Genomic DNA, 108,065 nt, shown 5'->3' on the forward strand with positions numbered 1-108,065 from the left:
GTTGGAGCCGATCAGCTCGGTGTTTTTGGACTTGAGGCCAGAGACCTCACCATCCAGGAATTTCTGAACCTCGCCGCCCAGTGCTGCCTTCAGCGCGGCGGTTTGGCTTTCGTCGAGGGTGAGGCCGTGGGCGGCCGGGTCGAAGTCAAAAGGCATGTGGCTATCCCCTGGGGATTGGTTGACCCGCCTGGCGGGCATAAAAAACCCCGCACTTGGCGGGGTTGGTGTAAATCCTTGCTTTCGCAGCAGATCAATAGGTGGAGAGTCTCAGAAGAAGCAGTTCATAAATCCCATTTGCGATATCTACTAAATCCATTTCACCGTTGATGGTCTTCGGCTGGGCACTCTCAACGGTGACAACTACTTTTTCCTGGCAGTATTCAAATTGCACGTCGAACGGCAGTGAGACTGCCGGGGCTTCAGATGAGGCCCTCAACGCAATGGCGCCGCGTGCGCGCAGGACATCCTTCAGCTCTAGCAAAGCCAGCCTAGGGTAAAGCTCCCCACCATGTGGCGAGTTCCAAAGTACGACCTCTGAGGCTTGATCATTGATTCCCAGGCGCGCCAGCAGGGCAGTACGGATTCCATTGAGGGCGTCGCGTGTCAAGAAACGCCTTTGAATTGTTGCTTGATGATTGCGCTCATATGCTTCCTGCAATTCACGATAGCCTGACACCTAGTATTCCTCGGAGTTGGGTGAGGCTTGGAATTTATAGGTTCGCCCGCGCAAAGGCTAGAGGCTCCAGCTCCTTGAGCTGGTCCAGCGTCAGCGGCTTGAAGTTCTTGTCCAACTGCAAGGCGGCGAAGCGCTCAGCCGTCAGGCCGCCATCGCGGAACAGCTTGCCGCGCACCGGCCCCAGCGCTGCATCTTGAAACGCCGCTGGCTGCGTCTTGAGCCACTGGTAGTAGCTGAGGCTTGCCGAGACCTGCCCGCCGCCATCCGCGCCAACGGAAGCCCTCGTGGCACCTTGCCCGAACAGCGCCGACAACCTTGTGATCGGCGTGATGGTGGTTCGGCAGTGAATGTGGAACGGGGGCACAGGCCCCTTCCCCATCTCGTACTCGCGGCCATCCAGGCTCCGGCACTGCACACTGGTCTTACGATCCAGAGTGGCGACGATCCGATACCCAGGAACTACCCCGGCGTTCGCCTTCAGTGTTTCCATGCGCGCCGTGGTGGCTACATGCTGGACTGCGGTCTGGACGACGGCCCGGGCGCTACGGTTTGTGGCCGCCAGCACGCCGTCCGTGAAGTTCTGCGCAGCGGTGCCGCGTATGGCCTGGGTGATCTCGGCATTGGTCTGGCCCTGCACGACACCCATCCGGATGGCGTTGGTTACCCTGTCCGCCTCCGTGCGCGTCCACCCGCTCAGGAAGGGCTTGAGCAGCTTGCCGCCGTCGATCCCGGCTACCTGCAGGGGCTGCGTGTTGATCGCGGCCCGAATCAGGGAGTCCGCCGGCATCACCGCGTCGATCAGCAGTGCTTTCGCCAGGCTGCGCCCCTCGAATGCAGCTTCGTACTGCGCGATGTCCACCAGGTCGGACTGCATCCGGTCGCTGAACGCCTTGTAGATCTCCAACAGCTTGCCGCCCACCCTCCCGAGAAACTCCTCAAGCCGGCTGCGGCTGTAGGTGGTCAGCTCCTTGCGAGTGAGCTGGTCACGGACATGCGTGTCAGCCCGGCGCAGGTAGGTTTCGAACTTCCTGACCTCGCCGGCTTTGAGCCGCTCAAGCAGTACCGAGTGGCGCCCCACCTGCTCCAGCAGCTTCTCGTCCGCCGTCTGCTCCGGTTTCTTCGCCATCATCTATGTCCAGGTCAATGCCGGCCTTGTCTCGGTCTTCGCCGATCAGTTCGGCCTCTTCTTCGTAGGGGCGTTCGGGCAGCTTTCCAGTGGTCAGGTACTGCCAGTAGGTCTCGGCGCTGATGGTGCCGGCCATCACGCTCTTCTGCAGCTCGGCCAGCACTTGGGCATTGACCTCGGGGATCACGAACTCAGGCTTAACCGTGAAGACAACCTCATCGGGATTGAAGCCGGTCCACTCTGCGGCGTACCGCAGGGCCTGCTCGATGGCCTCTGCAGCGGTGATGACGATGCTGTGCAACGTGGCATGCTGGTCGTTCTGGCGGGTCTTTCGAGCCTCTCCCGACTCAGTGCCTGAAACGTCCATGACCTTGGCGCCAGCCTCGAGGGCCGCGTTCTTCTGGTCTTCCATCGCCGTACGGACCGCCTCAATGCCGGCGCCCTGGAACTCCAGATAGCCACACGACCCGCTTGGCCCCAGGTCCCAGGCCGCAGATGGGCCGGTGACGCTGAGCTCCACGCTCTCATCCAGGCCGGACACCCACGGCTGCGGGTGGCTGGTCTGGTGCAGCGCGGTGAAGTAGTCGGCGCTGAGCTGGTACGACTTCAGCGCGGCCCGCGCCATGGTCAGCAACGGGATCTCGTCTACGTCCGGCGAGTTGTCGGTCGAGCCGCAGTAGATGACCGGGATGTAATCCAAACCCCGCACCAGGTTGTTGCTGCCGTCGACGGTGCCCAACGGGCGGTCGTCCTCGATCAGCTCGCCGGCCTCGTTGCGCACGCCAGTGCGGCACACCGCGCCGTCCATATAGAACTCGCGATAGACCGTCTCGCACTCGTGGCTGTAGCGATCCTGCTCCTTACGCCGGAACTCACGGAATACGGAAAGCACCAAATCCTGCCGACCGCCTTGGTCGGCAGTATCCCAGTTGATGGCGTTGCGCACCGCGTAGGTGGCGAAGTACGGCTGCCCCTTGTCGTCGATGTTGACCACCAATGGCACGCGGCCGTGGGAAATGGCCTGGCGCACGATCCGCAGGAACAGCTGGGTCAAGCCGAAGCCATCGGCCGTAGCGTTGTCCTCCAGCGCCTTCAGCCCCGAGGGTAGCTTCACCTCGGGGATCAGCCTAGAGACCAGGCCCATCATCGAGCGCAGCGAATCCCGCACCCAGTGCTCGTACTGGGCTCGGGCGGTGTAGTTCTGGTAGAGGTAGGCATTGCCGGCGCCGTCCAGCTTTTCCGCCTCGACCATACCGCTTGGCTTGGGCAGGTTTCGCGGGTTGCGCTTGATGGCTCCCTCGCCCTCCAAAGCGTCGTCCATCATCCGCCACTCTTCGATGTGAGCGTCGTAGTCTGGGTGGGTTGATTGAACAGGCATTACGCCAAACCTCCGATACGGCGGACACCGCCTGTGCGTTTACGTCGCGCCATGGCAACGGCGAAATAGCGGAACCCATCAGCCGGGTGCGAGGACCAGTCGTGAAGCGGTTTGTCCTTCCAGCACCCACGCTTGTCGTCCCATTCCTTGCGGTAGCTCTCCAGAGCGGTAATACCCTCGCTGCACTTCGCCTCGTCGAACGCGCAGTTCGGCAGGATTTCCCGCGCCTGCTCAATGCCTTCGTCCACGCCGAGCTTCGGGACCACCTGGAAGGTCATGCGGTACTTCTCACCGTCGATCTCGTAGCCCTCTCGCGCGAGTTCTCGCCGAGTCTTGCCGTCGCTACCAAATTCCCGGTTGTCGATGTCGTGGGGCCCCCAATGCTCGCCGTAGGTGTATCCGCGATCTTTAAGCACCTTCATGTAATGCCGCAGGCCTTCACCGCTGTTCTGGTAGAAGTCGACGACGTGGTATTCCTCGCCGACGATCCGGACGAACCAGATGGCCGTGGAGTCGCCCACGCCGATGTCCCAGAACGTGTGCACCGGCAGGTGACTGTTGTCTGGTAGCTTGCCGATACGCTGGGCGGCGTAGAGCTTGGTGAACTGCTTGGCGTAGTAGGCGCCCTCGATTGTCTGCTGGAATGCTTCGGCAGGTATCGATGGGTACTCACGCTTCATATCGTCGCCAAGGGTCTTTTCCTTGGCGGCGTACCAGGCGCGCTGGCCTGGGTTGGTGACGATGCCGTGCTTGGCGGTCAGGTCGTCGAAGTACTTGGTCAGACGGTCTGGGATGACAACGCCGGTCGGGCCCAGCCAGTACAGCGGATTCCGCCACCAGCTGAAGAAAAAGAACTTCCAGTCCAGCAAGCCCAAGGGCACACCGGCGAGCTGCTGCTTCTCGGCAGACTGGCTGTAGTCGAAGAAATACCCGGCCCGGCCTTCTGCGGTCGATTCAATAGTGACGAAGCACTCAGCGGCCACCGCCTCGAACGCGCCGGTGACAATCTCCCGCGCCTTGTGCGGGAACTTGGCACAGATCTTCCCGAACTCGGAAACGTGCAGGTAGCGCAGCGTGCCGCCCCGAAAGGAGGTGGACACGTACAGCGACCCGCCCTTGCTGAACACCAGCTCCCCCGCGGCGTCGTTGCGCGCCGGGTTGGCCGCCTTGATCTCCTTGGGCAGGTGATCGTAGGCGTACTTCACTTTCTCCCGGAACAGGCGCTTGGCGTCGTTCAGGGTGTGGGCGATCAGGGCGCACTTGGCCGCTTCAAACAGCGCGGCATCCAACTGGACGATGCAAACCAGTGTGGTGAAGCCCAACTGCCGCGCCTTGAGGATGATGTTGCGGGTGTGCATCCCCTGGAAGTAATCGACCTGCTCCTGCGTCATGCGGAAGCGGACCTTCTTGCCCTGCTTGTCCGTGATGAAGTACAGGTTGTTCAGCCGCCAGAACCGGTCCCGGAGCAGTTTCAGGTGCTCGGGCTTCATGGTCAGGCGTCCTTCGATAGCTCATCCATCATGGCGGCCAGCTCGTCGACCGTGCGATTGCCTTCCTCACTGTCCAGGCCGTATGCCTGCCGCTCGCCCTTGATGACCTTGAGCTGGGCATCTACGCCAGCGTTCAGCGCACGGGAGAAGTCCCCCAGGTTTTCTTCGTTGACGTCCATCTCGGCCAGGGCCACCGAAAGCTTGTCGGCGATCGAGCGCCAGTTGGCCAAACCGGTTCGATGAGCCAGCACCACGGAGGCAGCCTGGTTAGACGCCTCCTCGATGATTTCCGCATCGGTACGAGGCTGCGTACTGGGCGTGCGTACCGCGCTGCGTACCAGCTTGTCGCGAGCCGCCGTCTTGACTTGACTGGCGAGGTCGCGCGTCCAGCCTTCCTTCTTGGCTCGCTTGCGTACTGCGCCTTCAGTGACGCCGTTGTTCTCGGCTATTGCTCGAACCGAAAGCGACCCGGCCCGGTAGGCTCGTTCGATCGCCTCCCAGTCGGGTTGCTTGGTACTCATGTCGAATCCTTATTGATCTCGGTCGATACGAAGCGTGCGGACCTTGCCACCAGTGCTTGTATCGCGCCTTGCCGCCATCTCGACGGCCTTCTCGGCAGATGCGCCCATGTCCATCGCAGCGAATGCGTATGGCGTACCGCTGCCAATGGCGTACGGCCGGTCTGCCTTGAGTGGCGACTTCCACAGGCCGGTATCGTCGTCTACGGCAACCATCATCAGATTGCCGTCGTGAAGGACGATTGCAGAAGCGTCGACCTTCCCCGATGGGGATGTGCCGAAATAGGCCCCCACCAGAGCGTCATAGTCACAGACGGCGCCTGTCAGGAAGAACTTCACGCCATCGCGCTCAATGCACTTGTCGCAATCATCGTCGGTGATGAGGTCGCCTCGGGTGACTCGGGAGTCGTAGGCGATTACGCCGTCCTTGTAGGCGATGGTGGTCATTCAGGGTGAACCTCGATCTCGATGCCGCGGCCCACCCAGTAGCTGACACGCTCCAGGCATGGCTCACGACGGGTCAGCTGTGCCAGGGCCAGAACACCGGCCAAGTAGTATGTCAGCCACCACCGCTGGCGGCAGACGACATGAGCAGTTACCGAAGCCATTGGCCATTCCTCGCGCCTCGAAACGGCGAATCTCGAATTTGTGGCGCGGGTCAGTCAACGCGCACGATCTTGGCCACGTTCCCCTTGGCCCGACACACCAGAATGGCGGCCAGAAGATAGAACGCAGTGTTGAACCACGACACATCAGCGAACTCGTCATGGAGCACCATGCGGCCGATGAGGCTGACACACTGCATGCCGGTCACCGCGCAGGCAGCCCAGGCCATCAGGGATACGCCCAGCTTGTAGCGGGCATCGGGGTATGGCCGGTAGCGCAAGCCGATCATCACGAAGATGACGGCGCACAGTGCGGCCTGGATAACGGCAACCATTCAACCCTCCTTCCTGGCTCGCAGGCGGAAGACCCATTGCAGCCACCGGGGCATCTGCCCGGTCTGCATCCACTCCAGCAAGCCAGAGAACGTGACGACGCAGAGCACGCCGCACACGAAGGCGCTGAAGCCTGCGGTTTGCGTCCAGGCCCTGCCCAGCATCTCAGCAGCACCAAGGTAGCCACCGATCCAGCCGGCCAGCAGGTAGCCGATGCGGCGAAGCATGCCGATGTCCTTGGCGTACACGACGTAGAAGAAAGCCCCGCCGAACGCGCCCACCAGGGTGGCTAGGTCCAGTTCAGGGAAGAAAGCACCCAGGCCGACGCTGGCAAGTACGCCGGTCACTGCAAGGGCGCCGGTACTCGGTTCGGCCATAGGGTGCTCCATAGAAAAAAGAAACCCGCACTCGGCGGGCTGTATTCAGTAGCGATGCAGGATACCGCCCGGTTTCAACTCCTCTCGGAGCAAGCGGCGAACGTCTTCTTCCAGGCTGGGCCCGAGCTTAAGGCCGCTGGCACCCTTGATGGTCGCGTTGCTGATACCTTTCATTTCTTCGTCGCTGGGCACGTCAGCGGCCAAGGTGACTTTCACGGTGCCGGCAGAAAGCTTGCATTCGTAGGACCCGATACGCTTAGCCAGCGCCAGATCGGCCTCGGCGCGGGAAACCACTTCCTCCATGGCTTGTCGGGCTGGCTTCTCGCCCGTGACGTAGCCGCTGTGGTCGCTCTGGCCGGTTACTCGGCTGGTGAGCATCTCGGTCGCGGTGCTATCCGCCTTATTTCCAGGCGATGCCACAGCATGACCCAGTGCAGCAATCGGCGCGCCCTGGGCCGCAACCTGGCCTCCGCATGCGGCGACCCGGCCCTCGCAGGCAGTGACGCGGGATGCAAGCTCTGAAACGAAAGAGGCTTCTGCTTTGCTCGAGACCATCATCTGCAGAGTGACGCCAAAACTGTGCAGCGCTTCGATGCTGGAGCGCAATGACGCGAGGGTTTCGTTGGTTTCGGACATTTGCATGCTCCAGATACGAAAAAGCCCCGGCATGTACCGAGGCTCAGAATGGGTGCGGAGGGCCGGTGCGTACCCGGCTTGCTGGTCTGGCTCGCTGGGTCACGTACCCCAGACTCTCATCGCGTAGTCGATCAGGGAGCGCACGGCTTTGATCGACGCCACTACCGACTTAGCCCAGCTGCCTGAGCGTGTCATCCGCATAAAAAAGCCCGCACAGGGCGGGCAAAGAGGGATCGTGCTTTTTTAAATCTGGTGGCTGTAGAACAGCGAGTACGACTCGATACCGTCGTTGGGCTGCTTAATGCCAGCGTTGGAGTAGTGAATCGCTCGGATGCCAACCTTCTGCGTCTCGCCGATCTTCAAGCCCGCACCGATGCGGTCTTCGAAGTTGAAGGCCGAACCAAAGTCCTGGTCACCTGCGGACGTACCAGAGAAGACCGCCAGGCCGATGCCAGCCTCAACGAATGGCTTCACGTTACCGCTGCCGAACTCGTAAACGAAAACTGGCGCAAAGGACAGCGAGTGAGCGCCACCGGAAGCATCTCCTGCTTCCCAATAGGTATACCCAGCATCCCAGTAACCGGTTAGACGGCCAGTACTGGATTCAAACCAGCTTTTGTCCCAGTAAAAGCCAACGCCTGCACGCGCCGTAATGCCGCCTTGACTTGTCGCACCCAGCGCCCCGGAAAGCTCAGCTGCTCCGGCAGACGCAGCGACAAGGGACAGTGCTGCAGCAGCTAGAACGGTTTTCATAATCACGGTCTTCCATGTTTGTTTAGTTAGCAACCTATCAGAATCATAGCGCCATCAAAACGTTCCGTGCTACACAAAAAAAATCTGACCTCGCCAGAGGTGGCGTCGGGCCTCTTGAGGGCCTCTTCGGGCAATAAAAAACCCGGCTCATTGGCCGGGTTTCTTTTCGTCACTCCTCAACACGCGCAGGAATGACAGGATGGGGATATATTCGGCAATGCGGCAAAGGATGTCAAGCTGCCATCTTCACAAATAGCTCTTCTCGCTCCAGAAGCTCTACGCCAGCGTTTATGGCCTCGCCTACCATTTCCTCCAGGGCCTTGTGGATCTTGCTCCGCCAGTCACGGCGAGTGCGCTCCGGGGTGCCCTTGTTGTCATCCCACAGGTTCATGTCATAGATGTTCGCCTGCAGGATGGCGGAGGACCGCTTTCCGTCTGCTCCAGGCTTCTGCGGCTCTGCCCAGGTCAGCACTGCATAGAACTTGAAGTGCTGGTGTGCGTGGGTGGCGATCACCCGGCCCAGCCCCTTGATGGCATGGCCCCTCTCTGTAGTGTCCAGGGTGTAGCGCGCAATCAGCGCATCCCAGTGCCGCGGCAGCAGGCGCTTGTGAAGCAGGCTGCGATACTCGCAGTCCATCTCGAAGCGCTCCTGGCGACTCAACCCGCCGTAGCCTGCGCATCCCTGGTCAGCGTCGACCCAGGCCGCCGAAGCGGTTTTCCCTTCCGATCCAGCCAGCAGGATGCGGATCAACACGGAAGTCTTGTTCATGCCTGCGCCTCCTTCTTGCGGCGGTTTGCGATCAACTGGGCGCGCAGAACGCACCAGGTGGAGGCGGTGATCATGGCCAGCAAGATGAGGCTGGCGGTGTCTTGGATAGTCCAGGTCATGCTGCTGCCCTCCGTAGGTCTTTGAGTTTTTGCCTGTACAGGGCCTTGATCGCCTGCAGGTCCTCGATGGTCAGGCGCTGGGGCTTATGAGGCCCTTCGAGCCAATCCACCTGGTCGGCGCCGATGCGCTTCACCAGCCGGATGCGGTACTCGACCGCGTTGCCCGACAGGTTCCGGTTGCACTTCACGCACTGGCGATGGACGTTCAGCGGCTCGAAGCGCAGCTCCGGGCAAGCGCCCACCGACCGGTAATGCCCGGCGTCCCAGCGGCTGCCGGTGATGAGGTCGTGGTCGCTCGGCAACGAGTCGCAGCTGATGCACGGCAGGCCGGCGTCGCGCTCGCGGATGTAGGCGTTGAACGCGGTCTGCGCCTCAGCCATGTGCTCGCGGCGCGTCTTGAGCTTCTCGCGGCGCTCCTGCAGATCCTGGCGGGCCTGCTTGGTGATGGCCTTGGCCGCGATCTTCTGCAGCTTCGGGTCCTTGGCCATGGCCTTGGCACAGGCGATGCTGCAGACCTTCTGCGTGGTCATGGACGGTTTGAAGGGCTTGCCGCAGCCTGGCGCCTTGCACTTCTTGAGCTTGATCTCCTTGATCGCAGTCATCAGCGATCCTCCCGTTTCTGCCGCTGGTAGAAGCTCGTGACTACCTCGGCCAGGAACCGGCAGCCCATCTCACTTAGCCCGCTGGCGAAGTCCGCCGCGGCACCGGCGCGCCCGGCGTACTCTTGATCCAGTCGCTGAGCCACTGCGGAACAGAAGGAGCCAATATCCTCGGCGTCCATCTCTTTCACGACCTTCTCGGCCGAGAGGAACACAGTGGTTTGCGTGGTGATTCCAAGTCCGTCGCTCATGCCGCCTCCTCGCTAAGCAAGTCGCTGAACACCACACCCTGCGGTGCGAACTCAGCCACGATGCGGTCGGTGTACTGGCAGCCCTGGGCCCGGTCGAACAGCCGGGTGACCGGGAAGCCGTCCGGCCCGAACATCGCGCACGGACCCATCAGGCGTAGCTTCACCTCATACGGCAGGTGGATGAACGACTCGGCCCAACCAGTGCGGAACTCCTCGCAGCCAGCGCGCATGATCGGCACGCCGAAATGCAGCTTGCAGTACCGGCGCACGTCCTCGATGTCGCCCATCTCGGTGCTCTTGGCGATGCGGTCGTACATGGCCCACCACAGGGCGTTCTGGTCCAAGGTGCGGTCCTTGCCCGGGCGCATGCTGACCACGACGAACTTCTTGTCGCGGAACATGCGGGTGAGCATGGTCACGGCCTCGGAGAGCTTGGCCTGGCTGTTCACGCTGATTTTTTCAGCCATTGAACGCATCCTCCGCCTTGAGCAAAGCCCGGTCGTGATAGACCAGACCCCTAGCCTTCGAATGAAGGGCCAGGCGACGGATGCCGCCATCGTGGTGCCCCTTGAACCCTTCCCAGGTCGAATACCATTGCTCGAGCATGGAGAGGGCAACCTGGATGATTAGCAGTCGGCGGTTATCGATCATGCCTCGCCTCCTTGGCCATGGCCTGGGCGGCGCTCCAGATACGGCACCAGCCGCATTGCGTGCCTGACCGATCACCGTTCCCGCGATCCCATACACCTGGCACCTCGTGGCAGTGGCCAGGCGCATTGCCGCCGCTGCCTGGGCGCCCATTACTCTCCTCGAGCGCGGAAAGGACCAGGCTGCGCAGCGCCTCGTTCTCGGCCTTGAACTGGTCGCGCTCTCGATTGGCGTTGATGAGCTGGGCGGAGAGGCAATCGCATTCGCCTCGCCACTCCCCGGTGATGTCGTGCACGTCGCCGGTGTCACCGCAGGTCCAGCAGAATGGTCCGTGGCGCCAGGTTTCAAGCTCTTGTTCAAGCTCTCGCTCTTTTTTGCTGCGACTGATCGCCAGCCGCTCGACCTCCGCGAGCAGGGCCAGGACAGTGGCAGGACTGGCGGCGGCGATGAACCGGCTGTCATCATGGTGTAGGCCATGGGTTTCTCCGGTCTTGTCGTCGCAATAGCGCAGATCGCCAGCGGCATACCACTCATCGCTGCCTGCAGCCTCGGCCAGTTCCTTCAGCTCGCGCATCTTGTTGGTGTCCATCAGTGCTTCTCCTGCGAGGCCATAGGGGTCGTGCGCGGACATGGCAGGCCGAAGTGGCCGCCCCATTTGCCGCAGACAAGGCAACCATCTGCGTAGCCAACAACGTGGTCAGATTGGGTGGACTGCAAGGGCCTCAGCCCTGCCTGGATAGCCATCTGCCAGAATCGCCAGCACTTCGCGATCATGGGCAGCCGGTACGTATCGCCCATCCGGTACTGGACGAAATCCTCGACACGCATGTCGTGGGCTTCCGCATAGGCCTTCTCGAATTCTTCTCGGCGCATGCTCACACCCCCTCCCCGGCCGGCTGCCCGGCGCGCTTGATGTTCAACTTGGCCATGGAGCCGTTCTCCTGAAGCTGGGCGAGCGCAGCACGGGTCTGCCGCTTGCGAAGGTAGGTGTCGATACGGCGGCGCTGGGCTTCTTTGGCCCGCTCGCGGTCTTTCTTGGCCTTGGCGGCCTCGAGGATGCAGCGCACTTCGGCGATCTTCTCCCGCACCTTGGGGCTGGCCTGGGCTCGGACTTCGCCAGTGATCAGTCCAGCGATGGCCTGGCCGTCTTCGGTGATCGGGGTTGTGCGTAGATCGGCCAGGTACACGGCAGCGCGTTCCTGGGGCAGCAGCTGCAAACGCACAGCGCGCTCGATGGCCTGTGTGCGGCTATTCGGATCAAACCCTAGCGACACACCCCAATTGACCGGCTTAGCCTCTGCGCGGGCCTGGGCCACCAGTCGCTCGTAGGCGCTCATGAAGGCCATGCGAGCACCCACCTTGTCGCCAGCTTCGAAGGTTGCGGCTGCCGAGTTCATGGCCACGCGCATCTCGTCGGTCAGCACCACAGTCTCGCGCTCGTCGAAGCCAGCCATGGCGATACCCCACGCCTCGTCCTTTCCTGGGCGCCCGTCAGCGGCCTGGGCATGCTTGAGAATCGTCGCTACGGTCAGGCGGCCACCTTCACGGCGGCAAGTGCGGAGCGCATCAGTCAGCACGCCCTCGCTGTACTCACGCAGGTCCTCGACCATCAGCAGCGCAGCCGCTTGGGTGAGCTGCTGACCCATCACCTCGGCAGTGGCGAACAGGGACAGCAGCAGTTGGTCTTGCTGGTCTTCACTCAGCATGGGTTGCAGCCCTCTTGGCTCGCAGCGCTTCCAGGGCTTGCTCGGCAGCGCTGAAGTTGGCTTGGGTTTGTTCGATCTGGCGGGCGGTGGTGCCCGTCATCTGGCGATTGGTGACCCACTGGGTGTGGTAGGCCTCAGCGTTCTGGAGCAGGTCGCCCAGGCTGTGCATGCGGCTGACCAGCTTGCTGTCGTTGATCCTGACGAAGTACGCGGCGACGTGGTGGGCTACATCGATACCGAGCCGGTCAACCAGCATGCTGACCTGGCCCGCTACCTTCGCATTCCAGACGGGCCACGCACCGTACCGTTTGCGGTAAGCCATCGCGTAGTTGGCCCAGGCCTTGAAGGTTTTGCAGGACTGATCTTTCGTACCCGGCATGTCAGCAGGGATTTCACAGCGTGGTTCTTCGCCCCCGACCGGGATCAGGGCGACCACTTTCCCAGCAGGCGGGTTCGGCTCGCCCGAACCTTCCTGCGAACTGTGACTGGTATCCTGATTGGTATCGTGATTACTGGTATCTTGATTTGTCGGATTTTTTTCCGACCCTAGATCGGATTTTTTTCCGACCTTGCTCGGATTTTTTTCCGAGGTAGATCGGATTTTTTTCCGACCCTTGACTTGAGGTGGGGTCGGATATTTTTCCGATCCATCCTCTTTCTTGTTCCACTCCTGGGCTTTCTTGGTCAGGCGGAACAGAGTGATATTCGAAGTGCTGGACAGCTCAATCAAACCGGCCTCGTCCAAGGCCTTCAGCATCCGATAAGCCGTGTCGGCTTTATCGGTCAGCAGCGGAAGCTCCTCGACGATCTTGGCCTTGCTCAGGGCGAAGAAAATGCCGTCTTCGGTCTTTACGGGAGCTGCCCAGCTCGGCGCCGCGTAGACAAACGCGAACAACAGCGCTTGTTGGGAGTTCAGACCCCACTCGAGCGCTTTGACCTGGTTGATGGACACGGTGAATTGCATGTCAGATTCCGTCCAGGTTGTACTGTGCCCACAGGCCGGCCACCCAGGTGACGCCCTTCGGGGTGAATTTGGTTTGGTTGAAGGCGTGGCCGTTCTCGGCAGTGTCGGTTTTGACTTCGAAGCGCCCAGCGTCGATGTGCTGCTGATATGCCTGCCACTCGCCCCCCATGCGGTACATGATCTTCTTGTCGAGCAGGAACTCGCGGAATCGGGCCTCATTGGCCTTCAGTAGCTTGGCGGTCTGGCGGAAGCCCTTGAGGCCAGTCGACTGGACATACTTGTCGACGAATTCAACCTTTGGAGCGGCGATTGCAAGAGCCTGTTGAGCAGCTTGGCGCTGTTCATACTGCTCAGCCCAGGCTCTGGCTGCGGCGGCAGGATTGGAGAAATCTGGCAGGGTAGCAATAACTCGGCCCTCACCCTCCTCCAGCTCACGCCAGCGCTTGATGACGGCCATGCGCATGACCGCGCTGTAGCCGGTCAGCAGGCATTCGGTGTGCTCGCGGTCAAGCAGATACTCGGTCTGCTGGCGGTTCATGGTGTCGAGATAGATCCGTCCAAAGCTGGACGCATCTTCTTTGAGGTCGCCAAGCATCTTTTCGATGTCGCGTTTGACATGCTGGTGCTGCTTGCCCGTCAGTTCCGCGATCTCGCGAGACGACATAGTGCGCGCCACGAAATCGCGGTTCGCATTTTGTGGCGCGAGGGCCACGGTATTGCTTTGGATGGTCTGGTGCATATATGATGGCCTCACACAAGCGTTACGAATGCAGTTGAAAAAGCCACCCTTGCCCGGTGGTTTTTTTTGTGCCTGCGATTTGGTGTTGCGTGCTGCATTGGGTGTCCGGCGCATCCGTGGTAGGTTCCGATTTCCACACCAGAGGCCATCGGAGGCCGGACATGACTGAAAAATCTGTCGAACAAATGGCGAGGGATACCCTCAACGCGCTAATAGCTGGTCGATACGTTCCTGCGTCGACTTTTGTGTTTTCAGCAACGACAGCAACTCTGGACAAAGAGATGCTTCGTTCTCTTGAGATGCAGCTTCGGGATTACTACGCGAGTGGTATTGGCGAGAAGCAAGCTCATGCTCCCGTGACGCAACCGCTTCGGGTGTGAAGTAGCGCGACATGAACACGAAGGCCGAGGCGAACGCTTCACCGTGAGCCCTGGCCTTCTCCTCTTTGAGGTCATCGCGCAGGATGTAGCCCACCGACTCCTTAAGCGACTCAGCGCAGGCCCGCGCAAAGATCAGCTGCATTTCCTGCTTGAACTGTTCTGGTGTCATGCCCTTCCCCTGCTCTACTTAGGCCCTTTCGAGGCCCTTTTTGTGATCCACCAGCGACAGCAGTGGGGCTTTATGCCGCATCTGCCTTAGCTGGGCCTGCACCGCCAAAGATCGCCCTGCTTCCAGGTACTGATTGGCGGCGTACTCGAGGCTCCATCCAAGCTCGGCACTTAGCTGCCGAACCTCTTCCTGAGCCCCCTTCTCCAGCAAGTTGAAGGTGCTTTCAGGCATAGGCCCTCCATAAGGCCTTTAAGCCGTCTTATCCTGCTCACCGATACCGTGCATTTCGCGGATCAGCTCTGCTGCGCCCAGGCGCCTGGCGATCATCGAAAGCTCATGGACGTAGGTAGCCAGCTGCATCCCGGCCGCGCGCGCCTCCATTCGGAGCATGCGAACGTCCTCCGGCTTGTAGCGGGACTTCACTACTTCGCTGCGCTTATGGGCGGGGTTGTCATAGGCCATACGGGTACTGCTCCTTGCGGTTGGAATTGGTTAGGCGGCGGATTTTTTCAGCGCTGCTTGGCATGGGAATGGGCGGACTTCTTCAGCGCTGAAGGTGCCATCGGCGTTTTCAGTGACGTACACGTCCCTGCCAACGCGGATAGCCTTGCTCAAAGCGCCCTGGGTCATACCTAGAAGCGCGGCGGCTTCGGATTGCCCGCGCTGAGCAGCGAATTGCTTGATGTGGACTCGGCTCATGGGGTGCTCCATGGATTTCTCTTACCCAGATATTACCTATGGCATTTAAATAATTCAATGCCATCGGTGTTTGTTGCGAATTACCGCTGGGAATACGATTCACCCATGAAAAAACGCCCTCTCCCCCAAGATCGGAAAGAGGAATGCCTTCGGCTGAAGGCGATCTTCACCTCCAAGAAAAAAGAACTGGGTCTCACTCAGGAGCGCCTGGCGCACCTTCTTGACATGAACCAGAGCTCAGTGAGCCACTATCTAAATGGTGTGAACCCGTTGAACACAGGGGTTGCCGCTGCTTTCTCGCGAATTCTCCAGGTTCCCGTTTCCAGCTTCAGCACGCGCCTTGCTGAAGAAATAGATGCCTTGGCAATGGTGGCTCAAGGGGCGACTTCTAATGTCGAGCCAGGACCGCCAATCACCACCGCACCTCGAAGGATCGAGATCATGGGTACCGCTCAGCTTGGAAATGACGGCTATTGGGTTGGCCTGGATAACTCGGACGGCTGGGTGGAGACCTGGACCCGCGACGAAGATGCCTACGCGCTACGGCTCAAAGGTGATTCCATGGCTCCAGCGATCCGCAATGGTTGGGTTGCCGTCTGCGAGCCAAACCACCGGCTGGTGCCAGGTGAGTATGTGATGGTGACCACAACTGACGGCCAGAGCATGGTCAAAGAGCTCCTCTTCGAGAGCGAGGACGGCGTGAGCGTGATGTCGGTGAATTCGGCTTATGAACGCCGGAATATCGCCTGGACTGACATCGACAAGATCCACTATGTCGGCGCCATCCTTGGCCCGAGCAAGGTCATGTGCCGCCTCTGAGGAATCGTCCATGTCCCTAACCAAGCCCAACCAAGAACTCCGCCGCGACCTTCAAGGCCTTGCATCTGACCTCAAGTGGTCAGCCGTCGAGCTGAAACGGATTGCTGAGCGCATCAGCCTGTCCGGGAATGACCCAGATGCTCAAGCCGTACTGAGGATGTGCCGGTCCTTTCAGGACGCCGAGGAAAGGCTTGCCGGATATGCAGAGGAAACCCACCTGGGGCTAATTGTCCGGGTAAAGACACCTTGCGAGGTGCCAGAGTGAGGATCCGCCGGGCTGGGGAGGATCGGTTGGTGGGGTATGGGGATGAGGTGATGGTGGGGCGGATACTTCGGGCGAAAGAGTAGCTTCGGCAGGGTGCCGAGAGGAGTGATGGAGCAATCCGTTTGGCAGCAAAAACCAAAACTTGCATCGCCCCCATGTAAGATAAATATTTAGGGCTCATGCACACGCGGCAGCATTGATTATGGATAGAGCAATTGAAAAGCTAGTCGTGCCTGAGAAGGTCTTGCGACTGCACATGGAAGGAATAGATGAGCTCGGCGGTGACGTCCGCCTTGGCTCGTTCATTGATAAGCTTTCCTGCCTCAAGGCGGCGCTTGCCGAAACCGAGAGCCTGATGGCCAGCGGAGCACACACGAAGGTAGATTTTGTGGTGAGCGAACTGAGCCATAGCAGCCCGGCGATGATCGGGCTTCGCGGGATAGACCATGCTGATAGCGCAGTAAATGCGGGCAGCATCATGGACGAATTGGCTCGCTTCATAATCAGCGTCCGTGCCAACACCGAGGCTGTAACCTCTGACAAAGCAAAGCTAATCGGCCACCTGAGAAAGTTAGCTAGCGGCGTTGGAGAGAGGTTTTCCAGAATATGGATCGATGGCCCCGGTCTGAAAGTAATAAAGTTCGACGAGGCGGCGGCCAAGGCTTTTGAGCAAGCTCTTCCAGATACGAGAAGAGAGATTGGCAGCTTCAAAGGAACGGTCAAACGTTATTCTGGAATCAACAATCAGCTTTACTTCAAGATTGTCCCCCCAGTGGGGGGTATGGAAATAAAGTGCACATTTACATCTAAGTTGCTTTCCCAGGCCGCCGCTGCAGTAGAGAACACGGCTACCGTTGAGGGCGAGCTTAAGTACTACGGCGACGATTTTTGGCCTTACGAAATTAAGGTCACGACCATTGAGATACACCCTAAAGATTCCGATCTGCCTACCCTGGCCGGCCTAGCAGGGTCCGAGCCGGAGATCGGTGGGGAGCAGGATGCTGAAGATTATGTAAGGGAGCTGCGTAGTGGCTGGTAAGCGGTCTATTGTATATTGGGATACATCAGCGTTCTTGGCATTGCTTAAATCTGAAAGCGGGCATGGGAAGGGAGTGCTCGAATCCCTTACATCACAAGCTGGTGCCTTTGATAGGGGCGATATTATTCTCGCTACATCAACCATAGGCGTCATGGAGGTTTTATCCTCCAACATTACAGACGAAGGGAGAGATAAATTTGAGCTCATGCTGCGCAGGAGTAACTTCCAGCTCGTTATGGCAAATGAGGCAGTCGCTCGCCAAGCTGCATCCCTGCGGAAGCATTGCTATCTATCAGGAAAGGGCGCGGGAAGTACGGAGTATCTTGTGAGCCCGGCAGATGCCATTCATGTAACCTCCGCGATGATACTGCATTCAGACTTATTGGTGACGCTGGACAGCAAAACGAAGGCACGGAAGCAAGAGCTCGCCATGACCGCCGTATCATCGTTCTATCCGGTACCAGGACTGCACCCAGTAAGCATCATGCGTCCTAGTCTTGGCATGATCGGGACCGACTTGCTGTAACTCTCCTTCTGAGAAGTGCGGCCCGCGCCTGGCTTGTCGCATCTGCGCGACCCGCTTCGGCGGGCTTTTTCATGCCTTCACGCTTTTTTCACGCCCTACCCTGCACAGTGAAGGCTCATCCGATTTCCCTACGTTAGCCCGCGCTTCCCAGCGGGCTTTTTTACGCCTGCGTGATGGCTGATGGCCAGAGTGGTAGGATGGCGATTTTTCAGGAAGAGCAAAATGCGCAAGCCCCTGCTAGCTACTCTGTTCACATCCCTCCTCTGGTCAACCCTGGCTACCGCTGAGCCGACCTATATCGAAAAGATGACTGGCCTTCCGGCCATCTGCAGCATCGACGCGATTGAGCAGCAGACCAAGGTTTGGGATGCAGAAAGAAAATATGGCGAGGGCAGCAAGCGTTGGTCGGAGGCCTTCCATCACCGCCTGGATGTGGTCAGGACCTGCGTAAATGATGCCAAGGGCAAAGGAAAGGCTTTGTACAAGGCCGAGGTTGATCGTCTGCCATTGCTGAAATCAGAGCTGGCCGAAATGTACGTCTCGTGGCTCGAATATCTGGACCACCTTATTGACGACGACCGCGATGCCTACCGACGCCTATACGAGCGCTCAGCAAGTCAGCTGAAAGCGCAGATCGATTCTATGTAGTCACCACGACGTCCCGACGAGCCCGCCTGGCGCGGGCTTCTTTTGTGGGCATCAAGCCTTACCGCCGTAGCGCTCCCATGCCAAAATCATTTCTTTGATGGCGCGCTTTTGAGAGTCCGGCAGAGTAAAGTCGCTATAGTACTGGCGGCCGTCAAATCTGATGGTTACCTTTTTGGCATCGGCAATTTTTCTGAGCATGGCTTGATCCCTGGCCACTGTATCCGACCACTCCCAAATTCCGCCGTAACCGTTATCTCGCTCGAAGTCGAGGCTGCCAAGCTGGAATGTCTGGTCATCAGCTTTGATCGTTACGCTCTGGACGAATAGCCAGCTATCAGAATGGTATTGGAGTTTCAGCCTCAGCGGCATAACCCGAGAGTTCTCGCCCTCCAAACCGAAATACAGGGACATATAGGTGTCGAGCGTAGGGATGGACTTGTGGGAAACCCAGGTTATCCCTTTGATCTCATCGGTATTTTTCTTCAGGCTTTTGTCCAGCCGAGCCAGGGCGGCCCTGGTCTCCTCCGCCTTCCTTGCCTCGGCCGCCAGCCTCTCGGCTTCAGCAGCCTTTTCCTCTCGATCGATAGCATCAAGCAGGGCTTTTGCCGTAGCCGCCTCTGGCTTTTCTGGGTGACGAGCGATCAGGTCTTGCAAGCCTGATTTGGCAGAAGCTTTATTTCCGGCATCCTTGGCGTCCTTCGCTCGCGCCAGTAGCCTTTGAGCCCCATGTTTTTCAGCATCCAACTCCGCCTTGAGCGTGGCGACCTCAGACTGCAGCTTGCTCACCTCTCCTTGAAGCTTTTCAGCCTTTTCCCTATCGGCATTCCCGCATCCGGCAAGCGCCAAACCAACAGATAAAGCTACAACCGCCCTTTTCATTTTCAAAAGCTCCTTATGTGACGGGCTGGATTCTATCAAAACGCCACCATGACGAATGCCCCTCAGTGGCAAGCATTTTTTGTGGGCGCGAGAAATTTTATTACCATCGGCATTGACAAATAAATAATGCCATTGGTAATGTTGCCCATATCGAGGCGCTACACAGCCCCTCGGGAGGCCCTCAAGCCTCATCGCTCTTTCACATTGATGGGAACCTCGCGGATCGATCCCGGCGACGGCACAGCGCGAGCAATAAATTCGATCCCCATGCCAGCTCTGGAACTGGCCAGCTCGAAATCAGGCGCTTACGGCGCGGATGGAGGGTTGAGCTGCAACGCTCCCTGCCAGGTAGCCCTCAGAACGGGCTGATGCACTGGTACAGCGGGCCACGCCGGGGAACCGGTGGAGGCTGCAGCAAGTAAGGAATCGCCCAGGCCACCGTGGCGTGTAACGGAGCCAGCAGGATTTCCTCGATGCCCTTCTCGCGAGGGGTATCAGGGAAATCAACAGGAGGAAGAACTATGAATCCACCGCAATTCCTCGAGACCTTGCCAGGACAGCTTCTGGCTTGCATGGCACTTGGTCTGGGGATCGCTCTGACATTTTCAGCTGTCGCTCTTCTCGGAAAGGCATGGCGTCATTCGTGGGCCTGGATCGATGACAGCTCTCCTGGGCGCAATCCGATTCTTGAGTTGATCGCTCGTCTTCGCGGGTGGACGCCCTACGACACGGAGGGATCCAGAGGCACTTATATGTGGTGGAAGGACAAGAAGGGTGAAACGCGGACAGATGTCTTCTTCTCACTATTCATCATTGCATTCTGGACACCACTGGCAGCCTACGTGATCGCACGGCTATGGCCACTGGCGCTGTTTTGTATCGCCCTGCTTGCGATTGCTCATGTGGCTCGATTTGCCAGGCGTCATAAGAAGCTCTTCGACAAGCACATCAGAGACCCCGAAGCACACGAATGACCGGCGATTCACTGAAGCACCTGGGCGACCGGGTGCTCACCAAAGCCACTTGCATCAGGTGGCTTTGGTGACCAGAGGAACAACCATGCGAAAAGGCATCATCTACGGCGTGGGCATCAACGACGAGCGAACCACAAATGGTTGCCCCTTCTACAACCGATGGAAGGGCGTAATCAGAAGGTGTTTCTCTCCTGGCAAGAACGAAGCGGCTCGCTACGCAGGCTGCTCGGTTGACCCTGAATGGCTGAGATTTAGCGCGTTCAAGCGATGGATGCAGGACAAGCCTTGGGAAGGAAATCACTTGGACAAGGACATTCTCAGGCCTGAGGAGAAGCGCTATTCGCCTGACACATGTGTCTTCGTGCCGATCTGGATCAACACGCTGCTTAACGACTGCGCCGCAAGCTCAGGCGCTTTGCCGACAGGCGTCTACCTGTTCCGCAAGCGCTACATAGCTCGTGCACATGACGGTCATGGCAAGCGCCTTTTCATAGGCAGCTTTGACTGCCCTCACGAAGCGCACAAGGCCTGGGCTACCGCCAAGGCCGGCGTCATCCGGCAAGCGGTAGACCAATACCGCACGACCGACAGATTCGACGAGCGTGTCTGCGCTGCCCTTCTGGATAGGGCGGATCAGCTAGCCGCAACCTGAAATCAACCGCCCTGGAGGGCAAGACGATGAACGAACGCCAAGCTTACCTGCTCGAGCAAAGCAACTCCTTCCAGGTTGGCTTTCGAGACCAACGCGCAGGCCTCCCACTCGACGAGCGCATGAGTGCCGAATGGCAGCGCGGGTGGAAGTGGGCAAACCTCAATCGCCCCTGAACAACCAGCGCCACGTCAGCCTGACGTTAACTGCCCGACACCCTGCCCGGCAGGCTGCATCGGAGTGTGATCTGAATGCGCAGGCTGATGCGCAAACCTTGCCTCGTTGGCGAGCTACTGAGGCCTCATAGAGTTAGGCCGCCAAGCCGGAGATCAGCGCCGGCCATCAACGCCAATCCTCCGCCAGAGGTCCGGATTACGGCGGTCGGAAATGAACACGGCCGTGTAACTCGGCGCCGGAGACGTAACCGGCACCTATCCCTTGACTGCCAGGAAAGACTGGCCCGATGCCCTGCTCCCCGTCGCGGGGTTCATCGGAAGCAACTCTGAACCACAGTTGATCGCGTGGAATTGACGCGATAGGTCCGGGAGCGTGCGCAACACGCCACGTCTATTGCCCCGGTTTGCCCCGGAGAGTTGCTCCCGATGCATCCCGCATCCCCTCCCCAGGAGTCCACCATGAAACACGCAGCAGCTATCGCCCAGCTGGAGGTCAGCGCTCAGGTTTGCGAAACCAACGCACCGATCAACGAGGCCGAGGGCAATCACAAGCAGGCCCAGCTTGAGCGTGACAATGCAGCAGCCTACCGCGCAGCAATCGCTCGGCTCCAGGCCGACCAGTAACACCCCTTTCGCAGGCGAGTCCGAGGGCATCAGCTGGCCAGACTCGACGCATCCCGGGCAGCGCCGGGCGCCTGCATCCCCTTCCCTTTAAATCGACCGCATCAGACAGGTGCCAGTACTGCGCTCTCACGGCGCGCAGAGGTTGGTCGCCTGCGCTGGCATCTGCCTCATGCGGTTGATTATCGAGGTCGACATGACAAAGCGCAGCTACCCATTCAATGCCTGGGTTCTCGGCGGCACGTTCATCCCAAAGCAGATCACATTCGTGCGCTTGGCATGGAGCCATGAGCCGCCCTGGCACCGCTCGGAAAGCGGGAAAGACTATCGCGATGGAACATTCTTCCTGACGAAGGAAGAGGCAGTGGCACACGGTCGGCTTCTGCTTGAAGAGCAGGAAGCCAGGATCACCAAGCAACAGGCCGTCATCGCAAAGAAGCGGGCCAATCTCGACAAGCACGATGATTCCGCCGCCCGGGTGAAGCCATGAGCGGATGGATCAAGTGCAGCGACAGGCTGCCAGAAGTCGGGACCAGGGTTCTTGCCTGGAGCGAACAATACGGCGCCCGCGAGTCGCTTTACCGCGAGCACGGCAAGGGTTCGATTGCTTACGCCCACGGATATCCGCCGTACTTCTCGTGGGAAGAGCCGCAAAGCAGTTGGGCTTCCAGCTGGAAGCCGACCCACTGGATGCCACTCCCTTCCCCACCCACCGAGTAACCCACCACCTGGAGGCGATCATGGCCTACGAAGTAATCGTGGAGGAATACGTCCTCCAGTGCGTAATCACTTACTCCAATTCCGTTAAGGGTGACCCGACTAGCTGGGCAAGTCCGGACGACTTCTACGGCTATCGGGAAATGGAGTTTGAAGTCGTCTCGGGCAACACCTATGACGACGAAGGAAATCCAGTTGACCTTGGCAAGAACGGCTGCGCTGCGGCTGCTGAAAAGTACGCCGAGGAAATCGAAGAGATTCTTTGGGAGTATCTGGAAGACAAGGCCGCTGCCGAAGCTGAAGACAGGTATGACGATATTCGCCATAGCAGCTGGGAGGCGGCATGAACAAGAAGACCAGGCAGGACGTTGTCGACTTCATCGAATCGCGCTTTGAATGGGCGCGTGAGCGGTTCACGGATGTGCTCCGCGCCGAGCTGGACACCGCAATCGATCTGGCCGGCCTTGTAGGGGCGATAGACCTGCCCGAGCAGCGCCACTACAAGGAGCGGCTGAACCGCTTCGTTATGGCCGACCACGAGCAATGGATGACCACAAACGGGAGAGTCGCATGAGCACCGCACCTGTAAAATCCCTGATTGACGAGCAACTCGAGCAGATTGAGCGAAGCCTGGCCATTATCGGCGTGGGCCTGCCGCGTGAATGGCCAGTGCAGAAGCTGCGCCCGGAGATCGTAGCGGCGCTCAAGGCCGGTCAGATCGCTGTGAGGCCCCGGCCATGACCAGTAACCAGCGTGCCCGCCGAATCTCCACTTGGCGTGGTTCCTTCATCGCCCTCACCTTCTGCACTGGCTGGCTCCTCCTTAGCGCACTGGCCGGCAGCATCACTTCCTGAACACACACCCGAGCCCGGCGGGCCCCGCTGGGGATAACCGTGCCCGCAAGGGAGCGTAAGCCGGTAGAGCGCGCAACCATCACCGGCAGCCAGGGCCCGGACCAACCCTCCGTCGCTGGGTGACCTGGCATTCCACTATTCCAATTGACGGCGCCGGCCTGGCGCGAGGTGACAAATGTCCAATGCAAACATGCGCATCTGGGACCAGGTTGACACGACCGACCCCAGTGCAACGAAAAACTTCACTGGGATGGGCGGCTTCAAAGGAACCGCAATCAAGCCCACCTACCTCATGCGCAAAGCGACCGAAGTATTCGGACCTTGCGGCGAGGGATGGGGCTGGACGGTGCTTGAGGATCGTTTCGATGAGGGCGCCCCGCTTTCAGCTCCTACCAAGGAATGGCCGGATGCGCCGCGAATCAACGCCAAGTTGCACACGATCAAGATCCAGCTTTGGTACCTGGGCAAAGACGGGCAGAAATGCACTGTCGAACACTACGGGCACACACCGTTTGTACTTCTCCAGCAGGGCAAGATCATCACGGATTGGGAGGCTGCGAAGAAGTCTCTCACAGACGCTATCGGTAAGTGCCTTCAGCCTCTTGGCTTCGCGGCTGACATCCACATGGGCATGTTCGATGACGCCTCCTACGTCGAGACGGTACGCAGCGAGGTGGCCATTGAGAAGGCAGAGGATAAAGCTGCCGAGGAAGAGCGCCAGAAGCAAGAACGACTGGAGTGGCTCAAGTCCGCTGTAGAAACCCTGGCAGGCGCTGTCACCATGCATGAGCTGAAGATGCTCAATACCCGATTCGTGAAAAGCGCCACTGCACGCAACGAAACAGCGTTCCTTCGGCGCCTGACAGAGGCATACGAAGAGCGCAAAGCCTTCATAGAGGGCGCCCAGAAGAAGGAACAGGCCGCATGAGCACTCTGTATGAACTGACCGGACAATTCAAAGAGTTGGCCGTCCTTATGGATGGGGCTGACGAAGACATGGCTATCGCGGTGCGCGACACCATGGGCGCCATTGAGGCTGAATTCAACGACAAGGCGCTGGCAGTAAGCAGGGTCATCCTGAACATGGATGGCGATATCGAGGCCGTGGAGGCCGAGATCGATCGCCTCCAGGAGCGAAAGCGGATCATGTCCAATCGCAAGGGACAGATCATCGACTACCTGCGCGAGAACATGGAGGCGGCGAACATCACCAAGATTAGCTGCCCCCTCTTCACCATCACTCTGGCCAAAGGCCGCGAGTCAGTAATCATCGACGACGAAAAGGCGCTCCCTGACGATTTGGTCGATTCGCGCGTGACCTATGTCCCTGACAAAAGAGCTATCTCCGAACGGATCAAGTCCGGCCAGGAGGTAAAGGGCGCCCATCTGGAGCGCGGCAAGTCTTCGATTCGTATCAAGTAAGAGATAACTCATGCCAACACTTACCGATATCGGCCGCATTGGCCGCGACGCTGAACTGCGGTACACCGCCGGCGGCGACGCTGTGTGCAACTTGGCTATCGCCTGCGACTATGGCCGCAAAGGCCAAGACGGCAAGCGGCCCGTGCAGTGGGTAGACGCCACGCTCTGGGGCAAGCAGGCCGAGGCCATGGCTCAGTATTTGGTCAAAGGCCAGCAGATACATTTCACCATCGACGACGCGCATGTCGAGGTTTTCACGAAGTCCGACCAGACGCAGGGCGTCAAGCTCACCGGGCGAGTGATCGTCATCAAGTTTGCCGGAAGCCCGCCGCAGCAATCACAGGGCAACCAACCAGCACAGCAACCACGACAACAGCGTCCTGCCCCACAGCCTAGCCAGCAAGGCGTACCGCCTGACGCATTCGACGACGACATCCCCTTCGCACCGCTCCACCATCTCACAGGTGCATAGCCATGCCACTCGCAACCATCCTTGAGCTTATCCAGCGCCGCAAGGAACTGGATAAGCACCTACAGCTGCTGTTCAACCGCAGCTGCCAGTGGGGCCGCGCCGAACGTGTGCGCGGCGCCGCGACTATCGAGAACCTGACCCAGCAGCTGGTCGAGATATCGGACAAGCTGAAAACGGCCGGAAGCACATGAAGCGGATCAACAACCTGGTCCGCCAGAGGCGCCGACAAGCCCAGTCACACCTACCACCCAGCGGACTCATGGAGAACAGCCATGCAGAAAGCCCCTTCCGGCGTAGTCAGCCTGCCATCTTGGCTCAAGTCGCCAGTCAAGAAGCTATACATCACCCGCAGCGGCGGCCAGTACCGGCCTGATGACGTGGCCCTTGCCTTCGCGCTGAGCCTTCGAGTGCACGACAGCGCCGATCACCTGCGCAGGCTGGACCGGCGCCTGGTCGACAAAGTCTGCCTCGAGCACCAGCCGAACATGAAACGCCTGGCCCGCGAGCCGGACGACGCCAAGGTGTTCGACGCCGCGCTCAAGATCATCAACCGGGTTTGCGACCTGCTCGAGTACGCGCCGGGCACCGCGTTCGTGCGCAATGGAGGCGATGATGGCTCTGACGCAGCAGCAGCGTGACGAGAAGCGAAGGGCCAAGGCCGAACGCCTGCAGGAAGAAGACCTGCGCTTGAAGGTTCGACCAGGGACTAAGCAGGCCCTGCTGGAACTGATGGAGTGGGCAGGCATCGAGGAACAGGGCGAGGCCATGACGCTGATGATTCACCACATCGAAGCTCTCGGGCATCACGCGCTGCTCAGGATTGCGCGCCACGAAATCGAAGCTCACCGATCTGTGGCGCGGACGGAGCCGCTGAGGCTGTCAGCCAGGAAGCGAACCGGGCAGCACCTGCGGGCGATCTGCGGATGGGCTGACGCCTCAGCCAGCCAGATGATCGAGGCGCTGATCCACGGAATCCATGCCCTGGGCAGGCTGCATGCGGCGAAGTTTCTCACCCCGCCTGGCCCTGGCCTTTGACCGGAAGAGCATGCTGATGATTCAGCAGGATCCGGGGGATGAGGTTTTAGCCCCGAATCTTCAATCCTTCTGACTCAGCAAAGGCCTTCGCGCGGGACAGAGCCGCTTCCTTTGCATCTTCCTCGCTGTCGAATTCGCCTTTTCGAGTAGGAGGAACCTTGCGCCCCTTAACGCTTACTGACTGGATGTCCCAGCCGCCCGCTGGACCGGCGATAAGAGAGACCTCAATGTCTCCTTCCCTGAAGTTACTGCTGATCTTCATTTTCAGTTCCTCTGTCCGGCCCCATGCCGGTCACCCGTAATACTCCATCCCAAACCAAATTGCCACCATGCCGCCACCAGCACGGAGGGCGGCGCATGCATGGAGAAAGCCATGAGCAAGAAGCCGAAAGCAAATCCAGCATCACGCAAGGTGCTGGCCTACACCGTCGAAACCAATGACCCAGAGGAATCCACGATCCAGTTTGCCTCGTCGAACGCTGCGGCTAGGCGCCAGGGCGCGGAGGAGATCGGGGCCGACTTCGGCGACGTGTCTTGCCGCCGCGCGCAATGGGCCGATCAGTATGCCGATCAGCCCTTCATCCCTGCCCAGGCCTACATCGATGCCGGCTGGTGGTTCGACTGCAACCACTGCGGTACGAGGTGCGACAGCGATGCCAGCCGCTGGGACGAAGAAGCTGAAACCGATATCCCTCTGGACCTAGTGTTCGACGGTCGCGTCGTCTATTGCTCGGCGGAATGCAAGGAAGGCCACGAGAGCGAGGTGGCGGCACGCAACGCCAGGTTCGAAAAGTTCAAGGAGCGCGTCGTTGCTGCCCAGCCCGGCGTCACCTTTACCGAGTTCACTGGCGGATACCCGTATTGCGGAGACGGCGCAAGATTCACCTTCCCAGGCGCCCAGTACGGCGGCTCGGTCAGTGAAACCGAGGATGGCCAGGACCTGAAGTGGTTCATTGCCCAGGGCGACAAAGCTGCCTGGGATTACTTCATCGCAGAAGGACCAGCCGCCTGACCCTCCCGCGCTGCCCGCCAGCGCCTTCCCCTATTCAACGATAACGCCGACCCGGCGAGGGCGGCGTCTGCACGCAAGGACAACGACATGACCCAGCAGCACCGCATCCTGGTGGGCGACTGCATCGAGATGATGCGGACGCTGCCGGATCAGTCAGTGCACACCTGCATCACCAGCCCGCCCTATTTCGGGCTGCGCGACTACGGGGTCGACGGCCAGATCGGCCTGGAGGCCTCCCCGCGAGAATTCCTCGACAGCTTGGTTGCAGTGTTCCGCGAAGTGCGCCGCGTGCTGCGAGATGACGGCACTATCTGGGTGAACATGGGCGACAGCTACGCTAGCGGTGGGCGCGGTGGTGGCGGGAGCTACATGGCCGAAAGAGGCGACGGAGCCTGGCAGGGCAAAGGCGAGGCTACCGGATGGCGATCAGCACCACCTGGCTGGAAGCACAAGGACTTGATGGGGATGCCTTGGCGCTTGGCCTTCGCACTGCAAGATGACGGATGGTACCTGCGGCAGGATATCGTCTGGGCCAAGCCGAACCCGATGCCAGAGAGCGTTCGCGACCGCTGCACCAAAGCCCACGAGTATCTATTCCTGCTGAGCAAGTCGCCGAAGTACTTCTTCGACCAGGACGCGATCAGGGAGCCAGCAAACCTAACCGGGAAGGGATCTGCATCGACCTTTCGAGGCGGCGCTTACGTCGACGGTTCAACCTTCGATAACTCTAACGGCGGTACCCGGACGGTTTCAGGCAATGTGGTACCCCGTAACAACGGGGTTGGCTGGGGCCATGGCTATGATGCCGACCCGAAGCCTCGCACCGTGGGCAGCAAGCGCAACAGCTTCGCCAGGGAGACGAAGTACTCCAGCGGAGAACATGGCCAGACGGGACAGCACAGGCCTGGCCGGGAACACATCAACTACGACACCACGCGAAACAAGCGCAGCGTCTGGACGGTGGCCACCAACGGCTTCAAAGGAGCGCACTTTGCCACTTTCCCGCCAGACCTGATTCGCCCATGCGTCCTGGCCGGCTCGCCGCGCGGCGGGATGGTGCTAGACCCGTTCGGCGGCGCCGGTACCACCGCACTCGTCGCCATGCAGGAGGGCCGGCAATCGGTCATCTGCGAGCTGAACCCCGAATACGCCGCTCTCGCCCGCCAGCGTCTGGATACAGCCTGGATCGAAGGCGCCGCACAGATGGACTTCCTGCTGGACCAATCGCCAGCTGCTTGAACCTGAGGATCACATGACCACAGCAATCGACCTGTTCGCCGGCCTCGGCGGATGGAGCACCGGCGCGCGCGCCGCAGGTGTCCAAGTTCTCTGGGCGGCAAACCACTGGCCAGAAGCCGTGAAATGGCATGCGGCCAACCACCCCAACACCGAGCACGTCTGCCAGGATTTGCACCAGGCGCGCTGGGAGCAGGTGCCGGCGCACGACATCCTGCTGGCTTCGCCCTGCTGCCAGGGGCACGCCAAGGCTCGCGGCAAGAAGTCGGGCAACCCCGAGCATGACGCCTCGCGCTCGACGGCCTGGGCGCCTGTATCGGCCCTTGAGTTCCACAGGCCTCAAGCGGCGGTGATCGAGAACGTGCCGGAGTTCACCGACTGGGTGCTCTACCCGGCCTGGCTGCAAGCGATCCAAGCGCTGGGGTATCAGGCAGCACCGCACATCGTGGACTGCGCCGACCTCGGCGTGCCGCAGCACAGAGTGCGTCTGTTCATGGTGCTGACCCGCAGCAAGGCGCCGCTGATGCTGCAGTTACCGCAGGAGCGGCATGTGCCGGCGGCCAGCTTCCTCGACTTCGACGGCGGTCGGTGGTCTCCCATCAAGAAGCCCGGCCGGGCCCAGGCCACGCTCGACCGGGTGCGCAACGGGCGCCAGCGATTCGGCGACCGCTTCATCATGCCCTACTACGGCAAAGGCTCCGGCACCACCGGCCGCGACATCAACCGGCCGATCGGCACCATCACCACCCTGGACCGCTGGGCCTTGGTCGACGGCGACCGCATGCGGATGCTCAGCGCCAGCGAGGCCCTGGCCGCGATGTCGTTCCCGGCAGACACCCTGCGCCCGGACAACCACCGGCTGACCATGCACATGGCCGGCAATGCGGTACCGCCGCTGGCAGGCCAGCGAGTAATTGAAGCCCTTTTGAAAGCCGCATAGGCCGGAGCCACCCATGCCCACAGAAAACCGATCCAATAACGCCGACGGCTGGATAGCCTGCGACGACGGCCTCCACCTGATCCAGATGGACGAGAACCTCAGCCATTACGGCTGGGTGTTCAGGAAAGTTGATGGAGGCCTTCCCTACTCGGTTCGCGAAGCCACACCCCACGAAATGACCCATGCCCAGGCTCGCCAGCACCTGCGGATTGGAGTCGCGCAGGTCTCTGGGCAGGCGTTAGCCCCGCAGGCCCACCCCGAGCCTATAGCCTGGATGGTTGGTACTGCCTTCTGGTGGACCAAAGAAGAGGCAGAGCGGGATGCGGCGGCGACTGGGCTGCCGATTGTTGGCGTGGGCCCGATGATCGATACCGCTGAGGTTGAGCGGCTACGAGATGGCATCAGCAGGCATTGGAAAGTCGTCTGTGACCAGCGTACCGAACTGGCCAAGCGGGATGCGCTGCTGCGCGAGATAGCCGACCATTGCAATGGGTGTGTCATGCCCACCGAACAGTTGCTTCGTGACTGGGGGTCAAGCATCGACGCCGCCTTATCCGTCAGCGTAGAGCCGAGCACTCTGCCTGACCCGCTTCGCTGCAACGAGTGCACACATGCCAACTGCGGCAAGTTTGACGGTCCACGCCAGGTCGAGTGCCGTGCAATGGCTGACAACGCCTGCGCACGCCCCGGTGCCGGTTCCCAACCCTGGAGCACATTTGTACTGAATCTGGAGACGGGCCGACTATCTAGTGCGCCGGCCCTGCACGCTTAAGCGGCTTTTCGCTGTTTGGATGCAATAACGCGAGCGCGCTCCACGCCAATGGCTAGTGCCCGTGTGATGGTTTCACCAAGGCGTTTTTCGTATGCCTCCTCTTTGATGGGCCTCCCTGAAGGAGAGTAAACCCCGATGAACATCTGTGTTGCTCCAGTCCTAGATAGTCTGGCTTGGATGTCCAATGTTGTGCCATCGGACAACTCTTCCTCGTGAGTCCTGCAATGGAGTTGGGGATCGACCCAAGACCAGTACTTCGTTCCTCTGGTTCGCATAACAATCTCCTTTTTGCTCCCCCAATAAACCCTTAGACCTTCAGGTCATTGGTAAGCCCGACCCAGCTGATGAGCGGATCTACCCAGTCCCAGAAAGCGTCACTGCGAATCCACATGCTGGGCCCCCGCGCCTTTCGTCTAATCAGGTCGCGTCCACCCACCTTAGCCCCGGTTGCCTCGACGGCGAAAACAATGTTCTGAAATGCACGCTGAATCTGACCACCGGCCGATTTTCTTGTACCGAACCCAACCACTTGTACAACTTACCGCCGCGATATGGCGGCCAAGGAATCGTCATGCCCGAAAAAATTGAGTTGGACCTCGACGCGATCGAGGCGGCGGCCAAGGCTGCTACACCGCAAGACTTCGTCAGCGCCCAAGTCGGTGGTGCCGAAGAAGGATGGATGGAATGCCCTGAGTGTGGCGGTGAAGGCTCTGTCGAGCTGACGGCCGACTACCTGAACTACGACGGCGTGGCACTGGGTGTCCAGTTCTATGGCATTGGTGAGCCGCACGTTCATGCTGAGGCGTACTACCGCGCTGCCAGGCCTGCTGTAGTGCTGGCCATGGTTGAAGAAATCCGAAACCTGCGCCAGCAGCTGGAGCAGCAGAAGGACACCAGCCGCACCATTACGCTCTCCGGCTGCGAGTTCACCGAGGATGATCTGCTCCGAAAGGCGGTGCGGATGGCTAACGGCACCAGTCGACGCAAGACCCCACGCTGGGTGCTGATGAAGGATGTCTTCTGCTGCGGGTCTGGCGTCGCCCACGCGCTGTGCAGGCGCTTCAACTCCGACCCGGACGAGGAACTGAGCCGATGACCCGCCTCGCCCTCTGCCTCCTGCTGCTGGCCACCGGCGCCAGCGCAGAACAAGGATTCTGCCAATGAAAAAAGTCCACATGTGGTCACGCATGGCAATGCTCGGCCTTATCGAAGTGAAGTGCGGCCGCCTGGTCAAGGCAACCCAGTTCACCAGTGAGGCGAGCGATGTCACCTGCCTCGCCTGCCTGAAGCAAATGGAGAAGAAATCGTGAAGACCGTCATCGGGATTTTTCTAGTAGCCATTGGCGGGATGATCTTTGGACACATGGTGGCAACGCACCAGGCTCGCAGCTTTGAATGCCCGGCTATCCAGGCCGGCAACGAGCGCCAGCTCTCCCCGCACGAAACCCAACCCGAACCTACACCTGCTGCCGCGCCGGCGGCCTGGAATGATGAGAGGTATCAGCTGTGAAGGCGCTTTCCATACGCCAGCCCTGGGCCTGGCACATCATCTACGGCGGCAAGGACATCGAGAACCGGGCCTGGCACACCAAGTTCCGTGGGCGGTTCCTGGTGCATGCTGCCCAGGGCATGACCCGGCACGAGCTGCGCGAAGCCAACAGGTTCTGCATGCTGCGCAACCTTCCGATCCCCATGGAGCTGGCCAGCCTACAACGTGGCGGCATCATCGGCTCGGTTGAGATGGTCGACAGCGTCGATACCAGCGACTCGGACTGGTACATGGGTGCCAAGGGGTTCGTCCTGCGCGATCCGCGACCGCTGCCGTTCGTACCGCTGAAGGGGCGCCTTGGGTTCTTTGACGTGCCTGATGACGCGTTGTGCACCTGCCCATCCGGCGACGGCTCGCTGCGCTGGCCTTGCCCGGTTCATCCGCCGAAGGAGGCCCAGCCGTGAACCTCGACACACTGAAGGCGCTGGCGGAGCGAGTGATGAATGACCGGCGATTCTGCTGCGACGAACAGCACCGGCTCTTGGCCGAAGGCGTTCTTGCTCTTCTCGACGAGAACGAAGCGCTGCGCAAGGACCGCGACAGCTTGCGCGAAGACCGTGACAGCCTGCTCGAAGCCGGAGGACACCTTCTATGATCGCCCTCGCCTACATGGCCTACCTGATCTACAGGGGACCGCGACCATGAAAGCTCGAATGACCTACTGGAACGGCTCCTGGTGGTGCCGACGTATGGGAGTGACCGGCCAGGGCACCACCATGAAGGAAGCCTGGGACGACATGTGGAGCCTCTATTTCGAGGCTGTCCGCCCTGCTCGCCCGCAGACGTTCCACTCCCCGCGCATCCGCTGCGGCTAAGCCGAAACTTCCCCCATCCCCAACTACTCAAGCCCGCCGACATGCGCGGGCGAGGATCCCCTATGCCCGATATAAAAGCACTGCTGCGCGAAGCGGCCATCGAAGGCATCTCCGGCATGGCCCAACACCTGCCGGAAGGCTGCGAGCTGTTCGTCATCGCGTGCCGGCCTGGCAAGGACGATTTCGACTTGGTCCTGCCGTCGCCCGAGGCAAACCTGAACAACGCCCTCGATGCCCTGCGGCGCCAGGGCCTGAGCATCGACGGCTCCAACATCTACAAGGACGCCGTATGCGATCTGATCGTCGGCGCCCTGGCCATGGGCAAGCAGAACAACAACCCTCCGCCCGCCGGTCATTGGGGGCAGCAGTTCTGGGACATCGGCCGCGCCGAGGGAGAGCTGCAGGAAGAGCTTGCTTCCGCTCTCGTGAAGGTCACGGCCGACCTCTTTTACCAGATCGAAGCGAAGCACGGCCCGAAGGCAGCGGCTGAGTACCCATCCATCGTAGAAGCCAAGGCTCTCATCGCTAAAGCCACAGCCTGACAACCAACCTGCCGCCACCGGCGGCGTGGAGACCTATATGCATTCAAAAAGGAAAAAGCCAGGCGATGAACACGCCAGGCAGGAACAGGCCGTTGCCCATGAAATGGACAAGGTAACGGAAGAAAGGATGGCCGAGCTGCTGGGGATCACTCTGCGAGCTCTCCAGACCAGGCGCCAGCGCGGAAAAATACCCGAAGGCGTCTGGAACAAGAACGGTCGCAACATCATGTACAGCAGATGGAGATATGAGGAATGGCTCGAAAGCCTGTGGGTCTGCCCCCTGGAGTTGAAATCCGAGGAGACTCGCTCCGAATCCGTTTCACTTGGAATGGTGAGCGTCGAGGGGAAACCCTCGCGCATCCCCCGACAGCGCAGGGGATCAAAGCCGCCAGCCGTGTACGTGATCAAGTAGTCAGCCTGATCCGGCATGGTCTGCTCGATGACGAAAAATACGCCGAGCTCTTCCCAGGGTCGGATCTGGCCCGGCAGGCGGCCGATGCGATACCGAGCCTGGGCGCCTACACCCAGATGTGGCTGGATAGTCGCCACATTGTCGAGGGGACCAGGCAAAACTACAAAAGCACGTTCAACCTCTACTGGATGCCCTACCTGGGCCTGAGGCGGATCGATATGATCACGCCCACGATGCTCCGCAGCGTCATCTCGCAAATTCAGTGGACTTCGGTAGGCGTAAAGCGAAACGCGATCATCAAGCTGTCGAGCGTATTCAAAACGGCTGTACTGGACGGGCTGATCGCCAAGAACCCGACTGCTTCCCTGGATAAGCCAAAGGCCGTAAAGAAGGTCGTCGATCCATACACCAGGGCCGAGGCGGAAGCGATCATTGCTCACCTTTACGGCAGCCTTCGCAAGTACTCCCAAATCTACGCAGCCTTCTTCGAGTTCTGCTTCTTCACGGGGGTTCGACCTGGCGAGGCAATGGGCCTTCAGTGGAATGACGTCGATCTGGAGGAACGAACTGCAGTCATACGCCGAATCATAATCAATCGAGCGCCACAAGAGCGCACCAAGACCAAGAATCACCGAACCATTCTGCTCAACGAGCGGGCGATCAATGCCGTCAGCCAGGCCCGCCGAGTGGCCAACTTGAAGCGCATGGCTTCCAAATCGGCCAATCCGGTCAGCCCCTTCGTCTTCCAACCGAGCAAAGGTGGGCTGTGGATCAACGAGCCAAGTGTTACAATCCGCCACTTCAAAGCAGCGCTCAAGGCGCTGAACATCCGTGAACGCCGGCAGTACGACACCCGCCACACCTACGCAACCATGTGCCTAATGGCTGGGATGAACCCTGCGTTCATCGCGAACCAGCTCGGCCACAGCGTCGAGATGTTGCTCTCTACCTACGCGAAATGGATCAGCTCCTCCTCGGACTGGAGGGAGCTGGAGAAGCTGCCGCCCCGAGTCGAATTGGCCCAAAATTGGCCCAAAACAGACGAGAGGGCCTAAATACACCTCTGGAACCCCCGCAGGACAAGCACTTGATTTCTACCGCTAACATCACCATGCAATTCGGCGCCAAGCCGCTCTTCGAAAACGTCTCGGTCAAATTCAACAACGGCAACCGCTACGGCCTGATCGGCGCCAACGGCTGCGGCAAGTCGACCTTCATGAAGATCCTCGGCGGTGACCTGGAGCCGTCCGCTGGCCAGGTGATGCTCGAGCAGAACACCCGCCTGGGCAAACTGCGCCAGGACCAGTTCGCCTATGAGGAATTCACCGTCATCGACACGGTGATCATGGGCCACGAGCAGCTGTGGAAGGTCAAGGCCGAGCGTGACCGTATCTATTCCCTGCCGGAAATGACCGAGGAAGACGGCATGGCCGTTGCCGAGCTCGAGACCGAGTTCGCCGAGATGGACGGCTATACCGCCGAGTCCCGTGCCGGTGAACTGCTGCTGGGCCTGGGCATTCCGCTGGAGCAGCACTTCGGCCCGATGAGCGAAGTGGCGCCAGGCTGGAAGCTGCGTGTGCTACTGGCCCAGGCGTTGTTCTCGGACCCGGACGTACTGCTGCTGGACGAACCGACCAACCACCTGGACATCAACACCATCCGCTGGCTGGAAAGCATCCTCACGGCGCGTAACAGCACCATGGTGATCATTTCCCACGACCGGCACTTCCTCAACAGTGTCTGCACCCACATGGCGGACCTGGACTACGGCGAGCTGCGCCTGTTCCCGGGCAACTACGATGAGTACATGACCGCCGCCACCCAGGCGCGCGAGCAGCTGCTGGCCGACAACGCCAAGAAGAAAGCCCAGATCGCCGAGCTGCAGACCTTCGTCAGCCGCTTCTCGGCCAACGCCTCCAAAGCCAAGCAGGCAACTTCGCGCGCCAAGCAGATCGACAAGATCCAACTGGCCGAGGTCAAGCCGTCGAGCCGGGTCAGCCCGTTCATCCGGTTCGAGCAGACCAAGAAGCTGCATCGCCAGGCCGTCACCGTGGAGAAGGTTTCCAAGGGCTTCGAGGGCAAGGTCCTGTTCAAGGATTTCAGCTTCACTGTCGAAGCCGGCGAGCGTGTGGCGATCATCGGCCCCAACGGTATCGGTAAGACCACCCTGCTGCGGACCCTGGTCGGTGAAATGGCCCCGGACGCCGGCGCCGTGAAGTGGACCGACAGCGCGGAAGTGGGCTACTACGCCCAGGACCACGCCCACGACTTCGAAGACGACGTGAGCCTGTTCGACTGGATGGGCCAGTGGACCCAGGGCGAGCAACTGATTCGTGGCACCCTGGGCCGCATGCTGTTCTCCAACGATGAAATCCTCAAGTCGGTGAAGGTGATCTCCGGTGGCGAGCAGGGCCGCATGCTGTTCGGCAAGCTGATCCTGCAAAAGCCCAACGTGCTGGTCATGGACGAGCCGACCAACCACCTGGACATGGAATCGATCGAGGCGCTGAACCTGGCGCTGGAGAACTACCCCGGGACCCTGGTTTTCGTCAGCCATGACCGCGAGTTCGTGTCGTCGCTGGCCACCCGCATCATCGAGCTGACGCCCGACGGTGTGGTGGACTTCAGCGGCACCTACGACGATTACCTGCGCAGCCAGGGCGTAGTGGTCTAACCCCTGCGTTTCGCCGCTCCTACAAAGAACATGCACTCTGTAGGAGCGGCCCTGCGCCGCGAAAGGGCTGCCCCCAGTCGATATTTCGTTAGCCTGCTTTCTTTTCCGCCGCGCTCCAGCGATGATGGGCCACGCCCCACCGCCTACCCGCGAACGCCCCCCATGACCGCGCAACAACCTGCCTCCAGCATCACCTTGCAGATCCTTTCGATCGTCTTTTATACCTTCATTGCCTTCCTGTGCATCGGCCTGCCGATCGCGGTGTTGCCCAGCTATGTCCACGACCAGCTCGGCTTCGGCGCGGTGGTCGCGGGGCTGACCATCGGCCTGCAGTACCTCGCCACATTGCTCAGCCGCCCCTTTGCCGGGCGGGTAGCCGATGGCCTGGGCGGCAAGCGGGCGATTCGCTACGGGCTATACGGCATCGCAGGCTGTGGCGGGCTGACCCTGCTGTCGGCCTGGACGGTCGCCCTGCCCTGGCTGAGCCTGCTGCTGTTGCTGGCCGGGCGCCTGTGCCTTGGCATCGCCCAGGGCTTGATCGGTGTCGCCACCTTGAGCTGGGGTATCGGCCAGGTGGGCAGCGAACACACGGCACGGGTGATTTCCTGGAACGGTATCGCCTCCTACGGCGCCATCGCCATCGGCGCACCGGCCGGCGTGCTGCTGGTGGACGCGCTGGGCTTCAGCGTGCTCGGCGTCGCCCTGCTGCTATTGGCCGTGATGACCCTGCTGGTGCTGCGCACGCGCCCGGACGCGGTGGTGGTGCGCGGCGAACGGTTGCCGTTCTGGTCGGCCTTCGGTCGGGTGGCGCCCTTTGGCCTGGGGCTCACCCTGGCATCGATCGGCTACGGCACCCTGACCACCTTCGTCACCCTCTATTACCTGGAGCGCGGCTGGACCGGCGCGGCCTGGTGCCTGAGCGCATTCGGCTTGTGCTTCATCGTCTCGCGGCTGCTGTTCGTCAATGCCGTCAACCGCTTCGGAGGCTACAGCGTAGCCATGGCCTGCATGGCCACCGAGGTCGTGGGGCTGACGCTGCTGTGGCTGGCGCCCTCTCCGGCTGCGGCCCTGGTGGGCGCAGGGCTGACAGGGTTCGGGTTGTCACTGGTATATCCGGCCCTCGGCGTCGAGGCCATCAAGCAGGTCCCCAGCAGCAGCCGGGGGGCCGGGCTGGGCGCCTACGCGGTGTTCTTCGACCTGGCCTTGGCCATCGCCGGCCCGGTGATGGGCGCGGTAGCCGTACGCCTGGGGTATACCTCGATCTTTTCCGTGGCGGCCTTGCTTGCCTTGGCGGGTGTGGGCCTGGTGTTGCTGCTGGCCCGTCGCGGCCAGGGCCGTTGAAAACGAAAAAACCGGCTGCAGCCCAGGGCCACAGCCGGTTTTTCATTAACGCGATCAGGCGGCAGCGAACAGCTCGTTGGCAATCTGTGCCTGGGCGGCGTCGATGGCCTGGCTGCGGTGTTCCGGGCCATAGGCCAAGCCGTGGGCGCGGACGATCTCAAGGTCGGTGATACCGATGAAGCCAAGGAAGACCTTGAGGAAGTCCTCGTGGCCCACGCCGGTCGGCTGGCCATGGTGCAGGCCACCGGCGGTGGACACCAGGATCACTTTCTTGTCACCGCACAGGCCTTCCGGGCCAGCCTCGGTGTAGCGGAAGGTCTTGCCGGCGACGGCGACGCGGTCGATCCAGGCCTTGAGCTGGGTCGGCACGCTGAAGTTGTACATCGGCGCACCGATCACCACGGCGTCGGCGGCGAGGAATTCTTCCAGGGTTTCGGCGCTCAGCTTGGCTTCGTGGGCCTGGGCGGCATCGCGCACCTCTTCCGGGGTACCTGCGGCAACCAGGGTGGCGGCGGAGAAGTGGCTGATGGCGTCGGCCGCCAGGTCACGGTAGACCACTTCGATGCTCGGGTCGGCGGCTTTCCAGGCTTCGACGACTTCGCGGCTCAGCTGGCGGGAGGCGGAATTGTCGCCCAGGATGCTCGAATCGATATGCAACAGTTTCATGGGATTCTCCTGTGAATGAAGACCGCGACGGTGGGCGATCACGATGGAGAGAATCCTATAGGGCCAACGAATAGCTGATAAGCCCATAAAAATGCGTTAGTTTGTCCTACCAGTAGGACAATGGAACAACCCGATGCAAGACCTCAATGACCTCTTCTACTTCGCCCGCGTGGTCGAGGCCGGTGGTTTCGCCGCCGCTGGCCGTCAGCTGGGCATTCCCAAGTCACGGCTTTCCAGGCGCATCGCCGAGCTCGAGGAGCGCCTGGGCACACGCCTGCTGCAGCGCACCACCCGGCAACTGAAGCTCACCGCCGTGGGGGAACGCTACCTGCACCATTGTCAGGCCATGCTACTGGAGGCAGAGGCGGCCGACGAAGCGGTGGCCAGCATGAGCAGCGAGCCGCGGGGGCGTTTGCGAGTGTCCTGCCCCGTCGCCTTGGCCCACGCCTTCCTGCCGCAAGTGGTCAGCCGCTTTCTGGAGCAGTATCCGCTGGTACAACTGGATATGGTGCTGCTCAACCGGCGGGTCGACCTGATTTCCGAGGGCATCGACGTGGCTTTGCGCGTGCGCGACCTGGGCGACGAGGACCCGGCCCTGGTCACCCGCCGCCTGCGCCAGGCGCAGATGCAACTGGTGGCTGCCCCGGGCTTCGCCGACCACCTGCATCACCCATCGCAGCTCGTCGGCCTGCCGGTGCTGGGTGCTACGGAGGCGGACCGCCTGGTGCATTTTCGCCTGATCGGGCCGGGGGGCGAACAGCAGGAAGTCGCCCTGGAACCGCGCCTGGCCATTGACGATTTCGTGGTGCGAAAGGCTGCCGTACGTGCGGGGCTCGGCTTCACTGCCCTGCCGAGCATGTACTGCGAAGAGGAATTGGCGCGCGGCGAACTGGTGCGCCTGCTGCCGGACTGGTCCCTGCCTGGCGGTTGGCTGCAGGCGGTATACCCGCACCGACGTGGCCTGCTGCCGGCCGTGCGTGTGTGGATCGACCATCTGGCGGCTTCGTTCGAGGCCTGTGGAGAGCGCTATGTGTGAGCATCTGAGTGACCCAGGCGCTTGCACGTGTAATGACTGGCAGACCGAGCGTAGCCGATCGCGGGATAAGCCCACTCCCACAGGGTGCGGGGGCCGACCAACCCTACGATCGGGCCCGCCCTGCTACCACTCAGACAGCGCCTAGTACCCCACCCAACCAGCGCCCGCCCAACAGCAAGTGGTCGACCCAGAACACCTGGTGCACCGCCACGATGCCCCAGAACGTCACTTGGTAGGCCACCTTGCGCGTCTTGTGCCGGAACAGCTGCTGGGCGAGCAATGCCCCTGGCCAGCCGCCACACAACTCGCTGGCATGCAGTACCTTTTCGGGTGTGCGCCAGGCCCCGGTACGGGCCTGGTGCTTGTCTTGCCAATACAGCATCAGGCTGACCAGGCTCACCGCCGGGTATAACGCCAGAGGCAGCCAGGACTGCCCGCTCCAGGCCATCTGCACAGCCCCCACCAGCGGCAGCAGGCACAGCCCGGCGAATACCAGCAGTTTCAGGCGCAGGTTGTGAACGGCATCCTGGGTGCGTTCGACGCCACGGCGTGGCGCGCTCTGGGTGCGTGCCATATCAACCGTGCGCCGTGGCCCAGTCGACCCAGCCGAACTGCCAGGTCGCCAGGATCAGCAGGCCAAAGACGATGCGGTACCAGGCAAAGGCTGCATAGCTGTGGTTGGCGATGAACTTGAGCAGGCCGCGTACAGCGATCATGGCGAAGATGAACGAGACCACGAACCCGATGGCGAACACTGGCAGGTCACCCGGCTGGAACAAGTCACGGTACTTGTAGCCCGAGTACACCGCCGCCCCCACCATGGTCGGCATGGCCAGGAAGAACGAGAATTCGGTCGCCGCCTTGCGCGACAGGCCGAACAGCAGGCCGCCGATGATGGTCGAGCCGGAGCGCGAGGTGCCGGGGATCATTGCCAGGCACTGTACGAAGCCGATCTTCAGGGCATGGCTCCAGCGCATGTCATCGACGTGATCGACCTCGATGCGGTGCTCGCGACGCTCGGCCCACAGCATGATCACCCCACCCACCACCAGCGCCGCCGCCACGGTGACCGGGTTGAACAGGTATTCGTGGATCAGGTCGGCGAACAGCACGCCCAGGATCACCGCCGGAAAGAACGCGATCAGCAGGTTGGCCGTGAAGCGACGCGCCGTGGGTTGGCTGGACAGCCCCAGCACCACGTCGAAGATCTTGCGCCGGAACTCCCAGACCACGGCAAGGATCGCGCCGAGCTGGATGATGATGTTGAAGGCCATGGCCCGCTCGCCACCGAAGTCGATCAGGTCGGCGACGATGATCTGGTGCCCAGTGCTGGAGATGGGCAGAAACTCCGTCAAACCTTCGACGATCCCTAAGATGATTGCCTGAAAGGCACTCCAAAAATCCATTGTTCCCCCGATGAGGCGCTGCTGCGTGCAGGCCCCTTGTTCTTGATTTGCATTTGGTTGCCGCGAAAGCCTGGCCGTTTTACAGCCCCTACGGGGCCAATGCCAGCGGAAAAGGCCTAGATACCTAAAGGTTTCATCTTGCGCGGCCGAGATCCTATCAGAGCAGCCTGTCGATGGCTCGCGCGGCATGCGACAGCAAGCGCCTGACCTAGCCCTTGGTCGAGTGTGCCGCACCGGCCCCGGCATGCTTGGATACACCTGATAACAAGAACAACGGGGAGTACCTTTGATGAAGACCTTGAGGTCGATGTCGATCAGCCGGCGCCTGTCGCTGATCCTGCTGGTCGCGGTGGGCATGCTGGTGGCCTTCGCCCTGCTGATGCTGCGCCAGCTGCACGGCGACCTGTACCAGGCCAAGGCCGAGAAGACCCGGCACGTGGTGCAGACTGCCGCCGGCGTGCTGGCCTACTACCAGGGGCTGGAGGCAGCCGGCACGCTCACCCGCGAAGCGGCCCAGCAGCAGGCCTTGCAGGCCGTGCGCAGCCTGCGCTACGACAAGGATGACTACTTCTGGATCAATGACCTGGCGCCCAGGATGGTCATGCACCCGACCAACCCCAAGCTCGACGGCCAGGACCTTTCCGGCATTCGTGACCCCGACGGTTTCGCCGTGTTCAACGAGATGGCCAGCCTGGCACGCAGCCAGGGCGCAGGCCCGGTGGACTACCGCTGGCCCAAGCCCGGTGCCAGTGAGCCGGTGGCCAAGACGTCATACATCCAGCTGTTCAAACCCTGGGGCTGGATCATCGGTTCGGGCGTGTATGTCGATGACGTGCAGGCCGAGTTCGCCCGCCAGGTTCGGGACGCTTCCCTGGCGGGCCTGGGCATCGCCGTGTTGATGGCGCTATTGGTCATGCTGATCGCCCGCAGCATCGCCCGCCCGTTGCAGGAGGCGGTGCAGGCCATGGGTAATATCGCCAGCGGCGAAAGCGATCTCACCCGCCGCCTGGATACCCATGGGCGCGACGAGGTCACCCGCCTCGGTGAGCATTTCAACCGCTTCAACGGCAAGCTGCAGGGTGTGGTCGGCCAACTGCAGGGCGCCGCCCATGCCCTGGCCCAATCGGCCGAACACGTGGGCGACAATGCAGGCCAGGCCCAGGCGCACAGTGCCCAGCAATCGCTGCAGATGGACCAGGTGGCCACGGCGGTCAATGAAGTCACCTATGCCGTGCAGGACGTGGCCAAGACCGCCGAGCAGGCCGCCAGCGAGATGCAGGCGGCGCAGCGCCAGGTGGACCATGGCCAACAGGCGATCCATGGCAGCCTGCAGCAGATCGACCGACTCTCCAGCACCATCGACCAGGCCGTGCAGGTGATCGGCGAGCTGGCCGGGCACAGCACGCGGATCGGCGGTGTACTGGAAGTGATCCGCTCGATCGCCGAGCAGACCAACTTGCTCGCGCTCAACGCCGCCATCGAGGCAGCCCGCGCCGGCGAGCAGGGCCGGGGGTTTGCCGTGGTTGCCGATGAGGTCCGGCTGCTGGCCCAGCGCACCGCCCAGTCGACCGCCGAGATCCAGACCATGATCGAGCACCTGCAAGGCCAGTCGGAAGCGGCTGTCAGGGCGATCGGCACCAGCAGCGAAGCCTCGCGCCAGACCGTCGAGCAGGCCCGAGAGGCGGGCACTAGCCTGGATGCCATCAGCCAGGCGCTGCACAACCTCACCGCCCTCAACGCCTCGATCGCCAGCGCTACGCTGCAGCAGGCCCATGTGGTGGAAGAAATCAACCGCAATGTGTTGGATACCGCCGGGCTGTCCCAACAAACCGCCGACGCGGCGCGCCAATCCAGCGACGCCGGCGCAGCCCTGGCGCGGTTGAGCGAGGAGCTTGAACAGTTGCTGCGCCAGTTCCGGGTTTGATAACGCCGCTCGTCAAAACCCACGCAGCCCCCTGTAGGAGCGGGCTCGTCCCGCGATCAAGGGCGTAGCCCTTGGCCTGTATCCACGCGGCCAGGGCCGGCCCTATCGCGGGGCAAGCCCGCTCCTACAGGGTATTCGCGACACCGCCCCTACAGCTTCCCCGCCCTACAGGCTACAATCGCACCCTCTACTCCTGCCCAAGGATCGCCGATGTCCGGCCTCGAACTCTTCGCCGCCGTGCTCGGCGTCATCGCCGTGTGGCTCACGGTCAAGCAGAACCCGTGGTGCTGGCCGATCGGCCTGGTGATGGTGTTGCTCTACAGCTGGATCTTCTACGAAGTGAAGTTGTATTCCGACATGCTTCTGCAACTGGTCTACGCCGTGTTGCAACTTTACGGTTGGTGGCAATGGACCCGGCCTGACCGTGTGGAAGACGCACGCCAGGTTTCCAGCCTGGGGGCCGGGCAGGTGTTCACCGGCCTGGGCGCAGGCCTGCTGGCGAGCCTGGGCCTGGGCGCCGCCATGGCGCACTGGACCGACGCGGCACAGCCCTGGCTCGATGCGGCCCTGACCGGCTTCAGCCTGGTGGCGCAGGTGTGGATGGCGCAGAAGCGTGTGCAATGCTGGGCGCTGTGGATGCTGCTGGACGTGATCTTCGTGGGCCTGTTCCTCTACAAGGGCCTCTACCTCACCGCAGCACTCTACGCACTGTTCACCTTGATCGCCGTGCGCGGCTGGGTGCAATGGCGCCGCGACCCGGCGTTGGTCCCTGCATGAAGGTCCTGGTGCTATGCGGGCCGGAGTCCAGCGGCAAGAGCTGGTTGAGCGGCGAAATCCAGGCACATTTCGGAGGTGTGGTGGTCGGTGAATACGTCCGCCACTTCATCGAGCAGGAACAGCGCGACACCTGCTACGCCGATATCCCCGCCATCGCCCGCGGCCAGCTTGCCTGGGAGGACCAGAGCCGCCAGCAGGCGCCCGACCTGTTGATCCTCGACACCCACCTGCTCAGCAATATCCTTTGGAGCCGGGTACTGTTCGCAGACTGCCCCGCCTGGCTCGAGGAGGCCCTGCTCGAACGCCACTATGACCTGCACCTGCTGCTCAGCCCGCAAGGTGTCGATTGGGTCGGCGACGGCCAGCGCTGCCAACCCCGCCTGCAAGAGCGGCAAAGGTTCTTCGAGGATAGCCTGCACTGGCTGCGCACTCACCACAAACCCTTTCAAGTACTCGAAGGCGACTGGCCCACCCGCCAGGCCCAGGCCCTGGCAGCGGTGGCGCGTCTACTTGACGGCCAAGCGCCAGCCTGCGCCACCGAGTGTTAATTTTTTGTAACTGTATAGCCAGCTAGGCCCCCCATTGTTGGGGGCTTTGCCACAGACCTGGGGAAACTGTTTCAAACGTGATACAGCCACTGCCGTTATCCCGGGGCGCGTGGGTTTTCAAGGCTTGCAGGGCGATGGATGGCTTATCTGTATCATCCTTGAAACAGAAAAGCGCCAGACGTACTCATTAACTACCCAACTTTTTGATTCCACGACAAAAACCAAAAACGGCACGACTTTCGCTCTACCTCTGTCAACGCTCAAGGGCCAGCGCACAGAGAAGGGAGCATCGCCGTGGGGACCAAGAACAAGACACTGCCTGCACTGCTCGTCCTGGGTTGCCTGACCGCCGCAGCCTTCCCCCCTCCCGCCAGCGCCGAGGGCAACGGGATCATCGTCCTGACCCGTGATGTCCAGGCTCGCCAAGCCGCTCGGAAGACCGGTACCCCCGACCCCTACCCCACTACCGTCAACGCCAACGAATCGGCCCGGGTGAAAGCCCAGACCAACGAGTTGACCGACGGTGATTTCGCCCGCATCGCCAGCGGCTCGACAGTCAATCGCCTGCTCACCACCGACCACTCGGGCAGCTTGCGCGGCCTGGACACCGTCCAGTCCCGGCTACCTGGCATGGCCGGTGGATCGGGTGCCGGGGCCGGCGGTGGCAACACTATCTCCAACACAGTCAACCAGAACGTCCAGCGCGGCCTGGCGCCGTTGCAGATCCTCACTCGGGGCCAATGACATGCGCGCACTCACGCTCTCCCTGCTGTGCCTGGCGCTGGGCCCCAGCCTGGCGCTGGCCGGCTCGCCAGTGGTGGACAACGCCACCCTGGGCGCCAGCGGCCGCACCTACCAGGGCAACCTCGGCATCAACCAGGCGGCGGGCGATGCCCAACAGCAGGCCAACGTCCGGGCCATGGCTATCGGCACCAATGCCAAGGCCACCACCGAGGTTCGCCAGCGCACAGACTTTCTTGCCGACCCGGCCCGGGACAGCCGCGCCAGCATCCACGGCAACGCCTTCAGCAACGGCAACGGCCTGCTCGGCATCAACCAGTCCGCCGGCGCCGCCACGCAGCAGGCCAACGCAATACGGATCGGCATCAGTGCCGTCCCGCAAAGCATCGACGACAGCATTCTCAGCCAGCAGAACGTCTCGCTGGCCAATGGCTCCGAGGCAACGGATCGCGCTCCCGGCAGTCGCCAGGTCACTACCAGTGACCAGGCCTTCACCGGCAGCCGTGGCGTGATCCAGTTGAATCAGAGCGCCGGGGTGGGCAACCGAATGGGCAACACCCTGAGCGTACGGGTCGCTGACTGACCCAAAGTGGCTTCAACACAACACTTAACAACGAGAAACAAGTGGAGAAACACCATGAAACCTAAAATGGCACTCAAGCCTCTGGTATTCGCCCTCGCAGCGGTCATGGCAGTTGCTGCACAAGCTGATAACCGGCATAACAACGGCCACCACGGCCATCACAACAACCATGACAATGTCCTCCTGCAGCTGTTGGTCAGCGCGGGTGCGGCCGCCACGGTGACCGATACCCAGGTCAACACCGGCAACACCGTGCGTAACGAGGCGACCGAGAACGACGCGGCGATGGAAGATTCCGCCAACCGCTCCAACGGCAACCTGGGCGCCAACGTGGCGGCCGGTGACGGCAACCAGCAGGACAACGTGGCCGCCATCGCCACTGCCGATGAGCGTTTCATCTTCGGCAGCGCCATGGCCATCTCCACCGCCACCCAGGTCAACGCCGGCAACAACGTCAAGAACTTCTCCACCAGCAACACCGCCAACCTGGTCGACTCGGCCAATGGCAGCTCGGGCAACATCGGCGTTAACGTCACCGCCGGCGACTTCAACCAGCAGAAAAACAACCTGGCGATCGCCGTGTCCGGTGGCCGTGTAGCGATGGCCGCCTCCACCGCCACCCAGGCCACTACGGGCTTGAACGTCGAAAACAATGCTGACCGCAAGATGGACAAGGAAACCCTGCAGGCCAGCTTCAAAGCCTATGGCCAGTACAAGGGTGACGGCTGGGGCTATGTTGAAGACGAAAAAGGCTGGGGCCACGGCCATGGCCATGACAAGGGCAAAACCGACAAGGACCCTCTGAAGTTCCACGAAGAAGGCACCTTCGGCCTGGCCGGTGTCGCCACCTACCAGGTTCTGACCCCCAACGGCTGGAAAAACCCTGTGACCAACACCGCCACCATGAGCAACTCGCTCAACGGCGTGTCGGGCAACGTGGGCGCCAACGTCTCGGCAGGTTCGGGCAACCAGCAGAGCAACTCGCTGTCCATCGCCGCAGGTTGCAAAGCCTGCACCGGCCTGTAACACAGCCAATCGGGGCCCTTCGGGGCCCCTTTCCTGTTTCGCGTCGGGGGAGAAGGCCATGCGCGCAGTTCTGCTTGCCGCACTCATGTTCCTGGCCGGCCTGGTCGAGGCCACGCAGATGCCGATCGCGGCGATGCCAGGCGGGACCTTGGTGTACAAGCCGGTACAGAGCATCCGCGAGCGTCGCTTCGCCGACCTGGTGCAACAGAAGACCGATTTCAGCTGCGGCGCCGCCGCCCTGGCCACCATCCTCAAGCAAGCCTATTGGCTCGATGTCGATGAAAGCCAGGTCATCGAAGGCATGCTCGCCCACGCCGACCCGGACCTGGTCAAGGTCCAGGGCTTTTCCATGCTGGACATGAAGCGCTACGTGGAAAGCATCGGCATGCGTGCCCGGGGCTACCGGGTCGAGGCCGACAGCCTGCACCGGGTGAGCATTCCGGTGGTGGTGCTGATGGACATTCGTGGCTACAAGCACTTCGTCGTGCTCCAGCGCATCAACCGGGGCTGGGTGTACATCGGCGACCCGGTGCTGGGCCATAAGCGCTACAAATTCGACGATTTCGTCAAAGGCTGGAACGGCATCATCTTCGCCGTCATCGGCCCCGGCTACGACAAGGCCAACGCCCTGCTCGACCCACCGGCTCCGGTCACCGCCAGGAACCGCATCAATGGGTTCTACCCGGTGGACGATGCCCAATTGATGGAATTCGGGTTCATCCAGAGCGACTTCTTCTAGTGATTACAAAGGGGCACGGAGCTCCGGGGAGCAGCGATGAAGACAATCAACTGGCTGGTAGCGGCATGCCTGGCTGCCAGCCTCCCGACCCAGGCGCAGACGTTCAAGCCCATCGAAGTCAAGGACCAGGAGCTGGCCCAACTGAGGGGGCGCTACGTGATGCCGGGGCGGATCATCAGCTTCGGCGTGGTCATGAGCAGCACCTGGCAGAACGCTGCCGGCGACCGCATCGGTGCGACCACGACGATGCAGGTGCAACACAACAGCTTCAAGCCGCAGTTCTACGTCTCCATGACCGGCAAGAACGGTGGCGGCGTCGCCCCAGGCCAAGGCCATGGCGTGGTCACAGGCGGCAGCGGCCTGGGCAATACCCAGGGCGTGACCCAATCGGTCCGCGCGGCCGGTGACAACAACAGCGCCTACAACGATGTCGCGATCAATGTCAGCGAAGGCAGCAAGGGGCCTGCCGCCATGCCACAAGGCCAGGTGCTGGCATCGGGCAAGACCCTGACCAGCAGCAACAATGCCGGCACCCTGAGCGTGTCGAACACCGGCAAAGGCATCCAGATGGCCATCCAGGCCAACAACAACCAGGGCTCGAGCCTGCAGCGCCTGTCCGATGGCGGCCTGCTGCAAGCCACGACGCTGCTTGGCGGCAACAACGCGGTCAGCAACATGACCCAGCTCAATGTGGTGCTGCGCGACAACCTACCGTCAGCCGGCGCACTGAACTGCAATCTCGATCAACTCAAGGGCCTTCGAATCACCGGCTATTGATCTACGCTTCGTCTCACCATCGTAGTATTCGTAGGGACGGCTAACTTATGCATCGATTCATGTCGTTGAAAGCAGTTGTCTGTCTGGGCACCTTGGTGCCTTCCACCCTGCTCTACGCCGCCGGCGATCCGCAGGTCGAGGCCCTGAAGGCCGAACTGGCCGCATTGAAGGAACGTTACGAAGCCCAGCAGCAGGCCCTGATGGTGCTGGAGCAGCGGGTCCGCCAGGTCGAAGAACAACCCGTCGCCCCCCCACCCAAGCGCCTGACCCGCTCCCCTGCCTCGCAGCCACGCAACAACCAGGCCATCGCCGCCTCCGGCGGGGCTGCGGGGGCAACAGGCTCTTCCTACGGTGAATCGCTCAAGGACGACTCGGAACCGGCCCAGAGCGTGTCCAACCTGTATGACGAGGCCAGCGGCTTCTTCGGCGGTGGCAAGTTCAGCCTCGAGACCGGCATCACCTACGCCCGCTACGACACCCGCCAGTTGATCCTCAATGGGTTCCTGGCGCTGGACTCGATCTTCCTGGGCAATATCAACCTCGACCGGATCAAGGCCGACAACTGGACCCTGGACCTGACCGCCCGCTACAACTACGACCAGCGTTGGCAGTTTGACGTCAACGTGCCGATCGTCTACCGCGAGTCGACCTACCAGTCCGGCGGCGTCGGTGGCGCGTCCAACGATGTGTCCGAGCGCACCGTCACCCGAGACCCGACGCTGGGCGACGTCAACTTCGGCGTGGCCTACAAGTTCCTCGACGAGTCGGAGAACACCCCCGATGCGGTGTTCAGCGTAAGGGTCAAGGCCCCCACCGGCAAGGACCCCTTCGGCATCAAGCTGATCCGCGACCCGCTCAACGACAACCTCACCTACCCCGAAGACCTGCCCACCGGCAACGGCGTCTGGTCGATCACCCCGGGTATCTCGCTGGTCAAGACCTACGACCCGGCGGTGCTGTTCGGCAGCCTGTCGTACACCCACACCTTCGAGGAGAAGTTCAGCGACGTCAGCTCCACGGTCAACCAGAAGGTCCCGGGCAAGGTGAAGATCGGCGACAGCTTCCAGATCGGTGCAGGCGTGGCCTTTGCCCTGAACGAAAAGATGTCGATGTCGTTCTCGGTGTCCGAGCTGATCGCCCGACGTTCACGGATCAAGTCCGCCGAGACCGGCGACGAGTGGGCCGACGTCAAGAGCAGCGACGCCAACGCCGGCTACTTCAACATCGGCATGACCCTGGCCGCGACCGACAACCTGACCATCGTGCCCAACCTGTCGATCGGCCTGACCGACGATGCGCCTGACTTCACCTTCAGCCTGAAATTCCCGTACTACTTCTGACCAACCACTCTTTCACGTCCAGGGGGCTGCTTCGCAGCCCTTTCGCGGCGCGAGGCCGCTCCTACACGGTCCCCTGCCATTGCGAATGCGCGATCCGGTGGCTTCATGTCCCCTTGCATCCCGTCTGCAACCCTCGCCCTCCGCCAAGCGCCTGTTATCATGAAGCACACTTGAGTGACTGTTTCATGACAAGAAGGAAGTCTTTGTGAAAAAACTGCTCGGTCGCTCCAGCACCCGGCTCGTGGCGTTGGCCACGCTGGTGTTGGCGATCCCGCTGGGCATCCGGGCCGCGCTCGGCTGGTCCAACCCCCTGGGCTATGTCTCCGACCTGGCCATCGGCAGCGTATTGGTGCTCTTGTTGCAGCGCCGCGCCTGGTGGCTGGCGTTGCCCTTGCTGCTGGCCTGGGCCAGCCTGATCGTCGCCAGCGCCGAACTGGTCAGTGCCGTGGGCCGTCTGCCCACCAGTGCCGACCTGAACTACCTGTTCGATGCGCAGTTCATGGAAAACTCCACCGGCGGCGGCCTCGCCCACCCCTGGCTACCCTGGGCGCTCGGGGCCGGCGTGGTGGCCTGGCTGGGCAGCGTCTGGTACAGCCGTGGCACCCCCAGCGCCACCCTGCCCCGCAAGGCCTGGGCGATCCCCCTGCTGTTGTTCGGCGTGCATTGGGGCAGCCAGCACCTGGCGCCGTCCGACTCCGACCAATGGCGTCAGTACAACCTCTCGCACCAGTTGCTCTCGGCCGGGCTGGGTGACCTCCAGCGCCAGACCGTTGAGCATTTCGGCGAAAAACCCACCTTCGCCCCCCTGCCCTCCACGGGCCTGACCCAGTCCGACCTCAACGGTCAAAAGCTGCTCAAAGCGCCTGGACAAGCGCATAACGTCCTGATGATCGTCCTGGAAGGTATCCCCGGTGCCTATATCCGCGCCAACCGCCAGGCCTTGCACAGCAGCTTCGACGAAGACCTGATGCCCAAGCTCAGCCGCTGGGCCGAGCGCGGCATGAATACGCCCGACTACGTGCTGCACACCCACCAGACCATCCGCGGCCTGTACGCGCTGCTGTGCGGTGATTACGACAAGCTGGCCAACGGCACGCCCAAAGGCATGGAGATGCTGACCCAGGAGGTGCGCAACCAGGCCTGCCTGCCGGCACAGCTGCGCCATGCGGGGTTCAGCACCCATTACCTGCAGGGCGCGGGCCTGCGCTTCATGGCCAAGGATCGGATCATGCCGCACATCGGCTTCGACTCGGTGCATGGTCAGGAGTGGTTCAGCAACAAGAACTACCTGCCTTTTCGCTGGGGCAAGGACGACCGAGCCTTCTTCGAAGGCGCGCAGAAGTACGTGAAGCAGTTGCGCAAGCAGAAACAGCCCTGGATGCTGACCCTGCTGACCGTCGGCACCCACCAACCGTATTCCGCGCCGCAGCGCTACCTGCAGCGCTACGACACGGCTAAGCAGGCGGCGGTGGCCTACCTGGACGATGCGCTCGATGCCTTCCTGGTGAACCTGGAACGCCAGGGTGTGCTCAAGGACACCCTGGTGATCATCACGTCGGACGAGTCCCACGGTATCGACGGGGTTCGCCTGGCCTCCTCCTGGGGGTTCAGCCTGGTCCTGGCCCCCGAACAGGCCCAGCTGCCACGGCTCAAACGTGGAACCTACGGCCATGTGGACATGGCCACGTCGCTGCTCGACTACTATGCCCTGCCGATCCCGGCCGCCTTGAGCGGGCGCTCGCTGTTCCGTGACTACGACACCGGCCGCGAAATGATTGCCTACACCAACGGCATGCTGCGCTACCACGATGGCCACGGCACCTTCACCGAATGCGACTTCCAGCAACGTTGCCGGCGCTACGCCAGCAACGGTTTCATCGCCGACCAGGCCGAGTACATGGACCGTGCCACGGACACCACCGGCCAACAGCTCACCGCCCTGGCCAGTACCCTGGACCAGTCATTGCTGCACACACCGTTGAACCTGCGCTACCAGTTTGGCGGGCCGGCGGCGATCCAGCTGCGCAAGCGCATCCGTGACGAGTGGGCCGACAACCTGATCGGTGCGCAATACCTGGAAATGCCCGAAGGCTCCCATACCCGCGTACGGGTGATCGTACGCTCCCTGGACCCCAAGCATGATGCCTATATCCAGCTCAAGGCCAAGGAGTACGAACAGGATGTACCGCTTGGCCTACCGGAGGAAATCATCGTAACGGCCGACCGGCCGCTGGAGCTTGAGTTCGGCTTCGACAACCCCTCGGCCCGCAAGGCGTTTTCCTTCCACCTGCTGGGGTATGGCGGCGGCGAAGTGCAGGTCAGTGATTTCAGCGTGATCACCGGTGTTGCCGGGGGCGGCTGATACGCCCCCGTCGCACGGCCCCTGTAGGAGCGGGCTTGTCCCGCGATCACCGGCAGAGCCGGTGCCAAGCACCGCGTCGCACGCTTCGCGGGTAAACCCGCTCCCACAGACCGGTCCTACACCACCGGCGATCAGGCGATCGCCGCGTCCACCAGTACCTGGGCCTCGCGCACCAGGCGCTGCAGGTGCTCTTCGCTGACGAAGCTCTCGGCGTAGATCTTGTAGATGTCCTCGGTGCCTGACGGGCGCGCGGCGAACCAGCCGTTGGCGGTCATCACCTTCAAACCACCGATGGCCTGGCCGTTGCCCGGCGCGTGGCTGAGGATTTGCTCGATCGGCTCGCCAGCCAGCTCCGTGGACGTCACCTGCTCGGCAGCCAGCTTGCTCAACAGTGCCTTCTGCCGTGCATTGGCCTTGGCCTCGACACGGGTGGCGAATGGCTTGCCCAGCTCCGCGGTCAGGTCGGCGTAGGCCTGGCTCGGGTTGCGCCCGGTACGGGCGGTCATTTCCGCGGCCAGCAGCGCCGGGATCAAACCGTCCTTGTCGGTGGCCCAGACGCTGCCATCCTTGCGCAGGAACGACGCCCCGGCACTCTCCTCGCCACCAAAGCCCAGCGAGCCGTCGAATAGGCCTTGGGCGAAGAACTTGAAGCCCACCGGCACTTCGTACAGCTCACGGCCCAGGCGCGCGGTGACGCGGTCGATCAGTGCGCTGCTGACCACCGTCTTGCCCACGGCGGCGTCGCTGCGCCAGTGCGGGCGATGGCGGAACAGGTAGTCGATGGCCACGGCCAGGTAATTGTTCGGCTGCAGCAGGCCGTCCGGGGTGACGATGCCGTGGCGGTCGTGGTCCGGGTCGCAGGCGAACGCCACGTCGAAGCGTTCGCGCAGGCCGATCAGGCCCTGCATGGCATGGGGCGAGGATGGGTCCATGCGGATCTGCCCGTCCCAGTCGACGGTCATGAAGCGGAACGTGGGGTCCACTTCGGTATTGACCACTTCCAGGTCCAGACGGTAGTGCTCGGCGATGGCCTGCCAGTAACGCACCCCGGCACCGCCCAGGGGGTCGACGCCCAGGCGCAGCTTGGCGTTGCGGATGACGTCGAAGTCGATGACGCTCTCCAGGTCCGCCACGTAGCGGCCTACATAGTCGTAACGATGGGTGGTCGCCGCCTGCAGGGCCTGGGCATGGTCCATGCGCTTGACGCCGGCAAGGCCGGCGGCCAGCAGCTCGTTGGCTTTGGCTTCGATCCACTTGGTGACGTCGCTGTCGGCCGGGCCGCCGTTGGGCGGGTTGTACTTGAAGCCACCGCTCTGGGGCGGGTTGTGCGACGGCGTGATGACCACGCCATCGGCAAGGCCCTGCTGGCGACCACGGTTGTGGCAGAGGATGGCATGGGACACCGCCGGGGTCGGGGTGTATTCATCGTCCTTGGACAGCATCACCTGCACGCCATTGGCGGCCAGCACCTCCAACGCGCTGGCGGCAGCCGGCGCGGACAGCGCATGGGTGTCGGCACCGACGAACAGCGGGCCATCGATGCCTTTTTCCTGTCGGTACAGGCAGATGGCCTGGGTGATCGCCAACACATGGTCTTCGTTGAAGCTCAGCTCGAGCGAGGTGCCCCGGTGCCCGGAGGTGCCGAAGGCCACGCGCTGGGCCGCCACGGCGGCGTCGGGGCGGCCGGTGTAGTAAGCGGTGAGCAGGCGGGGAATATCGACCAGCACGCTGGCCGGAGCCGGCTTGCCTGCCAAAGGACTGAGCGTCATGCAAGAACCTCGAGTTCAACGGATGTAGGTGTTGGAACGCGCAGTGTACTGGGAGTTGCAACGCCATGCGATGGGGCCCACGGCGATTATTCGCCCACCACCTGCCACCAACCGGGGAACATCTGCCGCACCCGCGGCTCGGCGAAGCGTTCGTCGATCAGCAGCAGCACGCCCTGGTCCTGGTCGCCGCGGATCACGCGGCCGGCGGCCTGAATGACCTTGCGCACGCCAGGGTACAGGTAGGCGTAATCGAACCCCGCACCGAACTGTCGCCCCAGGCGCTGCTTGAACTGCTCGTTGACCGGGTTGACCTGGGGCAGCCCCAAGGTGGCGACGAAGGCACCGATCAGCCGGCTGCCGGGCAGGTCGACGCCTTCGCCGAAGGCGCCGCCCAAAACCGCGAACCCGACACCCTGGCCATCGGGTACGAAGCGAGCGAGAAACGCCTCTCGCGCCCCTTCGTCCATGCCTGGGGCCTGTTCCCAGCGCGGGATGGCCGGGTAACGCTCGGCCAGCAGCGTGGCCACCTGCCCGAGGTACTCGAAGCTGCTGAAGAAGGCCAGGTAGTTGCCTGGTGCACGCCGGTACTGCTCGGCGATCAGTTCCACGATCGGGGCCAAGGAGGCCTGCCGCTCGCGGTAACGGGTGCAAATCCGGCTGACGACGCGCACCTGAAGTTGCTCGGCCCGAAACGGCGCGGCCACCTCCAGCCAGGCGGTGTCAGCCGGCATGCCCAGCAGGTCGGCATAGAAATGCCGGGGATTGAGGGTGGCAGAGAACAACGTGACGCTACGTGCCGCGCTCATGCGCGGGCCCAACAGGCGCGCCGGAACCACGTTGCGCAGGCACAGGGTGGCCAGCCGGCGCTTGCGTGGGCCATTGCGCACGCTTACATCGAAGATGAAATGCTCGTCGAACAACTCCGCGACCCGGCTGAACTGCAAGGCCTGGAAGTAGAACTGCAAGACGGCCGGTTCCACCTCGCCCGGAGCCTGTTCAAGACGCGCCTGGATCTGGCCGGTGCAGTGCTGCAACGCGCCGAGGAATGCCCCGGGCAACTGATCACTGGCCTCGTAGGGCGCCCGTTGCGTCTTGTACAACGCGTTCCACTGGCGGTTGAGCCGATCCAGGGCGCTGCCAAGACCCGCCGGCTTGCCTTGGCGCAAGGCCTGCAGCTGGCCCTGGTCGAGGCTTGCGCTGTACATCCCCCGGCCCCGCTCTACCAGGTTGTGGGCCTCGTCCACCAATACCGCGACCCGCCACTGATTGGCCTGGGTCAGGGCATACAGCAGGGCGTGGGCATCGAAGTAGTAGTTGTAGTCGGCGACCAGCACATCGACCCAGCGCGCCATCTCCTGCCCCAGGTAGTACGGGCAGACCTGATGCGCCAGGGCCACTTCGCGCAGGCCGGCACGGTCGAGCAGCGGCCGTTGTGCCGCGGCCTCACGCGCAGCAGGCAGGCGATCATAGAAGCCGCGTGCCAGCGGGCAGGACTCGCCATGGCAGGCGCTTCCCGGATGCTCGCAGGCCTTGTCCCGGGCGATCAGTTCCAGGGTACGCAGGGCCGGCTGCGGCGTGGCTTCGGTGATCTGGCGCAGGGCGTCGAGGGCCAGGGCCCGGCCTGGGGTCTTGGCGGTGAGGAAGAACAGTTTGTCCAGTCGCTGCGGCACCATGGCCTTGAGCAACGGGAACAAGGTGCCGAGGGTCTTGCCGATCCCGGTACTGGCCTGGGCCATCAGGCAGCGGCCGGTGCTGACCGCTTTGTACAAGGTCTCGGCCAACTGACGCTGGCCCTGGCGAAACTGTGGGTAGGGAAAGCCCAGTGCCTCGAGGTCACGGTCGCGCTCGGCCAAACGCCGCTCCTGGGCCTGGGCCCAGGCCAGGAAGCAGCGGCATTGGCGTTCGAAGAAACGTTGCAGGTCGGTCGCGGCATGCTGCTCGCTGAATACCGTCTGGCGGTCGCTGTCCACGTCCAGATACACCAGCGCGACCTCGATCGAGTCCAATTGGCGTGCCTGGCACAGCAACCAGCCGTAGACCTTGGCCTGGGCCCAATGCAGCTGGCGATGGTTGGCCGGCTGGCGTGACAGGTCGCCACGGTGCGTCTTGATTTCCTCCAGGCGGTTGGCCGCCGGGTCATAGCCATCGGCCCGGCCTCGCACCTCGAGCCCTTGGTATCGGCCTTGCAGCGCCACCTCGGACTCGTACCCTGCCCCGCGCCTTGCCACCACCCGGCGGTGGCCGGCGATACCTTCCTGGGCCGTGGGCGAAGGCGTGAAGCGCAGGTCCAGGTCTGCGACCTTGGCGCTGAATTCGCACAGCGCGCGCACCGCCACGGTGTAGGTCATGCCGTGTCGCTCCAGCGGACATGGCAGACCACGACCGGCAAGCCGTGCTCACGGCAGAACGCCAGCCAGCGCAGCTGGTTGTCCTGCAGGCGGTCTCCGGGCCCCTTGACCTCGACCATGCGGTATCGGCCTTCCTCGGGCCAGAACTGGACCAGGTCAGGCATGCCGGCGCGGTTGTTGCGGATATCCTGCAACAGGCGCAGGAAACACTGCTTCAGGTGCATCGCAGGCACGCAGGCCAAAGCCTGGTCGAGCAGCTCGGGCGTGAGCATCGACCAGAACACGAAGGGCGATTGCAAGCCTTGCTTGGCCACAAAGCACTGGCCGATGGCCTGCCTATAGCTGCCATCGTCGAGCCGACCGAGGCAGGCGTCGAACAGGGTGGCGCGGCGTTGCCGGAAATCGTCGTCATGCAGGTCCTGGGGGCCAGCCTGGAACGGGTGGAAGAACGCGCCGGGTACCGGAGCGAAGATCGCCTCCCAGCACAACAGGCCGAACAGGCTGTTGAACAGCGTGTTCTCCACGTAATGACAAGCACCCCCGCCCTGCTCCAAGTGCAGGCGAACCGCCTCCTCGACGCCGAGGTGCGCGAGCGCCGCTGGCAGTTGCAGCTCGATCAGCTCAAGGTCCGCCGTACGGCGGCGCGCCCGCGGCGGCCCGCCCAGTTTGCGCCCAAGGCGCGGCAGCATGCGGGCCACTGCCTGGGATTCAAGGGCATTGACCGGAGCGGCGGCCATCTCCGACGCCAGTGCATGAGCCTGCGCCCAGCGCTCGCTACGCTCCAGGGTGCGTACCTGACGGATGCGTGCCTCGGGGTGGCTGCTCTGGCCATACACCTCGAAGGCCAGGTCCCAGTCGCCCAGCCGCTCGCACCGTTGGCCGATGCCATACAAGACTCGGGAATGACGCCGGGCCAGCCAGGGGTTGTCGCTGTGCAGCCCTTCCAAAGCAGCCAGCACGACGCCTGGCGCCTCGCCCTGCTCCAGGCGTTCGGCGCACTGGTGCAAGGCCATGGCCAGGTCGACCTCGGCGCGTTGGCGCAATGCGCGGGAGTCGGCGCTGAACGGTACCTGTTCATAGCGCAGCACCCCCAGGTCGGCAAGCACGAACTCCGACCAGTCCTGGTACAGGTTGCCGAAGAACAACAGACGCAAGCGATCACACAACGGTTGCAGGCGCCAATGAAAAATACGCACAGGGCACGCTGGGAACCATTGCGCCAATGGCCGGGGCGCAAGCGCCAGTGGCAACAACTGCGCCAGCAATTCGGCCTTTGCCGCCCGCGGCCGACTCAGTTGCGCGGCGAAACATTGAACGAGCTCTTCCTTGCGCAGCACACCGAACACTTGCTCCAACGCCAGCGTCGAACGGTCACACACCCACCCAAGCTGCAGCAGCGGCTCGAGCGCCACCTGCCATGGGCCGATTTCGGCATAGTCGAGCCGGTCACTGCGAAACAGCTCCCCTTTGCGCATGACCATGCGCACCAGCATGGCCTGGGCAGGCTCGGGTAGCCCGGCGAAAGCGCGCAGGAAACCCTGCTCGGCCTCATCGAGCACATCGGCATAGCGCTGCTGGACCCATGCCAAGACCTGCCTGAAGTTGCACAGGTAATAGAAAGGGTCATCGACAGAATGGGCAATCACGGTGAACGGGCAAGTAGCGGGACAGGCACTGGTTATACATACAGACCAACCCCGCTGACAAGCGCCCCGGATCGGCGGTCACTCTGCTGCGCCATCATCCGGCGGTCGCGCCAAGGCCCGGTCCAGCCTGTGCAACGCATGCTCCAACGCTTCCCAGGGAGCGCCCTGCCACGTCAGGGCCACATACCCCATATGGTTTCCCTGCAGGCTGAACCGTTCCCCGGGGGTGATCGTCAATCCCGTGCCGGCCACGGCCACCTGCGCATGACCATGATTCACCGGTTGCCTCAAGCGGCCCCATAGCACCCGGCCACCCTCGGGCCTGGCGACCACCAGCCTGCCCCCCAGGCATGACTCGACCTGTAGAAACAAATGGTCCATGGATACCTGCAGCTCGCTACGCATGCGCGGCAACCACGCCTCCACCTCCCCTTTGGCATAGAGCTGGGCGATAGCCTGCTGGCGCAATGGCGGAATCAGGAAGCCACGGCGGGCGATGGCCTCTTCCACCCCCGTCTGACGGCAGAGTAGGTAGGCGTAAGGCCCTTCGGCACCTACCGTGGCTTCCAGCGACCCCAACACCAACAGCCGGCCGATGTCGACCCCATCGCGAAGATGCATGGCTGGCGGCCCGCCAAAACAATGCTCGCTGTCCAGGTCGTTTTCGAGCAACCAGGCCGGGTGGTCGGCGAGCAGGTGGGCGACAGCCTGCTGGTCGGAAAGCGAGACCCTGCGCCCCAAGGGCACGGCAAGGCAGGACGGCAGCACTACCAGGCGCACGCGCTCACAGGCGAGCAACTGTGCCAGGCGGTCCAGGTCCAACGCGCCGTCATCGCCCGCCGGCACTTCAAGGACCCGCATTCCGGCCCAGCGCAGCGCCTCGAGCAGGCGCCGGCAGCATGGCGTGGCCACCACGGCGGTCGCCCCCTGCAGGCGCAAGGCCCGCAGCAACGTCACCAGCAACGCCTGCACATCCGTTGCCAGATGAACATGCTCGGCATTCCAGCTGTGCCCGGAGGAACGCGTGTAACGGGCAGCGAGCACATGGCGCAGCAATGCGCCCTGGCCTGAACGCCAGCTCGACGGCCCTGATTGACGGGATAGCCGCCGTTCCTGGGCGAACAAGGCTCGCTCGAGCGCCATGGGGGTTGCCATCGGTAACGCGAACGCCGGCCGCGACCGTGGCCAGGCCGATTGTTCGCGCGCCCTGGCGTCGAACGCCACGAAATAGCCAGACTTGGGAACCGACCGTACCCGCCCCTGATGCTCCAGCAGGCGGTAGGCATTCTGCACGGTGGCCAGCGATACCTTCAGGCGTGCCGCCAGGTCTCGCAACGAGGGCAAACGACCCTCCTCGGTGGGGTCGGCCTGGTTGATAAGCGCTTCAATGTAGCGACACACTGCCTGGTAGGCGAACTCGCCTCGCCCGCAGCGCCCCATCAGAGCGCCGCCTGGCGCACCGTCGCAGCGGGGGGTGCGGCGCGTGGCACCAGTCGCAGGTCGATGTCGCGCCGCGCCAGGTTGGCCAATACCCGCCGGACAGGAGCGCCAAGCCGCCCGGCGTAGATCGTCTGGAGCTGCGTCAGGCTGAGGCCGCTGGTATCCACCAGCCAGCGCTTGACTGCCTCGGGGCATGCCTTGCCCTGCAGTGCTTTGTGCAGATACGGCAAGGCAACCTGCATGCAGGGATGACAACGCTGCAAGAAATACGCAAGGTCGCGGCCTTGATCGGCAAAAGGCGCAAACAGCAGGCAAGCCAGTTGTGCCTCGTTCAACCCATGGGCCTGCAGAAACGGCGCCCGGACCTGCTGTTGCGCCCGCAACCACCAGGTCAGTCGCGTGCCCTTGAGCGACAGGCGTGCGTCCTGCCCTTCATCCGCGCGCAGCCGGGCCTTGAGCAAGCACAAGTTCCGCACAAGGTGAGGTTCGAGCGTGTTTTCCTTGGCATTGCCCGGACCGTCCGCAAAGCCCAGCATGCCATCCAGGTCACCCATGGCGGCCGAGCGGGGCAGCAGATCGTCGACCGTCAGGACGTTGACTCTATGTTCGCGCGCCAGCGCAACCGGGGTGCTGACGAAGCGCCCCGTGGGCGCCCCGAGCACCATCTGCAACCGCCCCAGCCCTTCCAGCAGTGCGGCCGCGCAGCGATCGACAGTGTCCAGGCCCGGCTGCTTCGCCAGACGCAGGATCCGACGCCCCCACGCCAGGAATCGGCGACGGTGGCGGCCCGACCACGCCGTCACCAGGGTGTCGGCGCCATCGGTGCAGGCGAGCGCCAGGCGCAGGGCATCGGCCAGCTGCAGGTGCAGGCGGGCGCCCAACAGCGCGGCAGGCGCCGCCTCGGCAAGGTGGCCGAACAGCAGCATGGCTTCACGCGCTCCCGACCACTGCGCCGTGATCTCCGGTTGACGGCAACTGAACGGCACCAACTGGTCGTCCTCGACCATGAGCAGTTCCACCCGCGGATCGTCCTGCATGACCAGCGCACTGAAGCCCTGATCGTGCCGCTGCAGCGTCTTGGCGTCCATGCCCGGCAGGCACGCCACCACCACACGCAGGCGGAACGTGCTGCCGTAGCGCAAGGCCAGGTTCAACTGGGCCGCACGCACGCAGGCCAGCAGTTGAGCACTGCGCCGATCGCCGCCCAGCACCATCAACAACCGGAACCGGTCGAGGTATTCCCGCCCGCCGGCGGCCATTTCCAGCCGGTGGACCAGCAGCTGCAACGAGGCTTGCTGCGCCCGTGGCATATGCGCGTTAACGCGCTCCAACACCTGTTGGTAGATTGAGTGCATGGCTTGGTCATGTAGGCTGCTCATTGAATAACTCCTTGTCCTTCAGTGCGTCGCATCCACGACAAGTATTGACTGCAAGCGCGTACACCTTTTACTTTGCAGACTTTTCCCACAAACACTTGGGAAATAACGCAAGACCTATCGAAAAACACCATTCCATTGGCCCCTGTTGGCCACAACGACCAGCCCCGAACCTTCCCACCCCTGTATACAAGCCGTCCCAAGCGCATGTTCTGCTCCTTGCAATCACTGACACGGCTTCATTATCGAAAGTTGCGGTACGAATAAAAGATACAGATCCTGGTAAAAAAACCATTCAGCGACGCGGACTTCAACAACGACCAGCGTGGATTTTGTCGAAGTGCCACTTCGTCACCTGGAAAAAATTCACGCCATAAATCTCAACTTAAACAAAAGTTGTCAGATATGAGCTTTAGTTGCGTAGGAATATTCTGATACCCAAGAGAAGTGCATCATGTATCAGCTAAAAAGCCGCTCCCGCAGTATCGTCGCACTGCGGGGCGGTTTCATATCGGGAGGTGACGCCAATGGGCCCTGGATACCGCACCCGGCGCTACGGACGGATCACGCCATCGTCAGTACGATCCGCCCGCCACAAGGGCAACCATCCATGTAGCGATGGGCCTCGACCACCTGGTCGAACGGATACACCTTGACGATCTGTGGCGTCAGCAGTTGGTCGGCCGTGAACTGGTTGATATCGCGCAACGCGCGCTGCAGCGCCACCTGGTCCTGGCAGATTCCCAGCTCCGGCTTGCCGGTGAAGTTGCTGATGCAATGCACGTAGAACTGGATGTTCTTCTGGAACGCGGCACACGCCGGGAACGGCGTCTGGTTGCCGCCTTGCAGGCCATACAGCACCAGGCTGCCGCGCGGCGCCAGGACGTCCCCCAGCAGCGACATCTGCGGCCCGCCCATACCGTCGAGGACCATGTCCACACCCCGGCCATCGGTGTATTTGCCGACCTGCATGAGCAGGTCCTGCTCCTCGGTGACGATCACCTTTTCGGCACCCAGGCCCAGCAGGTAGTCGCGCTGCTCCGGGTCCTTGGTGGCGGCGAATACCCTAAGGCCCAGCGCCTTGCCCAGTTGCACGAACGCAGGGCCCGCGCAGTGGCTGGCATCGGTCACCAAGGCCGTCTGGCCGGCCTTGGCCCGGGCCAGGTCGACATAGGCGAAATAGGCGATCAGCAGCGGGGTGTAATGGACGCTGGCCTCGATGGGCGTGAGCACGTCAGGATAGCGGGTGATGGCCGTGCGCGGCAGGACGATGACATCGCCGTAGACGGGGTGGTCGTTGGCGCTGGTAGCCGGGAAACTGGCCACACGATCACCGACCGCAATGTCTTCGACACCCTCGCCGACCGCCATCACCACACCGGCCATCTCATGGCCGATACCCGCTGGCAGGCGCGCTTGGGACGGTGCCAGGTTCTGCCGCCACAACACGTCGTACCAACTGACGCCGATCGCCTCGACGCGGATCTGCACCTCGCCCGCCGCTGGGGACGGCTCGGCCTGCTCCTCGCAACGGAGCACATCGGCCGCGCCGAACTTGTGGAAACGGATCATGCGGGACATCGCATACCTCGCCTGTGTGAATCTCGTATTACCACGGACTTTATCCGGGCTTTTGCCGTTAGACCATCAGTGGCTGTTAATAGTCGACATGCCTGTCATCGATTGGGCCCCTGGCATTTCCCTGCATTGGCACCCGGAAATCGGTGCAGGGTAACAGCCTTTGGCCTTAAGATTCACCCCTGCCCCCTTCAAGGCGAAGCGTATCGATGAACCGTAACGACCTGCGTCGCGTAGACCTGAACCTGCTGATCGTGTTCGAGACGCTCATGCACGAGCGCAGCGTGACCCGTGCAGCCGAGAAGCTGTTCCTCGGCCAGCCGGCCATCAGCGCGGCCTTGTCGCGCCTGCGCAACCTATTCGACGACCCGCTGTTCGTGCGCACCGGGCGCAGCATGGAACCCTCGGCCCGCGCCCACGAGATCTTCGCCCTGCTCTCCCCGGCGCTGGACTCGATCTCCACCGCCGTCAGCCGCGCCGCCGAGTTCGACCCTGCCACCAGTACCTCGGTGTTTCGCATCGGCTTGTCCGACGATGCCGAATTCGCCCTGCTGCCACAGTTACTCAAGCGCATCCGCGCCGAGGCGCCGGGCATCGTGCTGGTGGTGCGCCGGGTCAACTACCTGCTGATGCCCACGCTGCTGGCCTCGGGCGAGATTTCGGTCGGCGTCAGCTACACCAACGAGTTGCCGGCCAACGCCAAGCGCAAGGTGCTGCGCCGCAGCAAGCCCAAACTGCTGCGCGCCGACAGCATGCCCGGCGCCATCAGCCTGGATGACTTCTGCGCCCGCCCCCATGCGTTGGTGTCGTTCGCGGGCGATCTTTCCGGCTTCATCGACGAAGCCCTGGAGGAGGTCGGTCGCAAACGCCACGTGGTCCTGGCCGTACCGCAGTTCAACGGCCTGGGCAGCCTGCTGGCCGGCACCGACATCGTTGCCACCGTCCCCGACTACACCGCCGACGCCCTGACCGCCGCCGGCGGCCTGCGCGCCGAAGAGCTGCCCCTGGAGGTACGTAGCTTCGAGCTGCACATGGCCTGGCGCGGCGCCCAGGACAACGACCCGGCGGAGCGGTGGTTGCGGTCGCGGATACAGATGTTCTTCGGGGATCCCGATAGTGTTTGAAAGTAAGGGATCCATCATCCCCGCAGTGCTGCATCGGTCGCCAGTAACGAAGCCTGCCGCTCCTCAAGCAGTTGAGAAGTTGCCTCGACAAGACGCACCAGGCTTGCGGTAGGTGGGGTTCATGGATCAAATACCTTGGACCCGGCTCAAAGGCACGTTCTAAACCGGGGCTTTATCTCAGTCAGTTATGAAGCCAAGGGCTATTTCCTTTGCAACGGAGGCGAAGCTGCAAAGTGCTGCGGATGGGATTTCGTCTTTCCACACCAGGTAGAGTTCGCTGCCTACGTGCTGTTCTTGCAGGGGTCGATAGACGACATTATTTAGCTGAGTTCCTTGTACGGATGCCGGAACGAGTGTGATGCCAAAACCGCAGCTAACCAGCCCAAGCGAGGCATAAATCTGCCCCATCTCATATTCGGGAGAGGGATGAAAACCTGCCATCGTGCAAAGTTCATTAATCATGTCGTGATAATCAGGAGCCACATCACGCCTATAGTTGATTACCCTTAGCTCCCGACAATCCTTTATCGATATATTTTGCTGATTCGCCAAAGGATGATCTGCAGCGATAGCCACGTAGAAGGGTTCCTGCATCACCAGCTTTTTCTGATAGCCATGACCATTGGGCACCTGGCGCACGAAAGAAATGTCGATGTCCCCTCTGTCGAGCGCGCTCAACTGTTCTGCCGACGTGAACCAGCGAAGCTCTACAGCTACCGAAGGATGCCGCGACTTATACTCACGCAGCAGCGGTGGAAGCAGTGTATAGGCTATGTGCTCGAAGAAACCCACTGCGATATGCCCGATCTCGCCCCGCGCCGCCCGTTGGGAATCGATAACAGCCAAATCAGTAGCTGCAAGGATTTTTCGAGCGCGATCAGCAAACACCTCGCCCGCTGGAGACAGATAGACGCGCCTGGCCCTGCGCTCAAATAACGCGAGCCCGATCTCCTCCTCAAGCTCTCTGATCTGACGGCTCAACGGGGGCTGCGCCATGTGAAGTTCTTCGGCTGCCCTCGTAAAATTTAGATGCTTCACAACAGTTAAAAAATAGCGAAGATGGCGAAGCTCCATGACGGTACCTCCTGGGTATGGGTGAGCGACTTTTTTAATATTTTACTTTCAGTTTTCATGAGCTTACGGTTAGGCATCATACCAACAACAGGAAAAATAGGTCATGAAATTAACCAACGCTCAACTGGACGAATACAGAATCAACGGCTTCGTGATGCTTCCATCGCTATTTAGCGAGAAAGAAGTTCAAACGATGAAGTCTGAACTCCGCAGAATCCAGGGAATAGACACAGACCACCTTGTTCGCGAAAAGAACGGTGGTATCGCTAAAACCATTTATAAAGTTCATGACCCCGAAAGCCCTACATACTCCAACGTTTTCAATGCTGCGGTGGAGTGTGGGCGGCTGCTGGAACCCGCACAGCAGTTGACCGATAGCTCCCAACTTTATATCTATCACACCAAATGCAATCTCAAGACGGCTATCGACGGCTCGGTGTGGCAGTGGCATCAGGATTTTGGCACCTGGCACATTGACGGCGTTTCAGAGCCACAGATGACGACCGCCCTGATTATGCTCGACGAGCCAACCGAAATGGGCGGATGCCTGTATTTCATCCCTGGCAGCCACAAGTTGGGACCTCTGGAGCCAGCATTGGATGAGGCTACTGGCTACCGTTTCTATGTCGTACCGAAGCCGACCATGCTGGACATCCTGGCGTCCCATCAGCCAGCAGTTCCTATCATCGGCCAGCCGGGAACGGTGGTGTTCTTCGATGCGAACATCGTGCACGCATCGGGTCACAACCTCTCTGGCGAGGATCGGTGGCAAGCATACGTCGTTTATAACGCATCGGCAAACAAGCCCCACGATGTCGAAAACCCACGGCCCGATTACGTTCGAGCCAGAAACTTCGCACCATTGAAGCTTGGCTCAGACAATATCTTGAGCTAATCCGCCATGCAAGACTAGGCTGACCATGCTTCAATTTATTGAGGCAGCGCCCAAATACAACGCACGCAATGATCGTCGCATTTCAGATTGAGGTTCCCTCTTTACGTCCGAACTTGTGCCAAGGATGGCTGATTATAAGACGCCTCGTGAAATGCCGAGTGCGGCACTTTTTCATGTCCAAACCAAGAACAAAGGAACTGACATGACTATTAAAACAAAAAGATTATCGCGAATACAAATAGCGGCGATATCTCTCTTGCTGATAGCCGGCGTCGTAAATTATCTCGATAGAAGCACGCTCTCTATCGCAAACCATTCCGTATCGCAGGAGCTGGGATTATCGGCGTCAGAAATGGGACTGCTCTTGTCCGCGTTCTCGTTCGCTTACGCCTTCTCACAGTTACCTGTAGGAATACTTTTAGACAAGCTAGGTGCCAGGCTGATGCTTGGGCTCGGAATGTTCATTTGGTCCACAGCCCAGTTTTGTGGAGGACTGGTTTCTAACCTTACGCAGTTCGTGATTGCGCGGATTGCGCTCGGTATTGGGGAAGCACCTAACTTTCCAGCAGGCATGAAGGTCGTGAGCGAGTGGTTTGGTACCCACGAAAGAGGCCGACCTACAGGCATATTCATCGCGTCAAGCACGATTGGCCCAGCTTTGGCTCCGCCGATACTCACCGCCCTACTTCTCACCTTCGGCTGGCGAGAAATGTTCATGATCATGGGTGCATTTGGTATCGCTGTGTCCATCGGCTGGTACATCATCTATCGGGACAGGAACAGTGTAGATCTCACCCCAGAGGAGCTGGAGTATCTCGACGACAAACGGCCAGGTATCTCGAATGAGCAAAAGCTGACCATGGCAGAGTGGCGGCGTTTATTCAGTTCTGGTACGACCTGGGGGATGGTCATCGGGAATGCCGGCATCATTTACATGCTCTGGCTTTACCTGACGTGGCTCCCGGCGTATCTGGAACGGGAACGTCACCTTTCACTTGCCGACACTGGCTGGCTCGTCTCCATCCCTTATCTGATCGGCACGATTGGGATGGTACTCAGCGGTTTTATCGCTGATAGCCTCCACGCACGGGGCAGTTCGCCTATCAACAGCCGCAAATGGCCTGTTTGCGTAGGGCTCTTAGGAGGTGCCGTATTTACAGTGCCCGCTGCCTTTACGGAAAGCCTGGTAATGGCAATGACCTACCTTTCCCTGGCCATGTTTTTTGTGCAGATGGCTTGCGGCGCCAGCTGGGCACTGGTCACGGTAATTGCCCCTCGTCACCAGTCTGCCTCCCTTGCAAGCATTCAGAATTTTGGCGGCTACTTCGGAGGATCGTTTGCACCGTACATCACAGGAGTGGTGGTAGATAAGACTCACTCGTTTGTCATGGCGTTTCTGATCAGCGCAGGTATCGCAGTGCTAGCGGCGGCGATATATGCCGTGGTGGTACGTAGAAGCGTCCCTACTCCAAGTGAAGAGCGACATTTAGAGATCGGGTCCACCCCTCAAGGTTCCTAGCACAACAATTTTCGGGCCGCAACCCCTGAAACAATCCCGGCCGCGTAGCAATACGCCCCATATGCTGACAGCCGCACCCGCTTGGAAACTTGATCTTGGTGCCCTGTTGCCCTGTGGGCGTAAAGCGGCTACTTCACGGAGCAGTGCAATGCAAAACAATCATATTGCAGGTGAATGGATCAGTGGCGTAGATGTCAATTTGAACATCAACCCATCAAACATCACAGACATCATCGGTGAATACGCGCGTGCTGATGCCTTCCAAGCTCAGATGGCAGTGGACGCAGCGTACGATGCACTACCCGCCTGGGGTAGGCTCACCGCTGAACAGCGCTCGGATGCCTTGGACCGGATCGGCTCGGAAATTCTGGCCCGCAAGGATGACCTGGCCAGGCTTCTTGCGCGTGAAGAAGGGAAGACGCTTCCAGAGGCGACGGTCGAGGTCGTCCGCGCCGGGCGCGTGTTCAAATTTTTCGCGGGCGAAGCATTACGTCTGGGGGGGGAGCGGCTGGCTTGCATTCGCGCAGGAGTAGAGGTTGACGTGCGCCGCGAACCAGAAGGCGTGGTAGGTATAATTACCCCTTGGAACTTCCCGATCGCGATTCCGGCCTGGAAAATCGCACCGGCATTGGCCTATGGAAACACCGTGGTATTCAAACCGGCTGATCTAGTACCCGCAAGCGCCTGGGCGCTTGCGGAAATCATTGTCCGCGCAGGCGCGCTGCCAGCTGGGGTCTTCAATCTGGTCATGGGTTCAGGCACAACGATTGGGGACGTGTTTGTGCGCTCGCCAAAGGTACGTGCCGTCACCTTTACCGGGTCGACCGAGACCGGTCGCCAGGTAGGCCTGGCTTGCATGGAACGCGGCGCCAAGGTACAGCTGGAAATGGGTGGTAAGAACCCTTTGATCGTGCTCGACGATGCGGATCTTCAACAGGCAGTCGAAGTGGCTGTCTCAGGATCGTACTTCTCCACGGGTCAACGCTGTACCGCATCGAGTCGATTGATCGTTCAGGAAGGAATACATGATCGCTTCGTCGCGGCGGTCACCCGACGGCTTGCATCACTCAGGGTCGACAATGCACTGGCGGCAGGCTGCGACATGGGCCCCGTGGTTTCGAAGGCACAACTCAAGCGAGACTGCGATTACATCGAAATCGCTAAACGCGAGGGCGGAGAGCTCGTATGGGGTGGCGAGTTGCTCACCCGTGAAACGGAAGGCTTTTATCTATCCCCGGCACTTTTCACCGAAACTACCAGTGCCATGCGCATCAACCGTGAGGAAGTCTTCGGGCCAGTAGCAAGTGTCATTCGCGTCAATAATTACGAAGAGGCAGTTGCCGTAGCCAACGATACTGCATTCGGCCTTTCCTCGGGGATATGCACCACCTCCCTCAAGCATGCCTCGGACTTCAAGCAGCGCTCTGCGGCGGGGATGGTAATGGTCAATGTGGCGACGGCCGGCGTCGACTACCACGCGCCGTTTGGCGGTCGTAAAGCTTCCAGTTATGGTCCTCGCGAGCAGGGCAGTTACGCCCGCGAGTTCTACACCGGCGTCAAAACCGCCTATACACTGGCCTGACACTATGACCGACATCAGACAAGGCATGAACGACGCGCATGCCGCTTCGGGGGTGCTTAGTTTGTAAGCGTCCGGCGAACTCACCTTCCGAACTCCAGCTTTAAGGGCGATGGTGTCCGCGTATTTTCAAGCGGACGCGATCACCCTTATTGCCAGGATCTCCATGCGCCAACGAAGCTCTTATCCGAAACCGTTTAAAGCCCAGGTCATTCAGGAGTGCCTGCAACCTGGGGCAACCGTGTCGAGTGTTGCCATCAGCCACGGCATCAATGCCAACGTCCCCCGGAACAGCTTCGTGCCATGGCGGCACAGGCATTGCAATTGCAGTCCCAAGTCGAGGCGATAGGCAGGAAGATCCAGAACGATGAAATTCTCATCGAACCGTTCAAGTTCGAAACCGCCCTGCTCAAGCGCCACAAGCTTGCCAAGCGCAGCGAGCAGATCAGCCAAGCGCAAGGCAGCTTGCTGGATGAAGATCGGTGGCGAATATGTCAGTAAATGGCGGTACCGATCAGCAAAAAACTGCATGATTGGATGTTGGCCCAGCGCGACCTGGCGTCCAACGGCCCAGCTACCGCCAAAGCCCTCGACTACAGCCCGAAATGCAGTGCATGGGAACTGGCACGACAACGACGGCTGGAAGCACTCGCCACCCTCCTCGCCGAACTCGACATAGCGCAAGCCAAGCTTGAACGACAATGCGAAACCCTGGCCGCCGAGCGTAGCCTAGCTGAACGGGAACGGAAAAGCGTACCCTCCGAGCGCCCATTGCACGATGCGATTGCTGCCGCGCTGCAGGTCGCTCGTGATGTCGATCGGACCCGGTAGCTGTTGGTGCTAGGCGAAACACGCGGCCAGGAAGCCAACGACGCATGGCAATCGGCACGCGAGTGGCAGCGCGCATGGCCCGATCAGTGTCAGCAGCAACAGCGCGAAGGCGAAGCGCGCAGAGTGCTGGAGCAGGCCGAGTAAACCCTCATGGTCGCCGACGAGCAGGCTGAACAGGCCCGGGGCCGCTTGGAGACACTACGCCAGTCCATCGACCAGCAGGTGGAAGAATTGCTGGCCAAACTGGCCGCCGCGCTCGCCGGACATGCCCAGGCCGAGCAGGACGCCGAAACATGCCGCACGGCGTTGGGCGAAGCGGAAAAACGGCTGGCCGTGACCGCAGCGCACGACAAGCGCACCGAGCAGACACTGAGCGAGCGTAGCGACGAGCGCGCTACGGCCGTCGAACGCCTTCGCCATTTCAGCGCCAGCGGCCTGCTGGCAGCCGCATTGCCGGATCTGCAGTTGGCTGAGCATTGGAGCATCGACCCGACGCTGAACCTAGCCCGCGCTGCAGTTCGCTCAGGTCTTCGGCGATCTGTTTCTGTACGCCGGTCCAAGTGGCCTCGTCATCGGCAATGTCAGCCAGCGCCTGTTCGATGCGGGCTGCCGACGACCGCGTCAAGGCGATAAACCATGAATTGCACAAGCGCCCCACTGCCACAGGCGTACGCTACCGCCTGCTATGGGAGCCGCTATCCGTCGAAGAAGGCGCACCGGCAAACCTGGAGACCGCCCGCAAGAGCCTGCTCAATACCAGCGCCGATCTCTGGTCGATCGACGACCGGCGCGCGGTAGGTACCACGCTGCAACAGCAGATCGCCGCGTCAGCCGCGTAGAAATCACCCACGAAGACCCTGCCATCGGTGCGTTCCTGGGATTGCTGGAGGCTGATATCCGAGGCGGCCGCAACCTCACCACTCTGCCGGAAGACTTGGCGCAAACCATGCTCGCCAACGCAAAGCAATCCGTAAACCTGGACGAAGATATCGATGGTGAGGTCGCGATCTGATGCTGCGACATGGCTGGACACTGTTGTTCCATGAAGGTGTGACTTTACAGCTACACAAATTGCAAGAAGCCACCGCCCGGGCCGAGCAGAATGACCCGCAAGGTTTTGAAAACAACGCCAACGTCAAGCTGTTTCGGGCATTGAGCCATCTGATCATGGAGGCTGTGCCCGCCGACCCGGGCCGTGATGAGTTCCGCCAAGGCAATACGCTGGGCACCGCCTACCGACATTGGCGGCGGGCAAAAATCGGTAGGCGCTTTCGGCTGTTCTTTCGCTACGATTCAAGATCCAAGGTCATCGTCTATGCATGGGTCAACGACGAAAATACCCTACGGTCCGCAGGCAGCAAATCCGCCCCCTACGCCGTATTCGAGAAGATGCTGGGCCGCGGCAACCCTCCTGATGACTGGAACACGCTGATTGCAGCCGCGCGTCGCGATTGGTGCGAGTCCAAGCTATAAGCTGCACGCCTTAGTGAGGGGGAAAACGGCATGGAAGAAATAGAAACGATCACCGCCCCAGGCGGCATGTTCGCGGTCAGGGTCGAAGCCTGGGAAGCGCGCAATACCCAATGGGTGTATGTGCCAACGCTCCTCGACGTGCACACCCAGGCTGTCATCTTCACATTCGCCGACCCTCGTTGGTCCATGGACCGCGTCACTTGGCACGGCGATGCAGTCGCGCACTTCGTGCTTCGCAAGTTTCCGGGCGACCATCGTCCTGCTGCGCTGGAGCTTGTGGTCGACTGCGCCAGGCGTACGGCGGTCGTGGGGGCTGGCACCGTATGCACGCTCGCCGGGATCGAACAGGCACTGGAGGCTGCGTTCGAGAAAAAACCAAGTGCTCTCTGAGGATCAATCGGCCAGCCATTTGTTCTTCATCGAGGTCAGCAACGCTTCTTTTACCAGCCCTTCGATGACCACCAAGCGCAGGCAATTTCTATCGCCCCGATAACCCTGCTCAATAATCAAGCGAGTCGATAACCTGAATCGCTCCAGATTGTTTTTTATCGCCCCGCCTTTGCATCACCCTTGGCTCCACAAGCGAAACCCGGAGCCACCACCATGGGCACGCCCCTTCTCCACTCACTCAAGCAAGGCGCCTACCTGGCGATCCTTGGCTACACCCTGCTCATCCTTACCGCCTTGGTCGCCAGTACTCAGGGGCTGGCATCATGAGCGCCGGGTCATTCTGGGTGATTGCGTTCTTCGTGTTCATCAACAACGGCTGCTCGCTGCTGGGCTTCGGTGAACGCTCGGTAGGCGCCGTGGCACGGGGCATCGAATCTCGCGCGGAAATCGCCATCGCCACCACATTGCAGCGGGCACAGAAGGCCAATGCCGGTGGTCGGCCACCAGACGATGGGCAGGAGCCCTCGACGATCTTCCTGACGCGCCGTGCGTGAAGTTCACTCGCCCGCCGCCACGCGCTCCAGCCGATAGCCGTATCCGTATATGGTCAGCAGTTGCCAACCGCGCTCGGCACTCAATCCGAGCTTGTTGCGCAGGCGATAGATATGCGTATCCAGCGGGCGTGAGGAGAGCACTTCTTCGTGGGGCCAGAAACGCTCATAGAGGTACTCACGCGACAAGGGTCGGCCCAGGTTGGCGAACAGACAGCGGGCCAGGCGGTACTCCCGTTCGGTCAGGTTGATCGGTGCGCCGGCGCGGGTCACGGTCAGCTCGGCATCATCGAAGCGCAGGTCGTTGAAGGTCTGCACTTCATGTTGCGCCGGGCGCGTCGGCGCATGGCGGCGCAGCACGGCGCCCACCCGTGCTTTCAGTTCGTTGGGCCGGAACGGCTTGCTGACATAGTCGTCGGCCCCGCAATTCAGCGCCTGCACGATGTCCTGCTCGGTGTCACGGCTGGTCAGCATGATCACCGGCGGCGGTGCGTCGAGGTGCTCGCGGCTCCAGCGCAGTACTTGCAGGCCGCTCACATCCGGCAACTGCCAGTCGAGCACCAAGAGGTCGAAGGTTTCCCGCTTCAGTTGCCTGAGCAGCTCCTCGCCCCGCATGAAGCGATGCACGACCCAGGCTTGTTCGCCGTGCGCGGGTATCTGCTGCAGGGTGTGCTCGACCCGATCCAGTTCGGCCGGCTCATCGTCCAGTATCGCGATACGCATGAAAAACTCGTCCTGTTCCAATGGGCCAGCGCCCTGTTTTCGCTCCATGAACGGTGGATCACGAATCTGAAGAATTGTGGCGGATCAGGCTGGTCGCAACCAGCCCTTGATAGCCTGATCTCAAATCGCCATCGGGCCAGATACAGCACTGGCCTGACCATTCAAGGAGCAACAGCCATGGGTTCTCGGCCAATTCGTCAACGTATGCGTGACATCAACCTGCGAGCCCTCGCCGCGGTTTCCTGCATGGCCTTGCTCCTGGGCATCGGCTCGAGCAGCCATACGCAGGCGCCCGCCTTGGCGTCGGTGGTCGGCCAAGGCGCTGTCAGCCCCGCCTTCGCCGCCCCGCTTGGTCTCGACTCGCGCCCCCATGTGCGTGGCGACCTATGGGAAGTCAGCGGCGCTGTCAGCGTGCAGGATGACCCGCGCTGGGTATTTTGAATCGGCCGAATCTGAAATATCAGCGAAAGAATCTGAAGAAATATGGCAAATCCCGCAGCAGCTGAAGCCCGCTTGGTAGATTGCCAACCGTTGAGCAGGACGAGGGGCAAATGGACGGCCCCGACACACGGATGTGTAAACCCACTTCGCCAGCGGGACGAGGCAACTCGAACCCAGGTCAGGGCCGATAAAGGATGATCGCCCCAGGCAACCGAGCCGCTTCCTCCCTGGGCCGGCTCCGACACAAGGACGTGTCATCTCCTCTTCCCCTCCCGAGCCGTCCCAACCACTGGATGACTCATTGCGCGTTTCACCTCTGGATCTGACAAGGACCTCATCATGAAAGCATACGGAGCCGAGTTCTTCGGCACTTTCTGGCTGGTACTGGGCGGCTGCGGCAGTGCCGTGCTCGCCGCCGGCGTACCGGAGCTGGGTATCGGCTACCTCGGCGTCGCCCTGGCCTTCGGCCTCAGCGTGCTGACCATGGCCTATGCCATCGGCTCGATCTCCGGCGCGCACCTGAACCCGGCTGTGTCCATCGGCCTGTGGGTCGGCGGACGCTTCCCCGCCGGCCAGTTGCTGCCCTATATCGTCGCCCAGGTGCTCGGCGGCCTCGCTGCCGGCGGCGTGCTGTACTTGATCGCCAGCGGCAAGGCCGGCTTCGACCTGGCTGCCGGCTTCGCCTCCAACGGCTACGGCGAGCACTCCCCAGGTGGTTATGCGCTGCAGGCGGCGCTGATCAGCGAGGTAGTGCTGACCGCACTGTTCCTGCTGATCATCCTTGGCGCCACCTCCAAGCGTGCGCCCCAGGGTTTTGCACCGATCGCCATCGGCCTGACCCTGACCCTGATCCACCTGATCAGCATCCCGGTCACCAACACCTCGGTGAACCCGGCACGCAGCACTGCGGTGGCGCTCTACGTCGGTGACTGGGCCATCGCCCAGCTGTGGCTGTTCTGGGTCGCGCCGATCCTGGGGGCCGTGCTCGGTGCCCTGGCCTATCGCCTGGTCGGCGACAAGCACGATTGAGCCGATGCGCCTGGCACTGCGCCAGGCGCAACTGCCAGAGAAGGCTGAGGGCGCTTCGTGCGCCCGATGATGCTGCAAGGATTGCGAAACCGGCGCTCGATCAGGCAGATTGCAACCTGACCGGATCGCCAGCGATACCTGACCCGCTGCCCAGTGAAGCCCATGACAGCCCTCCTCTTTGCTTCGAACCTCGTTTCCCAGCCGCTGCGCCCTGCCTGCCTCGCCCTGGCGTTCGGCGGCCTGCTGGCGCTGCTCACCGGCCCTGCAGCGGCCACCCCGGCCAAGACCGAACGGCCGCCGTACATCGAACTGAGCCAGGCGTGCCTGCCCCAGCCGCTGCCCGCGAGCGTGCTGTACCTAGCAGGCGATGCCTGGAAGGTCGACGCCAAAGGTAACCAGACACCGCTCGAAGAAGGCATAGCCATCGACGAGCAGGAAGGCGTGAAAACCTCCCCTACCGCCTTCGTCAGCCTGCTGCTCGGCGATGGCAGCCGCATCGTCCTGCCATCGAGCTCGCACGTCACCCTGCACCTCGATGAACAGAAAGGAATCGCGCAAGTCGCCCTGCGCACGGGTCAGGTCGAATCCTATGTCCTGAAAAGAATCAGCGACCACGACCGCTTCCAAGTGCTGACGCCGGTCGGCGTGCTGGGCGTGCGCGGTACCCATTTCCGCGCACGCATCGAAGATCGACAGGCCTTGGCCGAAGTGCTCGACGGGCGTGTCGCGGTCAACCGCGACTTGACCAACGACGACCTGCCGGTCGCCGGCAAGCGCCCGCTCCGCAAGCCGCCACAGGCCCGCGCCGAGCCCGACGACGACGTGCTGCTCGACGCCCGCCGCGGCTTGAAGATCAAGGCACAAGGCAAGCTGACCCCGGTCGACTTGCTGCCCGCCCCACAGTTGCGCGGACAAGGCGGCGAACACGGCCAGTCGCGCCAGTGGACGCTGTACCTGGCACCGGTCCAGGGCGCCAAGCGCTACCGCGCCCAGGTGGCCAGCGACCCGGACTTCCTGCATATCCAGCAGGAGCGCTTCTCGAGCACGCCGCAGGTCAGCTTCAGCGACCTCGAGGCAGCGTTCTACCATGTGCGCCTTTCGGCCTTCGACAGCGAGGGCCTGGAAGGCCAGACCAGCGTCTACGATATTCTCTACTACCCGCGGCGCAGCAATGCGCAATAAAGGACCGGAGCTGCGCCGATGAAACCGTTCGCCCGCCAGGACGAGCCCAGCCAGGCGCAGCGCCTGTTCCACAGCCTGGTGCGCGAATGGTTGCTGGTCAGTCTGCTGCTGGTACCGCTCACCGCACTGCTCTCGCTCGCCACCCACCTGTCGCTGAACAACCTGCTCTATGATCGCCTGCGCAGCCTCACACCGTTGGCGGTCGACCCCCGCATCCTCATCGTCACCATCGACGACCGCAGCCTGCAGAGCCTCGGCCGCTGGCCCTGGCCACGCAGCGTGCACGCCGAACTGCTGGATCGCCTGACCACCGCCGGCGCGCGCAGCGTGCTGTTCGATGTGATCTTCAGCGAACCTTCCAGCAACCCGGACGAGGACCGCCAACTGGCGCAATCGCTGTGCCGGGCAGGCAACGTGCTGCTGCCGCTGCTGCGCGAAAGCATCCCGCGCCATGGCGAGCCGCCGCGGGAAATACCGCCCACCCAGGCACTGACGCAGTGCGCGGCGGGTATCGGTCATATCAATGTCGAAGCCGACAGCGATGGCACCCTGCGCAGCGTCTACCTGCGCGAAGGGCCGCTTGGGGCGCCGCGCCCCCTGCTCGCCTGGCAGGCCTTCGCCGGCAACCACGAAGCCGGCATGCCGGGGCTGGACGCCATGCGCAACCTGCCCGGCTGGCAGCGCGACCACGCTATCCGCATTCCCTTCATCGACGCCGACGCGGGCTTCCCTAGCGTGTCGTACATCAGTGTGCTGCGCGGCGAGGTGCCCAACGAACTGCTGCGCGACCGCCTGGTGCTGATCGGTGCCACCGCGCCGGGTCTCGGCGACCGCTATGTCACCCCACTCTCGGCCAGCCTGGGCACCACGCCAGGCGTAGAGATCCAGGCGAACATCCTCAACGGCCTCCTGCAACAGCGTACCAGCATCGACCTGCCACCCTGGCTGGGTGCCCTGCTCAGCGCCGCTGGCGTCGCCCTGCTCCTGGGCCTGATGCTGTTCCGCTCGCGCCATGCGCTGGCCCTGGCCTTGGCCTGCGCGGCGCTCGCCCTGGGGGGCTCTTGGGCCTTGCTGCTCAATGGGTGGTGGTGGTCGCCGCTGGCCACCTGGGTCGGCCTGCTGCTGGCATACCTGGTCTGGAGCTGGCGCCGGCTGAACGCAGTGCTCGCCTATTTCGGCTGGGAGCTGGCGCGCCTGGACCAGGAGCCCAAGGTACTTCCCGAGCGGGCCGCCCCGCCGATGCCGGGCAACGACCCGCTGCAAAACCGCATCGCCGCCTTGGAACAGGCGATCAGCCGCACCCGCGACGCCCGCCGGTTCATGGCCGACGGCCTGGAAGGCCTGCCGGTGGCGACGCTGATCTGCGACCCAGAGGGCCAAATCCTGCTGGCCAACCGCAAGGCGCGCGAGCTGTTCGGGCAGGCACTGCGCGGCGACGATTTGTGCGAACGCCTGGCCGAGCTCGGCCACCCGAGCCTCGCGGGCGGCGCGCGCCCAGCCCTGGAAACCCTGGAAGCGGTCGAATTCCATGACCACCGCGAGCGCGACCTGCAGGTCCACCTGGCACGCCTGCTGCCGGTGCACAGCGAAACTGCCATCGGTTGGTTGGTCAGCCTGATCGACCTGAGCACCGAACGTGACGCCGAACGCCAGCGCGCCGCCCTGCTGCGTTTTCTCTCCCACGACCTGCGCGCACCCCACTCGGCGATCCTCGCCCTGCTCGATGTCCATCCCGCCAGGGACCAGAACGAGCGGCAGGTCTACCAGCAGATCGCGCAGCAGGTCCAGCGTGCCTTGAGCTTGACCGACGCCTTCGTGCAACTGTCCAAGGCCGAGTCCGACGCCTACCACTTCGAACCGTGCATGTTCACCATGCTGGCGATGGATGCCGCCGACCAGCTCTGGCCGCTGGCGCAGCACAAACACATCGACCTGCAGCGCGACTGGGACGATACACAGGAGCCGATGGTCTGGGCCGATCCCGGCCTGCTCACCCGGGCACTCTTCAACCTGCTGGAAAACGCCGTCAAATACAGCTCGGCAGGCACACGCATCACCCTGGCTATCCATGTGCAAGGCGACTGGCTGGCCTGCCGGATCACCGACCAGGGCAAAGGTATCGCGGCGCAGGAGCTGCCGCGCCTGTTCGCCCCCTACCAGCGCTTGACGTCAGCCGAGGGCAGCACCGGCCTCGGCTTGGGCCTGGCGATGGTGAAGACCGTGGTCGACCGCCATGGCGGCGAGATCGGCTGCCAGAGCCAGGTCGACCAGGGCACGACGTTCGTCATTCGCCTGCCCCTGCTACAGGGTGAGCACTGAATCGCGACACCTGCGGACAAGGCCGTTCCGGCGCCTTGCAGGGCAAACCGCCGGTCACGCCGGACTCAGGCCATGCTCGGCTTCTCGCTCACCTCGAAAACAGGGTCTTCTACCCATACCAGATCGCCGATCTCATCGTTGTGCAGGACGACCACCTGCTGCACCCTCAGGCGCCGGTAGGTTTCAGAGGTGACGCCAAAGCTTCTCATCAGAGTCCGCTCGCAGATGTCCGACACGCGTGTGCGTCGGTCGAAACGCCGGGCGCGCATTTCGTTGTACTTGGCCCAGGCGAACAGCGCCAACCCGATCAATACGGCGCACAGCGTATAGACCATCAGGGTGCCGAAGGTATGTACCATTTGTTCCGTCAGGTCCTGCTGCGCGCCACTGCGCGAGGCTTCAGCCATGGCCTTCAGGCCACGCACCAGCAGAAAGGTGAATGCTGCCCACGCCGCCAGGGTGAGCACCAGGTCGATCATCCGATGCAACCAATGCTGCGAAGTCTTGATCAGCGTCATGCAGTAGGGTTCCTTTTGATTCCACGGTCCGGGCTGGTCCAGCGTGCGCGCTGCTGGCGCACCTTGAGCATGACCTTGGGGAAGCTGACCAAGGTGGTCATGAGGGTTACCAGCCAGAAGGCGAAGGGGTACCAGATGACCCAGAACAGGTTCCTGCCCAGGCGTTTTTCGTAACGTCGCTCGATCAGCAGGCTCAAGGCGAACTGCAGCAAGCAGACCACCGCCAGCAGCATGCCGGTGAAGGCTGGCGGTACGATGCCGGCCACGCGCAATTCTGGCGGCAGCTCGACCAGGTAGCCGACGCCCCACAGCAGGAGCGTCAGGGCGAAGGTGAAGGCCCAGGTCGCCGACAGGCAGAACTCGATCAGCAGCGGCCACATGTAGCGCAGGCGCCAGCGCCAGATCGTCCGGATGTTCTTGAGCAGCACCTCGGCACCGCCCTGGGCCCAGCGCAAACGCTGCTTCCACAGTCCACGTAGCGTCTCGGGCATGAGGATCCAGCACAGCGCACGCGGCTCGTAGAAGATCGACCAATGATCGAGCTGCAGCTTCCAGCTGATGTCGATGTCCTCGGTGATCATGTCCGGGCTCCAGAAGCCGACCCGATCGAGCGCGCTACGGCGGAACGCCGCGACCACGCCGGAAACGGTGAAGACCCGGCCGTAGACGCGCTGGGTGCGCTTGATCAGCCCGATGATCGAGGAAAACTCGCCGACCTGGACGCGCCCGACCAACGTCGAGCGTGTGCGGATGCGGGGGTTGCCAGTAACGGCCCCGACGCGCGGGTTGTCGATCAGCGGCGCCACCAGGTAGGAGACGGCGTCAGGGTCGAGCAGCGCATCGCCGTCGATACACACCAGGTATTCGCTGTGCGCCGCCAAGGCGCCCATGCGCAGGGCCACCGCCTTGCCCTGGTTCTGCGCCAAGTGCAGCACCCGCAGGCGCGGGTGCTGCACGGCCAGGGCGTCGAGCACCTCGCGGGTATCGTCCCTGGAGCCATCGTTGATGGCGATCACCTCTATATGTTCATAGCGCTGCGCCAGAGCCGCGCCGATGGTCTCCCGCGCGTTCGGGCCTTCGTTGTAGCAAGGGATGAGAATGCTCACCAGCGGGTTGCCACTGAGCCCAGGCACGCCCTGGCGCCACGGCCAATGGCGCTCCCAATGCAGCCAGAAATAGGTGCCACCGGCCATCCACAACGCCGACATGAACAGCGGGTAGAAAAACACGAAGTTAAGCAACAGTTCACCTGTGACGACCAGCGCCATTCCAACGGGAGCGCCCAGTATCACCACCAGGATCAGCAGGGCTACGATTCGATCGGTCATAGTTTCGGATACCAGGAAGAGGAGAAGGCAGCACGTGTGGTTTCAAGGCCGGGCTGGTCGTTGAAGAAGTCATCCGGGTAATAGCCGTAGTGGCGCACGCCGTTCCAGCGCAGGCGCTTCGCCCACTCGGCCAGTTGCCGCGCCTCGATCGGCGCCTCATGGCCCGGGCGCCAGTCACGCGCCTGCAGTTCGAATACACTGCGCTCCAGAGCGCCCGGGCGCTTGGCCACCTGCTGCACCAACCGGTCAAGCCAGGCGTTCGATGCTTCCAGCGCCTCCCCTTCCATCAGTGGCATGGCCATCGGCGCCGTCCAGTCGTAGGTGGCGAGGAAGTCGTCGAGGTTCTGCGCGAACCAGGTTTCGGCCTGCGGGTCGAGAATCGGCTGGGCGAAGATATTGCGCGCCGTCAGCACCTGTGGCCCACGGATCGCCCGAACCTTGGCCGTCAGCTCGCGGGTCAGGTCGATCAGGTAGCGGCTCTTGTAGCGTGTCCAGCGCTGCAGGGTCCGCTCGTCGCCGCGCAATGCATGTAGGTCGCCCGGCAGGCCGGCCTGGCGGTAGGCCGCCAGGGCGCCGGGGCTGGCATCCTCGAAGTCCGACAGCACCGCGTCGTCATGGAACAGGATGCCCTGGAAGCTGGCGTGCTTGGCCAGGTCTTCGTAGATCTCGCCGATCTGCTGGCGCACCTGCGGATCGAACGGCGACAAACGCCGGTATTGATCCGGGGCTACCGCCACGCTGCCGGTCTGCGGGTCCCAGGCCTGCACCCGCGGCAAGGTGTCGTCCAGTTCGAAGGCCAGGACCGGCATCCATGCATAGACGCTGGCACCTGCCCGGGTGCGCAGTTGCCAGGCGACACGGTTGAACAGGTCCGCACGCATCGGCAGGTGCCGGTTGGGGAAGTACAGGGCGTGGATGTTACCGTCGCCCTTCGGGTCGGCGAAGGCCTGCAGGAACACGGTGTTGACGCCCAGGTCGGCGATCCGCTGCACCAGTGTGCCGACATTGGCGTCGGTGCGCGCCGGGTCAGGGTCGTAGACATAGTCCAGGTCGACATGGGCAACGCGCAGCGGGCCTTGCTCCTGCACGCTGTTGATGTCGGCGGCGAAGGTGCGCATCTCCGGGTCGCCGTTGACCAGGTAGCGCGGCACGCTCATCAGGTCGTCCACGCTGCCAAGGCCATCGTCGAGCGTCAGCGCCAACCCATAGCCATGCTCGCCCACGATCTGCAGGGTAGTGCCGCCGGCGGCGCCGTAAGGCCAGACCCAGACGCGCGGGGCCTTGCCGGTAATGGCCTTGAGCGTGGCGCTGATGGCCGCGACGTCCGTGTCCAGGCGCTGGCGTAGCTCGGCGTCGGTCTCGTAGCGCTGCTCCTTGGCCAGGTACAGGCGGTTGGCCACCGCCGGCAGCGTATTGCCCTGGGGGTTGGCTAGCAGGCCAAGGTGCGACGCGTAGGTGTGTGCGCCGATCTCCACCAGGTTCGACTGCGCCAGCTCACGCACCTGCTCCACCGTCAGGAAACGCTCGCGCGGGGTGGGCAAGCCGCCAAAGTCCACCGCCTGGTTCGGCGCAGTCTTGAGCCAGACACCCACCGGCGCCATGATCGCCGGCCATCCATAGGCCTTGAGTATCGGCAGCACGCGGCTATGGAAACTGCTGTAGCCGTCATCGAAGCTGAGCAACAGCGGCTTGTCCGGTAGCGGCGCGCGGCCTTCACGGGCGGCGATGATCTGATCGACGGAGACGGCCTGGAAACCTTGCTCGCGCAGCCAGGCCAACTGGTCGATCAGGTGAGCGGTACGGGTGGTGATGTAGGCCTGGTTGCCGTCGATGTCATCCACATCGTGGTAGGCCAGGGTCAACAGACGACCGGACGGCCAAGGCGACTCGCTGATGGCCACCGGGCGCTCCTTGGGTGCAACGAAGGGCGGCGCTTCGGCGGCGCAGCCGGTCAACAGCGCGACCAGGCAGAGCATGCGAAACAAGACATTCATGTCCAAGATCCTCAGAAGCGGTAGTTGATGTCGAGCATCAGGCGGTAGTCCATTTCGCGATCGCCGTCGTAGGGGCGGCTCATGGCCGTGAGGTTCACGCCGCCATCGAAGCGGTCGTCGAACTTCAGGCGCTGCCCATAGCCGACCAGGGCGATCGGCTCGGTGCCGTGGCCCTGCTGGCTATAGGTGCCGACGCCGAACTGCGCCTGCTGGCTCCAGACGGTCTGGTAGTGCCGGTAGAGGATGTGGTCGATATCCAGGGTCGGCAGCACGCTGAGGTCGCGCTTGGGGTTGTAGTACGGAACGTCGTCCGACTTGCTGTTGTGGCTGGCGCCCACTTCCAAGCCGATATCGGCCTTCAGGTACGGCTGGTTGTAGACCTGCTGACGGCCGGTCAGTACCAGGCCGATGCGCTGGTTGCCGTCGCTGAAGCGCTGTGGGGTGAAGGCGAGCCTCGCCTCGCGGGTTTCATCCTGGCGCCAGGCCAGCCAGGCGCTGCCGGCGTTGGAGCGGATGCCACTGTTGAGTGCGCGCAAGGGGGTTTCGCGCGATAGGTATTCGGCACTCCAGCCGTACTGCCAGTGATCGTCGATCTCGTGGCTGCCGGAAAGGCGCGCGCCAGGCTTGTCGCCATCGCCATAGGCGTTGTGCGAGAGCTCGCCTTCGACCGTGTTGCCACGGTCGCGCCACTCCAGCCCCGCGCGCTGGTAGCGGTAATGGCCGGTGCCCTCGAGAAAATCACCGGTGGCGTAGCCGGCACCAGCGAAGACCCGCCAATTGTCGTCCATCGGCGGGCTGTAGAGCACGCTGTCGATGCCGAAGTCGCGGTTGCCGACCGCGTCGCCGCCACCGTTGCTGCGCCCGGCATAGGCATTCACCTGCAGCTCGAACATATGGTGCACTTTGCGCAGCTTGTCCAGGCGCTGCGCCGGCAGTTGTTCGGGGAAACGCTGGATGACGTCATCGGCCAGCAGGTCGGCCTGTCGCCACTCCTGAAGCGCCAACGCGGTAAGCCCCTGCTGCACCTCCAACGCGGCCTCTCGCGGGCCGAGGGATTCGGCGCTCTTGAGCACATCCTCGGCCCGGCGCGGCCAACCACGCGCCAAATAGACACTGGCCAGACCGGTATTGAGCCCGCCATTCGCCGGCGCCGCATGGGTCAACGCCTCGAAGGCCTGCTGCGCCTGCTCCAACTGGTCACGGTATAGATACGCATTGGCCTGCATCACCTTCGCGTCCAGGCGGTCCGGGTTGGGCACGCCGACGGCGGCGCCCTGCGGGTAGGTCAGCACCGGCTGCTGCGCGACCAACTGTTCGGTCATCGGCTGGATAGGCGCGAGCTGCTCGCTTTCCACCAAGGCATAGAACAACCCTTGGTTGTCTTCCGTCCATTCCAGGTCCTTCGGCGACTCGCCGGCCAGCACCTTGCGGTACAGCGCGGCCGCAGCGGCGGGCTGACGCAGGTACAGGTAGGCGCCAGCGACCCAGCGTTCGGCGTAGGCCGGCAGCTCGACCTGCGCCTGGCGCAGTTGCTGGTATTCCTGCGCCACCTGTTGCATCCGCATGCGTGCGTACAACGCCCCCAGGCGGTCGATGCGCACGCGGTTGCGCTCCTGCTCGGCGCCCGGCAACGCCTTCCATGCTTCCAGCAATGCGTCCGAGCGCGCGATGGCGCGATCGGCGATCACGAACCGATCGGCCTCGCGACGTACCGGGAGCTGGGCAAAGCGCACCTGGCGCGCCAAGGCATCGGCTTGCAGGCGTCGAGTTTGGGCGTCGTCGACCAACCCAGGCTGCGCCATGCCCTCGCGCAGCGCTGCCTCGGGCAGGTTGGCCCCCTCCAGGCCGCGCATGTACTCACTGCGAACGTAACCCTTGCCCGGAGCCAGGCTGTTCGCCTTGTCCAGCTCGGACAGCGCGGCATAGGGCTGGCCCGCACGGGTATGGGCGTAAGCCAGGGCAATGTGCGCGTCGGCCTCCCCGGGCAGCGCGCGCACCAGCGCCTGCGCGCGGCGCAGGGCCTGGTCGTGCTGCCCGGCATCGGCCAGGGTCATCACCTCCCCCACCCGCAAGGCACTGTGTCGTGGCGCCTGGGCCAATCCTTGGCGGTACACCGCCAAGGCCTCGTTCCAGCGTTTCAGGTTACGGTAGGCGCGGGCCACAAGGGCCTGCGAATCGACGCTCAACATGCCCTTGCCCCGGTTGGCCTCGTAGACCTGCACCACTTCCTGATCGCGCCCGGCCCAGCTGGCGATGGCGACATGGTCATTGAGATAGCGCGGCGTCACCGGCTGGCGCGCCAGGTAATCCAGGGCCGGCGCATGATCGCCGGCCCGTGCTTTGATCACCAGGGCGTCATAGCCGTCCTGTGCCTGGGCCCAGGGAGTGCACAACAGCAACCCGGCGACCCAGGTTGCGCACGCACCGCCTGAAAGGACCCGGGAACGTGCCCGCCAGAAAGCTGGCACAGTTGGAACATCATCAAGGCTTCGCATAAGAAATGTTTGGGTCAACGTAAAGATGAAGACCTCTGCGGCAAGGCCGGCCGGGTCGGATATCAAGTCGTGAATCGCAGGCAAGCGCCGCCGTCGATCACGCTCGGGCGTGTCGGCGTGAACGCTGCCTTTGTTTCAGGGCTTGGTCTTCAGCTTGCCCATGCCGGCCGGCGCCGGCCCGTCGATGGGCGCAACGCAGCGCCCACCCAGGTCAAGACACCAGGCGAACGTGGGTGGCAGCAGCGTCTTGCGCTGCGCGAGGCATACAAGGAGGGGGTTGCGATAGCTGCGATGGCGGCGAGGCGGTGCGATGTCGTGCCACCATGGCGTGATATCAGTCCAGTGGACACCGCAATGCGAGGGGTGGAGTTCGGCATACTGATAAATCCCTGTCAGTCAAACAAACGATCCTGTCGGCAGAAGCCGGATGACTATACCTGCAAGGTCAATTTTCCGCCACAAAAACGAACAAATAATATACAACTAGAAAATAAGTCATTGAATTGACGCCCCTCGCACCCTCCTTCCGGCGATCTCGCCAGACATGCATCCGCAGATAGAGGGTGTTTATTCGCGATTATTTCTCATTTACACTCAGCGACCTCCCCCGAAGCCAAGCTCCTTTCCTGGGTGCATCGTGTCGCTCGACCCCACCAAACCAACGTTGTTGTCCGCCCTGGTACGCCACTACGACGAGCTCGTGGACCACGTTCGCCGTCGCTTCGGCGACCGGAACACAGCGCACGATGTGGTGCATGACATGTGCGTGCAGTTGCTCGAGCGCGACGAGAAAGAAGTCGTACGCACGCCCCTTGCCCTGCTGCGAAAAATTTCCCACGATACGGCGATCAGTCGCTATCGAAGCGAGCGTCGGCGGGCCGTGTGGGTGGATGCAGTGCCCGAGCTTCCCGAGGTCGCCTGTACGGCAGCGACACCCGTGGGCCGTCATGAAGCCGAGCACGAATTCCAATTGCTCGTCGACGCCATCGCCGCCCTTCCCCCGCGTTGCCAGGCCGTATTCGTCATGCACAAAATCCACGAGATTCCCCAGGCAGAAGTGGCCACACGCCTTGGCATCTCCATCAAGACAGTCGAAAAGCACCTGCGCCTGGGGTTGGCCACCTGCCGGGAACGGCTTGGCCGTGGCGAGGTTCACCCATGACCGGCCCTTCGAAGAAAACCGGGCCAGCGCCGGTGGACGAGGCCCTGGGGCGTCATCGGGAAACGCTGAAAACCCTGTTTCCGCTACCGGCTTGCGAGCCAAGGCCGCGCAGATCGCCCAAGGTCGTCGGCCTCGCGCTCTCGATCACGCTCGCCTGCGGGGCACTGGCATGGTTGAACCCGGCATACAAGACCGAGCGTTTCGATACCGCCATCGGCGAGCGACGTTCAGTGGCCCTGGAAGATGGCAGTACGCTGCTGCTCGACAGCGCCAGCCAGGTCGAGGTGCGTTGGCGTCTGTTCAGTCGCCAGGTCGACTTGCGTGTCGGGCAGGTGCTGTTCGATGTCGCTGCGGCTGTGTACCGCCCGTTCGTGGTGTCAGCCGGCACCGCGCGGGTCGAGGTGCTCGGCACCTTGTTCAATGTGCGGCGCCTGGGTAACGACGACATACGCGTGACCTTGGCCCGTGGGCGCGTCGAAGTCGCGCCGGCGAACGCGGCGCAACCCCCGGCCATCCTGATGCCGGGGCAACAGGTCGACTCGATCGGCGGGCAATTGACGCCGGTCGCCAAGGCCGACGCCGCCACCGCCATGGCCTGGAAGGATGACCGCATCGTGTTCGAGCAGACGCCGCTGGACGAGGCGATCGCGGTGCTGCGCCGGTATCGCAAGGCACCCATCGAAATGGGCGACCCCAGCCTGGCCGCGCTCAAGGTGACGGGCGTCTTCGACACACACAAGGTCGATCGACTGCTCGACCTGCTGCCGAGCATCCTCCCGGTTGCCGTGCTGCGCCAAGCGGACGGCACCGTACAGGTTCAACGCAAAACGACAAGAAAATAATTCTCAGAAGCAGGTAGGGTTTCTGGATTTGCGCGGCGGCTATAGGGAAAAAGCCAACCTACAAAGGAATTCCAGACGTGCATTCTTCCTTCAGGAATCGCTCCCTACGCCTGTCATTGCTGGCCAGCAGCCTGTTCATCGCGATGTCGGCCCAAGGTCGGGAAAAGCTGGACGTAGACCTGCCGGCCGCCCCGCTCGGGCAGGCCATCAATACCCTCGCCCACCAGTCCTCGGTGCAGATCATCTTTGCCGGCGACCTGGGCGCAGGCCGTCAGGCCCCTGCAATCAAAGGCCGGTTCACGCCGGAGGAAGCCCTGCACAAGCTGCTCGAGGACAGCGGCCTGCAAGCGCAGGCCAAGGACGAACACACCTTCATCATCGTTCCGTCCAGCGCAGCCCAGGAAGCCGCCACGGCCGCGCCGAGCCAACCCCTGGAAATGGCGCAGATGGAAATCACTGCCTCGCGCACCAGCAGCGACCTGGTTTCGGCCACCCGCCAATCCACTGTCATCGACCATGCCCAACTGCAGGAGCTGCGCCAGGGCTCCGACAGCCTGGCCACGGTACTGGCCAAGGTGGTCCCGGGCATGTCCGACTCCAGCCGCACGATCACCGAATACGGCCAGACCCTGCGCGGGCGCAGCATGCTGATCATGGTCGATGGCGTGCCCCTCAATACCAACCGCGACTCCTCGCGCAACCTGGCCAATATCGACCCTGCCCTGATCGAGCGGGTCGAAGTCATTCGCGGCAGCAGCGCCATCTATGGCAGCGGCGCCACCGGCGGCATTATTTCCATCACCACCCGCCCCGCTGGCGGCGAGTTCCGGGCCGAAACCAGCCTGAGCGCCACCTCGCCCCTGACCCGCCTGGGCAGCGACGGGCTGGGCGGCCAGTTCCAGCAGTACGTTGCAGGCTCCCAGGGAGCCGTGGACTACGCGTTCGATTTCGGTACCCGCCACGTCGGTGCCTCGTACGATGCCAACGGCGACCGCATCGCGCCCGAACCCAGCCAGGGCGACCTGTTCGACTCGAACATCTACAACATAGGGGGCAAGCTCGGGCTGCACATCGACGAGGACCAACGGGTCCAGCTCGCGGTCAGTCACTACGACGCACGCCAGGACACCGACTACGCCACCGACCCGAGCGTTGCCAAGCTCCCGCCAGGTTCGGTCCCGGCCAATGCGATCAAAGGCCTGGACCTGGACGAGCAGAACCGCATTCGCAACACCTTGGTGAACCTTGAGTACGAGAACCTGGACATTCTCGGCAGCCGACTCTCCGCCCAGCTGTACTACCGGGACTACTTCACCCGTTTCACCCCCTTCGACGCCCGCGCCGTCGCAACCCGTGGCGGCAATGTCGACCAGGTGATGCAAAACAGCGAAGTGTTCGGCAGCCGCCTGACCCTGCGCACCCCGCTTGGCGAGAGCGGCAACACGGAACTGGTATGGGGCGGCGACTACAACCAGGAACGCAGCGACATGCCGCTGGACGTGTTCGACCCGGACGCCTACGACGCCAGTGGCGGCCTGGTGTTCGACAAGACCGGCAAGCTTACCTACATGCCGCCGCTCAAAACCCGAAGCGCTGGCGCATTCGCCCAGCTGCAGCACCGTTTCAACGAGCATTGGTCGATCGACGGCGGCCTGCGCTACGAGTATTCCACGGCCAAGTTCGATGACTTCATCCCGTTGTCCGAGTCCAAGGCGGCTGCGCCGGCCACGGTCAAGGGCGGCGACATCGACTACGATGCGCTGCTGTCGAACATCGGCATCGTCTATTCGCCGGTCGCCGGCCAGGAAATCTATGCCTCCTTCAGCCAGGGCTTCCAGTTGCCTGACATCGGTATCCAGCTGCGCAATGCGCGCCGTGGTTTCGATCTCGGCGCCTCGAACCTGGAGCCGGTCAAGACCAACAACTACGAGCTTGGCTGGCGCGGCGAGCTGGGCAGCAACACCCTGGGTACCCTGGCGCTGTTCTACACCACCTCCAAGCTGGGCGATGTACAAAGCTTCAACAACGGCCTGATTCTCACCCGGACCAAAGAGCGTGTGTACGGCGTCGAAGCCAGTGCAGACTGGCTCGCCGATGACGAAGTGTGGGGTGCAGGCGGTAGCGCGACCTGGATGCAAGGGCGCGAGAAGCCGGACGGCAAGGGCTGGCAGGACATGACCGGTTATCGCGTGCCGCCGTTGAAGCTGACTGCCTACATCCAGTACAAACCGACCTTCGAATGGAACAACCGGCTCCAGGCCACGTTCTTCGATTCCAAGGACTATCGCCTCGATGGTGTCGACAGCTTCGGCCGCCACCAGGTCAGCACCTACACGACAGTGGACCTGGTGAGCCAGTATCGGCTAACCCCCGATGACCAGGTGAGCATCGGCATCCAGAACCTGTTCAATCGGGACTACTACCCGCTCTACAGCCAATTGCTGCGCAATAACAACAACACCAGCCACCTGCCGGCACCCGGGACCGTGCTGACAGCCAGCTATACGCACAACTGGTGATACTGTACCGGCCCGGCCAGCGGGCCCATTGCGAGCCCGCTGGCCGGCGTCGAGTCAGGCCTGCACGGCACCGGCGCTGGGCCGATACATCAGGTAGGCGTCCCCCGTCACCCGTACCATCGGATGTGGCGCGATCCGGCAGGTCTTGACGATGCCGAAGCCCTTGCGTTCGTAGAAGCGCCGTGCCCCGGTGTTCTCGGCATAGTCGATCAGGCTCAGGCCTTTGAGCCCCAGTTGGTCGGCGCGTGCCTGGGCGAGTTCGAGAAAGCGCGCGCCCAGGCCCTGGTTACGCCAGCCGTCATGCAGCGCCAAGCTGGAAATGTAAAGCGTGTCCGGTACTTCCATGTCGGCGTAGGGTGCCAGCACTGGGTCGGTCACAGGCTCGGCTTCCGGGTCGTGATACATCGCATAGCTGTGCATCATGCCGATCACCCGCCCTTGTGCTTCGGCGATCAGGCAGTTCTGGTACGAAAAATCCACATCGTCCCGGGCATAACGGATGGCACCGACATCCAGCAACGCCTGCCCTGGCTCGGCCAGCTGGCTCCAGATGTAATCGGCCACCCCTTCGGAAGTGATCTGGAACAGCCGGGCGATATCACGGGCATCCGAGCGACGCGCCGGACGAAATTCAACGGTCATGGGTAGGGTTCCAAAAGGGATGGAAGCGTCCTTATAACGGTCTGAATAGGGCCATTTCAATCCGTTTGCCGGTTGCAACCCCAACACGTCGTAGCGAGGCACTGGCATGACGTACCCAGGCAACGCAAGGCCTCTGCCTCGCGATGCCCCCGTACCGTCACAGCAAGAGAGAACCCTGCCCGGGCGGGCGCCCAAGGGTGTGTTGTGAGGTCGTCATTTTTCTAACGAAAAACGCCTTTTCTGACCCTGTTTCCTAAGTATTCACGCTAAATCGCTGAACCATGGTGTCTCAGCCGTGAACCTACCGCCCGCCCAGAAAGTCAAATTAACGTCATATTTACTAAGCGCTAAAAATTATTAGCGGGTTTTTGACGCTCACTCTATAGTCGCCGGGTTTCTGGCTGCACGTTGTTCTTTGAACCTACAAGGAAATACGACATGCCGAACCCGACTCCTCGTATCGCGGTACTGGGCGGGCTGGTGTCGAGCCATGGGGGCGCGACACTGGACTGCTTCGCCGACCTGGACAGCCTGCTGGCCGCGCCTGTATTCGATGTACTGTTGATCGACCAGCCCGCCGCGGTTGCCAGCCGCTCCCTGCATGCTTTGCGCAACGCCAGCCCCTACCGTTTCCACCTGATCTACTGTTGCCGCGACCTGGACGATGGCTGCCACGCGCTGGGCGATGGGCCGGTGCCTGCGGACCAGACCGAATTGTCCATGCGCTGGCAATTGTGGCAGTCGCGCTTTGCCCGCTTCGAGTCATCGCTGGCAGCCGATCGCTTCGAGGGCCGTATACTGGCCTGGCTGTGGATGCGCGCCAGTGCGCAGATCCTCGCCGTGCGCGACCCGCGCGTCGCCCAGCACTACCGCTACCCGCTGCTCGAGGCCCTGGCCGGTGAAGAGCATGTCAACAGCTTTGCCTGGCTGAGCCTGATGGCGCAGCAAGACTGGCTCGAGGAAGGCGACATGCTCGACCGCATCCGCCTGTGTGGCGAATGCGGCAGCGGGCGTTTGAATTTCGTCGACGTCTGCCCCGAATGCCAGGACCTGGACATTTCCCGGCAACCGGCGCTGCACTGCTTCACCTGCGGCCACGTGGCGCCCCAGGATGCGTTCCTGAAGAACGCGATGCTGCTGTGCCCCAACTGCCTCAAGCAGCTGCGCCACATTGGCAGCGATTACGATCGGCCCCTGGAGAACTATTGCTGCCGCAGCTGCAAGGCGTTCTTCGTCGACGCCACCGTGCAAGCACGCTGCATGGATTGTGGCCAGGCCCATGCACCGGAGCGCTTGCGCGTCCGTGAGATCCGTCACTACAGGCTGACCGAGGCCGGTCGCCTGCGCTGCCGTCAGGGCCTGGACAGCGCGAGCGGCGACATCAGCCACTTCAACCGGCTGAACCTGCTGGGCGGACGCGCCTTCCACGACCTGCTCAGCTGGCAATTGCAGATCGTGCGGCGCTATGACACTTCGACCTTCTCGGTACTGGGCCTGCGCTTCATCAACCTCGGCCAGACGCTCCTGCGCCTGGGCGAACACCGCGGGCACGCCTTCATCGACAGCCTGGTGGCTCGGCTGCAGGAAGCACTGCGCGAAACCGACCGTTGTTCACGCGGCACGGAGGAAATCCTCTGGGTCTTGCTGCCCCATACCGGCGCACAGGGGCTGGAGACGGTCAAGCGGCGCCTGGGCCAGGTCGCGGAGCTGTTCAGCGACCCTGAGGTGAGCAGCATCAGCCTGCGCATCTCCAGCCTGACCGCTCCCCAGGACCTTCATGGTGACGAGAATGCCGAACTGCTGCTGGCCCGGGTGGCCAGCGGTCTGGCATGAGGAGAGCGCCATGCCGCCCTTTTTCGAGCAGCTGTACAACGCGCTGTACCCGCTGACCGGGCCCGATGGCCTGAGCCGCGTGTTCCTGATGCTGTTTCCCTACTTCCTGATGCTGGAACTGCCCCTGACCCTGCTGGTACTGCTGGGGGTACTGCGCTGGTTCGTGCGCCGCCACGCCTCCACCCCCCAAGTGACCCTTTATCGCCCCCGGGTCTCGTGCATCATCACCTGCTACAGCGAAGGGATGGATGTGCAGAAGACCCTGCTCAGCCTGTGCGAGCAGACCTACCCAGGGCACATCGAGCTGATACCGGTGGTCGATGGCGCCACCGTCAACCAGCCGACCCTGCAGGCCGTGCGCAGCTTCCGCCTCGATTCACACTTATATCCCAAGCGTCATCTGCGACCGATCGCCAAGTGGCAGCGCGGCGGGCGCGTATCGTCGCTCAATGCGGGGCTGTCGCTGGCCAGTGGCGAAATCGTCATGGCCCTTGATGGCGACACCTCGTTCGACAACAACATGGTCAGCTCGATCGTCCGCCATTTCGCCGACCCTTCGGTACCGGCGGTGGCCGGCAGCCTGCGAGTACGCAACACCTGGGCGTCGGTGACGACAGCGATGCAGGCACTGGAATACCTGCTGTCGATCCACATGTCCAAGATCGGCCTGGCAGAATGGAACCTGGTCAACAACGTGTCCGGTGCCTTCGGCGCGTTCAGGCGCAGCTTCCTGGTCAAGATCGGCGGCTGGAACACCCACACCGCAGAGGACCTGGACCTGACTCTGCGAATCAAGAGCTACTTCGCCCGCCACGACCTGCGCATTCCCTTCGAGCCCCAGGCCGTCGGGCACACCGACGCGCCCGTGACCTTCCGCCAGTTCCTCATGCAGCGTCTGCGCTGGGACGGCGACCTGTTCTTCCTCTACGTGCGCAAGCACAACCACAACATCAACCCGACGCTGCTGGGCTGGCCGACCTTCCTCATGATCCTGCTCAGCGGCTTCTTCTTCCAGCTGGTGCTGCCGTTCATCATCCTCGGCTACCTACTGCTGGCTGTGTTCGTCCTGCCGGGCACCACGCTGTTCGTGCTCGCGTCATTGATCTACCTGCTGTACCTGTCGATCACTTTGGTGCTGTTCCTGGTGATGCTGCTGATGGTGTCCGACCGGCCACGCCAGGATGCACGCCTGGCCGTGCTGGTACCGGTATTCCCGTTGTTCATGCTGGTCATGCGCTGCTGGAGTGCGGTGGCCATGCTCAATGAAATTTTCCGTCGCGGCCATGAGGAAAGCAGCATGGCGCCTTGGTGGGTCCTCAAGAAAGCCACGAGGTTCTAGATGCGTTCATTTCTCCTGGTATTGACCTTGTCCATGACCAGCGGTCTGGCCCAAGGGCAGCTCCTGACGTTGCAGGAACTGCTCGACAGGCAGCAGGACAACCCCCTGGCCCGGGCCGGCGCGGCCGACCTGCGCGCCTTGCAGGCCGAAGCCAAGCTGCACGAAGACCGCGCTGGCTGGCAGGTGTTCGCCGGGGCCAGCGTCGGCCGCTTCGAAGAGCTGGTCACCGAAGACATCCGCGACGACTACTATGGGCGCAACCTCAACCTGGGGGTGCGTCATCCCCTGCTCGGCAGCCTCAACCGTCAGCTCGAGCTGCTGGAGAGCAACCAGTACGAGCAACAACGCCAGCAGATGCGCCAGGCCCTTGAGCGCTCCAGCCGGCGCCTGGCATTGCGCAGCGCCTATGCCGACTGGTGGCGGGCGCAACAGGAGCTTGCGCTGTGCCAATCGCTCAAGGCCGGTGCCTCGGATGCCGCGGGCAAGATCCGTATGCGCCGTGAAAAAGGCTGGCTGCGCGACTCCCAGGCACAACTGCGCCTGAGTGAATGGCAGGCCATGACCCAGCGTTGCGATGGGCTACCCCAGTTGGAGGCGGACATCCGCGCCGACCTTGCCCTGCTCAGCGGCCAACCGGTACCCGAGGGCGCCCAGGCGGCGGCCGAACCCCTGGCCCTGGCACCGGAGCCGCTCGATCGCTGGCAAGCCGTGCTGGGCCGCCATCCCCGTATCAGCGAGAAGCAGAACCTGCTCGCCCAGGCCGACGCCCAGCGTGACAGCCCTTGGTACAACGCCATCGACTCGGATGTGATCCTTGCCGGTAGCAAGGAGTACCGCAGCGGCTCGGACAAGTCCGGCAGCGGCCTGTTGGTGGCGTTGAACTTTTCCATGCCCTTCGACGTGGTCGGCAACAGCCGTGCGCGCAAGCAGCTGGCCCAGGCTCGCTATGATGCGGCCAGCGAACGCCTCGAGGCAGAACGCCAGACCTTGGGCCTTGAGCTCAACAAGGCTCTGCGTGCACAGCGCGCCGGGCAGCTCACCCTCGAGCAGCGGCGCCAGCAGCGCAGCGTCGTCGCCCAGGCCCTGGAAGAGGAAAAACGGCGCAACATCGGCGGTGGCGATGATGGTTTCGACGGCCAGATGATGGCCCAGCGGCTCTACTACCAGAGCGGCCTGGACCTGATCGCGGCCTGGCACGCCGCCTGGTTGCGCCAGGCCAACCTCGACCTGCTGCTCGAAGATGCGCCCCAGGCCGAACAACTGCTGGGGCGCGAGCGGCAGCAATGGACCGCCTTGAATGATACCGCGGCACCGCTGACCCTGGCCGCGGCACCGCCGCTGCTGCCCATCTCCGCCGTGCGCGACACGACTACCCGCACTGACGGCTGGAACCAGGGCACCTATGTCTGGAACAGTGCTGCGCTGCTCGACCCACGCCGTCGCCCTGCCGAACTGCAAGCCTTGCAGCAGGCCGGCATGCAGAAGATCTACCTGGGCCTGGATGCGACGCAGGTGCGCAACCTGTCTGCCACCCGCCAGGCCCTGGAGCAACTGCTGGCGCAAGCCTCGCGCCAAGGTCTTCAGGTAAGCCTGCTGCTCGGCGATCCTAGCTGGATCGAGCCGGCCCAACGCCATGAGCTGATCGAACTGGTCAAGAAACTCGACGGCCTGGCCTTCGACAGCCTGCACCTGGACCTTGAAGTCGAACAGCTCGGCTGGCCAGTGCCTGAGCAGCGCCTGCGCGATTGGCTGGGCACACTCACGGCCGCCGTACAGTCCAGCCCATGGCCGGTGGAAATCGCCAGCCACCCCCGCTGGTTCGAACCCGACCCGCCCGCCAAGACCTGCGTGCCCTGTGCCTTGCCCGGCCTCGGCGTACGCCAGGTGAGCGTGATGATCTACACCAGCAACAGCGAACGCGGCATCCAGCGGGCCAACGCCATTGCCAAGCGTTGGCCCGACCTGCGCTTCCGCCTGGCCCAGAGCATCGAGCCGCAGCTGCTCAAGAGCGAGAGCTGGGCCGGGCAGCCGCCGGCGCACTTGCAACAACAGGTCGCTACGTGGCGCAAACACTTATCCCCCCAGGGCATCGCCGGGATCGACTGGCAAGCCTGGGCTGACTATCCCAAACGGTGAACGGCCCATGAACATTCGCTTTGACAGCCCCAAGGAACTGAACCCGACCCATGACCATGGCCTGAAGGTGCTCTACGCGCCGGGCAAGCGCATGGCGTTTCGCCTGCGCTGGTACCTGATCCTGTTCCTGGTCGCCAGCCCGCTGCTGTGGTTGCTGGGCAAGCTGTTGTTCAGCCTGGTCCTGATCGATGCCCCGGCGCAATTGCGCCTGCCCATCGAAGAAGTGCGCGCCCGTGATGCCGGCCGGGTCGAGCGGTTGCATGTGACAGCCGGCGAGCAGGTCCAGCCCGGCCAGTTGCTGGTGAACCTGGACAACCCGGAGTGGCGCGTACGCCTGCAACAACTGGCCGCCATGCCCACCGAGATGCCGACCGCTACGGATTCCGAATGGGTGAGCCGCGAACGACAGTCGCTGCGGGCCAGCGCCGGGCGTGCGGGCCAGCGGGTACGAGAGCTATCTGCCCTGCTCGCCCAAGGCGCGGCCACCCGCGGTGAGTTGATGGCCGCGCAGGCGGAACAGGACCGACGCCAGGCCGAGCTGGCGGCCTTCGAGCGCCGCGAACAGCTGACCCGCCAACCGCGCGAGTTCGACCGCCAGCTGATCGAGCAGAACGCCGAACGGCAATGGCTGCAGACCCGTTTGCAGGCGCTGTCGCTGGTCGCCCCCGAGCCTGGGCGTATCGCCGAGGTCCTGGTGACGCCCGGTGAGAATGTCGGCCCGGGCACTTTGCTGATGCGCCTGGAGCGCGTCGGCGATCCGCTGCTGTGGATCTACCTGGAGCCTCACAATATCGGCTACGCCGGGGTCGGCCAGCCGCTGCAGGTCCGTATGCCGGACGGCAACTGGCTCGATGCCCATGTAGTGCAGGCCGTGGACAGCGCCGGCCGCACGCCAGTGGTGCTGCGCGGCCCGTTCGCCGCCAGCGAGATGGGCCTGCAGGTGGCAGCGCGCTTCGACCAGCCACTGTCGGCACGCTGGCGCATCGACCAGTTGCCATTGCATGTACGCTTCCCCACCAACTGGAAGCGCGCCCTGGGCTTCGACTGATCCGGCAGGTCTCATCCAATCGTGGAGTAAGCATCAAATGCCTTCCGAAAAAATCCTGGTTACCGGCGGGGCCGGCTTCATCGGCTCGCACCTGGTCGAAGCCCTGTTGGAAAAGGGTTACTGCGTACGGGTACTGGACGACCTGTCGACGGGCAAGCTGAGCAACCTGCCCGTCGACAACCCACGCCTGAGCGTGATCATCGGCGATGTCGCCGATGCCGAGACGGTGGCCCAGACCCTGAAGCACTGCACAGCGGTGGTCCACTTGGCAGCCGTGGCATCGGTGCAGGCGTCGGTGGACGACCCACTGCGCACCCACCAAAGCAACTTCATCGGTACCTTGAACCTGTGCGAGGCAATGCGTGAGCGAGCGATCAAGCGGGTAGTGTTCGCGTCCAGCGCGGCCATCTACGGCAGCAACGGCCAAGGCAGTGCCATCCATGAAGACACCCCCAAGATGCCGTTGACCCCTTACGCCTTCGACAAGCTCGCCAGCGAGCATTGCCTAGGGTTCTACCAGCGCCAGCACGGGCTGGAGCCGGTGATCCTGCGCTTTTTCAACATCTTCGGCCCGCGCCAGGACCCAAGTTCGCCCTATTCCGGAGTCATCAGCATCTTCAGCGAGCGAGTGAACGCCGACAGCCCGATCACCATCTTCGGCGATGGCGAGCAGACCCGCGACTTCGTCTATGTCGCCGACTTGGTGCAGGTTCTGATCCAGGCTCTGGAAAGCCCTGCGCCCTGCCCGGAGCCGGTGAATGTCGGGCTCAACCGCGCCACCAGCCTCAACGACCTGGTCGCGGCCTTGAGCCAGGCCACCGGCAAGTCTCCCGAACTGCGCTACGATGCCGAGCGCCCGGGCGATATCCGTCATTCCCGTGCCGACAACAGCCGCCTGCTGGGCCAGTTCACCCTACCGACGGTCACGGGCCTGGAACAAGGGTTGACGCGCCTGTTGGCCAGCCTCAAGGGCCAGGGGCGCTGACCGTGACACTTCCATCAAAGCTGCTACGGCAAACACGCTGTTCTTTTGACCTCAGCGGATCTGGTGCTTGTGCAGCAGCCGGTAGAAGGTGGGCCGGGACACGCCGAGCACCTTGGCGGCGATACTGAGGTTGTCGCTGTGCCGATCGAGCACATCACACAGCGCCTGGCGTTCGGCGCGGTGCTTGTAGTCCTCCAGGGTACCCAGGGGCTGATCTTCCTGCTCGGTACCCTGTAACCCCAGGTCCTGCGCCTCGATCTGCCGCCCTTCGGCCAGCACCAGGCCGCGCCGTACCCGGTTGGCCAGCTCGCGAACGTTTCCGGGCCAGTCGTGGCGGCCCATGACTGCCAATGCATGGTCACTGAACGAGCGTGGGCGCCTGCCGGTCTCCACGCTGTAGAACTGGGCGAAGTGGCTGGCCAGCATCGACAGGTCGCCATGCCGGTCACGCAGTGGCGCGGTGACCACCTGCAACACATTCAGCCGGTAGTAGAGGTCTTCTCGAAAGCGCCCCTGGAGGATCGCCTTCTCCAGGTCCACATGGGTTGCGGCCAGTACCCGGACATCCACGGGGATAGGTTGGTCCCCGCCGACCCGCTCGATGTGTTTTTCCTGCAGGAACCGCAGCAGGTTGGCCTGCAGCTCCAAAGGCAGGTCGCCGATCTCGTCGAGAAACAGCGTACCGCCGTTGGCCGCCTCGATACGCCCCACCTTGCGCTGGTGGGCACCGGTAAAGGCGCCTTTTTCATGGCCGAACAGTTCCGACTGGATCAGGTGCTCGGGGATGGCGCCGCAATTGATGGCAATGAACGGTTTGTCGCTACGGTGCGACTGGCGATGCAGCGTACGGGCCACCAGCTCCTTGCCCGTACCACTCTCTCCCCGGATCAGCACTGGCGACTCGGTGGGCGCCAGTTTGCCGAGCAACCGGCGCAGCTCGCGGATAGGCCGGCTGTCGCCGAGCAGTTCGTGCTCAGGCTCGTCGACCCGCACCGAGCCCTTGCCACGCAGGCGCGCCATGCCAAAGGCCCGTCCGAGGGTGATCTGGACCCGCGATACGTCGAACGGCAAGGTGTGAAAATCGAAAAACCACTCGCAAACGAAATCACCGATGTTCTGCGTACGCAGCTCTTCGGCGCTGAGCACAGCGATCCATTCGGTGTTGCTGCGGGTGATGAGGTCCTTGACCGCCTCGGGATGGCGCAGGTGCGAAGGCTGCAGGCGCAGCAGGCCGACATCGCACGGCTGGTCCAGGGCCGAGGCCAGGGTACAGCTGTGGACATCCCAACCGACGCTGCGCAGGCCCGGTAGTAGACGGTGGCAATCGTCGCATGGGTCGACGATCAGCAGGCGGCGTTGAGCGGTCGGTTCGGGCATGACTGTTCCTTGGCGCCAGAAAGTGTTTTTTAAGTAGAAACAGTAAGTTGCAACGTCCGAATTAACAGTAGCAATGAACGTCGACAAACCCACGACCGTTTGTCCGCCAGTGGTGATCACCTGCCGGTCATCTGGGAATCTTTGGAAGTTTCGGGCGTCACAGGCGCACAGGTTGCGCTACTTATCGCGCACCCTTTGAAAAAATTTTTAATGGCTGTGTGACTTCAACCCCAACTTGGAGCATCAGTACGAATAACCCCGCGCTGCGCAGCTCTGACTATCAAGCAACGCGGACATCACTTCGCTGTTTGGGACCATAGAGAGACCGAACCATGAACGCCCCGCTCCGTGTCAACGAAGCACTGCTGATCGCCGACCACGCCTTCGAACCCTTCCAGTGCGTAGCCTGGGATGCACCCAACGGTACTGGTGAGCTGAGCCTGGCAGTGATCGACCGGACCAGTACGCGTATCGGCAGCAAACAAGTATCCTCGCGTATCTATTCCGACCCTGCGCAATGGGCCAGCTTGATCGAGGAAGTGCGTGCCGAACTTTGCGAACAAGGTTATGACCTGCAACCCTGGTCGATGCCTGAATAATATCGACGCCCCACACAGGTGCGTGGCCCGCTCACGCACTTGTGCAACTTTCCCTCTGCCCTGTCGGCAACTTTTTATTTGCGGCTTATTGTCGCAGCCCGCACGTCTTCAGCACGTTCAAGCCAACGGCTTGAACTGCTCGATGTGCCGATAATCGGCCTGCAGTTGCGCCGCCAGTTGCTGCCCCCGCCCCACACGCACCGCCGCCCGTTCGATGTCCACCAGTACCGTCGCGCACGGCATCGGCTGCAGTGGGCTCCAACGCTGCAGGCGACCATCGGTGACGACCAGGCAGCGCCGGGTTTCCTGGGGGTGTCGCTTTTCGCGTGCCAGCAACCAGCGGCGCGCTTCTTCCAATGCCGCGATCAATGGCGTACCGCCGCCTGCACCGAGTGCCTGCAACCACGGCTGCAGCGCCGCCGATGCCTTGAGCCCATGACGCTGCCAGCGCGGCGCACCACCGCTGGCCGTCAGCAGGGCCAGGCGGGCACGCTGGCGGTAGGCCTGGTCGAACAGCTCGGCCAGCAGGCCCTTGGCCTGGGCCAGCGCCTGGTTGCGCCGGGTGGACGCCGAGGCGTCGACGATCACCAGCCACAGCTCCGGCGCCTTGGCCTGGCGCTGTTGCCAGCACAGGTCCTGGCGTTGCCGCGGTCGCCCTTTGAGCAAGGTGGGCAGCCAGGCGACCCGCGTCGAACCAACACTCCGGACCCGGCCTCGGGTGGCACCGGCGAGCGCTCCTGCCTGGGGCCTGGCATCCACCGCCTGTGCAGCGGGCGGGCGGATGCTCAGGGCTTTTTTGCCCAGTTCGGCACCTCGCGCCGGACACCGCTGGCGACCGCCTGCGGTGCCAACGCGCCCCAGTCGCCCTCGCCGCCCTGAGGGCCTGCATGGCCACCGCTCGGCGCCGGCGCTGTGGCCGGGGCATCGGCCGTCGGCAGTTCGCGGCGCCGATGGCGCAAGGCGAATTCAGCCACGGCCTGCACGTCGCCCTGTTCGATCGTCTCCCCCCCTCGCCAGGCGGCGTGGGCCCGAGCCGCGCGTAACCAGACCAGGTCGGCACGCAGGCCGTCGACACCTGCGCTGAAGCAGCCTTCGGTGATCCAGGCCAGGGCCTGGTCATCCAGCGGGATCTGTGCCAAACGCTGGCGTGCAGCCTGGCAGCGTTCGCGCAGCTGCGCCTGGGCATCGGCCCACTGCGTGCAGAACGCCTGCGGGTCGCTGTCGAAGGCCAGCCGGCGGCGAATGATCTGCTGCCGGGCCTCTGGCGGCGGCAGGCCTTCGAGGGCGACATTCAGGCCGAAGCGGTCGAGCAGCTGCGGGCGCAGCTCGCCTTCCTCAGGGTTCATGGTGCCGATGAGCACGAAGCGGGCGTCGTGACGGTGCGAGATGCCATCGCGCTCGATGCGGTTGGTGCCACTGGCAGCTACGTCCAGCAGCAGGTCTACCAGTGGGTCGGGCAACAGATTGACCTCATCGACGTAGAGCACGCCGCCATCGGCCTGGGCCAAGACACCGGGAGAAAACTGCGCCTTGCCCTGCCCCAGCGCGGCATCCAGGTCCAGGGTGCCGACCAAGCGTTCCTCGGTGGCGCCCAGTGGCAAGGTCACGAACGGCGGTGTGTGCCCGGGCGCTTGCAGCAGGTCGGCCAGGCCGCGGGCCAGCGTGCTCTTGGCCATGCCCCGGGGGCCTTCGATCAGCACACCGCCGATCTTGGGGTCGATGGCGGTCAGGCACAGGGCCAGCTTGAGGTCGTCGGCCCCAACTACGGCGGCCAGCGGGAATTGCAAGGGTTCATTCATTTCAGGCTTGTTCCTCGCCATCGAGCAATTGCTCTTCGAGCGCTTGGCGGTAGTCACCCGGCGTTTCCCACAAGCCGCGCTGCTGGGCTTCGAGCAAGCGCTCGGTGAGGTCGCGCAGGGCCTCGGGGTTGTGCTGGCGCATGAAGTCACGGGTCGCGGGGTCGAGCACATAGGCATCGGCCAGGGACTGGTAATGGTGGTCGTCGATCAGGTGCGTGGTGGCGTCGAAGGCGAACAGGTTGTCGACCGTCGCCGCCAGCTCGAAAGCACCCTTGTAGCCGTGGCGCTTGGCGCCGTCGATCCACTTGGGATTCAGGGCCCGGGCGCGGATCACCCGGTTCAGTTCTTCCTTGAGGGTCCGGATGCGCGGGCGGTCGGCCTGGCTGTGGTCGCCGTGGTAGCTGGCCAGGGTTCTGCCGGCCAGGGTTTCGGAGGCTGCGAGCATGCCGCCCTGGAACTGGTAGTAGTCGTTGGAATCGAGCAGGTCGTGTTCGTGGTTGTCCTGGTTGTGCAGAACCGCCTGCACTTGGCCCAGGCGCCGGGCGAACTCAGCACGCGCTGGGGTGCCTTCGTCGGCGGCGCCATAGGCGTAACCGCCATGGTTGAGGTAGACCTCGGCCAGGTCGTCACGGGTATGCCAGAGCCGACCATCGATGGCGTTCTGCACGCCGGCGCCATAGCTGCCGGGTTTGGCGCCGAAGACCCGCCAGCCAGCCTGCCGCGCTGCCTGCTCGGGCTCGACGCCTTCAGCCAGCAATATTTCGCGTTCGCGTCGCACGCGGGCGGCCAGGGGGTTGAGGTCCTCGGGCTCGTCCAAGGCTGCCACCGCCTGTACCGCGGCGTCGAACAGGCGGATCAGGTTGCCGAAGGCATCGCGGAAAAAGCCCGATACGCGCAGGGTCACGTCTACCCGTGGGCGGTCGAGGAGGCTCAAGGGCAGGATCTCGAAATCGTCGACCCGCTGGCTGCCGCTGGCCCACACCGGGCGCACGCCCATCAAGGCCATGGCTTGAGCGATGTCGTCGCCACCGGTGCGCATGGTCGCGGTGCCCCACACCGACAGGCCGAGCTGTCGCAAATGGTCACCATGGTCCTGCAGGTGACGCTCGAGGATCAGGTTGGCCGAGGCGAAGCCCAGGCGCCAGGCCGTGGTGGTGGGCAGGTTGCGTACGTCCACGGTATAGAAGTTGCGGCCCGTGGGCAGCACGTCCACGCGCCCACGGCTGGGCGCGCCGCTCGGGCCTGCCGGAACGAAGCGCCCGCTCAGCGCCGCCAGCAGGCCGTCGATTTCCGCTGCGCCACAGCCATCCAGGGTCGGCGCCAGCGTGTCGACCAATGCCTGGAGTACTGTCGCGACCGGTTGCCAGGCGGGCTCGCCAGGCAATTGCAAGTGCCCCGCCAAGGCCTGCTCGATCAGCACCAGCGCCAGGAGCTCGAGGCGTTCGCGGGTATCACCGCAGGTGCGCCAGATCGCGTCGTCGAGTGCCTGCAAACGTTGCGGGCGCGGCCCCTGCCACGGTTGGCCGAGGTCACAGTCCAGCGGATCGAAGCCCAGGGCCATGGCCTTGGCCAGGGCGCGGACAAGGCTGGCGTTGGCGCCTTTGCCATCGCCGCGCTCGACACGCAGCAGCGCCAGCAAGGTGTCGCGGCGCAAACGCCCTTGCGGCGACTGCCCGAACACATGCAGGCCATCGCGGATCTGCGACTCCTTGAGGTCGCACAGGTAGGTATCCAACCGTGGCAGCCACAGTGCGGCATCGTCCAATTGCCCCTCGAGCTGAAGTTCGCGGTCGATATGGTTGGCCTTGACCAGTTCGAGGATATCGCCCTGCAGTTCGCGAGCCCGGCGCGGGTCGAGCAACTGCGCCTCGTAGAATTCGTCGGCCAGACGCTCCAGGTGGCGCAGCGGGCCGTAGGTTTCGGCGCGGGTCAGCGGCGGCATGAGGTGGTCGATGATCACCGCCTGGGTCCGGCGCTTGGCCTGGGCCCCCTCGCCCGGGTCGTTGACGATGAACGGATAGATATTCGGCAGCGGGCCGAGCAATGCGTCCGGCCAGCACTCGGCAGACAAGCCGACGCCCTTGCCGGGCAGCCATTCGAGGTTGCCGTGCTTGCCGACATGAATCACGGCGTCGGCGGCATAGCCGTTGCGCAGCCAGAAATGGAACGCCAGGTAGCCATGCGGCGGCACCAGGTCCGGGTCGTGGTAGACCGCGCTGGGGTCCACCTGGTAGCCCCGGGCGGGCTGGATGCCGACAAAGGTCAGGCCATAGCGCAGGCCGGCGATCATCATCCGGCCGCTGCGGAACATCGGATCCTGCTCCGGCGGCCCCCAACGCTCCAGCACGGCCTGCTGGTTGGCCTGTGGCAGCGAGGTGAAGGCCTGCTGGTAGTCGGCCAGGCTCAGGCTCTGGGCACAAGGGCGCTGGTCGAGGTGGTCCAGGTCGTTGGTCACACCGCCCAGCAATTGGTGGATCAAGGCGGTGCCGCTCGGCGGCAGGCCCTCTACCGGGTAGCCCTGCCCCTGCAGGGCCTGGAGGATATTCAGCGCGGCGCCTGGAGTATCCAGGCCAACGCCGTTGCCGATGCGCCCGTCGCGGGTCGGGTAGTTGGCCAGCACCAGGGCCACACGCTTCTGCGCGTTGGGCAGGCGCGCCAGCATCACCCAGCGACGTGCCAGTTCGGCGATGAAGTCCATGCGCTCGGGGTGGGCGCGGTAGCAGACCACGTCCGACTGGCTGCGCTCGCTGCGCCAGGCCAGGTCTTTGAAGCTGACCGGCCGGGTGATGATACGCCCATCCAGCTCCGGCAAGACGATGTGCATGGCCAGGTCACGGGCGCCCAGGCCCTGTTCGCTGGCCTCCCAGGCCGGCTGGTTGTCCTGGGCGCAGATCGCCTGGAGCACCGGGATGTCGCGCCGCAGCGGGCGCAGGTTGGGCTGCTCCGGGCTAGACAGGGCAAAACCGGTGGTATTGATCACCACTTCAGCGCCGGCCTCGTCCAGCCAGGCCTCGACCTGCGCCAGGCAGGCGGCCTCCTTGAGGCTGGCCACGGCGATCGGCAGTGGGTTGAGCCCTGCGGCGTGCAGGCGCTGGCAGAACACATCGACGAACGAGGTGTTGGCCGCCTGCAGGTGCGATCGATAGAACAGCACCGGCGCCACAGGTTGGTCGGGGTGCCAGTGGGCGTACCAATCCTGGAGGGTCGCGCTGGGCTTGCCGGGGTGGTACACGCTGGTACGCGGCAAGGGCTGCGGTTCTTGCCAGGCGTAGTCGCGCTCCAGCCACAGGCTGGCCAGGCAGTTGAACAGGTTCAGGGCGTTGGCCTTGCCGCCCTGGCGCAGGTAATGCCACAGGCGTTCGGCCTGTGCGCCAGTCACCGTGCCCAGACCAGTCAGTTCCGGGTCCGGACGGTCGTCACCGGGCACCAGGATCAGCTGGATGCCACGGGCGGCCAACGCCACCAGCTGCTCGACACCATAGCGCCAATAGCCGACGCCACCGTGCAACGACACCAGGATCACCTTCGCATGGCGCAGCACCTGGTCCACATAAAGGTCGACCGAGGCGTGGTTCTGCACCTGCATGGGGTTGGCCAGGCGCAGGCTGGGGAAGCCCTCCGGCAGCTGCTCGGCGGTTTCGGCGAGCAACGCCAGGTGCGAGTCGCCGCTGCAGAGAATCACCAGTTCGGCCGGCGTCTGGCCGAGGTCGGCGATGCTGTCGTCCGGCACGAAGCCGCCGGGCTGGGTCCGCAGCAGGTGCATGGGTCAGGCGCCCAGGGCCTGGCGCAGGCGCGCTTCCAGCTGCGCGGCGTCCAGGTCCTGGCCGATCAGCACCAGGCGCGTGACGCGTGGCTCGTCAGCGCGCCAGGCACGGTCGAAGTGCTTGTCGAAGCGGGTGCCGACGCCCTGGATCAGCAAGCGCATGGGCTTGCCGGGGATGGCGGCGAAGCCCTTGGCGCGCAGGATGCCGAACTCCACCACCAGTTGGGTCAGGGCGTCGAGCAGCAGGCTCTCGTCCGCCTCCGGCAGGTCGATGGAAATGGAGTCGAAGGCATCGTGGTCGTGATCGTCGTGGTCATCGCCGTCGTGATGGGCATCATGGTGGGTACGGCGACCGTCGATGTGCGCCTCGGCCTCGGCCCCCACGCCAAGCAGCACCTCAAGCGGCAGGCGGCCGCTGCTGGCCTCGATGACCTTGACCGCCGGCGGCAGCTCCTCCAGCACCTCGGCACGGACCTTGGCCAGGCCTGTAGCATCGATCAGGTCAGCCTTGTTGAGCACCACCAGGTCGGCGCTGGCCAGCTGGTCGGCGAACAGCTCGTGCAGGGGCGACTCATGGTCCAGGTTGGGGTCGAGCTTGCGCTGGGCATCCACCTGATCGGGATAGGCCGCGAAGGTGCCGGCGGCCACGGCCGGGCTGTCGACCACGGTGATCACGGCGTCGACGGTGCAGGCGTTGCGGATTTCCGGCCACTGGAAGGCCTGTACCAGTGGCTTGGGCAAGGCCAGGCCGCTGGTTTCGATGAGAATGTGGTCCAGGTCACCGCGGCGTGCCACCAGTTCACGCATGACCGGGAAGAACTCCTCCTGCACGGTGCAGCACAGGCAACCGTTGGCCAGTTCGTAGACACGGCCACTGGCCTCCTCCTCGGTGCAACCGATGCTGCATTGCTTGAGAATTTCGCCATCGATGCCCAGTTCGCCGAACTCGTTGACGATGACCGCGATACGCCGGCCCTGGGCGTTATCGAGCATGTGCCGAAGCAAGGTGGTCTTGCCCGAGCCGAGGAAGCCGGTGACGATGGTGACGGGGAGCTTGGCCAGTGTTTTCATGTCGCGATGCCCTTGGCAGGATGGCGCGGGCATGCAGGACGAAAGCCTCGGCCTTGTCGGTCGGGCTCGTTCGCCACCGGATCACCCCGCCCGGTTGAAAGTCGAAAACGTCACGAGGCAGGTCTCCTGGCTTGCACCGTACCGGCCGGAGCCGGTGGAGCGACGCCTTCCCGCGCAGGGCGCAGTGGCTGTGTCGATCCTGTTCAGTGCCTACAGTTGCGGGGGCAGCCGCGGCTTGGACCGCGTTCCCGTCTTAGCTGCGGCCGACGCCGCAGAACCTCGAAGCGGCAAGGCTACGCAGTGGTGGGTAGGCGGTCAACCATCAGCGCAGTATTCCCTCCATCTCCATAGAGAATGGATTTTGTGGGGGCGGCGCACTCTCGATGGGAGCTGGCGATAGCCTGCGATGGGCTGCAAAGCAGCCCCAAGCCCTCAAACGCTGGAACCCCTCCAGACTCAGCGCCTTCGACACCAATTGACGGAGCATCGGCCGCATGCTTTGCTTGCACCTTGCGTTCAGGTGCCCCCTCGGGGGTGAAACGGGAAACCGGTGCGTCGCAGGCCCCAAGGGGCCAGACAAGGCCGGTGCTGCCCCCGCAACGGTAAGCGAGTGCGCGTCTTGACCACTGTGCCGCGTCGTATGGCATGGGAAGGTGACGCTGTCCAGGGAGCCTGCCTCCTCCTCGCCAGCCCGGAGACCGGCCTGACGACGAATGAACACCCCGCGGTGGGCGGGTGCTGTCGTGTGCCCTGGGCAAACCCTGCCCAGGCGTGACGCCCGTGCCCGTCGCCCCTAAAAAAGCAGAGGAACGCGTCATGTCCGTCACCAGTGCCAAACACAGCATCGCCACTCCCGTCAGCCTCAGCCAGCGCGTGCTGCTCGCCATCGGCGCCAGCCTGCTGGGCCTGTGCCTGGTCTACTTCGCCGGCTTCTCGCACATCGAGGCCGTGCACAACGCCGCCCACGATACCCGCCACAGCGCCGCCTTCCCTTGCCACTGAGTACGCCTGCATGATCAAGCGCATTGCCCGCACCGCCGGCTTCAGCGGGTTGCTCGCTGCCCTGCTGCTTACGCTGTTGCAGAGCCTCTGGGTCACGCCGCTGATTCTCCAGGCGGAAACCTACGAGAACAACGCCCCGAGCGCCGAGCACCACGCGCATGACGATGGCGTGGCCGCCCACACCCACGACGCCGAAGCCTGGGCCCCTGAGGACGGCTGGCAACGCCTGGGGTCCACGACCGGTAGCAACCTGGTGGTGGCCGTCGGCTTCGCCCTGGTCCTTGTCGCGCTGTACAGCTTGCGCGAACCCCGCACGTTGGGCACCGGAGCCTTGTGGGGGCTGGCCGGCTTTGCGGTGTTCTGCCTGGCGCCCACCCTCGGGCTGCCGCCGGAACTGCCAGGCACTGTTGCGGCCGACCTGGGCCAACGCCAGGTCTGGTGGATCAGCACGGCGGCTGCCACCGCCGTGGGCTTGGCGCTGGCAGTGTTCGCCCGGCATTGGCTGTTCAAGGCGCTCGGTGTGGCCTTGCTTACAGCCCCCCATCTGGTAGGCGCCCCTCAGCCAACCGTCCATGAGAGCCTGGCCCCCGAGGCCCTGGAAACCCAATTCAAGCTTGCCTCCTGGTTGACCAATGCGGCCTTCTGGCTCGCGCTCGGCCTGCTCAGCGCCTGGCTTTATCGTCGTTCCAGCCAGGCCTGATGACTCGCCCTCCCGTGTTGCCGGCGTTCTACGCCGGCTTCGGCTGTCGCAAAGGCTGCCCGGCCGACCACCTCGAGCGGCTCCTGCGTGACGCACTGGCTGCCCATGGCCTGCAACTGGCGCAATTGCGCGGCATCGCCAGCATCGACCTCAAGGCCGAAGAAGCCGGGTTGCAGGCACTGGCCAGCCGCCTCGGGCTCGCCCTGACGCTGTTTCCGTCCGTACAATTGCACGCCTTCGAACCATTGCTCAGCCATCGCTCTGCCGCCGCATTCAACCACAGTGGCTGCTGGGGGGTCGCCGAAAGTGCAGCATTGGCGCTGGCCGCACAAAAACAAGGGACGCCCCGGTTGCTGGTGCCACGCCAGGTAGGCGACCGGGCTACCGTTGCCCTGGCGTGCAGCCGATAATCGCTGCTCCTTATTGCCCTACTGCAAGGACTTCCCATGACGGTCTTCTTCATCGGTGCCGGCCCCGGCGATCCGGAATTGATCACGATCAAGGGCCAGCGCCTGATCCGTCAGTGCCCGGTGATCATCTATGCCGGCTCACTGGTGCCCGCAGCCGTCCTGCAGGGCCATAATGCCCATACGGTGATCAACAGCGCCGAACTGCACCTCGACCAGATCATCGCAGCCATGCGCAACGCCCATGAACAAGGCCAGGATGTCGCCCGCGTGCACAGTGGCGACCCGAGCCTCTACGGGGCGATCGGCGAGCAGATCCGCCACCTGCGCGAGCTGGGTATCGACTACCAGGTCATCCCAGGCGTCACGGCCACCGCCGCCAGCGCCGCCCTGCTCGGCTGCGAGCTGACTTTGCCGCAAGTGGCGCAGACGGTGATCCTCACCCGCTACGGGGACAGCTCGCCCATGCCCGCGGGCGAGCAACTGGCCGACCTGGCCCGGCACCGCAGCACCCTGGCGATCCATCTGGGTGTCAAGCACCTTGAACGTATCGTCGCCGAGCTGTTACCCCACTACGGCCCGGATTGCCCGGTTGCCGTGGTGCACCGCGCCACCTGGCCGGACCAGGACTGGGTGCGTGGGACCTTGCAGGATATCGTCGCGCTCACGGCAGCCAAAGGCTTCCGGCGCACGGCATTGATCTTGGTGGGCCATGTGCTGGGCGACACTCCATTCGCCGAGTCGGCCTTGTACCGGGCCGGGCACGCTCACCTCTATCGACCCTTGGGCTGAAGCCCAAGATCATTCCTACAAAAAACAATATGAGGTTACACAGATGCTCGAACTGCGCCCCAACTGCGAATGCTGCGACATCGACCTGCCAGGCGACAGCCCGGACGCAAGGATCTGTTCCTTCGAATGCACCTTCTGCCGGGCCTGCGACGAGGCGCATTTCCAGGGACGTTGCCCGAATTGCGGTGGCCAACTGGCCCCCCGGCCACCTCGAGTCGGCACCGCCCTGCTGAACAACCCGGCCTCAGGCCAGCGCGTCATCAAGCCCCATAGCCGATGCACCCGGGCCGGCGGATAGGGACCGCGGGTTGACGATGACTGTCCAGCCTGTACCATTGCCATGCCGTTTGTAGGAATTTTCAACAAACACACTTCGTTTATTCAACGACCCTACGCTTCCCATTACTATGCCCCCCGAATAAACGTATCTTGCGCGCTCCGCGCAGGTCCCAGAGGGTATTCCTGCGGGATTTCAGGAAACGGACCACATTCCTACAGGAGTTATCCAATGACAGCCGTTCTGATGGTTGACGACCATCCAACCGTTCGACTCGCGGTACGCATGTTGCTCGAACGCGAACGTTTTCGCGTCATCGGTGAATCAGGAGACGGTATCGATGCCGTGCAGCAGGCCCGCGCACTGCGCCCCGACGTGGTGATCCTCGACATCGGCCTACCTGGCCTTGACGGCATGGAAGTGATCAAGCGACTGCAATTGCTTGAGCCTGCACCGAAGATCATGGTGCTCACCGGCCAACCTGCCGACCTTTATGTACGTCGCTGCCTGGATGCCGGGATCGCCGCCTTCGTCAATAAAGATGAGGACCTCGACGCCCTGGTGTTCGCCTTGAAGGCGCTGGTCAAGGGTTACTCGACCTTTCCACAGATGTCGGTCAACAGCAGTTCGCTGGAGAGCGAGTGCGAACGTCTAGGGAGCCTTTCGAACCGTGAAATGGAAGTGCTGCGTCGCCTCAGCCGTGGGGAGAACAACAAATTCATCGGCGAATGCATGAACCTCAGCGCCAAGACCATCAGCACCTACCGGGGTCGTATCATGGACAAGCTCAAGACCGAGTCGCTGGTCGAGATGGTTGACCTGGCCAAACGCAACCAGGTCGCTTGAACGCACTCTGTATGAGAGGGGCACTGGGCGTTCTGCTATTGGGCTTATGCCTGGT

The 108,065-nt window shown here is 62.8% G+C and carries 127 protein-coding genes, 3 pseudogenes and 2 riboswitches (2 of these 132 running past the window's edge); of the genes and pseudogenes, 78 read left to right on the forward strand and 52 right to left on the reverse strand.

The genetic code is table 11. The features are described from left to right. The 27 genes from K8374_RS12905 to K8374_RS13030 all read right to left on the reverse strand — a co-directional run. On the reverse strand, nt 1-156 hold the 5' portion of the coding sequence (locus K8374_RS12905) for a hypothetical protein (protein ID WP_224455883.1). The gene continues 618 nt to the left of window position 1, outside the view; the window shows 156 of its 774 coding nt (coding positions 1-156); its start codon is at nt 154-156; its stop codon lies off the left edge, out of view. A gap of 94 nt (nt 157-250) precedes the next feature. Beyond that, a complete protein-coding gene (locus K8374_RS12910; protein ID WP_224455884.1) occupies nt 251-676 on the reverse strand; it encodes a hypothetical protein in 426 nt (141 codons plus the stop codon). Nucleotides 677-710: 34 nt separating this feature from the next. Next, nucleotides 711-1,802: a minor capsid protein gene (locus K8374_RS12915; protein WP_224455885.1), complete on the reverse strand. Its 1,092-nt coding sequence runs from the start codon at nt 1,800-1,802 to the stop codon at nt 711-713. Next, a complete protein-coding gene (locus K8374_RS12920; RefSeq protein WP_196166568.1) occupies nt 1,729-3,180 on the reverse strand; it encodes a DUF4055 domain-containing protein in 1,452 nt (483 codons plus the stop codon). The genes K8374_RS12915 and K8374_RS12920 overlap by 74 nt, the downstream gene beginning before the upstream one ends. Beyond that, the gene (locus K8374_RS12925) at nt 3,180-4,670 is read right to left on the reverse strand and encodes a terminase (protein ID WP_196143476.1); all 1,491 of its coding nucleotides are present in this window, start codon (nt 4,668-4,670) and stop codon (nt 3,180-3,182) included. The genes K8374_RS12920 and K8374_RS12925 overlap by 1 nt, the downstream gene beginning before the upstream one ends. A 2-nt stretch (nt 4,671-4,672) precedes the next feature. Beyond that, nucleotides 4,673-5,191 (reverse strand): hypothetical protein, encoded by a 519-nt coding sequence (locus tag K8374_RS12930; RefSeq protein WP_224455886.1) that lies wholly within the window; start codon nt 5,189-5,191, stop codon nt 4,673-4,675. A 9-nt stretch (nt 5,192-5,200) separates the two neighbouring features. Then, a complete protein-coding gene (locus K8374_RS12935) occupies nt 5,201-5,635 on the reverse strand; it encodes a proteasome subunit beta (RefSeq protein ID WP_023661589.1) in 435 nt (144 codons plus the stop codon). Then, nucleotides 5,632-5,796, reverse strand: a complete 165-nt coding sequence (locus K8374_RS12940; RefSeq protein ID WP_023661590.1) for a hypothetical protein — start codon at nt 5,794-5,796, stop codon at nt 5,632-5,634. The genes K8374_RS12935 and K8374_RS12940 overlap by 4 nt, the downstream gene beginning before the upstream one ends. A 50-nt stretch (nt 5,797-5,846) precedes the next feature. Then, nucleotides 5,847-6,128 carry a phage holin family protein gene (locus tag K8374_RS12945; RefSeq protein WP_029886756.1) on the reverse strand — a complete coding sequence of 94 codons (282 nt, stop codon included), beginning with the start codon at nt 6,126-6,128 and terminating at the stop codon, nt 5,847-5,849. Continuing rightward, entirely contained in the window at nt 6,129-6,503 is a 375-nt protein-coding gene (locus K8374_RS12950; protein WP_029886755.1) for a putative holin, read from the reverse strand. Nucleotides 6,504-6,548: 45 nt separating this feature from the next. After that, nucleotides 6,549-7,139: a hypothetical protein gene (locus K8374_RS12955; protein ID WP_224455887.1), complete on the reverse strand. Its 591-nt coding sequence runs from the start codon at nt 7,137-7,139 to the stop codon at nt 6,549-6,551. Nucleotides 7,140-7,382: 243 nt separating this feature from the next. Beyond that, nucleotides 7,383-7,892, reverse strand: coding sequence for an acyloxyacyl hydrolase (locus K8374_RS12960; protein WP_224455888.1), 510 nt, complete (start codon nt 7,890-7,892; stop codon nt 7,383-7,385). A gap of 232 nt (nt 7,893-8,124) precedes the next feature. Then, nucleotides 8,125-8,661: a hypothetical protein gene (locus K8374_RS12965; protein ID WP_060709501.1), complete on the reverse strand. Its 537-nt coding sequence runs from the start codon at nt 8,659-8,661 to the stop codon at nt 8,125-8,127. Then, the gene (locus K8374_RS26235) at nt 8,658-8,780 is read right to left on the reverse strand and encodes a hypothetical protein (protein ID WP_263498514.1); all 123 of its coding nucleotides are present in this window, start codon (nt 8,778-8,780) and stop codon (nt 8,658-8,660) included. Before K8374_RS26235 ends, K8374_RS12965 begins: the two co-directional genes overlap by 4 nt. After that, entirely contained in the window at nt 8,777-9,382 is a 606-nt protein-coding gene (locus tag K8374_RS12970) for a recombination protein NinG (RefSeq protein WP_224455889.1), read from the reverse strand. Before K8374_RS12970 ends, K8374_RS26235 begins: the two co-directional genes overlap by 4 nt. Further along, nucleotides 9,382-9,630 carry a hypothetical protein gene (locus tag K8374_RS12975; protein WP_039615284.1) on the reverse strand — a complete coding sequence of 83 codons (249 nt, stop codon included), beginning with the start codon at nt 9,628-9,630 and terminating at the stop codon, nt 9,382-9,384. Before K8374_RS12975 ends, K8374_RS12970 begins: the two co-directional genes overlap by 1 nt. Then, the gene (locus K8374_RS12980) at nt 9,627-10,097 is read right to left on the reverse strand and encodes a hypothetical protein (RefSeq protein ID WP_084854833.1); all 471 of its coding nucleotides are present in this window, start codon (nt 10,095-10,097) and stop codon (nt 9,627-9,629) included. Before K8374_RS12980 ends, K8374_RS12975 begins: the two co-directional genes overlap by 4 nt. Next, nucleotides 10,090-10,281, reverse strand: a complete 192-nt coding sequence (locus tag K8374_RS12985) for a hypothetical protein (RefSeq protein ID WP_224455890.1) — start codon at nt 10,279-10,281, stop codon at nt 10,090-10,092. The genes K8374_RS12980 and K8374_RS12985 overlap by 8 nt, the downstream gene beginning before the upstream one ends. Beyond that, on the reverse strand, nt 10,271-10,867 hold the full coding sequence (locus K8374_RS12990; protein WP_224455891.1) for an ead/Ea22-like family protein: 597 nt from the start codon (nt 10,865-10,867) through the stop codon (nt 10,271-10,273). Before K8374_RS12990 ends, K8374_RS12985 begins: the two co-directional genes overlap by 11 nt. Further along, nucleotides 10,867-11,151: a hypothetical protein gene (locus tag K8374_RS12995; protein WP_224455892.1), complete on the reverse strand. Its 285-nt coding sequence runs from the start codon at nt 11,149-11,151 to the stop codon at nt 10,867-10,869. The genes K8374_RS12990 and K8374_RS12995 overlap by 1 nt, the downstream gene beginning before the upstream one ends. 2 nt (nt 11,152-11,153) lie before the next feature. Next, entirely contained in the window at nt 11,154-11,984 is an 831-nt protein-coding gene (locus tag K8374_RS13000) for a hypothetical protein (RefSeq protein WP_224455893.1), read from the reverse strand. Next, nucleotides 11,974-12,948, reverse strand: coding sequence for a phage replication protein (locus K8374_RS13005; RefSeq protein WP_224455894.1), 975 nt, complete (start codon nt 12,946-12,948; stop codon nt 11,974-11,976). Before K8374_RS13005 ends, K8374_RS13000 begins: the two co-directional genes overlap by 11 nt. A 1-nt stretch (nt 12,949) precedes the next feature. Continuing rightward, entirely contained in the window at nt 12,950-13,687 is a 738-nt protein-coding gene (locus K8374_RS13010) for a phage antirepressor KilAC domain-containing protein (protein ID WP_224455895.1), read from the reverse strand. A 201-nt stretch (nt 13,688-13,888) separates the two neighbouring features. After that, nucleotides 13,889-14,236 (reverse strand): hypothetical protein, encoded by a 348-nt coding sequence (locus K8374_RS13015; RefSeq protein WP_224455896.1) that lies wholly within the window; start codon nt 14,234-14,236, stop codon nt 13,889-13,891. Nucleotides 14,237-14,254: 18 nt separating this feature from the next. Further along, nucleotides 14,255-14,467 (reverse strand): hypothetical protein, encoded by a 213-nt coding sequence (locus tag K8374_RS13020; RefSeq protein ID WP_224455897.1) that lies wholly within the window; start codon nt 14,465-14,467, stop codon nt 14,255-14,257. An 18-nt stretch (nt 14,468-14,485) separates the two neighbouring features. After that, entirely contained in the window at nt 14,486-14,698 is a 213-nt protein-coding gene (locus K8374_RS13025; RefSeq protein ID WP_224455898.1) for a hypothetical protein, read from the reverse strand. A gap of 30 nt (nt 14,699-14,728) precedes the next feature. Then, complete coding sequence (locus K8374_RS13030; protein ID WP_224455899.1) at nt 14,729-14,935, reverse strand: Cro/CI family transcriptional regulator; 207 nt, start codon at nt 14,933-14,935, stop codon at nt 14,729-14,731. A gap of 105 nt (nt 14,936-15,040) precedes the next feature. Between K8374_RS13030 and K8374_RS13035 the strand changes: the two genes are divergently transcribed. The 5 genes from K8374_RS13035 to K8374_RS13055 all read left to right on the forward strand — a co-directional run bounded on the left by K8374_RS13035 (nt 15,041) and on the right by K8374_RS13055 (nt 18,232). Further along, nucleotides 15,041-15,754 carry a S24 family peptidase gene (locus tag K8374_RS13035; RefSeq protein ID WP_224455900.1) on the forward strand — a complete coding sequence of 238 codons (714 nt, stop codon included), beginning with the start codon at nt 15,041-15,043 and terminating at the stop codon, nt 15,752-15,754. 10 nt (nt 15,755-15,764) lie between these two features. Continuing rightward, nucleotides 15,765-16,019 (forward strand): hypothetical protein, encoded by a 255-nt coding sequence (locus tag K8374_RS13040; protein WP_224455901.1) that lies wholly within the window; start codon nt 15,765-15,767, stop codon nt 16,017-16,019. Between the two features lie 196 nt (nt 16,020-16,215). Further along, a complete protein-coding gene (locus tag K8374_RS13045) occupies nt 16,216-17,058 on the forward strand; it encodes a hypothetical protein (protein WP_224455902.1) in 843 nt (280 codons plus the stop codon). Beyond that, nucleotides 17,048-17,584 carry a type II toxin-antitoxin system VapC family toxin gene (locus tag K8374_RS13050; protein ID WP_082433391.1) on the forward strand — a complete coding sequence of 179 codons (537 nt, stop codon included), beginning with the start codon at nt 17,048-17,050 and terminating at the stop codon, nt 17,582-17,584. Before K8374_RS13045 ends, K8374_RS13050 begins: the two co-directional genes overlap by 11 nt. 222 nt (nt 17,585-17,806) lie before the next feature. Beyond that, complete coding sequence (locus tag K8374_RS13055; RefSeq protein WP_224455903.1) at nt 17,807-18,232, forward strand: hypothetical protein; 426 nt, start codon at nt 17,807-17,809, stop codon at nt 18,230-18,232. 51 nt (nt 18,233-18,283) lie between these two features. Here K8374_RS13055 and K8374_RS13060 read toward each other — a convergent pair whose 3' ends face one another. Then, a complete protein-coding gene (locus tag K8374_RS13060; RefSeq protein WP_224455904.1) occupies nt 18,284-19,111 on the reverse strand; it encodes a hypothetical protein in 828 nt (275 codons plus the stop codon). A 521-nt stretch (nt 19,112-19,632) separates the two neighbouring features. Here K8374_RS13060 and K8374_RS13065 point away from each other — a divergent pair. The 15 genes and pseudogenes from K8374_RS13065 (at nt 19,633) to K8374_RS13135 (ending at nt 26,104) form a co-directional block, all read left to right on the forward strand. After that, a complete protein-coding gene (locus K8374_RS13065) occupies nt 19,633-20,085 on the forward strand; it encodes a hypothetical protein (protein WP_224455905.1) in 453 nt (150 codons plus the stop codon). 85 nt (nt 20,086-20,170) lie between these two features. After that, nucleotides 20,171-20,737 carry a hypothetical protein gene (locus tag K8374_RS13070; protein WP_224455906.1) on the forward strand — a complete coding sequence of 189 codons (567 nt, stop codon included), beginning with the start codon at nt 20,171-20,173 and terminating at the stop codon, nt 20,735-20,737. A gap of 26 nt (nt 20,738-20,763) precedes the next feature. Continuing rightward, a complete protein-coding gene (locus tag K8374_RS13075; protein ID WP_178108273.1) occupies nt 20,764-20,910 on the forward strand; it encodes a hypothetical protein in 147 nt (48 codons plus the stop codon). A 459-nt stretch (nt 20,911-21,369) separates the two neighbouring features. Beyond that, nucleotides 21,370-21,534: a hypothetical protein gene (locus K8374_RS13080; protein ID WP_224455907.1), complete on the forward strand. Its 165-nt coding sequence runs from the start codon at nt 21,370-21,372 to the stop codon at nt 21,532-21,534. 169 nt (nt 21,535-21,703) lie between these two features. Beyond that, a complete protein-coding gene (locus tag K8374_RS13085) occupies nt 21,704-22,021 on the forward strand; it encodes a hypothetical protein (RefSeq protein WP_224455908.1) in 318 nt (105 codons plus the stop codon). After that, complete coding sequence (locus K8374_RS26445) at nt 22,018-22,251, forward strand: DUF551 domain-containing protein (RefSeq protein ID WP_224455909.1); 234 nt, start codon at nt 22,018-22,020, stop codon at nt 22,249-22,251. Before K8374_RS13085 ends, K8374_RS26445 begins: the two co-directional genes overlap by 4 nt. 20 nt (nt 22,252-22,271) lie before the next feature. Beyond that, on the forward strand, nt 22,272-22,595 hold the full coding sequence (locus tag K8374_RS13095) for a hypothetical protein (protein ID WP_196126525.1): 324 nt from the start codon (nt 22,272-22,274) through the stop codon (nt 22,593-22,595). Further along, nucleotides 22,592-22,822 (forward strand): hypothetical protein, encoded by a 231-nt coding sequence (locus K8374_RS13100; protein ID WP_182942765.1) that lies wholly within the window; start codon nt 22,592-22,594, stop codon nt 22,820-22,822. Before K8374_RS13095 ends, K8374_RS13100 begins: the two co-directional genes overlap by 4 nt. Next, nucleotides 22,819-22,989, forward strand: a complete 171-nt coding sequence (locus K8374_RS13105) for a hypothetical protein (RefSeq protein ID WP_024086951.1) — start codon at nt 22,819-22,821, stop codon at nt 22,987-22,989. The genes K8374_RS13100 and K8374_RS13105 overlap by 4 nt, the downstream gene beginning before the upstream one ends. A 288-nt stretch (nt 22,990-23,277) precedes the next feature. Continuing rightward, nucleotides 23,278-24,030, forward strand: a complete 753-nt coding sequence (locus tag K8374_RS13110) for a hypothetical protein (RefSeq protein ID WP_224455910.1) — start codon at nt 23,278-23,280, stop codon at nt 24,028-24,030. Beyond that, entirely contained in the window at nt 24,027-24,524 is a 498-nt protein-coding gene (locus K8374_RS13115) for a siphovirus Gp157 family protein (RefSeq protein WP_224455911.1), read from the forward strand. Before K8374_RS13110 ends, K8374_RS13115 begins: the two co-directional genes overlap by 4 nt. 10 nt (nt 24,525-24,534) lie before the next feature. Continuing rightward, complete coding sequence (locus K8374_RS13120) at nt 24,535-24,996, forward strand: single-stranded DNA-binding protein (RefSeq protein WP_224455912.1); 462 nt, start codon at nt 24,535-24,537, stop codon at nt 24,994-24,996. A 2-nt stretch (nt 24,997-24,998) separates the two neighbouring features. After that, nucleotides 24,999-25,187 (forward strand): hypothetical protein, encoded by a 189-nt coding sequence (locus K8374_RS13125; RefSeq protein ID WP_224455913.1) that lies wholly within the window; start codon nt 24,999-25,001, stop codon nt 25,185-25,187. 81 nt (nt 25,188-25,268) lie between these two features. Then, nucleotides 25,269-25,634 (forward strand): hypothetical protein, encoded by a 366-nt coding sequence (locus tag K8374_RS13130; RefSeq protein ID WP_224455914.1) that lies wholly within the window; start codon nt 25,269-25,271, stop codon nt 25,632-25,634. Further along, nucleotides 25,609-26,104, forward strand: a pseudogene (locus K8374_RS13135) (hypothetical protein). Before K8374_RS13130 ends, K8374_RS13135 begins: the two are co-directional and overlap by 26 nt. Here K8374_RS13135 and K8374_RS13140 read toward each other — a convergent pair. After that, nucleotides 26,078-26,293: a hypothetical protein gene (locus K8374_RS13140; RefSeq protein WP_176509955.1), complete on the reverse strand. Its 216-nt coding sequence runs from the start codon at nt 26,291-26,293 to the stop codon at nt 26,078-26,080. The pseudogene K8374_RS13135 and the gene K8374_RS13140 overlap by 27 nt on opposite strands. Before the next feature lie 111 nt (nt 26,294-26,404). Between K8374_RS13140 and K8374_RS13145 the strand changes: the two genes are divergently transcribed. The 4 genes from K8374_RS13145 (at nt 26,405) to K8374_RS13160 (ending at nt 29,991) form a co-directional block, all read left to right on the forward strand. Further along, on the forward strand, nt 26,405-27,043 hold the full coding sequence (locus K8374_RS13145) for a hypothetical protein (protein WP_224455915.1): 639 nt from the start codon (nt 26,405-26,407) through the stop codon (nt 27,041-27,043). Between the two features lie 87 nt (nt 27,044-27,130). Next, the gene (locus tag K8374_RS13150) at nt 27,131-28,282 is read left to right on the forward strand and encodes a DNA-methyltransferase (RefSeq protein ID WP_224455916.1); all 1,152 of its coding nucleotides are present in this window, start codon (nt 27,131-27,133) and stop codon (nt 28,280-28,282) included. 13 nt (nt 28,283-28,295) lie between these two features. After that, complete coding sequence (locus K8374_RS13155) at nt 28,296-29,219, forward strand: DNA cytosine methyltransferase (protein WP_224455917.1); 924 nt, start codon at nt 28,296-28,298, stop codon at nt 29,217-29,219. 13 nt (nt 29,220-29,232) lie between these two features. Beyond that, nucleotides 29,233-29,991 (forward strand): hypothetical protein, encoded by a 759-nt coding sequence (locus K8374_RS13160; protein WP_224455918.1) that lies wholly within the window; start codon nt 29,233-29,235, stop codon nt 29,989-29,991. Here the strand turns inward: K8374_RS13160 and K8374_RS13165 are convergent. Beyond that, on the reverse strand, nt 29,988-30,266 hold the full coding sequence (locus K8374_RS13165; RefSeq protein ID WP_224455919.1) for a hypothetical protein: 279 nt from the start codon (nt 30,264-30,266) through the stop codon (nt 29,988-29,990). The two genes, K8374_RS13160 and K8374_RS13165, sit on opposite strands and share 4 nt — an antisense overlap. A 296-nt stretch (nt 30,267-30,562) precedes the next feature. Here K8374_RS13165 and K8374_RS13170 point away from each other — a divergent pair, with 296 nt between their 5' ends. The 10 genes from K8374_RS13170 to K8374_RS13215 all read left to right on the forward strand — a co-directional run bounded on the left by K8374_RS13170 (nt 30,563) and on the right by K8374_RS13215 (nt 37,324). After that, on the forward strand, nt 30,563-31,087 hold the full coding sequence (locus K8374_RS13170) for a hypothetical protein (RefSeq protein ID WP_224455920.1): 525 nt from the start codon (nt 30,563-30,565) through the stop codon (nt 31,085-31,087). A 64-nt stretch (nt 31,088-31,151) separates the two neighbouring features. Then, nucleotides 31,152-31,301 (forward strand): hypothetical protein, encoded by a 150-nt coding sequence (locus K8374_RS13175; protein WP_196184420.1) that lies wholly within the window; start codon nt 31,152-31,154, stop codon nt 31,299-31,301. Further along, nucleotides 31,298-31,501, forward strand: a complete 204-nt coding sequence (locus K8374_RS13180) for a hypothetical protein (protein ID WP_224459396.1) — start codon at nt 31,298-31,300, stop codon at nt 31,499-31,501. Before K8374_RS13175 ends, K8374_RS13180 begins: the two co-directional genes overlap by 4 nt. After that, entirely contained in the window at nt 31,498-31,944 is a 447-nt protein-coding gene (locus K8374_RS13185; RefSeq protein WP_224455921.1) for an ASCH domain-containing protein, read from the forward strand. Before K8374_RS13180 ends, K8374_RS13185 begins: the two co-directional genes overlap by 4 nt. Next, complete coding sequence (locus tag K8374_RS13190; RefSeq protein ID WP_224455922.1) at nt 31,941-32,135, forward strand: hypothetical protein; 195 nt, start codon at nt 31,941-31,943, stop codon at nt 32,133-32,135. Before K8374_RS13185 ends, K8374_RS13190 begins: the two co-directional genes overlap by 4 nt. A gap of 46 nt (nt 32,136-32,181) precedes the next feature. Then, the gene (locus K8374_RS13195) at nt 32,182-32,355 is read left to right on the forward strand and encodes a hypothetical protein (protein ID WP_158621120.1); all 174 of its coding nucleotides are present in this window, start codon (nt 32,182-32,184) and stop codon (nt 32,353-32,355) included. A gap of 62 nt (nt 32,356-32,417) precedes the next feature. After that, nucleotides 32,418-32,897, forward strand: a complete 480-nt coding sequence (locus K8374_RS13200; RefSeq protein WP_224455923.1) for a hypothetical protein — start codon at nt 32,418-32,420, stop codon at nt 32,895-32,897. 252 nt (nt 32,898-33,149) lie between these two features. Further along, the gene (locus tag K8374_RS13205) at nt 33,150-34,364 is read left to right on the forward strand and encodes a tyrosine-type recombinase/integrase (protein ID WP_084858015.1); all 1,215 of its coding nucleotides are present in this window, start codon (nt 33,150-33,152) and stop codon (nt 34,362-34,364) included. Nucleotides 34,365-34,396: 32 nt separating this feature from the next. Beyond that, nucleotides 34,397-35,983, forward strand: a complete 1,587-nt coding sequence (locus tag K8374_RS13210; RefSeq protein WP_224455924.1) for an ABC-F family ATPase — start codon at nt 34,397-34,399, stop codon at nt 35,981-35,983. 162 nt (nt 35,984-36,145) lie between these two features. After that, the gene (locus tag K8374_RS13215; RefSeq protein WP_224455925.1) at nt 36,146-37,324 is read left to right on the forward strand and encodes an MFS transporter; all 1,179 of its coding nucleotides are present in this window, start codon (nt 36,146-36,148) and stop codon (nt 37,322-37,324) included. Between the two features lie 54 nt (nt 37,325-37,378). Here K8374_RS13215 and K8374_RS13220 read toward each other — a convergent pair whose 3' ends face one another. Then, complete coding sequence (locus K8374_RS13220; RefSeq protein WP_224455926.1) at nt 37,379-37,990, reverse strand: FMN-dependent NADH-azoreductase; 612 nt, start codon at nt 37,988-37,990, stop codon at nt 37,379-37,381. A 133-nt stretch (nt 37,991-38,123) separates the two neighbouring features. Between K8374_RS13220 and K8374_RS13225 the strand changes: the two genes are divergently transcribed. Next, complete coding sequence (locus tag K8374_RS13225) at nt 38,124-39,026, forward strand: LysR substrate-binding domain-containing protein (protein WP_224455927.1); 903 nt, start codon at nt 38,124-38,126, stop codon at nt 39,024-39,026. 130 nt (nt 39,027-39,156) lie between these two features. On the opposite strand, the gene K8374_RS13230 is transcribed toward K8374_RS13225, so the two are convergent. Then, entirely contained in the window at nt 39,157-39,600 is a 444-nt protein-coding gene (locus K8374_RS13230) for a DUF1294 domain-containing protein (RefSeq protein WP_224455928.1), read from the reverse strand. Nucleotide 39,601: 1 nt separating this feature from the next. After that, nucleotides 39,602-40,432 carry an undecaprenyl-diphosphate phosphatase gene (locus K8374_RS13235; RefSeq protein WP_224455929.1) on the reverse strand — a complete coding sequence of 277 codons (831 nt, stop codon included), beginning with the start codon at nt 40,430-40,432 and terminating at the stop codon, nt 39,602-39,604. A gap of 289 nt (nt 40,433-40,721) precedes the next feature. On the opposite strand from K8374_RS13235, the gene K8374_RS13240 reads away from it, so the two are divergent. From K8374_RS13240 to K8374_RS13285, 10 genes are all read left to right on the forward strand, one after another. Further along, the gene (locus K8374_RS13240; protein ID WP_224455930.1) at nt 40,722-42,356 is read left to right on the forward strand and encodes a methyl-accepting chemotaxis protein; all 1,635 of its coding nucleotides are present in this window, start codon (nt 40,722-40,724) and stop codon (nt 42,354-42,356) included. Between the two features lie 210 nt (nt 42,357-42,566). Further along, complete coding sequence (pnuC, locus tag K8374_RS13245) at nt 42,567-43,133, forward strand: nicotinamide riboside transporter PnuC (protein WP_224455931.1); 567 nt, start codon at nt 42,567-42,569, stop codon at nt 43,131-43,133. After that, nucleotides 43,130-43,681 carry an AAA family ATPase gene (locus tag K8374_RS13250; protein ID WP_224455932.1) on the forward strand — a complete coding sequence of 184 codons (552 nt, stop codon included), beginning with the start codon at nt 43,130-43,132 and terminating at the stop codon, nt 43,679-43,681. The genes pnuC and K8374_RS13250 overlap by 4 nt, the downstream gene beginning before the upstream one ends. 294 nt (nt 43,682-43,975) lie before the next feature. Beyond that, nucleotides 43,976-44,425 (forward strand): hypothetical protein, encoded by a 450-nt coding sequence (locus K8374_RS13255; protein WP_224455933.1) that lies wholly within the window; start codon nt 43,976-43,978, stop codon nt 44,423-44,425. Nucleotide 44,426: 1 nt separating this feature from the next. After that, the gene (locus K8374_RS13260; protein WP_224455934.1) at nt 44,427-45,005 is read left to right on the forward strand and encodes an adhesin; all 579 of its coding nucleotides are present in this window, start codon (nt 44,427-44,429) and stop codon (nt 45,003-45,005) included. Between the two features lie 54 nt (nt 45,006-45,059). Continuing rightward, nucleotides 45,060-46,031, forward strand: coding sequence for a heme utilization protein (locus tag K8374_RS13265; RefSeq protein WP_084858027.1), 972 nt, complete (start codon nt 45,060-45,062; stop codon nt 46,029-46,031). A 58-nt stretch (nt 46,032-46,089) separates the two neighbouring features. Beyond that, on the forward strand, nt 46,090-46,770 hold the full coding sequence (locus K8374_RS13270; RefSeq protein ID WP_084858028.1) for a C39 family peptidase: 681 nt from the start codon (nt 46,090-46,092) through the stop codon (nt 46,768-46,770). A gap of 36 nt (nt 46,771-46,806) precedes the next feature. Then, nucleotides 46,807-47,547: a hypothetical protein gene (locus K8374_RS13275; RefSeq protein WP_224455935.1), complete on the forward strand. Its 741-nt coding sequence runs from the start codon at nt 46,807-46,809 to the stop codon at nt 47,545-47,547. Nucleotides 47,548-47,594: 47 nt separating this feature from the next. Then, entirely contained in the window at nt 47,595-48,887 is a 1,293-nt protein-coding gene (locus K8374_RS13280) for a transporter (RefSeq protein ID WP_224455936.1), read from the forward strand. A 205-nt stretch (nt 48,888-49,092) separates the two neighbouring features. Beyond that, the gene (locus K8374_RS13285) at nt 49,093-51,249 is read left to right on the forward strand and encodes an LTA synthase family protein (RefSeq protein ID WP_224455937.1); all 2,157 of its coding nucleotides are present in this window, start codon (nt 49,093-49,095) and stop codon (nt 51,247-51,249) included. Between the two features lie 131 nt (nt 51,250-51,380). Here K8374_RS13285 and pgm read toward each other — a convergent pair whose 3' ends face one another. The 6 genes from pgm to K8374_RS13315 form a co-directional block, all read right to left on the reverse strand. Then, nucleotides 51,381-53,018: a phosphoglucomutase (alpha-D-glucose-1,6-bisphosphate-dependent) gene (gene pgm / locus K8374_RS13290; RefSeq protein WP_224455938.1), complete on the reverse strand. Its 1,638-nt coding sequence runs from the start codon at nt 53,016-53,018 to the stop codon at nt 51,381-51,383. A gap of 86 nt (nt 53,019-53,104) precedes the next feature. Next, the gene (locus K8374_RS13295; RefSeq protein WP_224455939.1) at nt 53,105-55,366 is read right to left on the reverse strand and encodes an ATP-dependent DNA helicase; all 2,262 of its coding nucleotides are present in this window, start codon (nt 55,364-55,366) and stop codon (nt 53,105-53,107) included. After that, nucleotides 55,363-57,012 (reverse strand): VRR-NUC domain-containing protein, encoded by a 1,650-nt coding sequence (locus K8374_RS13300; protein WP_224455940.1) that lies wholly within the window; start codon nt 57,010-57,012, stop codon nt 55,363-55,365. The genes K8374_RS13295 and K8374_RS13300 overlap by 4 nt, the downstream gene beginning before the upstream one ends. 78 nt (nt 57,013-57,090) lie before the next feature. Beyond that, the gene (locus K8374_RS13305; protein WP_224455941.1) at nt 57,091-58,452 is read right to left on the reverse strand and encodes an aminotransferase class I/II-fold pyridoxal phosphate-dependent enzyme; all 1,362 of its coding nucleotides are present in this window, start codon (nt 58,450-58,452) and stop codon (nt 57,091-57,093) included. Further along, nucleotides 58,452-59,831: a hypothetical protein gene (locus K8374_RS13310; RefSeq protein WP_224455942.1), complete on the reverse strand. Its 1,380-nt coding sequence runs from the start codon at nt 59,829-59,831 to the stop codon at nt 58,452-58,454. The genes K8374_RS13305 and K8374_RS13310 overlap by 1 nt, the downstream gene beginning before the upstream one ends. Nucleotides 59,832-60,392: 561 nt before the next feature. Further along, nucleotides 60,393-61,409 carry a zinc-dependent alcohol dehydrogenase family protein gene (locus K8374_RS13315; RefSeq protein ID WP_224455943.1) on the reverse strand — a complete coding sequence of 339 codons (1,017 nt, stop codon included), beginning with the start codon at nt 61,407-61,409 and terminating at the stop codon, nt 60,393-60,395. Between the two features lie 206 nt (nt 61,410-61,615). Here K8374_RS13315 and K8374_RS13320 point away from each other — a divergent pair, with 206 nt between their 5' ends. Beyond that, a complete protein-coding gene (locus K8374_RS13320; protein WP_224455944.1) occupies nt 61,616-62,530 on the forward strand; it encodes a LysR family transcriptional regulator in 915 nt (304 codons plus the stop codon). Nucleotides 62,531-62,707: 177 nt separating this feature from the next. Here the strand turns inward: K8374_RS13320 and K8374_RS13325 are convergent, their stop codons facing one another. Further along, a complete protein-coding gene (locus K8374_RS13325; RefSeq protein ID WP_224455945.1) occupies nt 62,708-63,604 on the reverse strand; it encodes a LysR family transcriptional regulator in 897 nt (298 codons plus the stop codon). Between the two features lie 103 nt (nt 63,605-63,707). On the opposite strand from K8374_RS13325, the gene K8374_RS13330 reads away from it, so the two are divergent. The 6 genes and pseudogenes from K8374_RS13330 (at nt 63,708) to K8374_RS13355 (ending at nt 68,428) form a co-directional block, all read left to right on the forward strand. Beyond that, on the forward strand, nt 63,708-64,499 hold the full coding sequence (locus K8374_RS13330) for a phytanoyl-CoA dioxygenase family protein (RefSeq protein ID WP_224455946.1): 792 nt from the start codon (nt 63,708-63,710) through the stop codon (nt 64,497-64,499). 202 nt (nt 64,500-64,701) lie between these two features. Then, nucleotides 64,702-66,018 (forward strand): MFS transporter, encoded by a 1,317-nt coding sequence (locus K8374_RS13335; RefSeq protein ID WP_224455947.1) that lies wholly within the window; start codon nt 64,702-64,704, stop codon nt 66,016-66,018. Between the two features lie 148 nt (nt 66,019-66,166). Then, complete coding sequence (locus K8374_RS13340) at nt 66,167-67,600, forward strand: aldehyde dehydrogenase family protein (protein ID WP_224455948.1); 1,434 nt, start codon at nt 66,167-66,169, stop codon at nt 67,598-67,600. 163 nt (nt 67,601-67,763) lie between these two features. Next, nucleotides 67,764-67,946: a transposase gene (locus K8374_RS13345; protein ID WP_224455949.1), complete on the forward strand. Its 183-nt coding sequence runs from the start codon at nt 67,764-67,766 to the stop codon at nt 67,944-67,946. Beyond that, nucleotides 67,901-68,074: pseudogene (locus K8374_RS13350) on the forward strand (IS66 family transposase); the annotation flags it as partial. The gene K8374_RS13345 and the pseudogene K8374_RS13350, both read left to right, overlap by 46 nt. Nucleotides 68,075-68,098: 24 nt before the next feature. After that, a complete protein-coding gene (locus K8374_RS13355; RefSeq protein ID WP_224455950.1) occupies nt 68,099-68,428 on the forward strand; it encodes a hypothetical protein in 330 nt (109 codons plus the stop codon). A 198-nt stretch (nt 68,429-68,626) separates the two neighbouring features. Here the strand turns inward: K8374_RS13355 and K8374_RS13360 are convergent, their stop codons facing one another. Then, nucleotides 68,627-68,905 carry a hypothetical protein gene (locus K8374_RS13360; protein ID WP_224455951.1) on the reverse strand — a complete coding sequence of 93 codons (279 nt, stop codon included), beginning with the start codon at nt 68,903-68,905 and terminating at the stop codon, nt 68,627-68,629. Between the two features lie 101 nt (nt 68,906-69,006). Here K8374_RS13360 and K8374_RS13365 point away from each other — a divergent pair, with 101 nt between their 5' ends. The 5 genes and pseudogenes from K8374_RS13365 to K8374_RS13385 all read left to right on the forward strand — a co-directional run bounded on the left by K8374_RS13365 (nt 69,007) and on the right by K8374_RS13385 (nt 70,845). Next, on the forward strand, nt 69,007-69,267 hold the full coding sequence (locus tag K8374_RS13365; protein ID WP_224459397.1) for a hypothetical protein: 261 nt from the start codon (nt 69,007-69,009) through the stop codon (nt 69,265-69,267). Further along, a pseudogene (locus tag K8374_RS13370) lies at nt 69,255-69,440 on the forward strand (AbrB family transcriptional regulator); the annotation flags it as partial. The gene K8374_RS13365 and the pseudogene K8374_RS13370, both read left to right, overlap by 13 nt. Next, nucleotides 69,440-69,901, forward strand: a complete 462-nt coding sequence (locus K8374_RS13375) for a type II toxin-antitoxin system YhaV family toxin (RefSeq protein WP_224455952.1) — start codon at nt 69,440-69,442, stop codon at nt 69,899-69,901. The pseudogene K8374_RS13370 and the gene K8374_RS13375, both read left to right, overlap by 1 nt. A gap of 30 nt (nt 69,902-69,931) precedes the next feature. Continuing rightward, nucleotides 69,932-70,291, forward strand: a complete 360-nt coding sequence (locus K8374_RS13380) for a hypothetical protein (RefSeq protein ID WP_224455953.1) — start codon at nt 69,932-69,934, stop codon at nt 70,289-70,291. A 323-nt stretch (nt 70,292-70,614) separates the two neighbouring features. Continuing rightward, entirely contained in the window at nt 70,615-70,845 is a 231-nt protein-coding gene (locus K8374_RS13385; RefSeq protein ID WP_224455954.1) for a hypothetical protein, read from the forward strand. A gap of 3 nt (nt 70,846-70,848) precedes the next feature. On the opposite strand, the gene K8374_RS13390 is transcribed toward K8374_RS13385, so the two are convergent. After that, the gene (locus K8374_RS13390) at nt 70,849-71,565 is read right to left on the reverse strand and encodes a response regulator transcription factor (protein ID WP_224455955.1); all 717 of its coding nucleotides are present in this window, start codon (nt 71,563-71,565) and stop codon (nt 70,849-70,851) included. A gap of 177 nt (nt 71,566-71,742) precedes the next feature. On the opposite strand from K8374_RS13390, the gene K8374_RS13395 reads away from it, so the two are divergent. The 4 genes from K8374_RS13395 to K8374_RS13410 all read left to right on the forward strand — a co-directional run bounded on the left by K8374_RS13395 (nt 71,743) and on the right by K8374_RS13410 (nt 76,536). Continuing rightward, the gene (locus K8374_RS13395) at nt 71,743-72,006 is read left to right on the forward strand and encodes a hypothetical protein (protein ID WP_224455956.1); all 264 of its coding nucleotides are present in this window, start codon (nt 71,743-71,745) and stop codon (nt 72,004-72,006) included. 339 nt (nt 72,007-72,345) lie between these two features. Beyond that, nucleotides 72,346-73,035 carry an aquaporin Z gene (aqpZ, locus tag K8374_RS13400; protein ID WP_224455957.1) on the forward strand — a complete coding sequence of 230 codons (690 nt, stop codon included), beginning with the start codon at nt 72,346-72,348 and terminating at the stop codon, nt 73,033-73,035. Nucleotides 73,036-73,197: 162 nt separating this feature from the next. Next, a complete protein-coding gene (locus K8374_RS13405; protein WP_224455958.1) occupies nt 73,198-74,217 on the forward strand; it encodes a FecR domain-containing protein in 1,020 nt (339 codons plus the stop codon). Nucleotides 74,218-74,235: 18 nt separating this feature from the next. After that, a complete protein-coding gene (locus K8374_RS13410) occupies nt 74,236-76,536 on the forward strand; it encodes a CHASE2 domain-containing protein (protein ID WP_224455959.1) in 2,301 nt (766 codons plus the stop codon). Nucleotides 76,537-76,601: 65 nt separating this feature from the next. Here the strand turns inward: K8374_RS13410 and pgaD are convergent, their stop codons facing one another. The 4 genes from pgaD to pgaA are packed head-to-tail and all read right to left on the reverse strand — an operon-like array spanning nt 76,602 to nt 82,769. Further along, nucleotides 76,602-77,054 carry a poly-beta-1,6-N-acetyl-D-glucosamine biosynthesis protein PgaD gene (pgaD, locus tag K8374_RS13415; RefSeq protein WP_224455960.1) on the reverse strand — a complete coding sequence of 151 codons (453 nt, stop codon included), beginning with the start codon at nt 77,052-77,054 and terminating at the stop codon, nt 76,602-76,604. Further along, nucleotides 77,051-78,382 (reverse strand): poly-beta-1,6-N-acetyl-D-glucosamine synthase, encoded by a 1,332-nt coding sequence (gene pgaC / locus K8374_RS13420; RefSeq protein ID WP_224455961.1) that lies wholly within the window; start codon nt 78,380-78,382, stop codon nt 77,051-77,053. Before pgaC ends, pgaD begins: the two co-directional genes overlap by 4 nt. Further along, nucleotides 78,379-80,376, reverse strand: coding sequence for a poly-beta-1,6-N-acetyl-D-glucosamine N-deacetylase PgaB (gene pgaB / locus K8374_RS13425; RefSeq protein WP_224455962.1), 1,998 nt, complete (start codon nt 80,374-80,376; stop codon nt 78,379-78,381). The genes pgaC and pgaB overlap by 4 nt, the downstream gene beginning before the upstream one ends. A gap of 11 nt (nt 80,377-80,387) precedes the next feature. Beyond that, on the reverse strand, nt 80,388-82,769 hold the full coding sequence (gene pgaA / locus K8374_RS13430) for a poly-beta-1,6 N-acetyl-D-glucosamine export porin PgaA (RefSeq protein WP_224455963.1): 2,382 nt from the start codon (nt 82,767-82,769) through the stop codon (nt 80,388-80,390). Nucleotides 82,770-82,880: 111 nt separating this feature from the next. Between pgaA and K8374_RS13435 the strand changes: the two genes are divergently transcribed. The 4 genes from K8374_RS13435 to K8374_RS13450 all read left to right on the forward strand — a co-directional run bounded on the left by K8374_RS13435 (nt 82,881) and on the right by K8374_RS13450 (nt 87,394). Further along, nucleotides 82,881-83,378: a hypothetical protein gene (locus K8374_RS13435; protein ID WP_224455964.1), complete on the forward strand. Its 498-nt coding sequence runs from the start codon at nt 82,881-82,883 to the stop codon at nt 83,376-83,378. Between the two features lie 130 nt (nt 83,379-83,508). Next, nucleotides 83,509-84,033 carry an RNA polymerase sigma factor gene (locus K8374_RS13440; RefSeq protein WP_224455965.1) on the forward strand — a complete coding sequence of 175 codons (525 nt, stop codon included), beginning with the start codon at nt 83,509-83,511 and terminating at the stop codon, nt 84,031-84,033. Beyond that, on the forward strand, nt 84,030-84,875 hold the full coding sequence (locus K8374_RS13445) for a FecR family protein (protein WP_224455966.1): 846 nt from the start codon (nt 84,030-84,032) through the stop codon (nt 84,873-84,875). Before K8374_RS13440 ends, K8374_RS13445 begins: the two co-directional genes overlap by 4 nt. A 77-nt stretch (nt 84,876-84,952) precedes the next feature. After that, nucleotides 84,953-87,394, forward strand: coding sequence for a TonB-dependent siderophore receptor (locus K8374_RS13450; protein ID WP_224455967.1), 2,442 nt, complete (start codon nt 84,953-84,955; stop codon nt 87,392-87,394). Between the two features lie 54 nt (nt 87,395-87,448). On the opposite strand, the gene K8374_RS13455 is transcribed toward K8374_RS13450, so the two are convergent. Further along, nucleotides 87,449-88,036 (reverse strand): GNAT family N-acetyltransferase, encoded by a 588-nt coding sequence (locus K8374_RS13455; RefSeq protein WP_224455968.1) that lies wholly within the window; start codon nt 88,034-88,036, stop codon nt 87,449-87,451. A gap of 438 nt (nt 88,037-88,474) precedes the next feature. Here K8374_RS13455 and K8374_RS13460 point away from each other — a divergent pair, with 438 nt between their 5' ends. The 5 genes from K8374_RS13460 to K8374_RS13480 are packed head-to-tail and all read left to right on the forward strand — an operon-like array spanning nt 88,475 to nt 95,377. Beyond that, nucleotides 88,475-89,869: a diguanylate cyclase domain-containing protein gene (locus K8374_RS13460; protein WP_224455969.1), complete on the forward strand. Its 1,395-nt coding sequence runs from the start codon at nt 88,475-88,477 to the stop codon at nt 89,867-89,869. A 10-nt stretch (nt 89,870-89,879) separates the two neighbouring features. Then, nucleotides 89,880-91,208 (forward strand): glycosyltransferase family 2 protein, encoded by a 1,329-nt coding sequence (locus tag K8374_RS13465; protein WP_224455970.1) that lies wholly within the window; start codon nt 89,880-89,882, stop codon nt 91,206-91,208. Continuing rightward, nucleotides 91,209-93,344 carry a TolC family protein gene (locus K8374_RS13470; protein ID WP_224455971.1) on the forward strand — a complete coding sequence of 712 codons (2,136 nt, stop codon included), beginning with the start codon at nt 91,209-91,211 and terminating at the stop codon, nt 93,342-93,344. Between the two features lie 7 nt (nt 93,345-93,351). Then, the gene (locus K8374_RS13475; RefSeq protein WP_224455972.1) at nt 93,352-94,392 is read left to right on the forward strand and encodes an HlyD family secretion protein; all 1,041 of its coding nucleotides are present in this window, start codon (nt 93,352-93,354) and stop codon (nt 94,390-94,392) included. A gap of 37 nt (nt 94,393-94,429) precedes the next feature. Next, entirely contained in the window at nt 94,430-95,377 is a 948-nt protein-coding gene (locus K8374_RS13480; protein ID WP_224455973.1) for an NAD-dependent epimerase/dehydratase family protein, read from the forward strand. Between the two features lie 51 nt (nt 95,378-95,428). Here the strand turns inward: K8374_RS13480 and K8374_RS13485 are convergent, their stop codons facing one another. Further along, nucleotides 95,429-96,754, reverse strand: a complete 1,326-nt coding sequence (locus K8374_RS13485) for a sigma-54 dependent transcriptional regulator (protein ID WP_224455974.1) — start codon at nt 96,752-96,754, stop codon at nt 95,429-95,431. A gap of 332 nt (nt 96,755-97,086) precedes the next feature. Between K8374_RS13485 and K8374_RS13490 the strand changes: the two genes are divergently transcribed. Beyond that, nucleotides 97,087-97,353 (forward strand): hypothetical protein, encoded by a 267-nt coding sequence (locus K8374_RS13490; protein WP_224455975.1) that lies wholly within the window; start codon nt 97,087-97,089, stop codon nt 97,351-97,353. Nucleotides 97,354-97,470: 117 nt separating this feature from the next. On the opposite strand, the gene K8374_RS13495 is transcribed toward K8374_RS13490, so the two are convergent. The 4 genes from K8374_RS13495 to cobW all read right to left on the reverse strand — a co-directional run bounded on the left by K8374_RS13495 (nt 97,471) and on the right by cobW (nt 103,986). Further along, on the reverse strand, nt 97,471-98,028 hold the full coding sequence (locus K8374_RS13495; RefSeq protein WP_411969642.1) for a vWA domain-containing protein: 558 nt from the start codon (nt 98,026-98,028) through the stop codon (nt 97,471-97,473). Between the two features lie 110 nt (nt 98,029-98,138). Continuing rightward, nucleotides 98,139-99,152: an ATP-binding protein gene (locus tag K8374_RS13500; protein ID WP_224455977.1), complete on the reverse strand. Its 1,014-nt coding sequence runs from the start codon at nt 99,150-99,152 to the stop codon at nt 98,139-98,141. Between the two features lies 1 nt (nt 99,153). After that, on the reverse strand, nt 99,154-102,915 hold the full coding sequence (gene cobN, locus K8374_RS13505) for a cobaltochelatase subunit CobN (RefSeq protein WP_224455978.1): 3,762 nt from the start codon (nt 102,913-102,915) through the stop codon (nt 99,154-99,156). Nucleotides 102,916-102,918: 3 nt separating this feature from the next. Further along, entirely contained in the window at nt 102,919-103,986 is a 1,068-nt protein-coding gene (gene cobW / locus K8374_RS13510; protein WP_224455979.1) for a cobalamin biosynthesis protein CobW, read from the reverse strand. A gap of 98 nt (nt 103,987-104,084) precedes the next feature. Further along, nucleotides 104,085-104,283, reverse strand: a riboswitch (cobalamin riboswitch). A gap of 204 nt (nt 104,284-104,487) precedes the next feature. Further along, nucleotides 104,488-104,708: riboswitch (cobalamin riboswitch) on the forward strand. Nucleotides 104,709-104,802: 94 nt separating this feature from the next. On the opposite strand from cobW, the gene K8374_RS13515 reads away from it, so the two are divergent. The 7 genes from K8374_RS13515 to K8374_RS13545 all read left to right on the forward strand — a co-directional run. After that, the gene (locus K8374_RS13515; RefSeq protein WP_084858074.1) at nt 104,803-104,988 is read left to right on the forward strand and encodes a CbtB domain-containing protein; all 186 of its coding nucleotides are present in this window, start codon (nt 104,803-104,805) and stop codon (nt 104,986-104,988) included. A gap of 10 nt (nt 104,989-104,998) precedes the next feature. Next, on the forward strand, nt 104,999-105,688 hold the full coding sequence (locus K8374_RS13520) for a CbtA family protein (RefSeq protein WP_224455980.1): 690 nt from the start codon (nt 104,999-105,001) through the stop codon (nt 105,686-105,688). Between the two features lie 17 nt (nt 105,689-105,705). Continuing rightward, nucleotides 105,706-106,098 carry a cobalamin biosynthesis protein gene (locus K8374_RS13525; protein WP_224459323.1) on the forward strand — a complete coding sequence of 131 codons (393 nt, stop codon included), beginning with the start codon at nt 105,706-105,708 and terminating at the stop codon, nt 106,096-106,098. A gap of 36 nt (nt 106,099-106,134) precedes the next feature. Continuing rightward, the gene (cobM, locus tag K8374_RS13530; protein WP_224455981.1) at nt 106,135-106,887 is read left to right on the forward strand and encodes a precorrin-4 C(11)-methyltransferase; all 753 of its coding nucleotides are present in this window, start codon (nt 106,135-106,137) and stop codon (nt 106,885-106,887) included. Nucleotides 106,888-106,930: 43 nt separating this feature from the next. Beyond that, nucleotides 106,931-107,185, forward strand: coding sequence for a DUF1272 domain-containing protein (locus K8374_RS13535; RefSeq protein ID WP_224455982.1), 255 nt, complete (start codon nt 106,931-106,933; stop codon nt 107,183-107,185). A gap of 210 nt (nt 107,186-107,395) precedes the next feature. Further along, nucleotides 107,396-108,010, forward strand: a complete 615-nt coding sequence (locus K8374_RS13540; protein ID WP_224455983.1) for a response regulator transcription factor — start codon at nt 107,396-107,398, stop codon at nt 108,008-108,010. Between the two features lie 11 nt (nt 108,011-108,021). Further along, nucleotides 108,022-108,065 carry the start of a transporter substrate-binding domain-containing protein gene (locus K8374_RS13545; RefSeq protein ID WP_224455984.1) on the forward strand. 3,271 nt of this gene lie beyond the right edge of the window, so 44 of the gene's 3,315 nt are visible here — the first part of the coding sequence; its start codon is at nt 108,022-108,024; the stop codon falls past the right edge of the window.

This window comes from Pseudomonas sp. p1(2021b) (assembly GCF_020151015.1).
GTDB lineage: Bacteria > Pseudomonadota > Gammaproteobacteria > Pseudomonadales > Pseudomonadaceae > Aquipseudomonas > Aquipseudomonas putida_K.

What these genes read in the sequence shown, in the direction of transcription:
- K8374_RS12915 (WP_224455885.1), bottom strand. Translation starts at nt 1,802, where the DNA reads ATGGCGAAGAAACCGGAGCAGACGGCGGACGAGAAGCTGCTGGAGCAG.
- K8374_RS12920 (WP_196166568.1), bottom strand. Translation starts at nt 3,180, where the DNA reads ATGCCTGTTCAATCAACCCACCCAGACTACGACGCTCACATCGAAGAG.
- K8374_RS12925 (WP_196143476.1), bottom strand. Translation starts at nt 4,670, where the DNA reads ATGAAGCCCGAGCACCTGAAACTGCTCCGGGACCGGTTCTGGCGGCTG.
- K8374_RS12930 (WP_224455886.1), bottom strand. Translation starts at nt 5,191, where the DNA reads ATGAGTACCAAGCAACCCGACTGGGAGGCGATCGAACGAGCCTACCGG.
- K8374_RS12935 (WP_023661589.1), bottom strand. Translation starts at nt 5,635, where the DNA reads ATGACCACCATCGCCTACAAGGACGGCGTAATCGCCTACGACTCCCGA.
- K8374_RS12940 (WP_023661590.1), bottom strand. Translation starts at nt 5,796, where the DNA reads ATGGCTTCGGTAACTGCTCATGTCGTCTGCCGCCAGCGGTGGTGGCTG.
- K8374_RS12945 (WP_029886756.1), bottom strand. Translation starts at nt 6,128, where the DNA reads ATGGTTGCCGTTATCCAGGCCGCACTGTGCGCCGTCATCTTCGTGATG.
- K8374_RS12950 (WP_029886755.1), bottom strand. Translation starts at nt 6,503, where the DNA reads ATGGCCGAACCGAGTACCGGCGCCCTTGCAGTGACCGGCGTACTTGCC.
- K8374_RS12955 (WP_224455887.1), bottom strand. Translation starts at nt 7,139, where the DNA reads ATGTCCGAAACCAACGAAACCCTCGCGTCATTGCGCTCCAGCATCGAA.
- K8374_RS12960 (WP_224455888.1), bottom strand. Translation starts at nt 7,892, where the DNA reads ATGAAAACCGTTCTAGCTGCTGCAGCACTGTCCCTTGTCGCTGCGTCT.
- K8374_RS12965 (WP_060709501.1), bottom strand. Translation starts at nt 8,661, where the DNA reads ATGAACAAGACTTCCGTGTTGATCCGCATCCTGCTGGCTGGATCGGAA.
- K8374_RS26235 (WP_263498514.1), bottom strand. Translation starts at nt 8,780, where the DNA reads ATGACCTGGACTATCCAAGACACCGCCAGCCTCATCTTGCTGGCCATG.
- K8374_RS12970 (WP_224455889.1), bottom strand. Translation starts at nt 9,382, where the DNA reads ATGACTGCGATCAAGGAGATCAAGCTCAAGAAGTGCAAGGCGCCAGGC.
- K8374_RS12975 (WP_039615284.1), bottom strand. Translation starts at nt 9,630, where the DNA reads ATGAGCGACGGACTTGGAATCACCACGCAAACCACTGTGTTCCTCTCG.
- K8374_RS12980 (WP_084854833.1), bottom strand. Translation starts at nt 10,097, where the DNA reads ATGGCTGAAAAAATCAGCGTGAACAGCCAGGCCAAGCTCTCCGAGGCC.
- K8374_RS12985 (WP_224455890.1), bottom strand. Translation starts at nt 10,281, where the DNA reads ATGATCGATAACCGCCGACTGCTAATCATCCAGGTTGCCCTCTCCATG.
- K8374_RS12990 (WP_224455891.1), bottom strand. Translation starts at nt 10,867, where the DNA reads ATGGACACCAACAAGATGCGCGAGCTGAAGGAACTGGCCGAGGCTGCA.
- K8374_RS12995 (WP_224455892.1), bottom strand. Translation starts at nt 11,151, where the DNA reads ATGCGCCGAGAAGAATTCGAGAAGGCCTATGCGGAAGCCCACGACATG.
- K8374_RS13000 (WP_224455893.1), bottom strand. Translation starts at nt 11,984, where the DNA reads ATGCTGAGTGAAGACCAGCAAGACCAACTGCTGCTGTCCCTGTTCGCC.
- K8374_RS13005 (WP_224455894.1), bottom strand. Translation starts at nt 12,948, where the DNA reads ATGCAATTCACCGTGTCCATCAACCAGGTCAAAGCGCTCGAGTGGGGT.
- K8374_RS13010 (WP_224455895.1), bottom strand. Translation starts at nt 13,687, where the DNA reads ATGCACCAGACCATCCAAAGCAATACCGTGGCCCTCGCGCCACAAAAT.
- K8374_RS13015 (WP_224455896.1), bottom strand. Translation starts at nt 14,236, where the DNA reads ATGACACCAGAACAGTTCAAGCAGGAAATGCAGCTGATCTTTGCGCGG.
- K8374_RS13020 (WP_224455897.1), bottom strand. Translation starts at nt 14,467, where the DNA reads ATGCCTGAAAGCACCTTCAACTTGCTGGAGAAGGGGGCTCAGGAAGAG.
- K8374_RS13025 (WP_224455898.1), bottom strand. Translation starts at nt 14,698, where the DNA reads ATGGCCTATGACAACCCCGCCCATAAGCGCAGCGAAGTAGTGAAGTCC.
- K8374_RS13030 (WP_224455899.1), bottom strand. Translation starts at nt 14,935, where the DNA reads ATGAGCCGAGTCCACATCAAGCAATTCGCTGCTCAGCGCGGGCAATCC.
- K8374_RS13035 (WP_224455900.1), top strand. Translation starts at nt 15,041, where the DNA reads ATGAAAAAACGCCCTCTCCCCCAAGATCGGAAAGAGGAATGCCTTCGG.
- K8374_RS13040 (WP_224455901.1), top strand. Translation starts at nt 15,765, where the DNA reads ATGTCCCTAACCAAGCCCAACCAAGAACTCCGCCGCGACCTTCAAGGC.
- K8374_RS13055 (WP_224455903.1), top strand. Translation starts at nt 17,807, where the DNA reads ATGCGCAAGCCCCTGCTAGCTACTCTGTTCACATCCCTCCTCTGGTCA.
- K8374_RS13060 (WP_224455904.1), bottom strand. Translation starts at nt 19,111, where the DNA reads ATGAAAAGGGCGGTTGTAGCTTTATCTGTTGGTTTGGCGCTTGCCGGA.
- K8374_RS13065 (WP_224455905.1), top strand. Translation starts at nt 19,633, where the DNA reads ATGAATCCACCGCAATTCCTCGAGACCTTGCCAGGACAGCTTCTGGCT.
- K8374_RS13070 (WP_224455906.1), top strand. Translation starts at nt 20,171, where the DNA reads ATGCGAAAAGGCATCATCTACGGCGTGGGCATCAACGACGAGCGAACC.
- K8374_RS13075 (WP_178108273.1), top strand. Translation starts at nt 20,764, where the DNA reads ATGAACGAACGCCAAGCTTACCTGCTCGAGCAAAGCAACTCCTTCCAG.
- K8374_RS13080 (WP_224455907.1), top strand. Translation starts at nt 21,370, where the DNA reads ATGAAACACGCAGCAGCTATCGCCCAGCTGGAGGTCAGCGCTCAGGTT.
- K8374_RS13085 (WP_224455908.1), top strand. Translation starts at nt 21,704, where the DNA reads ATGCGGTTGATTATCGAGGTCGACATGACAAAGCGCAGCTACCCATTC.
- K8374_RS26445 (WP_224455909.1), top strand. Translation starts at nt 22,018, where the DNA reads ATGAGCGGATGGATCAAGTGCAGCGACAGGCTGCCAGAAGTCGGGACC.
- K8374_RS13095 (WP_196126525.1), top strand. Translation starts at nt 22,272, where the DNA reads ATGGCCTACGAAGTAATCGTGGAGGAATACGTCCTCCAGTGCGTAATC.
- K8374_RS13100 (WP_182942765.1), top strand. Translation starts at nt 22,592, where the DNA reads ATGAACAAGAAGACCAGGCAGGACGTTGTCGACTTCATCGAATCGCGC.
- K8374_RS13105 (WP_024086951.1), top strand. Translation starts at nt 22,819, where the DNA reads ATGAGCACCGCACCTGTAAAATCCCTGATTGACGAGCAACTCGAGCAG.
- K8374_RS13110 (WP_224455910.1), top strand. Translation starts at nt 23,278, where the DNA reads ATGTCCAATGCAAACATGCGCATCTGGGACCAGGTTGACACGACCGAC.
- K8374_RS13115 (WP_224455911.1), top strand. Translation starts at nt 24,027, where the DNA reads ATGAGCACTCTGTATGAACTGACCGGACAATTCAAAGAGTTGGCCGTC.
- K8374_RS13120 (WP_224455912.1), top strand. Translation starts at nt 24,535, where the DNA reads ATGCCAACACTTACCGATATCGGCCGCATTGGCCGCGACGCTGAACTG.
- K8374_RS13125 (WP_224455913.1), top strand. Translation starts at nt 24,999, where the DNA reads ATGCCACTCGCAACCATCCTTGAGCTTATCCAGCGCCGCAAGGAACTG.
- K8374_RS13130 (WP_224455914.1), top strand. Translation starts at nt 25,269, where the DNA reads ATGCAGAAAGCCCCTTCCGGCGTAGTCAGCCTGCCATCTTGGCTCAAG.
- K8374_RS13140 (WP_176509955.1), bottom strand. Translation starts at nt 26,293, where the DNA reads ATGAAGATCAGCAGTAACTTCAGGGAAGGAGACATTGAGGTCTCTCTT.
- K8374_RS13145 (WP_224455915.1), top strand. Translation starts at nt 26,405, where the DNA reads ATGAGCAAGAAGCCGAAAGCAAATCCAGCATCACGCAAGGTGCTGGCC.
- K8374_RS13150 (WP_224455916.1), top strand. Translation starts at nt 27,131, where the DNA reads ATGACCCAGCAGCACCGCATCCTGGTGGGCGACTGCATCGAGATGATG.
- K8374_RS13155 (WP_224455917.1), top strand. Translation starts at nt 28,296, where the DNA reads ATGACCACAGCAATCGACCTGTTCGCCGGCCTCGGCGGATGGAGCACC.
- K8374_RS13160 (WP_224455918.1), top strand. Translation starts at nt 29,233, where the DNA reads ATGCCCACAGAAAACCGATCCAATAACGCCGACGGCTGGATAGCCTGC.
- K8374_RS13165 (WP_224455919.1), bottom strand. Translation starts at nt 30,266, where the DNA reads ATGCGAACCAGAGGAACGAAGTACTGGTCTTGGGTCGATCCCCAACTC.
- K8374_RS13170 (WP_224455920.1), top strand. Translation starts at nt 30,563, where the DNA reads ATGCCCGAAAAAATTGAGTTGGACCTCGACGCGATCGAGGCGGCGGCC.
- K8374_RS13175 (WP_196184420.1), top strand. Translation starts at nt 31,152, where the DNA reads ATGAAAAAAGTCCACATGTGGTCACGCATGGCAATGCTCGGCCTTATC.
- K8374_RS13195 (WP_158621120.1), top strand. Translation starts at nt 32,182, where the DNA reads ATGAAAGCTCGAATGACCTACTGGAACGGCTCCTGGTGGTGCCGACGT.
- K8374_RS13200 (WP_224455923.1), top strand. Translation starts at nt 32,418, where the DNA reads ATGCCCGATATAAAAGCACTGCTGCGCGAAGCGGCCATCGAAGGCATC.
- K8374_RS13205 (WP_084858015.1), top strand. Translation starts at nt 33,150, where the DNA reads ATGGCTCGAAAGCCTGTGGGTCTGCCCCCTGGAGTTGAAATCCGAGGA.
- K8374_RS13215 (WP_224455925.1), top strand. Translation starts at nt 36,146, where the DNA reads ATGACCGCGCAACAACCTGCCTCCAGCATCACCTTGCAGATCCTTTCG.
- K8374_RS13220 (WP_224455926.1), bottom strand. Translation starts at nt 37,990, where the DNA reads ATGAAACTGTTGCATATCGATTCGAGCATCCTGGGCGACAATTCCGCC.
- K8374_RS13225 (WP_224455927.1), top strand. Translation starts at nt 38,124, where the DNA reads ATGCAAGACCTCAATGACCTCTTCTACTTCGCCCGCGTGGTCGAGGCC.
- K8374_RS13230 (WP_224455928.1), bottom strand. Translation starts at nt 39,600, where the DNA reads ATGGCACGCACCCAGAGCGCGCCACGCCGTGGCGTCGAACGCACCCAG.
- K8374_RS13235 (WP_224455929.1), bottom strand. Translation starts at nt 40,432, where the DNA reads ATGGATTTTTGGAGTGCCTTTCAGGCAATCATCTTAGGGATCGTCGAA.
- K8374_RS13240 (WP_224455930.1), top strand. Translation starts at nt 40,722, where the DNA reads ATGAAGACCTTGAGGTCGATGTCGATCAGCCGGCGCCTGTCGCTGATC.
- pnuC (WP_224455931.1), top strand. Translation starts at nt 42,567, where the DNA reads ATGTCCGGCCTCGAACTCTTCGCCGCCGTGCTCGGCGTCATCGCCGTG.
- K8374_RS13250 (WP_224455932.1), top strand. Translation starts at nt 43,130, where the DNA reads ATGAAGGTCCTGGTGCTATGCGGGCCGGAGTCCAGCGGCAAGAGCTGG.
- K8374_RS13260 (WP_224455934.1), top strand. Translation starts at nt 44,427, where the DNA reads ATGCGCGCACTCACGCTCTCCCTGCTGTGCCTGGCGCTGGGCCCCAGC.
- K8374_RS13265 (WP_084858027.1), top strand. Translation starts at nt 45,060, where the DNA reads ATGAAACCTAAAATGGCACTCAAGCCTCTGGTATTCGCCCTCGCAGCG.
- K8374_RS13270 (WP_084858028.1), top strand. Translation starts at nt 46,090, where the DNA reads ATGCGCGCAGTTCTGCTTGCCGCACTCATGTTCCTGGCCGGCCTGGTC.
- K8374_RS13275 (WP_224455935.1), top strand. Translation starts at nt 46,807, where the DNA reads ATGAAGACAATCAACTGGCTGGTAGCGGCATGCCTGGCTGCCAGCCTC.
- K8374_RS13280 (WP_224455936.1), top strand. Translation starts at nt 47,595, where the DNA reads ATGCATCGATTCATGTCGTTGAAAGCAGTTGTCTGTCTGGGCACCTTG.
- pgm (WP_224455938.1), bottom strand. Translation starts at nt 53,018, where the DNA reads ATGACGCTCAGTCCTTTGGCAGGCAAGCCGGCTCCGGCCAGCGTGCTG.
- K8374_RS13295 (WP_224455939.1), bottom strand. Translation starts at nt 55,366, where the DNA reads ATGACCTACACCGTGGCGGTGCGCGCGCTGTGCGAATTCAGCGCCAAG.
- K8374_RS13305 (WP_224455941.1), bottom strand. Translation starts at nt 58,452, where the DNA reads ATGGGGCGCTGCGGGCGAGGCGAGTTCGCCTACCAGGCAGTGTGTCGC.
- K8374_RS13310 (WP_224455942.1), bottom strand. Translation starts at nt 59,831, where the DNA reads ATGAGCAGCCTACATGACCAAGCCATGCACTCAATCTACCAACAGGTG.
- K8374_RS13315 (WP_224455943.1), bottom strand. Translation starts at nt 61,409, where the DNA reads ATGTCCCGCATGATCCGTTTCCACAAGTTCGGCGCGGCCGATGTGCTC.
- K8374_RS13320 (WP_224455944.1), top strand. Translation starts at nt 61,616, where the DNA reads ATGAACCGTAACGACCTGCGTCGCGTAGACCTGAACCTGCTGATCGTG.
- K8374_RS13325 (WP_224455945.1), bottom strand. Translation starts at nt 63,604, where the DNA reads ATGGAGCTTCGCCATCTTCGCTATTTTTTAACTGTTGTGAAGCATCTA.
- K8374_RS13330 (WP_224455946.1), top strand. Translation starts at nt 63,708, where the DNA reads ATGAAATTAACCAACGCTCAACTGGACGAATACAGAATCAACGGCTTC.
- K8374_RS13335 (WP_224455947.1), top strand. Translation starts at nt 64,702, where the DNA reads ATGACTATTAAAACAAAAAGATTATCGCGAATACAAATAGCGGCGATA.
- K8374_RS13340 (WP_224455948.1), top strand. Translation starts at nt 66,167, where the DNA reads ATGCAAAACAATCATATTGCAGGTGAATGGATCAGTGGCGTAGATGTC.
- K8374_RS13345 (WP_224455949.1), top strand. Translation starts at nt 67,764, where the DNA reads ATGCGCCAACGAAGCTCTTATCCGAAACCGTTTAAAGCCCAGGTCATT.
- K8374_RS13355 (WP_224455950.1), top strand. Translation starts at nt 68,099, where the DNA reads ATGGCGGTACCGATCAGCAAAAAACTGCATGATTGGATGTTGGCCCAG.
- K8374_RS13360 (WP_224455951.1), bottom strand. Translation starts at nt 68,905, where the DNA reads ATGCTCAGCCAACTGCAGATCCGGCAATGCGGCTGCCAGCAGGCCGCT.
- K8374_RS13365 (WP_224459397.1), top strand. Translation starts at nt 69,007, where the DNA reads ATGTCAGCCAGCGCCTGTTCGATGCGGGCTGCCGACGACCGCGTCAAG.
- K8374_RS13375 (WP_224455952.1), top strand. Translation starts at nt 69,440, where the DNA reads ATGCTGCGACATGGCTGGACACTGTTGTTCCATGAAGGTGTGACTTTA.
- K8374_RS13380 (WP_224455953.1), top strand. Translation starts at nt 69,932, where the DNA reads ATGGAAGAAATAGAAACGATCACCGCCCCAGGCGGCATGTTCGCGGTC.
- K8374_RS13385 (WP_224455954.1), top strand. Translation starts at nt 70,615, where the DNA reads ATGAGCGCCGGGTCATTCTGGGTGATTGCGTTCTTCGTGTTCATCAAC.
- K8374_RS13390 (WP_224455955.1), bottom strand. Translation starts at nt 71,565, where the DNA reads ATGCGTATCGCGATACTGGACGATGAGCCGGCCGAACTGGATCGGGTC.
- K8374_RS13395 (WP_224455956.1), top strand. Translation starts at nt 71,743, where the DNA reads ATGGGTTCTCGGCCAATTCGTCAACGTATGCGTGACATCAACCTGCGA.
- aqpZ (WP_224455957.1), top strand. Translation starts at nt 72,346, where the DNA reads ATGAAAGCATACGGAGCCGAGTTCTTCGGCACTTTCTGGCTGGTACTG.
- K8374_RS13405 (WP_224455958.1), top strand. Translation starts at nt 73,198, where the DNA reads ATGACAGCCCTCCTCTTTGCTTCGAACCTCGTTTCCCAGCCGCTGCGC.
- K8374_RS13410 (WP_224455959.1), top strand. Translation starts at nt 74,236, where the DNA reads ATGAAACCGTTCGCCCGCCAGGACGAGCCCAGCCAGGCGCAGCGCCTG.
- pgaD (WP_224455960.1), bottom strand. Translation starts at nt 77,054, where the DNA reads ATGACGCTGATCAAGACTTCGCAGCATTGGTTGCATCGGATGATCGAC.
- pgaC (WP_224455961.1), bottom strand. Translation starts at nt 78,382, where the DNA reads ATGACCGATCGAATCGTAGCCCTGCTGATCCTGGTGGTGATACTGGGC.
- pgaB (WP_224455962.1), bottom strand. Translation starts at nt 80,376, where the DNA reads ATGAATGTCTTGTTTCGCATGCTCTGCCTGGTCGCGCTGTTGACCGGC.
- K8374_RS13445 (WP_224455966.1), top strand. Translation starts at nt 84,030, where the DNA reads ATGACCGGCCCTTCGAAGAAAACCGGGCCAGCGCCGGTGGACGAGGCC.
- K8374_RS13455 (WP_224455968.1), bottom strand. Translation starts at nt 88,036, where the DNA reads ATGACCGTTGAATTTCGTCCGGCGCGTCGCTCGGATGCCCGTGATATC.
- K8374_RS13460 (WP_224455969.1), top strand. Translation starts at nt 88,475, where the DNA reads ATGCCGAACCCGACTCCTCGTATCGCGGTACTGGGCGGGCTGGTGTCG.
- K8374_RS13465 (WP_224455970.1), top strand. Translation starts at nt 89,880, where the DNA reads ATGCCGCCCTTTTTCGAGCAGCTGTACAACGCGCTGTACCCGCTGACC.
- K8374_RS13470 (WP_224455971.1), top strand. Translation starts at nt 91,209, where the DNA reads ATGCGTTCATTTCTCCTGGTATTGACCTTGTCCATGACCAGCGGTCTG.
- K8374_RS13475 (WP_224455972.1), top strand. Translation starts at nt 93,352, where the DNA reads ATGAACATTCGCTTTGACAGCCCCAAGGAACTGAACCCGACCCATGAC.
- K8374_RS13480 (WP_224455973.1), top strand. Translation starts at nt 94,430, where the DNA reads ATGCCTTCCGAAAAAATCCTGGTTACCGGCGGGGCCGGCTTCATCGGC.
- K8374_RS13485 (WP_224455974.1), bottom strand. Translation starts at nt 96,754, where the DNA reads ATGCCCGAACCGACCGCTCAACGCCGCCTGCTGATCGTCGACCCATGC.
- K8374_RS13490 (WP_224455975.1), top strand. Translation starts at nt 97,087, where the DNA reads ATGAACGCCCCGCTCCGTGTCAACGAAGCACTGCTGATCGCCGACCAC.
- K8374_RS13500 (WP_224455977.1), bottom strand. Translation starts at nt 99,152, where the DNA reads ATGAATGAACCCTTGCAATTCCCGCTGGCCGCCGTAGTTGGGGCCGAC.
- cobN (WP_224455978.1), bottom strand. Translation starts at nt 102,915, where the DNA reads ATGCACCTGCTGCGGACCCAGCCCGGCGGCTTCGTGCCGGACGACAGC.
- cobW (WP_224455979.1), bottom strand. Translation starts at nt 103,986, where the DNA reads ATGAAAACACTGGCCAAGCTCCCCGTCACCATCGTCACCGGCTTCCTC.
- K8374_RS13515 (WP_084858074.1), top strand. Translation starts at nt 104,803, where the DNA reads ATGTCCGTCACCAGTGCCAAACACAGCATCGCCACTCCCGTCAGCCTC.
- K8374_RS13520 (WP_224455980.1), top strand. Translation starts at nt 104,999, where the DNA reads ATGATCAAGCGCATTGCCCGCACCGCCGGCTTCAGCGGGTTGCTCGCT.
- cobM (WP_224455981.1), top strand. Translation starts at nt 106,135, where the DNA reads ATGACGGTCTTCTTCATCGGTGCCGGCCCCGGCGATCCGGAATTGATC.
- K8374_RS13535 (WP_224455982.1), top strand. Translation starts at nt 106,931, where the DNA reads ATGCTCGAACTGCGCCCCAACTGCGAATGCTGCGACATCGACCTGCCA.
- K8374_RS13540 (WP_224455983.1), top strand. Translation starts at nt 107,396, where the DNA reads ATGACAGCCGTTCTGATGGTTGACGACCATCCAACCGTTCGACTCGCG.